This is a genomic window from Pandoraea pneumonica, assembly GCF_049918595.1.
GTDB classification, from domain to species: domain Bacteria; phylum Pseudomonadota; class Gammaproteobacteria; order Burkholderiales; family Burkholderiaceae; genus Pandoraea; species Pandoraea pneumonica_A.
Genome location: NZ_JBNCRZ010000002.1, coordinates 518887 through 634229, shown reverse-complemented (window position 1 = coordinate 634229; position 115343 = coordinate 518887). Strand labels below are relative to the sequence as shown.

Here is a 115343-nt window from a genome sequence, read left to right as displayed (position 1 = left end):
CGCAGCGCTTCCGTGAGGGTGCTCGAACCGGTGCTTTGCAACAGCGGTTCGGGGATGACCGTGACCGAGCGCGGCGTGTCGACGATGGGGGCAGTGAATTTTTGCGACGACGAGTAATCGGCCTTGAAGTTGTCACGATTGCCCGTGACATTGGCGCTCGGGAGTTGCACGTCGGTCGACGCGCGCTTGGCGTCAGCGTCGGCGTCTGCGGCCATCGCGCCTTGCGCACTCAAAATACCCACCAATGCTGCGCTCAACTGCGAGCGACGCAGCGTCATCGGTCCCACTTGCATCTTGGATTCCCCCCTGGAGATCGCTGGTTTGTCTGCGATCCGTCTCCAGTCTTACGCTGTCGTTGTTCTGTACTTGCCCGGTGTTTCAAGGCGCGTGACATTGCATCACCCCGCCACATCCACTGCCCATCGTTAGCTACAGCCATCGAATCAGTGCAATACCGACCTCGGATCGTATTTCGTAAATGCGAATTATTACTATTTCTAACACCAGTTGCAAATGATTTGTAATATTTCACGCAGCAAAACGGACGACTGTGGCGTCGACGACGAAAGCGCGAGATGGGGGTAGACCGGAGGGAGAACAGCCGCTATGGGCCGCAGAGATGGGAGGAGAAACCGAGGGGGGAAGGATGATGAGCGCCCCGGAGAGGCGCCCGTGGTGTCAAGTTAGCGCTTCTGCGACGGCTCGATAAGCACGGTGTCGTTCTGCGACGTCGGTTCTGCACTGGTTGCCGTAGCCACCGCCGCAGACACTGCCGCAGACACCGCATCAAGCTCGGCCAGAATATCGCCCGTGTGCTCCCCCGGTGCGGGCGGCTCGCGATGCGTCACCGGCCCGTGACCATTCAGACGCACCGGCGAAACGATCGTATGCGTCGTCTCGCCGCTGGGCAGGACCATCGGCCTCACCCAGCCCATATGCGCCACCTGCGGATCGGCCAACACGCGCGAATAGGTGCTGATGGCCGTGCACGGCACGCCGACTGCACTCAAACGGGCAAGCCAGACCGCGCGGTCGTCGTGCATGAAAACGGCTTCCAGCACGTCGCGCAAAACTGCCTGATGACGCGCGCGCTCACGGGCATTGGCAAAGCGTGAGTCGTCGAGCAGGTCGACGCGGTGTACCAGCGCGCAAATCGCCCGCCAATGTGCCTGACCGTCGAGATCCATGCCGAAATACCCGTCTTTTGCACGGAACGTCGGCCAAGGTGCCGTCGGTCCGCCAAAGCGGGCCTCGTCACTGGCGTGCGTCCCTGCCCCGGCGATGGCGCTGCCCGTCCCATTCGCGCTCTCCTCGCCCGCGCGCAGCGCGGCGATAGCAAGCGTGGCACCGAGCATCGGCACATCGATATGAACGCCGCGGCCGTGTTGCTGGGCAGCGACTAACGCGGCCGACACGGAAAACGCCGCATACAGCCCTGCTGCGAGATCGGCAACAGGCAAATCGCGTGGCGGTTCAAGGCGGCCGGGGGTCGTCCCCAGCATGCCGCGCAAGGCATCGATAGCGGGCACGCCTGGATGGCCTGCGGAGCGTGGTCCATCCTGACCGAATGCGGAAATCGACACGTAGACGAGATGCGGCTGCACCACCGACAACGCGTCATAGCCGAGCCCCGCACGCACGAGCGTACCCGCGGGCAAGCACTCGATGACGACCTGCGCGCCGCGCACCAACGTGTGGGCAAGGCTGCGGCCTTCGAGGGTGCCGAGATCGAGCGCGACCGAGCGCTTATTGCGACGCAAACCGGCATGCGCAGTGGCACCGAGTGGCCCGTGGCTACCGTGACTATCGTTGGAAAGTTCGTCGACCGGATCGTCGACCATGATGACGTCCGCGCCCATGTCGGCCAACAGCATGCCGCAATAAGCGCCCGCCGCGCCCCGACAGAACTCGATGACGCGGATCCCCGTAAGTGGTGCGTTCAATATCTGACCCCTATTTGCCTGGTGTTTGTTGTAGTTCTCAACCTTGGCAACCGTCTGAAGCGGCGTTGACGCATTCTAGTGCAATTACTCGACGCCGGTCACTGCGGAAAAAAGGAGGGGCAACCGCCCCGTTGCCACTGGGCAACAGCGCTACGCGCACGAGGCTGTGGCGACATCCGGATGACATGAAAGGCTGCACAAAAACGCCGCTTTTCGTGCCCTCTCATGCCCCCGAACGTCCTTGCCCAAACCCTACGCACCCCTACGCATCACAGCCACCCTGCTTTGCGGAATTTCAGGAACAGGAACAGATCGATGAGGATCATGACGCCGACGCAAACCGGATACCCGTATTGAAACTTCAGCTCGGGAATATCGGCGAAGTTCATGCCGTAGATCCCCGCGATCATCGTGGGCACGGCGAACAGCGCGGCGAACGAGCCAAGCCGCTTGGTCGTCTCGTTCTCCGCCAGCGAAATCATGCCGAGATTGACCGAGAGCGCCGTCGTCACCATTTCGCGCAACATGTCGATGTTCTTCGTAATGCGCTGCAAATGGTCGAACACGTCGCGGAAGTACTCCTGCATACCGCCGCACAACTTCGGTGCCATCGCGCCGAAGAGTTTGCTCACCGCTTCCATCAGCGGCACGCACGCGTGCTGGAGTGTGATGAGCCGGCGTTTGAGTTGGTACAGGTCTTCGATGATCTCGCGGCCTTTGGCCGGTTCGTTGCGCGCGAAGATCTGTTCCTCGATGGCTTCGAGTTGCGCTTCGAGATCGTCGAACACGGGGAAATAGCTGTCGACTACGGCGTCCATGAGCGCATAGAGCACGAAGATCGACCCTTGCTTGAGCAAGTGCGGTTCTTTCTCCGCACGGGCACGCACTGCGCCCAAACCCTGCGTCGCGTTCGAACGCACGGAAAGCACATAGTTGTGCCCCGCGAAGATCGCGACTTCACCGATCGAGAAGTCGCCGTCGGCGTCTTTGTTGAGCACGTGAAGCACGGCGAAGAGCGAGTCGCCGTACTGTTCGATCTTCGGGCGCTGGTGGCCGTGCTGGGCGTCTTCGACGGCAAGATCGTGCAGGCCGAACTCGTGCTGCATCTGCGCGAGCTCTCCAGGGCCGGGGTCTTTGAGCGCTACCCAGACGAAGCAATGCGGACGTTCGAGATAGTCCGAAATTTCGTCGGGATGCAGGTCGGCAATCTTGCGGCCATCCTCATAGGCCACGCAGTTCACTAGCATTCGAATCCTTGGTCGAGGCGGCTGCCCTGCCCCGCGCGCGGGCGCCAGGCACTGCGCTCGCGCCGCCCTCGACTGACGGCGCGAACCGTGACACCTACGCCTGCGCCGTCTCTTGCAGCGGCAGCCGGATATGAAGAATGCCCGCTTCCATCTCTTTGGCTTCCTTGAAGCCGAGATGACGGGCGAGTGTCAGCATACGCGTATTTGCCGTGAGTACATAGCCGATGAGTTCCCCGGTACCGCGCTTGCGGCTGTAGTCGATGATGTGCTCCATCAACGCACGCCCCAACCCCCTGCCCTGCGCGGCCGGACTGACCGTCACGGCAAACTCGGCGACCGTATTGTCCGGATCGGCCAACGCCTGCACCACGCCGAGCAGCCGCGTGTTGCCTTCGTCGTCTTTCTCCGTGGCGACGAACGTCATCGAGCGGTCGTAGTCGATCTGCGTGACACGCGCCATTTGCGAGTGCGACAACTCCTTGATCAGCCCGAAGTAGCGGAACTGCACATCCTGCGGCGTGAGAGTGTGGAAGAACTGGTTATAGGCGGGCTCGTCCTCTGGGCGAATCGGGCGCACGCGCACCGGTTTGCCCCCTGCGTCCACCGTGCTCTCGAGTTCTTGCGGATACGGTCGGATGGCCAAGCGCGTATGTCCGGGCGCCGCCGGTGCGCGCGCGACGATGCGGGCGTCGAGCGCGAGCACGCCGTGCGAATCGGCGAACAGCGGGTTGATATCGAGTTCCGCGATTTCCGGCACGTCGCACACGAGTTGGGAGAGCTTCACAAGCGTGAGATAGATCGCTTCGTGATCGGCGGCCGGGCGATTGCGATAGCCCGCAATCAGCTTCGATACGCGAGCGCGCGCCACCATGTCGCGAGCGAGATTCAAGTTCAGCGGCGGCAGACCGATCGTGCGATCGGCAATCACCTCCACCGCAGTGCCGCCCTGTCCGAACAGCAGCACCGGACCGAACACACTGTCGGTGGCGACACCGACGATCAGCTCGAACGCCTCGGCCCCGTTCGCCATGCGCTGCACGGAATACCCCGTCACGCGTGCGTCGGGTTTCGCCGCCAGCGCGCGTTTGCGAATCTGGCGTGCCGCTTCCAACGCCTGTTCGGCCGTTTCGATATTGAGCACCACGCCGCCGACGTCGGACTTATGCGTGATGTCCGGCGAAATCAATTTGACGGCCACCGGGAAGCCCAGCCCCTGCGCGAGTTCGGCGGCATGCTCGGGCGTGTCGGCCACCACCGTCTCGACCACGGGAATGCCATAAGCCGCCAGCACGCCTTTGGCTTCCGGCTCCGAGAGCAACTCGCGGCCTTCGCGCATCGCGTCACCCACGATGGCACGCACACGTGCGACGTCGGGTGCGAAGCCGGGCGGAATCGACGGCGGCGTTTCCATCAGCAACGACTGATTGCGGCGGTAGTTCACCGCTTCGAGGAACGCACGGGCGGCATTCTCCGGCGTGTCGTAAGTCGGCAGCCCGGCCTCGCGACAAATGCGACGCGCGCGCTCGGCCGTCTCACCGCCGAGCCAGCAGGTAAATACGTTCTTCGGCGGCTTAGGTAACGCCGCCAGTGCCCCTGCCACGTCCACGCTCGGCATCACTGCCGTGGGCGCCTGAATGAACAACACCGCCGCCGTTTCCGGGTCTTCGCACAGCGCGGCGAGCGTCGCCGTGTAGCGCGTGAGATCGGCGTCGCCGCCGATATCCACCGGGTTCACACGGCCCAACGTTTTGGGCAGCGCGGCGTCCAGCGCGTCACGCGTCTTATCCGACAGATGTGCCAGTTTGCCGCCGTCGAGCACCAACGCATCGGTCGCCATCACACCGGCGCCGCCGCCATTGGTCATGATCGAGAGCTTGTCGCCGTAGAACGGCCGCAAGCGCGCAAGCGTCTCCACCGCCGCAAACAGTTCGTCGGTCGTATTCACACGCAACATGCCTGCACGGCGAATCGCGGCGTCATAGACATCGTCCGAACCCGCGAGTGCACCTGTGTGCGATGCAGCGGCCTGCGCACCTTCCGGCACGCGTCCTGACTTAATGACGACCACAGGCTTGTTACGCGACGCCGCGCGCGCTGCCGACATGAACTTGCGCGCGTCGCGGATCGATTCCATGTACATCAGGATGGCGTCGGTGCCCGGGTCGCTCGCGAGGTAATCGAGCATGTCGCCGAAGTCCACGTCGGCGCTGTCGCCCATCGAAACAAAGTGCGAGAAGCCGATTTCGCGCGCGTCGGCCCAGTCGAGCACGGCGGTGGTGAGCGCCCCCGATTGCGACACGAATGCGAGCTTGCCCGCCCGCGCCCCCATGTGCGCAAAGCTCGCATTGAGTCCGATGCCGGGGCTCAGCAACCCGATACAGTTCGGCCCGAGAATGCGCAGCACGTGAGGCTTGGCGTTCTTGAGCATGCGCTCCTGCAACGTGACGCCGTTGCGATCGCGCTCGCGCGCCAGGCCCGAGGTAAGTACCACGACGGCACGCGTGCCGCGCTCACCGAGATCGCGAATCAGATCCGGCACAGTCGCTGGCGGAGTGCAGATCACGGCGAGATCGGGCGCCTGTGGCAAGTCCGCGACATCGCGATAGCACTTGAGCCCGGCGAGCGTCGAATACTTCGGATTGACCGGGTAGATCGCACCTTCGAAGCCCCCATCGATCACGTTTTGCAGCACGGTCGTGCCCACACGACGCTCGCGGTTGGACGCCCCGATCACGGCGACCGACTTCGGCTGGAACATTTGGCTCAGATTGCGGGTGGTCATAACGGCTCCGAGGGGAACGAGCTAGGGTGAACTGGCCTTGATGCGTCAGAGATGACAAATGCGCGCACCGAGCAAACGCCGGTGCGCGCATTAACGAGAAATCAGCCGCCGGAAACGGGGAGCGACAGCCTGTGGCTGACAGCGAGCGATGGCGGCCGAATGGGTTTTACTCGCCGCGAAGGTGGGCTTCCACCTTCCACAGGTGGTCGTCCACGCCGCGCGAGATTTCGGTGAACACGTCCGACGTGGTGGCGTCGCCGATCTCGGCCGACGCGTCGATCAGACCGCGAATGATTTCACCGTAAGCGGCCAGCGCTTCCGCCAGCGCGGCAGCGTGATCGAGCCCGCGCTTGAACTCGTTCTTGTACTCCGGCAGTTCGGTCTTCTTGGCTACCGTCTGCACTCGGCCATCGGCCACACCGCCCAGCGCGACGAGACGCTCGGCGCACAGATCAGCCCATTCGATCGCGGCGTTGTACACCTCGTCGAACAGCAAGTGCAGCTCGATGAAGCCCGGGCCGTGCACGTTCCAATGCGCCTGCTTCGCCTGACGCTGCACGTCGATACCGTTGATGAGGCCCCGATTGAGTTGATTGACCGATTCGATCCGAATCTTTTCACCGAGGGTGTTACGCGTATGGTTCAGAGCCATTTCACACTCCTGCTGACGTCTGGCAGCGCAGCGGCTGCCGGGGGGAGGAATCCGCCGACATCAGGCGGCCAAGGCCACCTGTGCGGACGAAACGAAACGCTAAAACGCAGACGAGACGACGCTTTGGCGACACGTTGGCATCAAGGCCGTGCGTGCCCCGAGTGTCCCGATGCGGCGGGCGAACCGTCATGCGCCACGCCACGCAACTTGAAGCCGGCCATCACGAGCAATACGCCCCAGACGATGGCCCACGCACCGATGGCCCAGATGAGCGCAAGCGCCCCGGCACCCGGCTGCCACATGATGAACACGGCAAACAGAATGCTGAACACACCGGAGAGAATGATCCACAGTTCGCCCTTGACCTCGCGGCGCAGCGCGATACCGGCCGCAATTTGCAGCACACCGGTGACGAAACTCCAGGCAACGATATAGATGAGCAACGCAACGGCGGTCAACGCCGGGTTGAGATAAGTCAGGACACCGATGAGGATGCCGACAATGCCTTGCAACAGCGGCAGCCACCATTCGGCGTGTTCCTTGCGTGCGCTCCACGCACCCGCGAGCGAGAAGACCCCGTCGACAAAGGAAAACGCGCCAAAGCACAGCACCAGCACGGCAATCGTCACGCCGGGCAACGCGAAGGCCGCGATGCCGAAGACCACGGCGAGCACACCGCGTAAAACGAGCAACCACCAGTATTTCGACAGAAGTCTGAGCATGGCATCCCTCTCGTGAAATATCCGCGGGCAATCCGGGCCTTTGGAGTGAACAGGCCCTAACACGGATCGCAGGCGTTGTGTCGCGCGGGTAGCGCCGACGACGCCCGATACGCGTCAAGAAGTCATTCTAGAGACGGCAACGTAACGAGAGCAAGTGAAATATGCGCGAATGCTTGTGCCGCACGCACGGGCTTTGATCGCCGTCATTCTGCCCTGCGACACCGCGTCGCAGACGGCCAACAACGTTGCACGCCCGTCACACCGCCCCATCACGCGTGCGCACTGCGTCATCGCAAAGCATGCGCGTTGCGCGTATCCCGCAGAGACGGCAAGTGCGGCATTTCGCCGCTTAATTGGGAACATTCCGAAAGCCGTCACACACCGCTCATTCCGAGCAAATGCCTTCATAAACTACGTAAACAGCGTCCGTTAAACAAGTGCCATTCACGCTGACTGCGTAGTGCCGAACCGCGCTTCGTATCGCCCCACTTTCCAGTAGGACTCCGAAGGAGAACGACGATGAAGAAATCGCTGCTGTGTCTGGCCCTGTCCGGGGCTACCGGCTTGCTCGCGCTGAACGGCCCCGCACAAGGCGCCACTTATTCCAACGGCTCGGCCACGGCAACGATGCTGGTGACGCTGACGATTCTGCCTGGCTGCACGATTGCCGCCACGCCGATGACATTCACCCCGGTGCAGGGGTCGGCCACCGGCCCCGTGCCGAGCACGTCCACGCTCTCGGTCATTTGCACCTCGTCGACGGGCTACAACATCGGTTTGAACGCGGGCACGACGGCTAGCTCGACCGAGACGAACCGTCTGCTGGCGGGCACGCTTACCGGCAACACCACGACCATCCCGTTCGGGCTCTATCAAGACTCGGGGCACGCCACGCCATGGGGCAACACGCAAGGCACCAACACGCTGGGCGACTCCGGTAGCGGCGTGGTCAAGACCTACACCGTCTATGGACAGGCGACGCTCTCGGCCACGATGCCCACGCCGGATGTCTACACATCGACCGTGACGGCCACGGTGTACTTCTGAGGGCAACGGCGATGACTACCCCTTCGAGACCCGACGCTTGCCGTCACGCCGTGCGGGCGGCCAGCGGTGCGTTTGTCGCTTTGCTGACGCTGTGCGTGACGGACGGGAACGGCGCGAGCCTTCAGGTCTCGCCGGTGATCGTCAATCTCGCGCCGACGCAACCGGCCACGACCCTTACGCTGGGCAACACCGGCGACTTGCCGATTCACGGCCAACTGCGTTTGTACGCGTGGACGCAGCAAGACGGCGACAACGTGCTCACCCCCACCGACGCGCTGATTGCCAGCCCGCCGATTCTGCGCATCGAGCCGGGTGAGCAGCAGATCGTGCGGCTCGTGCGCCTGACGCCCGAGCCCGCGCAAGGCGAGCAGAGCTACCGGTTGCTCGTCGACGAACTGCCTGCGGTGGCGGAGGCGCCCGCCGAGGGCGTGACCATTCGTTTGCGCTACTCGCTGCCCGTGTTCGTGCAAGCGGACGATGCGCACGCGCCGTCGCTGCGCTTCGACATGCAAATGCCGCAAGGCGAGCTGACCGTGCACAACGACGGCGAACGGCATGCCCAGTTAGGTGCCACGCGCGTGCTCGATGCCACGGGGCGCAGCGTCGAGCTCACGCGCGGTCTGCTTGGCTACGTGCTGGCCGGACAGACGCGGCGCTTCGTCGTGAGTTGGCCGTCGGGGGCGCCGCCGATTGCGCCGTTCACCGTGGAATCGCGCATCGACACCGTCCCGATGCGCTTTGCTGCCAGCCCCGCAGCGGATGGCGAGCGCTAGCCGTGGCCGTGTGCACCTCGCGCACGCTGCCTCGGTGAGCCTCATGGTTTCGGCGATGACGTTGGAGGTGTCCGCATCGGCGCCGTCGACAACGTTACCTGTGGTGACGCGCGACGCCGCAGCGTCGCTGGCATCGTCCCCGGCTGGCGCCGATGGTCATTACGTCCTCGATGTGTCGATCAACGGCGAGACTACCGAGCGCCTCGCGTCATTGATCCGGCGAGACGGCCATTGGTTAATCCGCGCTGGCGATCTACGTGCGCTAGGCATCGCCTCGGGCGCCCTGCCCGGCGACGATGCCCGGGAGGTCGATCTCGATACGCTCGACGGCATCGACGTGACTTACGACGCGACCCGGCAACACATCGACTTACGCGTGAGTGACGCGTGGCTCACGCCCTATCGCGTAGGCGGCATTGACGGAACGTTTGCCGACCCCGTCGCAGCCACGGCAGATCCCGGCTTGATCCTCAACTACGACGGCTACGTGCAACGCGATCGCCGAACAAGCGCGTCGGTGTGGAGCGAAGTGCGTGGCTTCTGGTCCGGGGCCACACTCTCGCAGACGGGCGTGGCCGAACACTCTCCGTGGCGGCGTGGGTACCTTCGCTACGACACCGCATGGCAGCACAACAACCCCGCGACGCTCACCAGTTGGACGGCGGGCGATCTGATCACCGGGTCCCTCGCATGGACCCGCTCCGTGCGCATCGCCGGGCTGCAATGGCGGCGCAACTTCAGCTTGCGGCCGGATCTGGTCACGTTCCCGGTGCCTGCGTTGCGCGGCAGCGCCGTGGCGCCCTCCTCGGTCGACTTGTATCTCGATGGCGTAAAGCGCTTCGGCAGCCGCGTGCCACCGGGGCCGTTCGTCATTCAGGAGGCCCCGGGCCTGACCGGCGACATGCAGGCGAGTCTGGTCACGCGCGACGCGCTCGGGCGCGAGCAGATCACGACCGTCCCGCTCTACATCGACCCGCGACTGCTGGCAAAAGGGCTGTCGAGCTTTTCGCTGGAAGCAGGGTTGCCGCGCGACGACTACGGCGTGCGTTCGTTTTCATACCGGCATCATCCGGTGGCATCGGTGGCAGCGCGATACGGCGTGACCGATACGCTCACCGTCGAAGCGCAGGCGCAGGCCGGGCGGCGCCTCGCGATGGCGGGCGCTGGCGCGCTGATGGCACTGCGCCGCGCCGGTGTCGTCAGTGCCGCGATGGCCGCGTCAGGCGGGCGGCGCACCGGCGCGCAGTGGAGCGTGGGTTATCAGTACATTTCGCGGCACATCAGCGTCGATTCGCAGATCATCCGCACGGCGGGCCGTTACCGCGATCTGGCGTCGCTCGACGGCGCGCCTGCGCCGACGGCCAGCGAGCGCATCAGCGTTTCGGTGCCATGGGGGAAAGGCGGCACCGCATCGCTCGCGTATTTCGGTCAACGCGCCCCCCGTCAGCGGGCCACACGCGTACTTTCTGCCAGCTTGAACGTACCCGCCAGCTCACGCGGCATGCTCTCTATCGGCGGCTTTCGCGATCTGGCGCGACGCCGTTCGCACGGTATGTTTGCGATGTTGAGCCTGCTGTTGGGGAATGGTGTGCTGGGCAGTGCCTCTGTCACGCAGCAGGACGGGCAAACACAAGCGTGGGCGTCGGCGGGCCGCACGCCCGATTACGGTGGCGGATGGGGCTGGCAGGTGCTCGGCGGACACGCCTTCTCGCAGCGCACGGCACAGGGTGAACTGCGCTACCTCGGACGTCATGGCGAAGTGTCGGCGCTCGCGCAGCAAGTGGGACACCAGCGCGGCACGGCCGTCGGCATGACGGGCGCATTCGTCGTCATGGACAAGAGTCTTCACGCAACTCGGCGCACTTACGACGCCTTCGCGCTCGTGAGCACCGACGGTCACGCCGATGTGCCCGTGCTGCGCGAGTCGGTGCCGATCGGGCGTACCGATGCGCGCGGGTACTTCCTCGTGCCCGACCTGAATGGATTCGAGAACGCCCGCATCGGTATCGATCCGATGCACTTGCGTGCCGATTTGGAAGTGGTGACCACCGAGCGGCGCATCGTGCCGCAATCTGGCGCGGGGGTAGTCGTGCGCTTCCCTGTAAGGCGCTATCACGCGGCGTTGATCACACTGGTGAGCGCGTCCGGCCAGTCACTCAAGCCCGGGGTGTCGGTGCGCCACGTGCAAAGTGGCTTCATCACCGTGGTGGGCTACGACGGCGAAGCCTTCATCGACACACTCGCACCGCGCAATACGCTGGAGTCGCACGACGGCGTGCACCGTTGCCGCGCGACGTTCGACTGGCAAGCGCCGCCCGACGGTGAAATCGCTCGCATCGGCCCGCTCGTGTGTATTCCGTTCGGCACGCTGGCGCGCGATGGCAAACCGACGCAACAAAACACGCGGGCACCGTCATCTGCCAAAGGCGGCGGGTCGTGACCTCGCACGCAGCCTCGCGCGTGGCCATCGCGGGCCGCGCTATCTCACGACGCGCGTGGACGCTGGCATGCGTGAGCGCACTCGGCTCGCTGAGTTCGATGACCACCGCACAGACCTGCTCAATCGGCACCCCCACGCTGGCGTTTGCTGCCTTCAGCCCGATCTCGGGCGCGGCCCTCTCGGCCACTGGCACGATTCCCGTGTCGTGCACGTTTCCGCTGCTTGGCGGCAATCCGAACGTCAAACTCTGCCTCGCGCTCAACGCGAGCCAGCCACTCACGCTCATGAATTCGGGCAACGCGATTAACTTCGGGCTGTTCATCGACCCGGCCTTCTCGACGGCGTGGGGCAACAGCACCGCCAACGTGATTGCGGTGACGATGGCGCGCAATATCCTCGGCGGCACGGTCACCCAGAACGTCAACATCTACGCCCGTATTGCGGCGGCACAGACCACGGTGCCCAGCTCGTCGAACGGCAACACCGTCTACACGCACGCGTTCGCGGCGACCGACGCCACGTTGCAATACGCCTCGTATGCTGCGCTCTCCCCCGCCCCCGTTTGCGGGAGCGCGATGACAGCCGCAGCAGGCACGCCGTTCAACGCCAATGTCACGGTCATCAACAACTGCACGATTGCCGCCGCGAACATCACGTTCGCCACGCAATCCACACTCAACAAGGCAGTAACCGCCAATAGCACGCTCACCGTGCAATGCACGAAGAACGATGCGTTTCGCATCAGCTTGTCGGGGGGATTGCTAGGCACGGTGACCGCGCGCGTCATGACCGGGCTCACCACGTCGCGAGTGAGTTATCAGCTGTATCTGGATAGCGGCTACAGCACGATCTGGGGGGATGGCACGTCGGGCACGTCACAACTTACCGGCATCGGCACCGGGGTCGTGCAGGCCGTGCCGATCTACGCCCGAGTGCCCACGCAGGCGACGCCCGCGCCCGGGGTCTATACCGACACGGTCACAGCGACGATTCAGTTCTGAAAGATGGGGGCGACGCCATCCAGCCAACTCGCGCGAGTGGCGGCACGGCGCACTGGCCGCTCAAATAACGTCGGCGCGCGGCGGCTTGAGCGGCAAGACTTGCACGCGATCACCCTGCTTGACGCCTAGCGCCTTCGCGGCAACGGGGCTAAGGGTGAACGCGCGCCGCTCCGGGCGCCCGGTGACGAGTGTCGCCCGAAAACCCGACAACCCAAGGCACGCCACCAGATACGGCTCGGCATTCGCGATGGGCGGTGCACTTCCTTCGTCTGCGCCAATGTTCACGCTCAGGTACCGGCTGTCACGTGCCGCACGCAAATCGGCCACGCGCGCTTCGAGCACAGGACCGCTGTCGAAGATGTCCACGTGCGCGCCCGAGCGCAAACCTTCCTGCTCCAGCAAACGCCGGGCGGGCAAGGTGTCGCGATGCGTCACCCCGATGGCCGCTTGCGCTTGCGGCGAGAGAAAGTCGACGTAGATCGGATACTTCGGCATCAACTCGGCGACGAACGACTTCTTGCCGATCGACGTCAGGTAGTCCGCCTGATCGAAATCGATCTTGAAGAAGTGCTGGCCCAGCGACTGCCAGAACGGACTCTGCCCGTTGTCGTCGAAGAACCCGCGCAACTCGGCGCACACGTGCGGTCCGAAACGCTCCGGGAACTGCGCCATGAACAGAAAGCGCGCCTTCGAGAGCAAGGCGCCGTTGCCGTGCCCACGCCACGCCGGGTCGAGCAGCAGCGAACACAACTCACTATAGCCGGTGAGATCGTTCGAGAGCGACAACGTGAGCATGCGCGACCAGACGTTCAACTCGCGGCTCGCATGCACGATGGTGTCTTTGCGATACGTGTAGAACGGCTGCTCCAGCCCCACGGCCGCTTCGATGCCGCAAACACCGGCAATCGTGCCGGTGACGGCATCTTCCATCACGAAGAGATAGCCCTGCTCGGCCGTCGGTGCACGGTCGTCGAGCGTCGCCGTGATGCGCTCAAGGCGAGCTTCGAGCGCCGCCTGATCGGGCTTGAACGAGGTCATGCCGGGCCCGGCGAGCGCAGCAAGCTTGAGCAGCGCGGGAAGATCCTCACGGCGCGCCAGACGCACTACGCGCAACGATGCAGCCTCAGACATGTCGTTCATGGAGAACCCCGTGGGCCGACTTAGGACCGTTGGATGGCGTTAGCTGGAATAAGGGCCGGAGCGACATTACCGAGGTTACCCACGGTGTGTCGGTCCAGCCCGAAGTCATGCCGGTCGACAGTGCGCACATATGCGGGCATATGCGGCCACGGTCGACCTTCCTACGCGTACTTACGCTGCCTTGGCCGTTGCCGCCAGTGCCGCCACTGCCTTCTCCAGCGAGGCCAGGCCCGCATCGATGTCGGCGAACGGAATGTTCAGCGACGGGGCGAAACGCACCACATCGCCACCAGCGATCAGCAACATCAGGCCGTTCTTCTCGGCTTCTGCCACGATTTCCTTGGCACGGCCAGAGAACGCAGGCTTGAGCACCGCACCGATCAGCAGGCCCAAACCGCGCACGTGCTCGAACACGCCGTGACGCGCGTTGATCGCTTCGATGCCCTTGATGAAATGATTGTGGCGCGCCTTCACGCCGTTCAGCGTTTCTGCCGTGTTGATCAGTTCGAGCACACGGCCTGCGATGGCCGTCGCGAGCGGGTTACCGCCATACGTGCAGCCGTGCGTGCCCGGCGAGAAGCTTGCCGCGATCTTGCTGGTGGTCAGAATGCCGCCGATCGGATAACCGTTGCCGAGCGCCTTGGCGGTCGTCAGGATGTCCGGCGTCACGCCGTACTGCTCGTAAGCGTAGAGCGTGCCCGTGCGGCCGACGCCGGTCTGCACTTCGTCGAAAATCAGCAGCGCGCCGTGCTTGTCGCACAGTTCGCGCAGGCCCTTGAGGAAGGCCGGATCGGCCGGCAGCACACCGCCTTCACCTTGCACCGGCTCGACGATGACGGCTGCCGTCGCGTCGGAGATGGTCGCCTCGAACGTCTTCAGATCGTTGTACGGCAGGTGCATGATGCCAGCGGGGAGCGGTCCGAAACCTTCGGTGTACTTCGCCTGACCGCCCACGCTCACCGTGAACAGCGAGCGGCCATGGAACGAGTTGAAGAACGAGATGATCTCGCTCTTATCTTTGCCGCCGCGCTCGGCAGCGTGGTCGAACGCATAACGGCGCGCCAGCTTGAGGGCGGCTTCGTTGGCTTCGAGGCCCGAATTGCAGAAGAACGCCTTGTCGGCGAACGTCGCGTCGGTGAGTGCCTTGGCCAGACGCAGTACCGGCTCGTTGGTGTAGCCGTTGCCGATGTGCCAGACCTTGCGCGCCTGCTCTTCGATGACCTTCACCAGCTCGGGGTTGGCGTGGCCCAGTGCATTGACTGCGATACCGCCAGTGAAATCGACATATTCACGACCTTGCTGGTCCCACATGCGCGAGCCTTCGCCGCGTACGGGCACCATCTGGGCAGGGGCGTAATTGGGCACCATTACGTCGTCGAACGTCTGGCGGGTCACAGCGATTGGCTGGCTCATGACTACCTCGTGAAATCTGGGTGCAATCTGCGATTGCGGAGCAGTCCCGGACAACGGTCACTGCCCTATGAAAAGACCTGGCTGGGGGCTCAGGGCGCCGGCGTCGCGCCGGTGCCTGGTGGCACTCGACGCGCGTACCCTCGCATTGTAATCAGATGCGGCGCGCGGATACACCGTCGCGCGCATCACAATCACGAGAATTACAAGACTTTGCGCAAGAATTCGCGCGTGCGCTCATGCTTCGGGGCCGAGAAGATCTGCTCGGGATGACCTTCTTCCATGATCACGCCCTGATCGATGAAGAGCACACGATCGGAGACCTCGCGCGCAAACGCCATCTCGTGCGTGACCACCACCATCGTCATGCCTTCTTCGGCGAGCGACTTCATCACTTCCAGCACTTCGCCCACGAGTTCCGGGTCGAGCGCCGAGGTCGGTTCGTCGAACAGCATCACGGTGGGCTGCATCGCCAGCGCACGGGCAATCGCCACGCGCTGCTGCTGACCGCCGGAGAGCTGATTCGGGAACGCGTCGATCTTCTCGATCAGCCCGACCTTGCGCAGCAGTTGCTCGGCCACGACCACGGCCTGATCGCGCTTCAGGTTGTTGACCTGCATCGGCGCGAGAATCAGGTTCTCGAGTACCGACATGTGCGGGAACAGATTGAAGCGCTGGAACACCATGCCCACGCTGGCGCGCATGGCATTCATGTTGGTCTTCGGGTCTTCGACGTGAAAGCCGTTGACGAGCACTTCGCCGCCGCTCACGTCTTCCAGACCATTCAAGCAGCGCAGGAACGTGCTCTTGCCCGAGCCCGACGGCCCGATCACGCACACTACTTCGCTTTCTTCGATTCGGCAGGTAATGCCGCGCAGCACGTGCGTCTCGCCGTACTGCTTTTGCAGGTTGTTAACGACGATCACCTTGCCCGTACCTCGTTTCCAGATGTTGAACAAATGCCGACAGCACCAACGTAATCACCCAATAGATCAGCGAAATCGTCAGGTACGGCTCCCAGTAACGAGCATAGGCGCCCGATACGGTCCGCGCGGCGTACGCCAGTTCTGCCAGGCCAATGGCCGACGCGAGCGACGAATCCTTCACGATGGCAATGGCGTTGTTGCCCAGCGGGGGCAGCATGCGGCGAAACGCTTGCGGCAGCACCACTTTGCGCAGCGTTTGCATGTAGGTCATGCCCAGCGAGCGAGCCGCTTCGGCCTGACCGCGATCGATCGACTGGATACCTGCGCGGAAAATTTCCGAGACGTAGGCACCGGCGTTGAGCGAGATCGCCAGCACGGCGGACATGAACGCGCCGTACTGCGAGCGGATTTCACGTGCCAGATCGCCGCTGATGAGCAGACCGCCCGACGGGTTGATCAACATCGGCATGAGCGCGAAGTGGATCAGCAGAATCTGCACGAACAACGGTGTGCCGCGGAAGAAGCTGACGTAGAAGCGCACCGGCAATTGCACGGCATAGCGCAAGAAGTACTTATAGAAACCATGACGCGCCTCGGCCAAACGGCCGACGCCGAGCACAAGCCCGAGTAACGTGCCAGCGATCACACAGATCACCGTGCACTTGAGCGTCATCAGCGTGCCTTCGACGAACAAAGGCATGTACTCGCTGATGATGTTCCACTGGAACCCACCCATGAAGCACCTTTATACAAAATGAAACGAACCGGCTAGCCGGCAGAAAAACGCTCGCGGCCCGGGGGTTGATGTCGAGGGCTCGACGATCAGCTCACGGGCCGCGAGAGGCCAGATGTCTGGCGCGCGTGGCGCGAATCTTACACGCGTTGCTTATTGTTGCGGCAGCGTCGGCACGTCCGCGTCGAACCACTGCTTATAGATCTTGGCGTAGGTGCCGTCGGCCACGATCTTCTTCAGACCCGTGTTGATCTTGTCGAGCGCGACCTTGTTGCCCTTCTTCACGGCAATACCGAAGTACTGGCGCTTGAACTTGTCGTCGTAGACGAGCTTGAACGGCTTTTCCGGGTGGCTCTTGATGTAGAACTTGATCACGCCCACGTCGCCCACGGCGGCGTCGACGCCACCGCGATACAGCTCTTCGAGCATGAGCGGCGTGTTGTCGAAGCGGCGGATCGAGGTGCTGGCACGGCCCAGCTCTTCCGAGACGGCGATGTCGCCAGTGCTCGAATTGACCACACCCACTTGCAGCTTCTTCAGGTCGGCCAGATTGGCGACCTTCGAACCCGGCGAGGTGATGATGACTTGATCGGCCGGGAAGTACGGGGCCGAGAAGTCGACCATTTCACGACGCTTGTCGGTGATGGTGATGCCGGAAATGATGATGTCGCGATCGCCCTGGTCGAGCGTGGCGAAGATACCTTCCCACGGCGTGCTGACCAGCTTCACATTGAACCCGCCAGCCTTGCCGATCGCCTTGATGACGTCGATATCGAAGCCGACCAGCTCTTTTTGCGGCGTTTCGAACTCGAACGGACGATAGGTACCGCCGGCACCCACGGTGTACGTGGGATCGGCGGCCTGCACTGCCGGCACCGCGGCGAAGGTCGTCAGAAAACAGGCGGCGGCCAGCACGAGGCGCTTCGTCAACATGTTGATTTCCTTGGCGAGAATTCGTAAAAGTTCGCAATGATACTCCTCGGCGCCGCTGAAACGAAAAAAACCCGCGGGTGCGGGTTTTCTCGTTGCGATCTCGCGACGTGGCAAGCCACCGGCCGTCAATTCCCAGCCGACGGGAATATCGGCCTGTCGTGACTCAGAAGGCCCCGGCCGCGATCGGACCGGCGCTCTGGCCCGGGCCGAACACCACGTCTCGGTACGACTTCCCAGCCGGGATCATCGGGTAGACATCGTCCTCGCGGGCCACCAGCACGTCGAGCAGATACGGCTCGCTCGGGTCGGCCAGCATCCGGGCCAGCGCCGCGGGCAGTTCCTCGGCACGCGTGACGCGGGCACCGGCCACGCCGTAACCCGCCGCAATCGTCACGAAATCTGGATACGGACGACCGTCGTCGGCCCCCTGCGGCACATTCGGATCGGCGAGCGACGAGGCGACGCGGTTTCGCGCATAGATCATGTCCTGCCACTGCCGCACCATGCCCAGCCACTGGTTATTGATGACCAGCACCTTCACGCCCAGCCCGTAGCGGCGGCAGGTGGAAAGTTCGTTGACGGACATGTTCAGGCTACCGTCGCCGTCGATATCGATCACCGGGACGTCGGGCAAGGCCACCTTCGCGCCGATGGCGGCGGGCAGCCCGAAGCCCATCGTGCCGAACCCGGCGCTCGACAAGAACGTGCGCGGCTCGCGCAGGCGCAGGTGTTGCATCGCCCACATCTGATGCTGGCCCACGCCCGTCGTCACGACAGCCTCGGGCGGGAGCAGCGCCGCCAGCGCCGAGATCACGTCGACGCCGGTGAGCACACCTGCCTCGCTTTCTGCCGCCGACACCGCAGCGACCGGCGCGCGCAGCGGATGCGCCGCCCGGTGCGATTGCAGATAGGCATGCCAGTCCGGCACATCGCGGCGGGTAGCGTGAGCAAGCAAGCCGCTGAAGGCGTCGCGCAAATCGGCGTGTACACCGAGCGTGACCGGCTTGTTCTTGCCGATTTCGGCGGCGTCCACGTCGATATGGACGACCTTCGCGTGCCGGGCAAACGACGCCGGGTCGCCAATCACCCGGTCGTCGAAGCGCACGCCCAGCGCCAGCACCAGATCGGCTTCATTCACGGCCACGTTCGCGGCATACGCGCCATGCATGCCCAGCGGCCCGAGCAGCAGCGGATGGTCGTCGGGCATTGCACCCAGCCCCATCATCGTGAGCGCCACCGGGCAGTTGAGCGCTTCGGCCAGCGCCTTGAGACGGTCGCTGGTGCCCGAGGCAATCACCCCGCCACCGGCGTAAAGGACCGGACGCTCGCTCTTGGCGAGCAAGGCCGCGATGCGCTGCGCCGTCTCGTCGCTCATCCCAGCCGGGACAGGCGCCGTGAAGCGCTTGTCAGTCGGTTGGTCGGGGCGAGCCTGTTGAATGTCCTTGGGGAAGTCCACCAGCACCGGGCCGGGGCGGCCAGCCAGCGCACAGGTCGCGGCTTCGCGCAGCGCCGCCGGGATGTCGCGGGCTTCGCGCACTTGGCGGGCCAGCTTCGTCACCGGCTTGGTGATGGCGACGATATCCACTTCTTGAAAAGCGTTCTTGCCTAACCAGTGGGTCGCAACGTTGCCGGTGATGGCGAGGATCGGCACGGAATCGCTGGCCGCATCGGCGATGCCGGTCACAAGATTGGTCGCGCCCGGGCCGGACGTGGCCAGACAGACACCCAGCTTGCCGGTGGCACGGGCGTAACCCTGTGCACCGAAGACCGAGCCTTGCTCGTGCTCGGTGCGTACCAGCGTGATGGCGACACGCGAGAGCGCGTCGAGCATTTCCAGATTGGCACCGCCCGGGTAGCAGAACACCGTATCGACGCCAATCTCTACCAGCGTGCGCGCAATCAGGTCCGCGCCTTTGGCGGACAACGGGGCGACGGGCTGGGCGACAGCGCCGGTGGCAGTTTCGGCGGCGGGCAGAGACAGATCGAGTTTCATGGGCGGGTGGTTTTCCGGCAGTTTCAGACGAACGGTTGCAATCAAGGCAACAAACTAGCCTCAAGCTTAAAGGCAGGCACGGGTAATTGCTTCGCGTAACATTGACAGAATTGCGTCAATTTCACATGATTCATTCTTAAACACCAATTTCAAGGAATCGATCATGCAATTAGACGCATTCGACGAGAAAATTCTCGCAATCCTGCAACAGGATGCGTCGCTATCGGCGGCGCAGATCGGCGAACAGATCGGCTTGTCGCAATCGCAATGCTGGCGACGGATCGACCGGCTGGACGCTGAGGGAGTGATCGAGCGGCGCGTGGCTTTGGTCGATCGCAAGAAGGTCGGCCTGAACGTGATGCTGTTCGCGCACGTAAAACTGGCCGGTCACAACCGAAACGCGCTCCCCGAGTTTTCGAAAGCCATTCAGGACTTTCCCGAAGTGCTCGAATGCCACGTGCTGATGGGCAACGTCGACTTTCTGTTGCGCATCGTCACGCGCGACGTCGATGCCTACGAGCGCTTCTTCTTCGAACGGTTGTCGCAGTTGCCGATGGTGCAGGAGGTCAACTCGATGATCGCGCTCTCGCAAATCAAGTCGACGACCGTTTTGCCGATCGGCTCGCAGGGTGCGTGAGCGCGAAATGCCGTATTCGTGTCACGAACCCGACAGTAGACTGTCACCCGCGTCACATCCGTTGGACAGTGCCTGCGCAAGCCTCTATTCTTAGAAAATCTTCACATGCGTTCCGGGAGCCTTGCATGAAACGTTGGTTCGGAATCACAGCCGCAGCCGCCATTCTTGGCGTGACGGCCTGGTGTTTCATCCCCGCCCACGCGGCCCTCAAGAACGGCGCCAGCGCCCCGGACTTCACCGCACAGGCGTCGCTCGGCGGACAGGTGTTCTCGTTCTCGCTCGCCGATGCGCTCAAGAAGGGGCCGGTCGTCCTGTACTTCTATCCTGCCGCCTTCACCACGGGCTGCACGATCGAAGCACACGACTTCGCTGAAGCCACCGATACGTTCAAGTCGATGGGTGCCACCGTGATCGGTGTCTCGCACGACAACATCGAGACGCTCAACAAGTTCTCGGTGTCGGAGTGCCGCAGCAAGTTCGCCGTCGCGGCCGATACGGACCAGCACATCATGCGCGCCTACGACGCCGTGCTCGCGCTCAAGCCCGATCTAGCCAATCGCGTCTCGTACGTCATCGCCCCCGATGGCAAGATCATTTACAGCTACGTGAGTCTCGATCCGGACAAACACGTGGCCAATACGCTTGAAGCTGTGCGCAAGTGGCGCGCGGCGCATCCGGCATGAAGGCACAGGCACGCGCACAAACTCGTAGTGAAGAGGTCGCCAACAGCATCAGCCACGGACTCGCGTGTCTGGCGGCGTTGGCGGCCATTCCTTTTCTCTTCGGCGCCGTCCGCCCGCCGCTGACCTCCCTGCCCAGTGTGGCGCAGCAGATCGGTATCGGCGTGTTCGCGGCCACGATGGTGGTGGTCTACCTCTCGTCTGCGCTGTATCACGGCCTGCCGGATGGACGCGCCAAGCGCGTGTTCATGCGCGTCGACCACTGCGCCATCTTTCTTTTCATTGCCGGGACTTACACCCCGTTCACCGTCAAAATTCTGCACGACCCGTGGGGCTGGCCGCTGCTCACCGGCGTGTGGATCATGGCGCTGGCCGGGCTGATCGCCAAAGCGCTCGGCCTGCTCGACCGGCCACTCGTCTCGACGCTGCTCTACATCGGTCTTGGCTGGGTGGCCGTGCTGGTGGCCGGACCGGTCCTCGCGGCCATTCCGGGGCCGGGAGCGGGCTGGCTCTACGCCGGTGGCGTTGCCTACACCGTGGGCGCCATCTTCTACTCGCTCGACGGACACATCAAGTTCGGGCATCTCGTCTGGCACCTGTTCGCCATCGGCGGCACGGCGTGCCACTACCTCGCGGTGTGCCGCTACCTTTGATCGCTGCCTGCCTACGCAAGCCGGCAGCGGCGATCGGTAGCGATCGATAGTGATCGGTACCGCACCGCGCCGGTAGTTAGTCGCACCAATGGAGGCAACAGATGACACGCGTTCGCGTCAATGGCTACACCCTCTCGCTTGACGGCTACGGGGCAGGACCGGATCAGGACATCAACCACCCGCTCGGCATCGGCGGGACGGACTTGCACCAATGGCTCGTGCCGACACGCACCTTCCAGAAGTCGCTGTTCGGCAAGGACACCGGCACCACGGGCGTCGACGACGATTTCGCCGCCCGCAGCTTCGAGAACGTCGGGGCGTGGATTCTCGGCAGGAACATGTTTGGCCCGATTCGCGGCGACTGGCCCGACGACCAATGGAAAGGCTGGTGGGGCGACACGCCGCCGTATCACGTGCCCGTCTTCGTCTTGACGCATTACGCGCGTCCCGACCTCACGATGAACGGTGGCACGACGTTCCACTTCGTCACCGGCGGCATCCATGAGGCACTCGACCGTGCGCGCGAAGCCGCCGCCGGCAAAGACGTCAGAATTGGCGGCGGCGCCGCGACGATCCGCCAGTTTCTTCGCGAAGGACTGATCGACGAACTGCACATCGCCATTTCCCCGATCCTGCTCGGTCGTGGCGAGCCGCTATTCGAAGGGATCGACGTGCGGGCGCTGGGATACGAGTGCGTTGAATTCGTCCCGACGGAAAAGGCCTCGCACATGGTGCTGCGACGCCGCGGGGCGTAGCGCACCTGATGGCTTGCTGGCAGCACCGTCAGCACCCTCACCGTCGCAACGCATGTCATTGTGCTCAAAACCGATGCCCTTACGGCTTCGCGCGGCTAGCCGCCAGTTTTGCAGCGAGCGCCGCACAGCGCCTCAGCAATTCAGGATCGCCGAACATGCGGCACGCCCCCTGCATCCGGTGCAGCAACAACTGCGCTGCGTCGAGATCGCCATCGCGGCGTCGCCTCAGCAGACGCCGAAAGCTGGCCAGATCGTTTGCCATTTCGCTGCGCATGATGCGCCGGGCTTGGGCGTCGTCGCGCAGCGGCTGACTGACTTTGTGCCGCCCTTCCAATGCAGGAGCGGCATCGCTGCGCGGCGAGTCGTCACTTAGCGGCGAGCCGTCAAACTGAGGCCAACGCGCTGAGAGCACTTGCCGAAGCCGCTCCCCCGACACTGGCTTCGTCAGCACGGCATCGATGCCAGCGTCTCGCGCCAAGCGCGCGTCGATCACCGAGCCGGTGACGGCGATGACGACCGGTACCTGCCGATGCTGCGCCGCCGCCAACTGCCGTAATGCCTCCGCAAGCTCAAGTCCGCTCGCCTGTCCGAGCTGCACGTCGGTCAGCACCACCTCGATGTCGCACGATGCCCAACGGGTGAGCGCCTCGGCTACGTCCGCTGCGCCGTGCGGTGCGCAACCCAGTGCCGCAAGCTGATCGCACAGCACGCGTCGGTTTATCGGATGATCGTCCACCACCAACACCTTCAACCCATGGCGCACGGCGACGGACACCACCGACGCTGCTTGCGCTGGCCGCGCCGACGCTTCGTCCGCATGAACCAGCGGGCTGCAAGACGGCGAAGGCCCGCAGTGCAAGCGCGGCATGAGGGAAAGAGGCAGCGATAGACGGAAATGCGCCCCTTTCACTGGCGACTCTGCCACCAGCACACCCCCCATGCGATCTGCCCAACGGCGCGCGATCCACAACCCCAGCCCCGTGCCCGCCGTATCCTGATTCGCGCGAAAAAACGCGCGAAAAATAGCGTCGCGCGCTCCCGCAGGAATGCCAGGCCCCGTGTCGGTCACCCGGAGGGTCAAGCGCGCCTGCGATGCCCGCCACGAAACGCGCACGTGAATCTCGCCTGCCATCGTGTACTTGAGCGCGTTGGCGAGCAGTGTGCGCAAAATTTGGCGCAGCCGTGTGGCATCGCCGTGCAACATGACAGGCACCTCGTCGTCGATATCGCAGTGCAGCACTAAGCCCTTGGTGCGAGCGGCCGCAGCAAAAAGTGCGAGCTCCCCATCGACGCTCGAGCGCACCTCAAACGGTGCCTCGACCAAGGGCATATGCGCCCCTTCCTGCTGCCCCAGATACAGCACGTCGTCCACGACCCGCGTCAGCACACCCAGCGCCTCTCGCATGTTGTCGACGTGCGCACGATGAACCGCGCCCGCCAAGACGTCCAGTTGCCCTTGCAGCACCTGTAACGGCGCCCGCAATTCGTGAACCAACGCCAAACGAAACGTATCGACGGCGTCTTCGCCCAGTTCACCCATTCCGCCCATTCCGCCCCCTTCGTCGCAACCACGGTCGAACGCTTCATCGGGGAGATTCTCGAGAGTCATCGCATGAAGACGCCTCATCGCGCTCGTGAGCGCTTCGGCGTACTGATAAACGGAAACAGCCCCGAGTCTGGCGTCTGGCGAGGGTTTTGCGGCTGCGCAAATTCCGATCTTTTTTGCGCCCAAGGGCGCTTTCGGATTCCCCCGGCCGAAAACGCTCAAGTTCCCCGTCTCATCTGCCGATAATCCCTATGACCCGCCTTGTTCGAAGCATCCGGCGGGGGAGGCCGCGTGCTCACACACCGCGACCCGGGCACACATTCCATCGATAAATATGTATAAGAACATGACGATTCGGACCAGCCTGACACTGGTTCTTGGTTTGCTTGGTGCAGTTCTCGTCCTCGTTAGCGTGCTCGGGCTTCAAGCGCTGAGCTCCAGCAACGAGTCCCTGAGCAAGATGGCCACGGACGATACCCCCGCCCTGGCCGAGCTCAAAGGTACGGGCGAACAAATGCTTCGTACCCGGCTCTCGATGGCGACCTTCGCCTCGTATGTCAGCCTCGGTGCCGACCCCGACGAATCGGAAAAGGTGCTCAAGCGCGGCAATCAATACATCGCCGCGTCCGATGCGCTTTGGAAGGATTATCTGAATCGTCCCAAGGACGATCCGCGAGAAGCGGAGCTGGCCAAAACCGCCGACGTGAAGCGCCGCGCCTTCTTCGAAAATGTCATCACCCCCGCGATGAATGCGCTGAAACAGGGCGACGTGGCAGGCTTCCACCAGATTCAGGCGCGTGTCGCCCCGGCGGCATACAACGCTGTCGACACCGCCATGCGCGAGTTGCAAGACATTCAGATCGCGCGTCAGAAAGACCGCTTCGAAGCCGCGCAGCAACGCTACAACATCATGCGCATTGCCCTCGGTGTCACGCTGGCCATCGCGCTGCTGGTGGCGCTGTGGGGCCGCGCCATGCTTGCCCGCGCCGTGCTGCGTCCGATTCGCGAAGCCATCGGGCACTTCGAACGCATGGCCGCAGGCGATCTGAGCCAACGCGTGGAGCAGCGCACGAATAACGAAATGGGCCAGTTGTTCGGCGCGCTCGGTCGCATGCGCGACGGCATCGCCGGCACCGTTGGCACCGTGCGCGAGAGCACCGAAGCCATTCACGGCAGCGCCCGCGAAATTGCGGACGGCAACGCCGATCTGTCGGCACGCACCGAGTCGCAAGCCTCGTCGCTGGAACAAACCGCCGCCAGCATGGAGCAGCTCACTGCCGTGGTGAAGCAAAACGCCGAGAACGCGCGCGCAGCGAGCCAATTGGCCGTGACGGCCTCCGACACCGCCTCGCGCGGCGGCGAGGTCGTGCAGGAAGTCGTGACGACGATGCGCGACATCTCCGAAGCCTCGCAAAAGGTCAACGACATCCTCACCGTCATCGACGGCATCGCGTTCCAAACGAACATCCTGGCCCTGAACGCCGCCGTCGAAGCCGCACGCGCTGGGGAACAAGGCCGTGGTTTTGCCGTGGTCGCAGGCGAAGTGCGCACGCTCGCGCAGCGCAGCGCGGCAGCAGCCAAGGAAATCAAGGGATTGATCGACGCATCGGGCAGCCGCGTCGAGGCAGGCACGCGTCTGGTCGAGCGCGCAGGCGCCACGATGATCGAGGTCGTGCAGTCGGTCAAACGCGTGACCGACATCATGGGCGAGATTTCCGCGGCCAGCGTCGAGCAGTCCAGCGGTATCGAGCAAGTCAACGGCGCCGTCACCCAGATGGACGAGATGACGCAGCAGAACGCGGCGCTCGTGGAAGAAGCGTCGGCCGCCGCCGCCGCGCTGGAATCGCAAGCCGCTCGCCTGCGCGAGTCAGTCGCGCTGTTCCGGTTGTCGTCCTACGATTCGGGCCACGCATCGGCAGGCACGGCGCTCGCCGTGTCGGCAGTGCCATCGCACGGGGGGTTGGCGCTGGCGGCTTGAGCGGCAAATCACAGTCGCTAGCCAGTCAAAAGGGGCGGCCATTCGGTCGCCCCTTTCGCTTTACCTCACACGCTCGCGCGCTGTTCGAACCCTTTGAGCGGCGCGTCCTGCATTTCGGCGACCCACGCCTTATCCACTTCGCAAGATGTGACTTGCGCCCCCGGCGGGCCTTGCCGCATCCATTCGCAGAACGCGAGCAACTGATCGGCGCTGCCTTGTGCAATGGCTTCGACGGTGCCGTCGCGCCGGTTACGCACCCAGCCGCTCACGCCGAGCCTGCGCGCCGCGACCACGCACGAGGCGCGGTAACCGACGCCTTGCACCACCCCATGCACGATGATTTGCCACGTTGTCGTCATTCCCCCTCCCGCAAGTCCTGCAAGGCCGGTTGTCATGGAAAAAGGGCCTGATAGCAATCAGGCCCTTGCAACAAATTAGCACACTGCGCGTGAACGCTTAATAGATGTCGCGGCGATAGCGTCCCTGCGCGGACAGGTCGAGCAGCACATCCACGCCGACCGCCTCGGCGAGCGCGGCATCGACAGCGGGGGCCATCCCGGCCAGGCTGCCGCAGACGTAGAGCGACGCGCCCTGCTGCACCCATTCGGCGATGTCCGACGCCGCCTCACGCACACGATCTTGCACATAAATGCGTGTGGCCTGATCGCGCGAGTACACACGGTCGAGCCGGGCAATGCCGCCCTGCGCCTGCCACTCACGCAACGTGGCGTCGTGGAAGGCGTCGTGGGCCGCTTGCCGCTCACCGAAAATCAGCCAGTTGCGTCGATGCCCCAGCGCAATGCGCTCCGACAAGTGCGCACGCAACCCCGCCAGTCCGGTGCCGTTGCCAATGAGAATCACGCCGCGGTCGTCCTGCGGACCATGGAAGCCAGGATTCGGTCGAACGCGCATCGTCACCGCCTCGCCCAGCGCCACGCCATCGGTCAGCCAACCGGAGCCGAGACCGAGCGAGCCATCCGGGTTACGTGTTTGTCGCACCAGCAGAGCCAGCTTTCCCTCCGCGGGGGTCGAAGCAATCGAATACTCGCGCTCCGGCAACGTCGCCAGCGGTTCGAGCCACGCCTGCAAGTCCACACCGGCAGGCGGTGCAGCCTCGGGCAGTACGCGCTCGCGCAGCGCCTCGCCCAACGTCGCTTCGCGGCCAGCCACGGTAACGCGAACGTCTGATGCCCAGACACTGCCTTCAAGCCACGCGTCGATATGTGCCTGCGTGTGACGCGGCAGCACTTCGACCAGATCGCCTGCGACCCACGTGGCGCCCGCAGGCGGCGTGAATGCGACGTGATAAGCGGGCAAGCCTGTGCTGCCCGGATTGAGCAGCGTGCGCTCGGCCAGTTGCCACGACTGGAAGACCGGTGCATTGCCTGCACCGTCGGGTTTGACGGTGGCCAGCGGCCGCCCCAGCCATTCGCCCAGACGCTCCTGCCAACGCGCCCATGCGCCCGGGTCGCCCCGGTCGACTTCGATCGGCTCGAACGCCGCCACACCGCCTTGCGCGCGCAGCCAGCCGTCGAGCTTACGCCCGAAGCCGCAGAACGTGTCGTAGTGACTGTCTCCGAGCGAGAGCACCGCGAAACGCAGCGTCGGCAACGCCATCGCCTGATTCATCAATTGCTGCGCGAAACGGCGCGCGCTGTCGGGCGGCTCACCGTCGCCGAAGGTACTGACGATGAAGAGCGCCCGCTTTGCCGTGCCCAGTTGGGCTTCGCCAATGCGTGCGAGCGGCTGAATTTGCGCAGGCACGCCCGCGCCCTGCAACATCCCGGCGGTCTGCCATGCGAGCCCTTCCGCCACACCGCTCTGGCTGGCGAACCCGATCAGCACGCCCTCATCGGCCAGCGGTCCGGCGGCGGGCGACTTGCCCGGCTTGCCCGGCTTGCCGCTCATACCACTCGTGGCCACCGCAGGCCGCGTGGCGGCCAGTGCCCGCTTCTTCTTGCGGCGATCGAGGTAGAGCATCCAGCCCGTAACGAAGAACACCGGCATCATCAGGCTCGAGAGCATCATCACGACGATGCCCACCGGCCCGAAGAAGCTCCCCCGGTGCAGCGCATAAATGCTCGTCATCAACTGGCCGCCGACCGTCTTTTGTCCGTAGCGCTCGACGTTGCTGACCTTACCCGTCGCGGCATCCACGTCCAGACGGCTGAACGCGCGCTCATGCGGCACGGTGTCGTCGAGCCACGTCATCTGAAGCGGGCCGCCCGGCTTTTGTGCGGGGCGCAAATACACCTTGGTGTAGTTCGGCACTTCGGCCTTGAAGGCGTCCCACGCGACATTCACATCGGTGTCGCCCAGATTCGGCAACGCAGGCTTCTTATGTTCGCTGCCTTCGGCACCGCCCCGCTTCTGCCCGCCCTCGCCCTTCGCCATCTTCGGCGCTTGCGCGGGTTTGTTGCGTACAGGCTGCTGCACCCCAGCGATGGAAAACAGCATGCCGCGCCACCAGTCGTACGACCAGTAGAGGCCGGTGGTGGCCGAGAGCAGATATGGCACCAGCACGACCGTGCCGATCACTGCATGCAAATTCCAGAGGAACGGCCGGCCCTTCTTCTTGAAGTCGATATGGAACCAGGCGCGCCAGTTGCCAATGCGACGCGGCCAGCGCAGATACAAGCCACTCAATGCCAACAGGAACAGCAGCAACGTGGCCGCCCCCGTGATCTGCTTGCCGATACCTTCCACCGTGAGGAAACGGTGGATATCCATGATGAAGCGGAACACGACATCGGCTTTCGAGCGCCCCAGCATCTCGCCGGTGTACGGATCGACGAAATAGGTCTCGCCGCGGGGGCCGTCGCCCGTGGACAGGCGCACACCGACCGCATCTTCCGGCGTGCGTACCACCGTCATGAGCAAGATCCGGCGATCGGGCACGGCGTCGTGCACGCGCGCGACCAATTCCGGCACTGGCAGGCGGCCACTATCGCGCACAGGCACGGTCATCACGCCCGAGCTGAACGCTCGCGTGAGTTCGTCATCGTAAGAGAGAAGCGCGCCGGTCAGGCCGACCACCGCCAGCACCAGCCCGGCGGTAATGCCGAAAAACCAGTGCAGTTGAAACCACAGTCTTTTCATCATTGTGTTGTCCGGCGCAACTCTGGGCGCCTTTGGGCGGCACACGCGGAAGTCTCGGGCATTGCGGGGGCTGAGCGCCGCAACCCCGTCACGCGCCGTGCCGGTGTGCCATGCCGCAATTCCCGTGAAGACGCTTTGCGGCAATGTCGAATGTTATTGCAAACGATTCTCAATTTCAATCTTTACCTCGGGCGCCGGTATTTCAGGTCCTGTCAGCGCCCTGTCAGCGATATCCCACAAGAATTTCATAGAACGGACGACGCCCTGTCGGTTTTTGAACGGTTAGGATGAATTTATCCCGCGCGGAAGTTCGCGCTCCCGCCCCACCGAACCGCCGTCTCGTCGTACCCCTCCCTTCCCCTGCGCCAACGCCTGTGTGTTTGGCCCTGAGTTTGGCCCCGCGCCTGGATCTGGATTCGACCTTTCGGCACGACAGCGACGGAGTGCCATGGAACAACCTACGTTAGCCCCGCCCGCCACCACGCCCGCCGACACTTGCGTCGTCGACGTGAACACCACGGCCTTCTTCTTCGATCTGGATGGCACGTTGGCCCCGCTGGCTGCGCGGCCCGACGCCGTCAAGCTGCCGCGCGACACCGCCAGCGTGCTCGCCCGCCTCAAAGAGCGCACCCAGGGCGCATTGGCGGTGGTCTCCGGGCGCCGGATCGACGATATCGACGGCCTGCTCGCCCCCTTACACGTACCTGCCGCTGGCCTGCACGGTGCCGAAATCCGCTATGCCAACGGCGACCTTCAGCGCGCGGACGGCGTGGCCCACGACACCGCCCGTATCGCCGCCATGGTCGCGCCGCTGCGCGCACTGGTCGACCAGCATCCGGGCCTGCTGCTGGAGAACAAGGGCAGCGCGCTGGCGTTGCACTATCGCGGTGCACCGGAGTTGGCGGGCGTCGCGCGCGACACCATGCGCGCACTGGCCGAACTCCATGCCGACACCTTTGCCTTGCAGCCCGGCAAGCTGGTCTTCGAACTGCGCCCTCGCAATGTCAGCAAGGGCCGCGCCATTTCTCTTCTCATGCAGACCCCGCCGTTTGCCGGTCGCACGCCGCTATTCGCGGGCGACGACCTGACCGACGAAGCCGGGTTTGCCGATGTCAATGCGCATGGCGGTATCACCATCAAGATTGGCGAAGGCGAGACCTGCGCCCGTCACCGCCTGCCGTCCCCCGAGGCGCTCACAGCCTGGCTGTTGACACTGCGCCCGCCCTCACAGGAGAAAGCCGTATGAGTCGCTTAGTCATCGTGTCGAACCGGGTCGCCCCGATCACCGAGGGCAAGCCCACCGCTGGCGGGCTCGCCATCGGCGTGTTCGACGCGCTCAAGAACACCGGCGGTATGTGGTTCGGATGGAATGGCGAGATCGATGCGGAACCGGCCTCGGCCCCGAGCATCGCGCACCGCAACAACGTCACGTTCGCCACCGTGCCGCTCACGCGCCGCGATTACAACACCTACTATCGCGGCTTCTCCAATGCCACCCTCTGGCCGACATTCCACTATCGCGACGACCTCACGCGGTTCCAGCGCGACGACTACAACGGCTATCGCCATGTCAATGCGCGCTTTGCCGCGTTGCTCGCGCCGCTGCTGCGGCCTGACGACTTGATTTGGGTGCACGACTATCACCTGCTGCCCTTTGCGCAGGCTTGTCGACATATCGGCATCAAGCAACGTCTCGGGTTCTTTCTGCATATCCCGTTTCCGTCGCCGCAAGTGCTGATGACCGTGCCGCCGCACGAGGCGCTTGTGCGTGCAATGTGCGAGTACGACCTCGTCGGCTTTCAAACCGAGCACGACCGCACGGCCTTCACCGACTATCTGGTGCGTTATGCGGGCGGCACTTTGCATGACGACGGCGTGGCCAGCGCATATGGCCGCACGTTCCGCACGGGGGTGTATCCGATCGGCGTGTATCCCGATGAAATTCAGCAACAGGCGACGGCACGTGCGACGGTCAAGCACATCCTCGATTTGAAGCAAGGCTTGCAGGAGCGCAAGCTCATCATGAGCGTGGATCGGCTGGATTACTCGAAGGGGATGCTTGAGCGCTTTCGCGCGTTCGAACGCCTGCTCGAGCTTTGGCCGAACCAGCAAGGCACCGTGAGTTTCGTGCAGGTGGCACCGCCTAGCCGCTCGGATGTAGCCGGTTATGGCGAGATCCGGCGTCAGTTGGAAACCGAGGCGGGACACATCAACGGCCGCTTTTCTGACCTAGCCTGGACGCCGTTGCGCTATATCAACAAGCGCTACGATCACGAAGTGCTAATGTCGTTTTTCCGAGCCTCGCAAGTGGGTTACGTCACGCCGCTGCGCGACGGGATGAACCTCGTCGCCAAGGAGTACGTGGCATCGCAAGACCCGGCCGACCCGGGGGTGCTCGTGCTGTCTTGTTTTGCAGGCGCGGCGCAGGAGCTCGACGGTGCGTTGATCGTCAATCCGTACGACATCGACGAAATGGCCGAAGCGTTGCGCTCGGCGCTGAATATGTCGCTCTCGGAGCGTCAGTCGCGCTACGAGGGCATGATGGCCACCCTGCGCGAGCACAACTTGTCGACGTGGCGCGACCGGTTCATGAACGACCTTCGTGAGCCCGCCGCCACTGCCCCACCCGCCCCACCCGCCAAGCCGGCACTGGTGCGCTGCGTTCAACCCGCGGCGGCCTAGCGAAAGCAAAAGCGAAAGCATTTGCGCCGCCCGGCCCGCGCCGGCAACTTCGTCAGGAGGCATGCCATGAGCCAACCTCAGGAGAATCGTGCAACGCCGAGTGTGAGCGTTGAATACGACGGGCCAGTCACGATCATCACGCTTGAGCGCGCCGCACGGCGTAACGCCGTCGACCGCGACATGGCCGCGGCGTTGCGTGACGCCCTGCTCGCGTTCGAGCGCGACGAGAAAGCCAGTGTGGCGGTGCTGTGCGGTAAGGGCTCGACGTTCTGCGCAGGGGCCGACCTCTCGGCGTTCGACGATCCGCAGCGGCGTAATGTTGTCACGCCCGACGGCAGCGGCGACGGCCCCATGGGCCTCACGCGTCGGCATCTCGATAAACCGGTGATCGCCGCCGTCACGGGTCATGCCGTGGCGGGCGGCCTCGAACTGACGTTGTGGTGCGACTTGCGGGTCGCCGACGTTTCCGCAACCTTCGGCGTGTTCTGTCGGCGCTTCGGCGTCCCGCTCATCGACGGCGGGACGGTGCGCTTGCCACGTCTGATCGGCATGAGCCGCGCGCTCGACATGATTTTGACCGGGCGCGCCGTCGGGGCACAGGAGGCGTTCGAGATTGGGCTGGTGAACCGGTTGGTGCCGGAAGGCATGGCACTTCCGGGCGCGATCGCGCTCGCGCATCAGCTTGCCGAGCTGCCGCAGGGGGCATTGCGCGCCGACCGCCGGGCTGCGTATGCGCAGTGGGACTTACCGCTGGAAGATGCGCTGCGCCAGGAAGGCGCAGCGGGTCACGACGTCGTGTTTTCGGAGGGCCTCGAGGGTGCCCGCGCCTTCCTTTCCGGCGCGGGCCGCCACGGGGCGCCGCGAGACTAGGCGTTGCTGACTATCACTTGCCCGCCGGGCGCGCTTGCTGCACTTGCGCCAGACGCTTGCGCAGGCCGTCGGCAATTTCCGTCTGGTTCGACTGATTGGCGAAGTCGATGGCCGTGAGCCCCAACTGGTTCTTCAGGCGCACATCCGCGCCGCCATCGAGCAGCACCTTGCACGTCGTGATGTGACCGCCGCGCGCGGCCATCATCAGCGGCGTGGTGCCGTTGGGCGATTCGGCATCGACATAGGCCGAAGCATCGAGCAGCATCTGCACGATGTCGTCATGCCCACTGGTCGCCGCGTAGTGCAGCGGTGCCCACCCCTTCTTGTTGACTTCCGCTTCCTTGTCGATCATCAGCTTGACCATCGGCGTGAGACCTTGCAGCGACGCAAGCATCAGCGCGTTCTCGCCGGCGGCATTGGTCGCGTCGAGATCCGTCTTGTCGTTGTTGATGAGCAAACGCGCCACATCGACCGACTTCTCGCGCATGGCGATCACCAGCAGCGGATTGCCCTTTTCGTCGCGCGTGTTCGGATCGACGCCGGCCTTGAGCGCTTCGGCCACCGCCTTCGTATCGTTAAATACGACGGCCTTCACGAGTGCCGTATTCGACGTCGCCGCCGTGGCGCATGCCGTCAACCAAAGCACGCTGAGCAACATCCAGGTTCGGATCATCGGGAATTTGCGCATCGGTGGGCTCCTGTCGGTAGACCGTTGAAATTTAGAAAACGGGGGAAAACAATGAGACCGCGCGGCAAACGCCGTCGGTCTCAGTGGGCAGCCGTCGCAAACAGACGGAAGAAGTTCTCCGTCGTCGCCTCGGCGATCTTCTGTACCGGCTCGCCGCGCAAGTCGGCGATGAACTCCGCCACATGTCGCACATAGCCGGGTTGGTTCAGCTTGCCGCGATACGGCACCGGGGCGAGGTATGGCGAATCGGTTTCGATCAGCATGCGCTCAAGCGGCACGCGGCGCGCAACGTCTTGCAAGTCGCGCGCACTTTTGAAGGTGACGATACCCGAGAACGAGATATAGAAGTTCTGGTCGAGCGCGCCTTGCGCCACGTCCCAGCTTTCCGTGAAGCAGTGCATCACGCCCGCCGGTTCGCCCGCATTTTCTTCGCGCATCAGACGCAGCGTGTCGTCGGCGGCCGAGCGCGTGTGGATGATGAGCGGCTTGCCCGTCACGCGCGCGGCGCGAATGTGCGTGCGAAAGCGCTCGCGCTGCCACTCCATGTCTTCGATGGAACGGCCTTCGAGCCGGTAATAGTCGAGCCCGGTCTCGCCAATGGCCACCACCTTCGGTGTAGCCGCCAAGCGCACGAGATCGTCGACGCTGGGCTCGGGCGTGTCCTCGTAGTCGGGATGCACACCCACCGACGCATAAACGTTCTCGTGCTGCGCAGCGATTTCCAGCACTTGCGGCAGCGTGGGCAAATCGACCGAAACGCACAAGGCATGACTGACCTTGTTTTCGCGCATGCGGGCCAGCAGGTCGGGCATTTGCTCGGCCAGCTCGGGGAAATTGATATGACAGTGTGAATCGATAAACATGATGAACGATCGGTGTCCGGTGTCGGGTTCAGAGCGACGCCGGTGCGCCGAACAACTGTTTGTATTGCAGAAAAAGTGCTTCGAGCAGCACGCGCGTGTTGAGCGGGTGATTCTGCACCTGACGCTGCTGGGCCAGTTCGCGAAGGAAGCCGAGCAGGCGTACGTCGTCGGTGGTATCGCCGCATTGGCGCAGCGCCTTGGCGTGGGCTGGGTAGAAGCGGGCTTTGCCGGTCATGCGCTCGGCGAGCACGTCGAAGCACCAGCGTTGCAGCGTTTCCAGAATGCCCGGCAGATTGCCCTTGTGCAGTTGTTCGGCACAAGCGAAGGCATCGACCGCGCCACCCTGCGCCAACTGCCCGAGTAGCCAGTCGCGCCAGCTTCGCTCTTCCGGTTCGGCCAGCGTGCGGGCGGCCAGCGGCGCGCCCCCGGCTTCGGCCAGCACCGCGGCGGCTGTCGCGGCATCGAGACCGGCTTCGCCCATCAGCCATTGCGTCGATTGCTTGTCGTCGGGGCGCGTAAGCACCACGCGACGGCAACGCGACAGAATCGTCGGCAACAGGCGGTCGGGTTGCGTGGTCACCAGCAGGAAGACGACGCCTTCCGGCGGTTCTTCCAGGGTTTTGAGCAGCGCGTTGGCGGCATGCACGTTCAGCGCTTCCGCCGGATACAACAGCACGACGCGACGCCCCTGTCGATGTGAGCCGAGACTCGCGAAGTCAATGACCTCGCGCACTTGCTCGATCTTGATTTCCTTGCTGGGCGTCTTGGTCTTCTTGTCGGTATCGGCTTCGGCACGCGTATCGCCGCCGGGCAGCGTGTCGGCCATGATTTCCGGGCAGATCGCACGAAAATCTGGATGATTGCCGCTGACGAACCACTGGCAGGCGCTGCACGTGCCGCAGGGCGACAGATCGTCGCGCGGCGATTCGCAGAGCAAGCCCTGCGCAAACGTGCGCGCGAGTGCGAGCTCGCCGATGCCAGGCACGGCCTGCAACAGCAGCGCGTGCGGCATCTGGCTGCGCAGGTCGTTAAGGCGTGTCCAGTCCTGCGACTGCCACGGATACAGCATGGGGACTCCTTGGCCTGAAAGTGCGCCGAAACGCATGGATAGCGCGATTATCGCCCCATTCGTCAGACGTTTGCGTGAACCGCCCGATTAATGCCCTGGCAGGCCCAATCGCGCAAAGACGCCGGCCAACTCCGCCGCAATGGCGTCGATGCTCTGCGCGGCGTCGATCACGACGAAGCGCCCTGCCGAGGCTTGCGCGCGGCGCAGGTACTCTTCGCGCACCCGGGTAAAGAAGGCTGCCGATTCGCGCTCGAACTTATCCGGTGCGCGGGCACCGGCCAGACGGGCGGCGGCAATCGACGGATCGAGATCGAACAGAATCGTCAGATCGGGCTGACGCGTGCCTTGCACCCACTGCTCAAGCACCGACAATTTGTCGAGCGAGAGGCCGCGTCCGCCGCCTTGATAGGCAAACGTCGCGTCGGTGAAGCGGTCGGAGACCACCCAGTCGCCACGGGCGAGCGCCGGTTCGATCACTTTGACCAAATGCTCGCGACGACCGGCAAACATCAGCAGCGCTTCGGTTTCGATATCCATCGGCTCGTCGAGCACCAGCTTGCGCAAGGCCTCGCCCAGCGGCGTGCCACCCGGCTCGCGCGTGGCCACGACGTCGCGGCCCACACGGGCGAGCCCCTGACGCAGCGTATCGACGAAGGCATTCACGTGCGTGCTTTTGCCCGCGCCGTCGATGCCTTCGAAGGTCACGAACTTGCCCGGCACCGTCGCCGGTGCAGCGTTAGGTTGCGTCATTAATCACCTCGCTGGTATTTGTCCACGGCGCGATTGTGCTCCTGGAGATTGGTCGAGAAATGGCTCGTGCCGTCGCCGCGTGCCACGAAATAGAGGGCATCGGTCGGCGCCGGATTGAGCGCGGCGGCCAGCGATGCCACACCGGGCAGTGCGATCGGCGTGGGCGGCAGCCCAGCACGCGTGTAGGTGTTGTACGGCGTATCGGTTTGCAGATCGCGCTTGCGCAGACGCCCCGTGTACAGATCGCCCATGCCGTAGATCACTGTCGGGTCGGTCTGGAGCAGCATGCGCTTCTTCAAGCGGTTCACGAACACGGCCGCCACTTGCCCGCGCTCAACGGCCTGCCCCGTCTCTTTCTCGACGAGCGACGCCATGATGAGCGCTTCATAAGGGGTGGTGTACGGCAGGCCCGGCGCACGCGCGGCCCAGGCTTCGTCCAGACGTTTCTGCATCAGCCGATAGGCGCGCTTGTAGATATCGACGTCGCTCGTACCCTTCGGGAAGAGATAGGTATCCGGAAAAAACATGCCTTCGGCTTCGGCACGATCGGCGCCCACGAGCTGCATGATGTCGGCGTCGGGCAGCCCTGCCGTGTCGTGGCGCAACGCCGGGTTGAGATCGAGCTCGGCGCGCATCTTCTTGAACGTCCAGCCCTCAATGATCGTGACCACGTACTGATTGACGTCGCCGCGCGCGAGTTTCTCCATCACATCGACGGGCGTGACGCCAGTCGCGAACTCGTAATTCCCGGATTTGAGTTTGGTGCCCACGTCCATGATGCGGGCGAGCAGATTGAACAGCAGCGGATGCACCGGCACGCCGCCCGTGCGAAGCTGGGTCGCCACGCTGCGCACCGAACTGTAGGGCTTGATGGTGACGTCGAGCGCGGGCTTGGCGAGTTGCATCGGGGCCTGAGCCCAGTAATAGAAAGCGCCACCCGCCGCTAACGTTACGACGATCAACAGCACGAACAGGCGTTTGATGAAGGACATGAATTGCAGAGTAAGTCGCGCGTGGACGGCAGCGGGTTCGGGGGACTCGGTCTACCCGGGCTTGTATGACGGGCGGCGGTTCGTGCTGCGCGTTTTGCGCGCCAAACCGGGCTCGTACGCCCAAGTGGAAGACCCAATATAATACTTTGACTTGCCGAACCCTCAAAGATAGACAGGCACTCCCGTATATGAATTCCCAATGGCGTGAACTTCTGCCGCAAGCGGCAGCCGCATCCTCTTCCGACGCGCAAGCGCGAGCCACGCAGTTTGCCGCGCTCCAATCGGGCAGCTTCGCCGCGCTGGCACTCGACACGGGCCTCATCGCCGTGACGGGCGCCGATGCCGAGAGCTTTCTACACGGACAACTCACCAACGATGTCGAACGCCTCAAGCCTGCACAAGCCCGGCTGACGGGCTATTGTTCAGCCAAGGGCCGGTTGCTCGCCACGTTCCTGATGTGGCGCGACGCCACCGCCGACGCCACGATCTATCTGGCCGGTGCCGCCGACGTTCAGGCGGCGGTGCAAAAGCGCCTGTCGATGTTTGTGCTGCGCGCCAAGGCCAAGCTGACCGATGCCACCGCCACGCACGTGCTGCTTCAGGTGGGTGGCCCGGCGGCGGAAGCCGTACTCGCCCAAACATTCGCAACGCTGCCCGGCGCTTCGCTGGCGGCGGCGCACGGCACGCTCGGCGATGCGCCGACGACGCTCATCCGCCTGCCCGACGCCGGTTCGGCGCGCTCGCTGCCCCGTTATCTCTGGAGCGTGCCGGTCGCTCAGGCCGCACAAGTGTGGGCAGCGCTGCAAGCATCGCCCGGTCTCGTCGTGGTCGACCCGGCCCTCGCGGCTTGGCTCGACGTGCATAGTGGCGTGGCCAGCATCGTGAGCGCGACCCAAGAACAATTCGTGCCGCAAATGGTGAATTGGGAAGTCGTGGGCGGCGTGAGCTTCCGCAAGGGCTGCTATCCGGGGCAGGAAGTCGTCGCGCGCAGCCAGTATCGCGGCACCATCAAGCGGCGTCTGCATCTGGCCCACGTGGCCGAAGGCAGCATCGCCCCGGTGCCCGCGCAGGAACTGGTCGAAGTGAGCGATCCGGATCAACCGTGCGGCGTGGTCGTGCAAGCGGCCGTGGCACCGAACGGCGGCTACGACCTCCTCGTCGAGGTGAAACTCGCGGCCCGCGAAGCCAACGATGTACGTCTTGGCACCGCCGACGGCCCCGCGCTGCAATTCTCCGAGTTGCCGTACGAGATCTTCGATCCGACGGAAACGCCTGCTACGTCTGGATCGGCAGCAGCAGCGTCCTGAATGGACTGTTACGTCTATTACCGCGTCGCATCCGAACAAGAGGCCGCGGCGGCTCAAGCCGTCGCGCGCCTTTTTGCATTGGTAACGTCTCGCTTCGGCGTGTCGGCACGCCTGCAACGGCGCGCCGACGAACGGGCCGACGCGCCTTCTTCCGCCACCACAACATGGATGGAGCGCTACGACGGTGCAACCCCGGCGTTCGTGGCGGCGTTGCCCGAGATGGCAACACAATGCGGCCTGACCTCACTCATCGACGGTGATCGTCACGTGGAGTGTTTCGTGGATATGCCATCGCCATGTGCCTGATCGTCTTCTCGTGGCAGCCTGACGCCGATACCCCGCTGGTCCTGCTCGCCAATCGCGATGAGTTCTTCGAGCGCCCTGCTGAGTCGATGGGCTGGTGGCAAGATCGCCCTGATGTTCTGGCTGGACGAGACTTACGCGGCGGCGGCACATGGATGGGCATCACCCGGGCTGGGCGCTTCGCTGCACTGACGAATTTTCGTGACGGCCGTGCGCCCATGGCGCCCAAAGACGCCCCCTCGCGCGGCCTGCTGGTGTCGGCCATGCTCGATGCCACGCCATTCGACGCGGACCTCGCGCGCGTGGAAACGCATGCGCATGACTACGCAGGCTTCGATCTGCTTGCCGGAGACTTGCCGGCTGGGAAGTTGTTCTGGCTGGGGAATCGAGATCAGCGGGATTGGCATGGCGCGCACGCCATCGAGCCCGGCATTCATGGTCTGTCGAACGCATTGCTTGACACCCCTTGGCCGAAGCTCGTGAGTCGGCGCGACGCCCTATCCGCAGCGCTCGCCGCGAATGCGGACGACACCACGCTGCTGCGTTTGATGCGGGACAACACCGAAGCCCCCGACGACGCGCTGCCGGAAACGGGCGTGCCCCATCCGTGGGAAAAAACACTCTCGGCCGCTTTCATTGCGTCGCCTGCCTACGGCACCCGCTGTACGACGCTGTTGCGTTATCACCGCAACGGCCGCATCGACATGATTGAGGCGACGGTGACACCCGGCCAGTCACCTGACGAGTTATCCGATCGCCGAGACTTTACTTTCACCGTCGACACCCACCCCGCCACCCACCGCATTTAACGGCGCACTGCCGTGGATTCCGATCTAATTCAGACGTTTCTCAATTTGGTCATTTAAATTGGGAATCTCCCCGAGGCGGGTTGTGGCATCCTGCTTTTCGCGCATTGTTGCGCAAGCAAGCAACGTTCGGCGGATATGTCCAGTAGGCATTTTCCGCCTTCCTGCAAAAACGCCACATTCTTCGCGATACAAACATTTCACCGTCTTACATTTGGCTATAATTGCACGCCGAAACTTCGGGGGTGCTATGGAAAGCACGGCGCGACACAGCGTCGGCCTTCTCGCCATATCCGGCCGTCGCGAACAACGGCCGAGAATACGCATAAGACGGAAATAGCGCGTGGCATAGCAAAGCGGCAATCGCTTCATTTCCACTAATTAGCCATGCCAGATAATATCGACGCGCCAATGATGCGTCGCGCGCCGCAATGGGCTTCGGGGGAAGTCAGCATTGCGGAACCCACGCCGGGACAGGCGATATCCGCGCAAGCTGCGGAGGCTGCCGCATTGGCGGGCCCCGTTGCGCGCTGGAATCTGCCGGTGCGCCGCTGGGCCTACCGTCAATTGGATGCAGCCGCGCCCGGCAAGCCGGACGTCGGCGTCATCGACCCCATGCTGCGCCGCCGGCTGAGCCCCCTCGCCCGTCTTGCGCTGTCGGCCGCCGTCGCATGCGGCCCGCTGCCGCCCGCTTGCCGCGTGGTGTACGCATCCCAACACGGCGAAATTCAACGAACCACGCAAATGCTGGAAGCGCTCGTGCGGCGCGAGCCGCCGTCGCCCACCGCTTTTAGCTTGTCGGTACTCAATGCCACCCCAGGTGTGCTCAGCATTGCGCGCGACGACCGCTCTGCCATCAACGCGGTGGCGGCAGCCGACGACACGCTCGGCTACGCCCTGCTCGACGCCTGGACGCAGCACCGCGAAACCCCGGACACGCCGTTGCTGGTGATTTTCGCTTTCGACGCCCCGCCCGCCTGTTACGGCCCGACAGCAGGACAACCCGACGACAGCGCGAATGCCCTCGCGTTTCTGATCGCGTCGGACGCGAGTGCACGCCTGACGTGCACGATGCACATGCCGGTCGGGCGCGACACTTGCGCCGAGTCTCGCTCGCAAAGCAGCAGTCTGCTCACAACGCTGATGGACGGTGGCAGCGACATTTGGCGCGGCGAGCGTCATGACTGGCAGTGGGAATGGCAGGAGGAGACGCAGCATGCGTGTGCCTAACTGCCTCCGCCGCTGGGAATCGGTACGCCGTCGCGCAGCATCGCTGCTGCTTTGGTCTTGCTTTGCCATCGGCGGGCTCGTCTTTTCGCTGATTGTCTTTCCGTCGTTGCTCTTGCTGCCGGTGTCCGAGCGCCGCCGTCGCCGTTACGCGATGGCCATGGTGCATCGCTGTTTCGCGTCGCTGGTCGCGGTGTGTCGCGCCTTGGGCGTGATGCGTTTCGAGATCGAAAACGCCGACAAATTGCGTCATCTGGGCCGCGTCATCGTCATCGCCAACCACCCGTCGTATCTCGACGTTGCGGTGCTGCTCGCGTTGATGCCGCGCGCGTGCTGCATCGTCACGAGCCGCCACTGGCGCAACCCGTTCTTCGCGGGCATCGTGCGCTCGGCCGGTTACTTGCGCAACGACGGTGGCCCCTCGCTCGTCGGCGCCAGCGAAGCGGCGCTCGCCGACAATGTGCCGCTCATCGTGTTTCCCGAAGGCACCCGCAGCCCGTCGCGCGGACGCCTAGGCAAGTTCTCGCGCGGCTTCGCGCATATCTCGCTGGCCCACGGCTGTCCGATCGTGCCTGTGCTGATCGACTGCGACCCGCCCGCCTATACCAAACAGCACCGCTGGTACTCCGTACCGGCCGCACAGCCGACCCTGCGCATACGCGTCCTGGATGCCGACCTGAGCCCCGCCGTTGCGCTGCCACCCGGCAGCCGCACCGCCACGCCGGTCATCCCAGCACAACGCGGCGCCGGTGGCGACACGAATGGCACGCAGATGCCTTTGGCAGCGAGACGTTTGACCACGCTCGCCGAACATTTCTTTATCGATCAGATTTCTCAACATGGCTTCTCTAGAACTTGAGATCAAGCAATTGATCGTCCAGGCACTTGAACTGGAAGACATCGGCGTGGACGACATCGTCGACGACGTTCCCTTATTCGGCGACGGCCTCGGCCTGGACTCCATCGACGCGCTCGAGCTCGGCATTGCCCTGCGCAAGCGGTTCGGCTTGCAGATCGAAGCGAACGATGAGGCAGCGCGCGCGCAGTTCCGCAGCGTTGCCACCCTGGCGCAGTTGTTGCGCGAACGCGGTTGCGCCCAGTAAGGAGCCCTAGCGATGAGCACTTTGACGTTACCCCTGTCCGACGACGACATCCTGTCGCGTCTGCGCACCATCCTGCACGACACGTTCGAGATCGCCCCCGAGCGCATCACGTTGCAAGCCCATCTGTTCGAGGAACTGGATCTCGACAGCATCGATGCCGTGGATCTGGCCATTCAGTTGCAACGCATGACGGGCAAGCGCATCAAGCCCGAAGAATTCAAGAGCGTGCGAACCGTCGAGGACGTGGTGTCCGCCGTACGTACCTTGCTCAACGACTAATCCGCGCGCATGTCCCGACTTCATGCCGATGCCGCAGCACCGCTGCCGAACGCTGCGCAGGCGCGGGTGCGCTGGCAGTCCGTGATCGCGGCGCTCGCCTATCCGGTGCTGATTCTCGCCGGGATCTCGCTGCTCGCGCCGCGCTATCTCGCGCTGTTGCTGCTCGTCGGGATCTACCTTCGCTACCGCCGCAATCTGAAGTCGCACCGGCTGCTCATGCCCGTCGAATGGGCCGTTGCCGGTGGACTGGCAGCGCTCGCGTGCGCCACGGCGCTCAGCAACAGCGAATTCTTGCTGCGCTGCTACCCGGTGGCCGTCAACGCCGGGATGGGGCTGACGTTCGCCATGTCGTTGCGCTCGCCCATGCCCATGGTCGAGCGTATTGCGCGGCTGCATCAGCCCGATCTGCCCGCAGACGCCACGCCGTACCTGCGCAAGGTCACACGCGTATGGATCGGCTTCTTCGTCTTCAACGGCACCGTCGCGCTCGCCACAGCCCTTTTGGCATCGCGCGAGATCTGGTCGCTCTATAACGGCGGCATCGCTTATGTGCTGATCGGCTTGCTGTTCGCCGCCGAATGGCTCTGGCGCCGCCGCATGCTCGCGAGGCAGGCCCACGTGAGTGCCGCAAACGCGCAACATCCCGAGGCCTCGGCATGAGCAGCATGCGTCACATCGGCGAGCGCCTCGCACATACGTCGTTGGAAAGTCCCGTCTCCGGGCAAGCCCTCGACTGCACGCCACTGGCCGAAATATTGGCACGGCCGCGCACGCCATCGCTCGTCGTTTGCGTCGACGGCCGCTCGGCCGCCAAAGACGACGCCACCGTGACCACGCTCGCGTGGCATGCCCGGGTTCAATCGTTGCGAGCGGCATTTTCAGCCCGTCCTGCACAACGGCTGGCGTTGTGTCTGGACGATCCGCTCGAGATGAGCTGTGCGCTCTTCGCCGCTTGGGCGGCGGTCAAAACGCCCATCGTGCTGCCCAACGCACTGCCACAGACGCGGCGCGACCTTGCTTTCGCGTTCGACGCCGTCATCGATACCGAGACATTGGCGGGCGATTCGCTATACGGCGACGCCGCGACGATCTCGACGGACCACGAGACGACGAAGCGTCACGACACGCTCCCCGCGTCGTGTCAGTTGATCATCTACACGTCGGGCAGCAGCGGCGAGCCGAAGGCCATCACGAAAACGCTGGCACAGCTCGACGGCGAAGTGCAGGCGCTTCACCGGCATTGGGGCGCGCAGCTACAACAGGCGTTGGTGGTCGCCAGCGTGCCGTGTCATCACATTTACGGGCTGTGGTTTCGCGTGCTGTGGCCGTTGGCCGCTGGCATTCCGTTCGCCCGCCACACGTTTGCCGAACCGTCGCAAGCCCATCCATGGCGGACGTGGCCTGCCGTGGTCTGGATTGCCGGCCCGGCCCAACTGACACGCTGGCCGGCACTGATCGGCGACGGTGTCTGGCCCGACGCCCCTCTGGTCACGTTCTCCTCCGGTGGCCCGCTGCCGACAGACGCCGCGCTGCAATGCGCCGATCTCATGCGCGTTGCCCGTGCACACGCGTCGGCAAGCGATGCCTTCGCCCCCATCGAGGTCTTCGGCAGCACTGAGACCGGCGGCATCGCGTGGCGGCAACAGGACCGCACGTCGCATTGGACGCCGTTCGACGACACGACGGTGCGCGTCTCCGATCATGGCGCGCTGGAACTCCGTTCGCCGCGCGTCAACGACGGAGATTGGTGGCCGACCGACGACGGTGCCATCGTGAACCCCGACGGGTCGTTCACCATGACCGGCCGGCTCGATCGCACGGTGAAAATCGAAGGCAAGCGCGTCTCGTTACCTGCGGTGGAAGCGGCGCTCTTGCGCCACGCGTGGGTCGACGACGTGGCCACGGTCGTGATTGCCGGGCGTCTTGCCGCGGCGATCGTTCTGAACCGCGACGGCCGACGCGCTTGGCGCGAGCAGTCCCTGGGCGCGGTGCGTGCCGCCATGCGCAGCACGCTCGCCGAGTCCTTCGATGCGACCGTACTCCCGAGACGCTGGCGTTTTCTCGATGCCCTGCCTCTGAATGAACGAGGCAAGCGCACCGCGGCCGACGTGGCCGCGCTCTTTGCACCGGCGTCGCCGTGGTTGCCGTCGGTGATGGGTATTCGGTTGAACGATGTCGACAACCCAGACAGCGCCGACGCCCCGGCAAGCAACACTCGCGAGGTTGTACTGTCGCTGCGTGTGCCCCCTGAGCTGGCGCATTTCGAGGGACATTTCCCCGGACTTCCCCTGTTGCCTGGCGTCGTACTGATCGACTGGGCCACGCGATTCGCTGCGGAACAGGCTTCGCGCGATCCGATGCTGAGTCCGTGGGTGAGCGCGCCGAGCACGTTGCAACAAGTGAAGTTCTCGGCCCCCGTGTTGCCGGGGACGCGATTCGATCTCACGCTGACATTCGATGCCGCCCGCTTGCGTGTGCACTACGCGTATGAAGGGGCGAAAGGCATGGCCGCCACAGGTTATCTCGCCTATACCGCGCCGCTGGTCGTTGCCGGAGACGTGTCGCCATGAACGCACGCCTCGATCCCCCGGTTTTGCACGACGACTTTTCGCCTTGCGTCCTGATTCCGGTCTACAACCACCCGGCGCATATCGCTCGCATCGTCGACGCGTTACTTGCGCAAAATCTGCCGGTGCTGCTGGTCGACGACGGCAGCGATGCACCAACGCGCGCCGTGCTCGACGCGATTCATGCCAAGCATCCCGGCACGGTGACGCTGGAACGCCTGCCCCAAAATCTCGGCAAAGGCGGTGCTGTCTCCCACGGGCTGCGCCGCGCGCATGCGCTCGGCTATACGCACGCGTTGCAAGTCGATGCCGACGGTCAGCACGATCTCGCAGACGTTCCCGTCTTTCTCGACGACGCTCGACAGCGCCGTGATGCCGTGATCTGTGGAACGCCGCGTTACGACGCGTCGGTGCCCAAGGGCCGTTTGTACGGCCGCTACATCACGCACTTTTGGGTGTGGGTCGAGACGCTGTCGTTCGATATCGTCGATTCGATGTGCGGGTTCCGCGTGTACCCGCTGGCCGCCACCGCCGCCTTGTTGGCAAAGCATCGGCCGCCGCCGCGCATGGCGTTCGACACGGACATTCTGGTGCGTCTGTACTGGCGAGGGGTGCCGGTGCAAAACCGGCGCACGCGTGTGGTCTATCCGGACAACGGCGTCTCGCACTTCCAGATGTTCCGCGACAACGTCGGCATTTCGTGGATGCATACGCGGCTCGTTTGCGCCATGTTGCCCCGCATTCCCATGCTGTTGTGGCGAAAGCTGCGCCCGGCACCCGCGACGCGATCCTCTGCCTCGCCTGCCTCGCCCGCGGCACTTGACGCCTCGGGTGAACTCGCTTGGTGGCGCCGCCCCGAACGCGGCAGTTTGCTGGGCATGCGCTTGCTGGCGCTCGCCTGCCGCTGCTTCGGCCTGCGCGCGGCACGCGCCTGCCTGGTCCCCGTGGTGGCTTATTTCGCACTGAAGGACACGCAGGCCTGCGCCGCTTCGCGCGACTACCAACAGCGGCTCGGCAAGGCAGCCCCCGAGCTCGGCTGGACGGCCCCGACACGCTGGCGCACGTTCCAGCATCTTCTCGCGTTCGCCAACGCCGCACTCGACAAGTTCGCCGCGTGGCGTGGCTTGCTCGGTGAGCGCCATGTGCGGGTGGAAGACGATGCCACGCTCGATGCCGCCGCCAACGATGCTCGCGGCGCACTCGTCATCGGCTCGCATCTCGGCAATCTTGAGATGACGCGTGCACTCGCCCGTTCGCGGGGCATCGATCGTATCCATGCGGTCGTCTACACCCGCCACGCCCAGCGCTTCCGTTCGATGCTGGCCGGGTCGAACCAGGACTTCGCGCAAAACCTGATCGAAGTCGACGACATCGGCCCCGCCACGGCGATCATGCTGCGCGAACGTATCGACCGTGGCGACTGGCTCGTCATCGTCGGTGATCGGGTGCCGTCCGCTGACGGTGGGCGCGTGGTGCAAGTGCCCTTCTTCGGCGAGCCGGCCCCCTTTGCACAAGGCCCGTTCATTCTTGCTGCGTTGCTCGAATGTCCGGTGTATCTGCTCTTCTGTCTGCGCGACAAAGCGTCGTACCGGCTGTATTTCGAACGGTTCGCCGACGCCATCGCATTGCCGCGCGCCAGACGCGAAGCCGCATTGCGTGACTACGCCGAGCAGTACGCGCGCCGGCTCGAGCACTACTGCCGGCAATACCCGACGCAGTGGTTCAACTTTTTCGATTTCTGGCAAGGCAAGTCGCCACAGTCATGATGGAACTCCCGATTTCACTCTCCGGCCCTGTTGACGGCGTCGGCAATCCCGCACGCCACGCCGTGTCCGACCGCTCGCCCGGCGACGCCGCGAGCCAATCCAGCGCGTCGGCCGTGGTGTTCGGCCATGGGCGTTTGACGATCGAAGACATTCTGTCGCTGGCGCATCGCACTCGCCGCGCACGTCTATCGACCGACCCCGCTTGGCAAGATCGCATTCGTCGCGGCGTCGATGCCCTGCACGCGCACCTCGCGGCCGGACGCCCCGTCTATGGCGTGACCACCGGCTATGGCGACGCCTGCGTCGTCGACGTGCCGATGTCGCTCATCGAAGCCCTGCCCGCCCAACTCACGCGTTACCACGGCTGCGGCATGGGGGAATGGCTCGACGACGACGCCGTGCGCGCCGTGCTCGCTTGCCGTCTGGCGTCGCTCGCACAGGGATACTCGGCGGTCCGCCCCGAATTGCTCGAAGCGCTCGTGCATCTGCTCGCACACGACGTGCTGCCGCGTATTCCAGCGGAAGGGTCGGTGGGTGCCAGCGGCGACCTCACCCCGCTGTCCTACGTGGCCGCCACGCTCATTGGCGAGCGCGACGTCATGTATCGCGGCCGCCTTTGCGCCGCCACCGAGGCGCTGGCTGCCACGGGCGGCGCACCGATCCGGCTGGCGCCCAAGGAAGGCCTCGCGCTCATGAACGGCACGGCTGTCATGACGGCACTGGCCAGCCTCGCTTTCGCGCGAAGCCGCTCTCTCGCGCGACTGGCGTCTCGCCTGACGGCGCTCACGACCGTGGCACTCGACGGCCGCGCCGCGCACTTTCACCCAACGCTTTTCGACGCGAAACCGCACGAAGGGCAACGCGACGCCGCGCGTTGGATTCGCGAAGATTTGGCCGGACGCACCGAGCCGCCGGAAGCGCGCATTCAAGATCGCTACTCGCTTCGATGCGCACCGCATGTGGTCGGGGTGCTCGTCGACGCGCTTAGTTGGGTACGTCGCGATGTGGAAAACGAGATCAACAGCGCGAACGACAATCCGCTCATCGACCCTGACACGGGCGAAGTGCATCACGGCGGCAACTTCTATGGCGGGCATATCGCGTTCGCGATGGACAGCTTGAAAACGGCCGTCGCCAACATCGCCGATTTGATGGATCGCCAGTTGGCATTGCTCGTGGACGACAAGTTCAACAACGGTCTGCCCCGCAATCTCAGCGGCGCCACCGGGCCGCGTGCGCCGATCAACCACGGCTTCAAGGCGGTGCAAATCGGTGCGTCCGCGTGGACCGCCGAGGCGCTCAAGCACACCATGCCGGCCAGTGTCTTCTCGCGCTCGACCGAGTCGCATAACCAGGACAAGGTCAGCATGGGGACGATTGCCGCGCGCGATTGCCTGCGCGTGCTGATGCTCACCGAGCAAGTGGCCGCCGCGCACACGCTCGCCGTAGCGCAAGCGGTGAAGCTGCGCGAACGCCTCTCGCCCGGCGACGCTGCGCTGCCCGACACGCTGCGTCAGTGGCTCGATACCGTCGCCGCGCAGTCGCCGTTCGTCGACGAAGACCGTGCGCTCGAACACGAACTGCGCACCGTGCGTGCATGGATTGCCGAGGGAGGCGACCTGCCCCATGACGACTGATATCGTGAGCCGCCGACCGGAAAAAGCGCCGTGGCTCGTTGCCACGGCCGATGTCGAGATTCCGTTCCATGACGTCGACGTGATGCAAGTCGCTTGGCATGGGCATTACGTCAAATACTTCGAACTCGCTCGTTGCGCGTTGTTGCGCCGTTTCGATTACGACTATCCGCAAATGCAAGCGTCCGGCTACGTGTGGCCGGTCGTCGAATGCCATCTCAAGTACGTACGCCCGGCGCGATACGGACAGCGTGTGCGCGTGAGCGCCTCGCTGACCGAGTACGAGAACCGGTTGCGTATTGCCTACGAAATTCACGATATCGCTACCCACGAGCGCATCACCAAGGGGTACACCGTGCAAGTCGCCGTCGACGCACGCAACGGCGAGTTGCAATTCGTGAGTCCGCCCGTGGTGGTCGAGAAGCTGGAGGCCGCATGGGCCAGCGCCTGACCCATTACGTGGCAAGCGCCCTGCTCCCCGTTGTGCTGACGTGCGTCGGCATTTCGACGGCGCCTGCGGCCATGGCGGCCGAGTCTGCGCCGTCCTTGCCACAAGTACCCACGGCGGCCGATCTGGCATTGCTCAAGCGCATCCTGGCGCAAATCGGTGCCTATCCCGTCGTGCACGCCGACTTTGTACAGACGCGAACGTCGGCCTTGCTCACGGCCCCCGCGCTTACCCAAGGCTCACTGGTGTTCGTGCGCGAGCGTGGCGTCGTCTGGCAAGTGCGTTCGCCTCAGCCGCAGAGCTATGTCTACGGGCCGCAGCGCAGCGCGCGTCTCGATGCCGATGGCAAAGTGACGTCGCTCGACACGCAACCGTCGGCGATCACGCAACAGATCAACGAGTGGACTAACGCGTTCATGCATGGCGATACCAGCGGGCTGGCTTCGCAATTTTCGGTGGCCGTCACGGGCACCGTGAATCGCTGGCAGATCGTGCTGACGCCATCGCAGCCGCAGATCGCTCAGGCGATGCGGCGTCTTACGCTGAGCGGCGATACCGTCGTGCGCGGCGTCTTACTCGAGACTCGGCGCGGCGAGTCGGTTCGCTGGCAATTCGAGAAAGTGCGCACAAGCGATGCACTCGACGCCAATGAGCAACGTTTGCTAAGCACGGTCGAATGACGCCACGTACCCGCGCCCTTCGCCGCGCGCTCACCTTCGCGTTCACTGCAGGCCTCGTGCTGCTAGGCATCTGGCTGATTGCGGTGCGCCATCTGCCGCTCCAGACCAACGTGCTTTCGCTGTTGCCAGCGACGGAGCGCAACCCCGTGGCCGAGCAAGCCGTCGACCATCTCGCCGGTAGCGTGAGCGATCGCGTGGTGGTGTTGATCGGTGCCAAGGACGCCAGCGCGGCGCGCGCGGCGGCGGCACGTTTCGATGCGCTGGCGCGAGCGAATGACGCGTTCGCCAGCGTGCAGGGCCAAATCCCGCCGTTCGATCCCGCGTTCCTCTCGAATTTCTACCTGCCTCACCGCTTCCAATTGCTCACGCAGGAAGACCGTGCCGTGCTGGAAGCCGAACTTCGACGCGATCCCGCTAATGCCGCCGCGCCGTCAGCGCTTTCGCCGTCATCTTCGCTATCGTCACTATCGCTGGCCAACTCGCCGTTTGGCTTGACCGACGCCGCCGACGACCCCTTCGGCTGGCTCGACCGCTGGCTCATGCGCCTGCCCTTCGGCCAGCTTCGCATGCTGCCCGACGCTGGCTGGCTCAGTGCCCGTCACGACGATAAGACCTGGGTGCTCGTGCTGCTGCAAACGCGGGGCGCCGCCTTCGACAGCAACGTGCAGCAACGTGTCATTCGCTTCTTCGCGTCGGCGCAATCGCAGATCGTCGACGCAACCCCCGGTCTGGAGATGCTGCGCAGTGGCGCCGTCTTTCACGCCGCGAGCGCGAGAGCGCAAGCCGAGCGGGAATTGCACCGGATCGGTATCGTGGCGACGCTGGGTATTGCGTTACTCACGCTCTGGGCCTTCCGTTCGGGCCGCCTGCTCGCCATGGGGCTTGCCACCGTCGCCTTCGGCACGCTGTGCGCGGCGGTCGCCACGCTGGTGATCTTCGGTGAGTTGCATCTGCTCACCCTCGTCTTCGGTGCGGCCCTGATCGGCGAGACGGTCGACTACGCCATTCAGTATTTTGTCGGCGTAGGGGGGCAGACACGCGACGACGCGCAGCGAACCCTTCCCGTCATTCGTCCGGCCTTGCACATCGCGCTCGCGACCAGCGTGCTGGGTTACGCCATTCTCGGTGCGGTGCCGTTCCCCGCATTGCGCCAGATCGCGGTCTTCGCGCTCGCCGGGCTGCTCTCGTCGTATGTCTTCGTCGTCTGGGCATTGCCCGCTTTCCTCCCACGGGAGGTGCCGCCCCTTCGCGCGCCGGTGATTCGTTTGGCACACCGTTGGCTTCGGGTCTGGGGTGCGGCACTTGCTGGCCGTCAGGGCACCGTTATCGGATGCCTGATCTTGCTGGCGTGCCTGCCCGGCTGGTGGCGACTCGGCGTCGACGACGACATCCGCCGTCTGATTTCGCGTGAGCCGGCGCTGGTAGCGCAGGAGCAAGCGATCTCGCGTGTGACCGGCATCGACGGCGCGACGCAGTTCTGGCTGGTGCAGGCCGACAGCGAGGAAGCCTTGTTGCGCCGCGAAGAGCAGCTTGGCGCACGCCTCGATCAGGCGGCAACAGGCAAGGATGCGCCGTTCACCGGCTGGACGGGGGTGTCCCAGTTCGTCCCTTCCGTGCAGCGGCAGCTCGATAATCGCGCGTTGTTCGGTGCGGCCCGTTTCGACTCGCCCGATGGGCTGGCCGCAGCCATGACCCGCGCCGGGTTCCGAGCCGACTTCGCAAAGCAATACGCGAGCGCTTTTGCCACGGAGAGCGACACGCCGCCGCTTCGCATCGGCGACTGGCTCGCGTGGCCCGGCTCGACACCGTACCGCATGCTTTGGATCGGGCAAACCGACAACGCCGTCGCGCCGCAAGGTGGTTCGGCAAACGCCCCCGGCTTTGCCAGCCTCGTGCGCCCACAGGGTCTGCGTGACAGTGCGGCAGCCGCGCAGGTGGCAGCCGATTTGCCCGGCGTGACCTATGTCGACAAAGCGGCCTCCATTTCCAGCCTGTTCGCGCGCTATCGGCATGCGAGCGGCTTGTGGTTCGCGGCAGCCCTGGCGGTCGTGGCGGTTCTGCTCGCCCGTCGTTACGGGTGGCCCGGCGCCATTGCCACGATCATGCCCACGCTGCTTGCGGCAGCCGCCGTCTTCGCCACATTCGGCTACCTGGGCTTGCCGCTCACGTTATTCGCACAAATGGGCTTGATGCTCGTGCTGGGTGTCGGCGTGAACTACGCGATCTTTTTGCGCGAAGGCGAACTGCGCGCCGGTGACGACGAACAAATGGCGGCGATTGCCGTGGCCGGCACGCTGATGTCCGCAGCCACCACGCTGCTGTCGTTCGGGCTGCTCGCGTTCAGCGGCATGCCGAGCCTGCAAGCCTTCGGCCTGACGTTGACCATCGGCATCGCGCTCGCCTTATTGCTCGCGCCCTACAGCCTGCGCTTTCCGGAATTGCGTTCATGAAACCCCCTGTCTATCTTCACGCGCTCGGCATGATCAATGCGCTGGGCCACGACCTGCCCAGTATCGCCGAGCGTCTGTTTGCCGGCGACACGTCGGGCATGCAGGCGCACGACCGCTGGCACGCCGCCGGGACGATCGCTGCCCCCGTCGTCGGTGCAGTGCGCCTGGCCGATCATGAACTCCCTTCGCTGCCCCCGAAGTTGAAGCGCTACGACTGCCGCAACAACCGGTTTCTGATGGCGGCCGCCGAACCCTTGCGCGCCGTGCTGGCACAACATATTCAACGCCACGGGGCGACGCGTATCGGCGTCGTGATCGGCACGAGCACCTCCGGTATCGCAGAGGGCGAAGCGGCATTGCGCTCGCTCGCCGCCGACAGCGCGTTGCCCGACCACTATCACTACGCGCAGCAGGCACTCGGCGCACCGGCGCATTTCGTCGCCGAATTGCTGGGTATTCACGGCCCTGCCTATGCCATTTCGACGGCCTGCACATCGAGCGCGAAGGCGTTCGGTGCGGCACGCCGCCTCATCGATAGCGGCGTGTGCGATGCCGTGGTGACGGGCGGCGCAGACGCCCTGTGCGCGCTCACGCTCGGCGGGTTCGGTGCACTCGAATCGCTCTCGCAAGGTCTGTCGCGCCCGATGAGCCAACATCGCGACGGCATCAACATCGGCGAGGGCGCGATGCTCTGCCTGATGTCGCGCACGCCCGGGAACATCGTCTTTTCCGGCATGGGCGACTCGAGCGATGCGCATCACATATCGGCCCCCGCGCCTGACGGCGGCGGCGCCATCGCCGCGATGCGTGCCGCATTGCACGACGCCGGTCTCGCCCCCTCGCAAATCGACTATGTGCATCTGCATGCGACGGGCACCCCGAAGAACGACGCTATGGAAAGCCTCGCGACGTCGACCTGCTTCGAATCGTCCCCATGGGTCAGCGGCACGAAACCCATGACAGGCCACTTGCTCGGCGCCGCAGGCGCCACAGGTATCGGTATTTGCTGGCTCACGTTGGAGGGCGACGGCCGGTTGCCGCCGCATCTCTGGGACGGTGCCACCGATCCGGCGCTCAGCCCGTTGCGGCTCGCCCCTGTCGGCACCACGCTTGGCCGCCTGCCTTGTCATGTGATGACGAACGCCTACGCATTCGGCGGCAATAACGCCAGCGTGATTCTCTCGCGTGCGGAGGCGCTGCAATGACGACGCCGACACCATGGCCCCCCATCGAGACCTTGCTGCCGCATCGGCCGCCCATGCTGCTGATCGACGCCGTCTGCGAATACGACGCGGAGTCGATCTGCGTTGAAGCGACGCCCGATGCACACGCGTGGTACGCCGACGCGCACGGCAATATGCCCGTTCACATCGTGATCGAACTCATGGCGCAGGCGATTGCCGCCCACGAAGCGCTCACGCGCCGTAGCAGCGGCCTGCCACCGGCACCCGGCGTGCTGCTCGGCACGCGTCGGCTCGAAGCGAGTGTCGCGTCGCTGCGCGCCGGCGTGACCGTTCTGGTACGCGCGGCCTGCGTGCTGCGCGACGACACTGGCAACGGCGCCTACGACTGCCGCGTGGACATCGACGGCCAGGCCGTTGCCAACGCCACGATCAAAGTTCACCAGCCGACCGATTTTTCTGCATTTTTGTTGGAGCACCTATCATGACCCGACGCGTTCTCGTCACCGGCAGCAGCCGGGGCATCGGGCGGGCAATTGCCCTGCGTCTCGCTCAGGACGGCTTTGCCGTCACCGTCCATTGCCGCGAACAGGTCGCCCCCGGTGAAGCCACCGTGGCCGACATTCGCGCAGCAGGTGGCACCGCGCATCTCGTGCAATTCGACGTGCGCGACCGGCAGACGTGCCGCGACATGCTCGAAGCCGATGTGGCCGAACACGGGGCCTATTACGGCATCGTTTGCGGCGCGGGTATCACGCGCGATAACGCGTTCCCTGCCCTGTCCGACGACGATTGGGACAGCGTGCTCGACACGAGCCTCGATGGCTTCTTCAACGTCGTTCACCCGCTCAGCATGCCGATGGTTCGCCTGCGTGCCGGCGGACGTATTGTCACCGTGGCGTCCGTCTCCGGTGTCATGGGCAATCGCGGTCAGGTGAATTACAGCGCGGCCAAGGCGGGCCTGATCGGCGCCACCAAAGCGCTCGCGGCCGAACTCGCTTCGCGCCGGATCACCGTGAACTGCGTCGCACCGGGTTTGGTAGACACCGGCATGCTCGAAGGCGTCGCCCTCGATGAAGCCTTGCGCATGGTGCCGATGAACCGCGTCGGCACGCCCGACGAAGTGGCCCATGTCGTGTCGTTCCTGATGTCGGACGGCGCGAGCTACGTGACCCGTCAAGTGATCGGTGTGAATGGAGGGATCATCTAATGACGCGCGTCGTTGTGACCGGATACGGCGGTATCACCGCGTTGGGCAGCCGCTGGGAAGACATCGAAAATGCGCTGCGCGGCGGCCGAAACGCCGTGCGCCGCATGCCCGAGTGGGACTACTTCGAAATGCTCAACGGACGGCTTGCCTGCCCCGTCGAAGACTTCGCACCGCCGCCCCATTGGCCGCGCAAGCAATTGCGCTCCATGGGCCGCGTCGCCCAACTCGCGCTGCGGGCAACGGAACACGCGCTCGCGCATGCCGGGCTCGACGTGACGGCGGGCGATCCTGGCGATATCGGGGTGGCTTACGGATCGTCATCCGGCAGCATTGCGCCGATTCAGGCGTTTGGCGTGATGGTGGAGACTGGCTCGATGGCGGGCGTCACGTCGACGAGCTACATTCAGATGATGCCGCACACCACCGCCGTCAACATCGGCGTGCACTTCGGACTGCAAGGCCGCATCATTCCCACGTCGAGCGCATGCACCTCGGGGAGTCAGGCCATCGGCTACGCGTACGAGGCCATTCGCTTCGGTCGTACCAAAGTGATGCTCGCGGGAGGGGCCGAGGAGTTGTCCGGGCCGGGCAGCGCCGTGTTCGACACGCTCTACGCAACCAGCACGCGCAACGACGAGCCGAAACTCACGCCCCGGCCATTCGACGCCGCACGCGACGGTCTCGTGGTGGGCGAAGGCGCGGCCACGCTGGTGCTCGAATCGCTCGAGCATGCACAAGCGCGCGGTGCCACGATTCTCGCGGAAATTGTCGGGTTCGGATGCAATACCGACGGCAATCACGTCACGCAACCGACCGCGGCCACCATGGCGCGCGCCATGCAACTGGCGCTCGACGACGCTGGCCTGACGCCGCAGGCCATCGACTACATCAGTGCGCACGGCACGGCAACGGACCGGGGAGATATCGCCGAGAGCGAAGCGACGGCCAGCCTCTTTGGCAGCAGCGTGCCAGTCAGTGCGATGAAGAGCTACCTCGGCCATACCCTTGGCGCATGCGGCGCGATCGAGGCTTGGTGGGCCATCGAGATGATGCGTCGCAACTGGTTCGCCGGCACGCTCAATCTCGATTCGCCCGACCCCGCCTGCGCCGCCCTCGACCACATCGCAGGGGCCGATGGTCGCCCACTGGAAACCCAGCGAATCATGAGCAATAACTTCGCCTTCGGTGGCATCAACACGTCGCTGATCTTTCAGCGATTTGTCGATTGATCGTGGTGGATTTCATAGCAAGTCAGTAACGTAATGACAACGCGTGGCGCTCGCGGGAACTCTCCGGCGCAGTGCCACACGACGTCGCTCACCAACCCAATGGAGAAACTATGCAGACTCGTCGACGCCTGCTCGCCGCCTCGCTCGCCGTCACCCTGACCGCGATGCTCGCCCCTGCCGCTCACGCCGCCCGCCCGGCCGTGCCGATCGTGGCGCACGACAACATGCCGATCGTCACGGGCAGCGGCAAGACGCTGTCGCTCGACGAGATCCGTGATGCCATCACGCGCGGCGCGGCAGGTCACGACTGGGTAGCCACACGGCAAGGCCCGGGAGAACTCGTCGCGTCGATCAACGTGCGCAACAAGCACTACGCGTCGGTGACGATCAAGTACAGCGAAACGACGTATTCGGTGTCCTACCGCGACAGCACCAATCTCGAATACGGGCTCTCGAATGGCTTGAACAATTCGCCGCGCCGCGACGACTTCAATAACAATGCGGTGCCTGCCAACACGCCGATGATCCACCCCAACTACAACCGTTGGGTCGACACCCTGATCCGCGACATCAACGCAGAACTGCGCCGCCTCTGATGTCTCGCTTTCATCGCCCCGACGGATTGGCCCGCGTGGTCGTGACTGGCCTCGGCATGGTCTCGGCTGCCGGTCACTCGCGCGAAACCGTGCTCGACGCGTTGCGTCGGCAGAAGAGCGGCGTGCATGAGGCTCCCGATTATGTCGCGCACGACTTGCGCAGCACAATCACAGGACGACCGCACGCCGGGTCGCTCGACGACACGGCGTTGCCGCGCAAGCTGCGGCGCTTCATGGGCGACACGGCGCTGTATGCCAGCCATGCCGCCCTGCGCGCGGTGGCAGACGCTGGACTGGACGCCGCGACGCTGAGCAATGGACGATGCGGTGTTGTTGTCGGCTCGGGCACCGGGGCGATGAAAGACTTCGAAGACGCGTTGGACGTGGCGCGAGAGAGCGGCGCGTCACGGGTATTGCCTTACGTTGTGCCACGCGCCATGTCGAGCACGGCGCAGGCCGCGCTGTCCGCCCTGTTCGATCTGCGCGGCGTGGGATATGCCATTTCGTCGGCCTGCTCGACGTCGATTCACTGTGTCGGACACGCCGTCGATTTGCTGCGACTTGGAAGACAGGACGTGATGCTCGCGGGCGGCAGCGAAGAGGCACCCTGGGGCGCGGCGATGTGTTTCGATGCGATGGGGGTACTCTCCCGTGCGCACAATGCGACGCCGGACAGGGCGTCGCGGCCGTTCGACGCCGAACGCGACGGCTTTGTGCTCGGGGGCGGGGCGGCGATCCTCGTGCTGGAAACCCTCGCGCATGCCGAGGCGCGCGGCGCGCGGCCGCTGGCGGAAATCACCGGGGTTGGCGCCGCCACGTGTGCGTCGCGCGCCTTCGGTGTCGACATCGCCACCATGAGCAGTGTCGTCAAAGCCGCCTGCCAGGGTCTCGCATCGCCACCCGGTGTTATCAGTGCGCACGCCAATGGTTCGATCGAGGGCGACACGGCGGAGTTAGCGGCATTGGCCGACGCGTTCGGCGGTGTCTCCGAGTTACCCGCCATCACGTCGATCAAAGGCATCACCGGACACACGGTCGCCGCGGCGGGTGCGATGCAGATTGCCTGCGCCATCTGGGCGATGCACGAGGGCTTCGTCCCCGGTGCAGCCAACATCGAGCGCCTGCCCCCGGAAGCCGCCGCTTATCCGATTTGGCGAGAGAGTCGTGACGCTGCGACCCGCAGCGCCTTAGTCAATACGTTCGGCTTTGGCGGCACGTACGGCGCGCTCACCCTGGCGCGCCTCTGATGACGGTTTAAACCAGCGGCTTTCTCGCGACAACGTTCACCAGCGTCTCTTCGCGCTCGCCGAACACGCGGCGACGCTGCAACTTCAGGCGTTCGAGCAGCCCAAAGTCTTTCGCCCGGCTCCACCACAGGTACGGGTAGGAAACATTCTCGCGCTCGAACGTAAATCCACCGGCGCGAATCATGTCGAGGTAGCCCGCTGCGCTACGCTGAACATGCATTGGATGACGGAACAGCAACCGGATCACCCACGACCGGATGTACGCTTCCGTCGACTCGGCAAAGCACAGCAGACCACCTGGTTTGAGCACACGATAGAACTCGGCCAGTGCGGCTTCCTGATAGACGAGATGGTGGAAGGTTTGATGGCAAAAGACGATGTCGCAACTGGCATCGGGCAAAGGGATCGCCGAACAATCGCCCGAATGCAGTTCGACCGGCACCCCAGCGTGGCGCGCATGGGCCTGCGCATCGTTGAGTGCCGGCGCGAAGCAGTCGACTCCGATCAGACGCGACGGTGCGAAATAGCGATGCAGGAGCGGTAACGACTGCCCATGACCGCAACCGGCGTCGAGCACGACCGGGGCGTGTGGCACGGTGCCACGCGCCAACTGCAACAAGTCCTCGATCGCGACGCGCAACACGTGATGACGCCAGGTGTATGTCTTGAGAAACCAGTTCCCAAAGCGGGTTTCAGGAACGAAGGCCTTGGCAGATGAGACGGAAGACGGGTTGGCAGCGGTGGTCACAATAGCGGGCGCCGTTCGAGCGGCTTATCTGATGGAATCCCGCTATTGTGCCAACTGCCTCACCCCAAGGAAAGGACGCGAAGCGCAATCCCCCTGAAATTCAGGGGTACTGGATAAATTAGAGAAAAATCCCGTGCGATATCTGCGTGATGCACCGGCCCGTTACACCAATCGCACGATCTGCTTGCCGAAGTTCTCACCCTTGAGCAATCCGAGGAACGCCGCCGGCGCACTCTCCAACCCCTGCGTCATCGTTTCGCGATAGTGCAATTCGCCCGCGGCGATGGCGTCGGTCAATTCCGTGAGCGCCTGCGGCCAGATATCCAGATGCTCGGTGACGATGAACCCCTCGAGCCGCACACGGTTCGTTAGCAAAAGGGCCGGGTATTTCAGCGGCGCAGGCTGCCCGTCATACCCGGCGATCATTCCGCACAACGCGATGCGCGAATGGGCGTTGATGTTGCCCAGCACGGCATCGAACACCGCACCGCCCACGTTTTCGAAATAGCCGTCGATACCGTCGGGTGCCGCCGCGCGCAGTGCCTCGTAGACATTGCCAGCTTTGTAGTCGACACAGGCATCGAAGCCTAGGGTCTCGGTGACATACGCGCACTTTTGCGGTCCGCCTGCGATGCCCACGACACGGCAGCCCATGCGCTTGGCCAGTTGACCGACGACGCTGCCTACCGCGCCCGACGCTGCGCTCACGGCCACCGTCTCGCCCGCCTTCGGCGCGATGATCTTGTTCAAGCCGTACCACGCCGTTACCCCCGGCATGCCGGCCGCGCCGAGATACACGCTCATCGGCACGCGCGCCGCATCGACGCGACGCAGATCGCTGCCGTCGGAAATGCCGTACTCCTGCCAGCCGAACATCGCCGTGACGGCGTCGCCGGGCTGCCAGTCGGGATGACGCGACTCGATCACCTCACAGACCGTTGCGCCCACCATCACGGCGTCGAGCGGCTGCGGCGGCGCATACGACTTGGTGTCGTTCATGCGGCCGCGCATATAGGGATCCAGTGACAGGTAGAAATTGCGCACCAGCACCTGCCCGTCACCCAGTTCGGGCAGTTCGGGCGCGGCAAGGTGAAAGTTGTCCAGCGTGGCCTCGCCCTTGGGACGCGAGACCAGCAAAATCTGGCGGTTGATCGTCATGACATACGCTCCGGTTAGTCGCCTTGCGGATCGTCGGGACGTCGTTGTTGGCGAACCTCGCGGCCCACCGCCAATCGACGCAGATATTTGAAAGTGCCCATCGCCTTGGCCACCAGCTTGCCGTCGGCGTCGCGCACTTCGCCTTCGCAATATGCCATCGTCGTCGAGCGATGCAGCACGCGGCCGAAAGCCCGCATCTCGCCCGACCCAGGTTGCATGAAGCTGGTCTTCATTTCGATGGTGACCACGCCGCTTCCCTCCGGGGCGGCACTGCGGCTCGCAGTACTCAACGCCACGTCGAGAAGCGCCATGGTGACGCCCCCATGCATCACCTCCCAACTGTTCAAATGCTGGGGTGCGAGCTTCAGGCGCAGTTCGGATTCGCCATCCTCGGCACGTAGCAGCTCGATGCCGAGGTGGTCGATAAAGCCGGAGCGGATCGATAAGGGGCTCATCGCGGGCTCCGGTAAGAAACGCTGTATGCGCCGCCATGGCGGCTGTCGTGTCGGTAAGTCATCGGGTAAAACATGGCCATCATTTCGTCAGCTTGAGACGCCGTGCAAAGCGGCTGCGCCCCGGTTAGGTGATTCGTTAAATTCGTTGTCGCGGCCGAGCACGGTTCGTGCACGACACTGGGGCGATCGATTTGCCTTCACTCGCGCGCGACACCAGCATCGGCCATCGACGCCCACGCCTTCGCCAGCGATCCGTTGAGATCGATGGCACGGCAGGCTTGCTCGATCACACAAACGTCGAAGCCCGCGGCTTTGGCGTCGAGGGCACTCCAAGCCACGCAAAAGTCGGTTGCCAGCCCGACGCAGTGCACTCTGCGTACGCCCTTGTCGCGCAAATAGCCTGCGAGTCCCGTCGGCGTCTTTCGATCGGCCTCCAAAAACGCCGAATAGCTGTCCACACTCGTGTGGTAACCCTTGCGGAAGATGGCCTGTGCTTGCGGAATATGAAGCGCGTCGTGCAAAGCCGCACCGTGCGTGTCCTGCACGCAATGCGCTGGCCACAGCACCTGTTCGCCATAGGGCAGCGCGATCGTCTCGAACGGCTGCCGCCCGGGGTGATTCTCTGCAAACGAGACATGCCCCGACGGATGCCAGTCCTGCGTGAGCACCACATGCGAAAAACCGCCCGCCAGCGCATTGATGACCGGCACGACTTCGTCGCCATGCGGTACCGCGAGCGCGCCGCCAGGCATGAAATCGTATTGCACGTCGATCACGAGCAAGACTTCATCCATCGGTTTCATTGCGTACTCCTGCCGTCGTGCGTCCATCAGCCATTGAAGCGCTTACCGCTCTCGGCCAACTCGACAAGGCGAGCTGCGGGCGTCCAGTCCTCGCCGTGCGCACCCGCTTCGAATTCGCGCACGCTCGCCAACACCTTATCCAGACCTACCGTATCGGCGTAGAGCATCGGTCCGCCTCGCCACAGCGGGAAACCGTAGCCGTTCAGATACACCATATCGATGTCCGACGCGCGGGCGGCCGTGCCGTCGGCCAATACCTTCGCGCCCTCATTGACCAGCGCATAAACCAGTCGGTCGACGATTTCTGCGTCGGTGAACGTGTGCGGCACGATGCCGTGTTCGCGGCGATAGTCGTCGATCATCCGCTCGACCTCGGCCGACTCGTGCGGCGTGCGATCGCCATCGGAATAGTTGTACCAACCGGCATGCGTCTTCTGCCCATAGCGGCCGGCTTCACACAGCACGTCGGCAATTTTCGGATACACCAGCCCCGGCTGCTCGGCATGCCGGCGCTTGCGAATTGCCCAGCTCACGTCGTTACCTGCGAGATCGCTGGTACGGAACGGCCCCATCGCAAACCCGAAACGCTCGATGGCGGCATCGATTTGCGCGGGCGATGCGCCCTGCTCGACCATCCACTGCGATTGCTTGAAATACGGCTCGAGCATACGGTTGCCAATGAAGCCGTCGCACACGCGGGCCACCACGGCGAGCTTGCCAATCCGTTTGGCGAGCTTCATCACCGTGGCCAGCACATCCTTGCCGGTGTGAGCACCCCGCACCACTTCGAGCAGACGCATGACGTTGGCCGGGCTGAAGAAATGCATGCCGATGACGTCTTGCGCGCGCCCCGTGGTTTCGGCGAGCGCATCAAGATCAAGCGTCGACGTATTCGACGCGAGAATCGCGCCCGACTTCGCCACCTTGTCGAGCTCGCGGAACACGACCTGCTTGATGGCCATGTCTTCGAAGACGGCTTCGACAATCAGGTCGGCGTTTGCCACGCTGTTGAAGTCGGAACTGCCGTGAATCCGTGCGAGGCGTTTCTGCGCTTCGTCGGCGGCCATCTTGCCGCGCGTCACCGCACGTGCGTAGTTACCCCGCATGGCGTCGAAGCCGCGTGCAAGGGCAGCGTCCGTGGTGTCGACCAGCGTCACGGGAATGCCTGCATTGGCAAACGTCATGGCGATCCCGCTGCCCATCGTGCCCGCGCCAATCACGGCCACGCGCTCGATGTTGCGCACCGGCGTGTCGTCAGGCACATCAGCAATTTTGGCCGCCGCACGTTCACCAAGGAATGCATGCCGCAGCGCTTTCGATTCCGGCGACGTAACAAGCGACACGAAGCATTCGCGCTCGAATTTCACGCCGTCGTCGAACGGACGCAGCAGCGCCGCCTCAACCGCCGCCACGCACTTTTGCGGCGCGGGGAAATGCGGTTGCTCGCGCAGAACTTTCTCGCGCGCTGCCTCGATGGCCGTTTTCGCCGAACCGTCGGCATCGTCGATCGCGACGTCGCGCAAACGCGGCAGCGATTCGCCGCGGGCGGCGATCTCGTTCGCAAAGGCAATCGCCCCCGTCAGCAGATCGTCGTGCGTACCGTCGAGCATCTTGGCAAACAGCGAGCCTGCCAACGCTTCCGACTTCACGACCTTACCGGTCACCACCATATCGAGCGCCCGCGTCACGCCGATGGCGCGCGGCAGGCGCTGCGTGCCACCCGCACCGGGCAATAGGCCCAGCTTGACCTCTGGCAACGCAATTTGCGCGCCCGGCAGCGCCACACGGTAATGGCACGCCAGTGCGAGCTCCAACCCGCCGCCCATGGCGACCGCGTGCACGGCAGCCACCACCGGTTTCGCGCAGGCATCCAGCGCGTTGATCACGTCGACGAGCAGCGGACTTTGGGTGGCCTTCGGCGTATTGAATTCACGAATATCCGCCCCGCCCGAGAAGGCCTTGCCACTGCCGATCAGCACGATGGCGCGCACCTGCGCGTCGGCCTGCGCCTTGTCCAGGCCCTCGGCAATGCCGCTACGCGTCGCATGCCCCAGCCCGTTGACCGGGGGGTTCTCCAGCGTGATGACGGCTACGCCGTCACGGACTTCATATGCCGTGCTCATCGTTGTCTCTTTCCTTATTGTTGGTGCCGTTGGGGGTGCCGTCAGTGCGTCGACTGCGGCAGAACGATCGTTCGATTCTAGCGCAGCTAGACCTCAAGCCATTCGGCACGAATGTCGTCTGCGCCTGCCAGTTCACCCGGCGTGCCTTCGAATACCAGTGCGCCGCGGCCCATCACCGCCACGCGTTGTGCGCAACTCAGCGCAAGCGACAGCTTTTGCTCAATAAGCAGGATCGCAACGCCCGCCGCTCGCAGCTCAGTCAGGATGCGCCCGATGCGCGCGACCACGCGTGGCGCCAGCCCTTCGGTCGGCTCGTCGACGATCAACAGGTCGGGGCCCGCCATCAATGCGCGGCACAACGACAGCAATTGCTGCTCGCCCCCCGAGAGCGACGCCGACGGGGCGTCGCGGCGCGGCGCGAGTTCCTCGAAGCGCTCGAACGCTTGTTCGAGCGTCAGCGCCCGGGGCCTCGATGCGCGCACCGGCCGTCCTTCGCCGCGCCGCGCCGCTCGCGACCACCATGGCCTGCCCGTGCGCGTGCCTCGCTGGCCCAGCAGCAAATTCTGCGTCACCGTCAACGGACCGAAGACGTCCCGAGTCTCCGGTACATAGCCGATGCCGAGCCGAGCGATCTCGTGCGGCGCGAGCGACACGAGCGATTTGCCCTGCCAGCGAATGTCGCCTTGCCGTGGCAATTGCCCCATGATCGCGCGAGCGAGTGTGGATCGTCCTGCGCCGTTACGTCCCAGCACGGCCACGATCTCGCCCGGTGCTACCCGTAACGTGACACCGTTAAGCACGCGAGCGCCGCCGTAGCCGGCCGTTACGTCGACGAGATCAAGCATTGCGCCCTCCTGCGGCCGCCGCCGTGCCAAGGGCATCCGCAAACTCGCCAAGATAGGCGGTGCGCACATCCGGGTGTTCGCGAATTCTCGACGGAATATCGCACGCGATGATCTTGCCGCGCGCCAGCACGGCGATGCGGTCGGCGAGCGAGAACACGACGCGCATATCGTGCTCGATCATCAATAGCGACCGCCCACGGCTAAGTTCGGCGATGAGCGCGACCACGCGAGCCGATTCGGACTGACTCATGCCGGCGGTCGGCTCGTCGAGCAACATGACCTGCCCGGCGGCGGCCGCACATAAACCGATTTCGAGCACGCGCTGCTCGGCATAGCTCAGTGCACCGGCCGGATCATCGCGGCGAGTCTCCAGACCGAGGCGAGCCAGCCACGTCTCGCTGATCGCCGTGACGTCGCGCAACCCGCGCATGCGCCGCCAGAACGTATAGCGGTGTCCGCTGGGCCACAGCGCCGCACATCGCAGGTGATCGACGACGCTCGTGTCCATGAAGAGTTGCGACGTCTGGAAGCTTCGCGACAAACCCAGGCGACTGATTACGTGAGGCGCACGCCCGGTGACATCGCGCTCGCCTAGCAAGACGCGGCCATGGTCGGGCGGCGTGCGCCCGGAGATCACGTCGAAGAGCGTGCTCTTGCCTGCGCCATTGGGGCCGATGATGGCCAGCCGCTCTCCGGGTGCGAGCGTGAGATCGACGGCGTCGAGTACCTGCGTACGACCGAACGACTTTCGAAGCCCGCGCACGCTAAGGATCGGCTGCGACGTCATGCGCGTCTCGTGATTCGTGGACGTCATGACCGCCCTCCGGGCACACGCAGGACAACACGCGAGACTTGGCGCAATCGCGGCCACGCCCGCCAAAGGCATGCCGCACCGAGCACCAGACTGACCAGCGCGAGACCCCATGGCGCCCAAACACGCCAGCCGTTCGTTGTGCTCACCGTTGTGCTCACCGTTGTGCTCATATAACTCAGCCATGACCACCCGAGTTCGGACGTACCGGTCACGGCAAGGCGAGCGTTGTACGCCATTTCCACCAACGCAATCAGTCCGGCCGCCAACAGTGCCAACCCCGCACACACCGTTAGATAGGGTGCCCACAGGTGCCGGAATTCGCGGTGACGCTGCGTGCCAATCGCGCGGAGCGCGCGCACGTGCGCAGCGAATAGTCCGGCCACCCCACCAGGAGCAAAAACCACGACGGCAAGAAAGCTCAGGCCCAAGTACAACTGCCAAGCCCGCGTGAGCGTCGCCAGCACCACGGTCGCAAAGACGCCGATCACCGCCCCGGCAATCGGTCCAGCGAAGTAGGCCGTGCCGCCCAGCACCGTGAACACCAGCACAACGCCGGAGCGCTCGAGACTGAAGGTATCGGCGCTGACGAGTTCGAAATTGAGTGCGCCAAGGGCGCCAGCCACCCCCGCAAACGCTGCGGCGATGATCTGCATCCGGTAGCGCACGGCAGCCGGCGACTGCCCCAGAAACGCGACCCGCGCCGCGTTGTCTCGCACGGCACGCGCAAGAAAGCCAAGCGGTGTGCGCGTCACGCCGTACATCAATGCCGCGCAAAAGAAGAACCAGACGGCGACCAGCCCGTAGACCTCGCGCTGCGACCCGAACGTCAGGCCGAGCCACGGCGCGCCCAGCGTGCGATCGGTAGCCATGCCGCGCTCGCCGCCGAACCACTCAGGCAACATCGCGGCCATCACCCAGACCAGTTCCGCCACGCCCAGCGTAATCATGGCGAACGTCATCCCCGCGCGACGTGTGGTGACGAAGCCGAGGGTCGCCCCCGCAAGCGCACCCGCAATCGCTCCGGCTAACGGCACGACGATCATCGAGACCGGCAGCGCACCAGCACCGATGCGATTCATGCACCAGACGCCCGCATACGCGCCTATGCCCGCATACGTCGCGTGACAGAAGCTCAGGAGGCCTGTCGAGCCGAGTAGCAAGTTGAACGACAGCGCAAGAATGGCGGCCGTCCCCATCTGCGTCATCAGCGTGAGTGCGGCGTCGGATGGGAAGCACAGCGGTAGCGCCACAAGTAGCAGCGCGAACCCGGCCCAAATCGCCGCGGTTGTACGCAAGCCGGTTCCGTCGGTTCGGTTAGGGGGGACGTTGTCGCGTACGTCGATCATCACCCCTCCCGCACGCCGAGCAAACCGCGCGGGCGCCACAACAGCACGACCACCATCAACAGGTACGGCACGGCAGGTGCCAGTTGCGCCAACGTCAATCGGGCCAGCGGCGACAACGTATCGAGCAGCACGCTCTGCGTGGCCTGCGGCCACCACGGCGCGAGACTCGCGTCGCTCGTGACCGCCCAGGTCTGCAAGATGCCGATCAACAGCGACGCGACAAAGGCGCCGCTCAACGAACCGAGCCCGCCCACCACGACAACGACGAAGACCACACTGCCGACCGTCGCAGCCATGCCCGGCTCAGTGACCAGTACGTTGCCGCCCGCCGCGCCTGCAAGCGCCGCCAACGCTGCGCCGCACGCAAATACCCCCGTGTATAGCGCAGGGACGTTGTAGCCGAGCGCCTGCGTCATTGCCGGTTGCGCCAATGCCGCCTGTAGCACTAGCCCGGCACGCGTAGTGCGAAACGCTACCCACACCAGCACCGCCACCGCGCAGGCAAGCGCCATCAGAAACAGCCGGTATGCCGGCACCGCAACGCCCATGACATTGATCAGCACGCCCTCGAACGCCGCCGGCACCACGTAATCGACCGGCCCGCGCCCCCATACGAGTTGCACCAGTTCCACGACGAGATACGCCAGACCAAAGGTCGCGAGCAGCTCGGCCAACGCCCCACGTGCGCGCAAACGTCGTAAGACGCCGCGTTCGAACACGGCACCGCACACGCCGACGATCAGGGGAGCGAAGACCAGCGCCGGCCAGAAACCGATCACCGAAGACAAGGCATAGGCGAAGTACGCCCCGAGCATGTAGAAGCTGGCGTGCGCGAAATTCAGCACACCCAGCATGCTGAAGATCAACGTGAGCCCGCTCGATAGCATGAACAGCAGCAAACCGTAGCTCACGCCGTTCACGAGCACGAGGCCAGCCGTGGCGCTCAGAAAATGCACTGCGACTCCTTGGTCAATGTCTTGCGTCGACGCAAACGAACGACGCGGCAACTCGCCCCTGTTCAGTGAGCTGGCGCCGCGCCGCGTCGAACGAAAATCTGGCTGACATTATAGGGGCCGCAGGCCGCCGAATTCACGGCGAATCTGCCGTGAATCCGCCGTGAAGTGGCGTCGCGACTGGCTTTTGAGGCGCAGCCGGTCGTCGCCTCGGACAATTCCGGCAAGCCGCCAGTGATTGCGACATGGGTGATGGCGACGCCCGCTATTGCGCCGCCTGATAGTCGCGGAATCGCTCGCGCAGTTTGAGCTTGAGCATCTTGCCGGTCGCGGTGTGGGGAATTTCGTCGACAAACACGACGTCGTCGGGAATCCACCACTTCACGACGCGCCCCTCGTAGAAGGCGAGCACATCTTCTCGAGTGAGCGACGAGCCGGGCTTGCGCACAACCACCAGCAGCGGCCGCTCTTCCCACTTCGGATGGCGAACCGCAATACACGCCGCCTCGTGAATCTCGGGGTGCGCCATTGCGATGTTTTCGACGTCGATGGAACTGATCCACTCACCGCCCGACTTGATCACATCCTTGCTGCGATCGGTGATCTGCACGTAACCCTCGGGGTCGATGGTCGCCACGTCGCCCGTCGGAAACCAGCCATCCACCAACGGTGACGATTCGCCACGGAAGTACCGGTCGAGGACCCACGGCCCACGCGCGTGGAGATCGCCAAATGCCTTGCCGTCCCATGGCAGTTCTTCGCGGTCGGGCCCGACAATCTTTAGATCGACACCATAAATCGCAGTGCCCTGCTTCTCCAGAATGTGCTGCTGAGCGTCCTCAGGCAGGTCGCGATGATGTTTGCGCAGATGGCAAAGCGTGCCGAGCGGCGACATCTCGCTCATGCCCCATGCGTGGATAACGCGCACACCGTAGTCGCGCTCGAACGTCGTCAGCATCGCGGGCGGGCATGCCGAGCCGCCAATCACCGTGCGCTCCAACGTGGAGAAGCGCGCATTGATCGACTTCACGTAGGTCAGCAAGCCGAGCCAGACGGTCGGCACGCCTGCCGAGAACGTCACGCCCTCGGCTTCGAACAGTTCATAAAGCGATTTGCCGTCGAGATCCTTGCCGGGAAACACCAGCTTGGCGCCGACGAGCGCACTCGAATACGGCATGCCCCACGCATTAACGTGGAACATCGGCACAACGGGCAGCACGGCGTCGCGCGCCGACATCGCCATCGCATCGGGCAGCGACGCGCCGAACGCGTGCAACACCGTCGAGCGGTGGCTGTAAAGCACGCCCTTGGGGTTACCGGTCGTGCCCGACGTGTAGCACAGCCCCGAGGCGGTGTTCTCATCCATTTCGGGCCAAACGTAGGCGTCGGCGTCCTCCGCCGAGAGCAAGTCTTCGTAGCACAGCAGCGGCAACGTCGACGCGGGCAAATGCGCGCGATCGGTCATCGCGATCCAGCCCTGCACACCCGGGCATTGCGGCGCGATGGCTTCGATCAACGGCATGAAATTGATATCGAAGGCCACGTAACGGTCTTCGGCGTGGTTCACGATAAACGCGATCTGCTCGGGGAACAGGCGCGGGTTGACGGTATGCACGACGCTGCCCATGCCCGAGACGCCGTAGTAAAGCTCGAGGTGGCGATAGCCGTTCCATGCCAGCGTGCCCACTCGCTCGCCAGCGCCCACCCCCAACCGTTGCAGTGCCTGAGCCAGTTGCCGACTGCGCCGCTCGGCGTCGCGCCATGTGTAGCGATGAATGTCGCCTTCCACGCGACGCGAAACGATTTCGGTGTCGCCATGATGGCGGGCAGCGTGCGTGAGTAGCGAAGAAATCAGCAGCGGCGCGGCCATCATCTGGCCGAGGAGCGGTGTTGCCATGCGTCGAATCTCCAGAAAAGTCGGGAATACCGGAATATCGGGATACGTCTGGGCTACGGCTGGGATGAAACACGGCATGTGGCAGGCTGGCACGTCTCATGCGTGCATTCATGGTGCCACGCACTCCGATTCTTGACGCGCCCGAGCCGCCGGTCAACGCCGATCGCTTGTGCGGCGCAGCAAGGCGGCCTGCCCCGCGTGCTGGCGTTTTCGACGAAACACCAAGGAAAGCCCTACGCAATGGCCTCGCCATGCGGCAGCAGGCACGGGACACCTCAAGTAGAATGTTTGTTCACCATCAGGAACGTCCCCAATGTCGGCTTCAGACCGCCCCGCAAGCGCTTCCCCGGCGTCCCCCTCGTCAGCCTCGTCAGCCTCGTCGCCCAAACATTCGCTCAAGCATTTCGGCGCCCTTAGTTTGACGAACCGTTTCGCGACGCTCGGTCCGGACTTCTACACCCGCCTCTCACCGCAACCGTTGCCCGAACCGTATCTCGTCGGCTTTTCCGCCGACGCCGCACGGCTGCTCGGCTGGTCGCCCGACGCGGCGCGCGATCCGGAGTTTCTCGCCACATTCGCCGGCAATCAGCCGTTGCCGGGCGGCGATCCGCTCGCGAGTGTCTACTCGGGGCATCAGTTCGGTGTTTGGGCCGGACAACTCGGGGATGGCCGTGCGCTGCTTCTCGGGGAAGCCGACGGGGCTGGCGGGCGCTGGGAAATTCAGCTCAAAGGCGGTGGCCTCACGCCGTACTCGCGCATGGGCGACGGCCGCGCCGTGTTGCGCTCGTCGATTCGCGAGTTTCTCTGCTCGGAAGCCATGTTCCATCTCGGCGTGCCAACCACGCGCGCGCTATGCGTGATCGGCTCGGACGCCCCCGTGCGCCGCGAAACGATCGAGACGGCCGCCGTCGTCACGCGACTCTCGCCGACCTTCATTCGTTTCGGTCACTTCGAACACTTCTGGGCAGCCGGTCAGCACGAGGCCCTGCGCCAACTCGCTGACTTCACGATCGATCACCACTACCCGCATTGCCGCGAGGCCGACAATCCGTATCTTGCACTGCTCGAAGCCGTCTGCGAGGTGACCGCCGAACTCGTTGCCCACTGGCAAGCGGTGGGCTTCTGCCACGGCGTGATGAATACGGACAATATGTCGATTCTCGGTTTGACGATCGACTACGGCCCGTTCGGCTTCCTCGATGCGTTCAACGCCCATCATATTTGCAATCACTCGGATACGCAGGGGCGCTATGCCTATCAGGCACAGCCGAATGTGGCGTACTGGAACCTGTTCTGCCTGGCGCAAGCGCTGCTACCGCTGTTCGGCGAAGGCGATGCGGCGATTGAACAGGCGCAATCGGTGTTGCCGTTCTTCAAGACGCGCTTTGCCGAAGAAATCGACCTGCGCATGCGCGCGAAGCTCGGCCTGCGCGAGTCGCATGTGGACGACGAGGCGCTCATCAATCGTCTATTCAAGTTGATGCATGAGGGACGTGTCGACTTCACGCACCTGTTCCGCTCGCTTGCCACGCTGCAACTCGATAACCCATCCGCCGACGCACCGCTGCGCGATATGTTTATCGATCGGCCGGGGTTCGACGCGTGGGCCGTCGACTATCGGGCTCGCCTGCGTCAGGAAGCCAGCACCGATGCGAAGCGCGCGATCGCCATGCGTCTGGTCAATCCGAAATACGTGCTGCGCAACCATCTGGCCGAAGTGGCCATTCGACGGGCGCAAGAGAAAGATTTCTCGGAAGTCGACACGTTGCTGCGTGTGCTCTCGCACCCGTACGACGAGCAACCGGAGTTTGCGCGCTACGCCGAACTGCCGCCCGACTGGGCCGGTCAATTGGAAGTGAGCTGCTCGTCCTGACCGACACACGGCGGCACATCGCAACACATGGCAGCGCATTGCGAATCCGGGAATTATCCCAATATGTGACTCGTCAGATGACACTCGGAGCATAGAAATCCGGGTATCGACGGGTCTGGACGACGGTCTAGAAATACTCAGGAGAATTTTCATGAGCAAAGTAGAAAAGAGCGAAGCCGAGTGGCGCGCCCAACTCGACGACGTCGAGTTTCAGGTCACCCGAAACGCCGCAACCGAACGCGCCTTCACCGGGCGCTATTGGGACCACTGGCAAGACGGTACGTACCGGTGCGTTTGCTGCGGCGAGCCGCTCTTCCAATCGACGGACAAATTCGACGCCGGTTGCGGCTGGCCTAGCTATAGCAAGCCGATCGAGGGTGCGGGTGTCGATCAGGTGATGGATTACAGTCACGGCATGGTGCGTGTCGAAGTGCGTTGCCACAACTGCGACGCCCACCTCGGTCACGTGTTCGAAGATGGCCCCGCGCCGACCGGTTTGCGTTACTGCATCAACTCGGCATCGCTGAACTTCGACGACAAAGCGGATGGCGCAGCACCCGCCGCCAGCAAGTCCGAAAAAGGCGACTAAGGCACCCGGTTAGGCGAGCCCCATCGAGCTGATGGGCTCGCCGCAGCGATGCCGGGAAGTCGCCGATTAGCGGTTGGTATTCCTGCTATGCTGGGTTTCCTCTATCAAAAATAAGGAACGCCTCTCATGTCCGTGCAAAAGACTCGCTTCGCCCTGCTTCTCGCCTCGGCAGCCACCCTCGCGGCGCTGTCGGCCACGCCGGCCAGCGCGCAATACACGGGCCCGGGTGCCCCAGCCGCTGGCAGTACGATCGGTCCGGCCGTGATGCCTGGCGTGGTCACCGTTCAGCAGGCACTCTCCGCGCCTGATGATTCGCAAGCCATCATCGAAGGCTTCATCGTCAATCGCATCAAGCACGAGCACTACACGTTCCGCGACGACGCGGGACACACCATCGAAATCGAGCTCGACGACAAGTACTGGCCGCAAGGCGTCAAGATCGACGACAAGACCCGCGTGCGCATCACCGGCGAAGTGGATCGCCACCGCCATCGTCCGAGCGACATCGACGTGAAGCGACTCGAAATCGTTCGCTAAGCGCACATCCTGATAGCGGGGGCTTTGAAATATAATGCGGGTTTGCCGCCCGGCGGGATTCACCGATGCGCGCTCAGTGCGCCGTCAGCGTGGGTTCGTCGGGCCGACAAGCCCGTAGCCCCCAAGTCGAGACCTCATGAAATTTCTGTTCGACCTGTTACCGGTCATCCTGTTTTTCGTCGCCTTCAAATTCGCTGGCATCTACGTCGCCACAGGCATTGCGATTGCTGCCACGATCGCGCAGGTCATCTGGATGTGGGTGCGTCACCGCAAGGTCGAGCCCATGCAGTGGGTGAGCCTCGGCATCATCGTGGTGTTCGGCGGCGCGACCATCCTGTTTCACAACGACACCTTCATCAAGTGGAAGCCCACCGCGCTTTACTGGCTGTTCGCCGTAACGCTGTTCGTGGCGGAACTCATGTTCGATAAGAACCTGATTCGCGCCATGATGGAAAAGCAAATGGCGCTGCCCGAAAATCTGTGGCGCTCCGTGAATTTCAGCTGGGCGCTCTTCTTCCTGGCGATGGGCGCGCTCAATCTGGTGATCGCTTATCAGTTCACGACCGACGTCTGGGTGAACTTCAAGCTGTTCGGTGGCATGGGCCTCATGGTGGTGTTCATCGTCGTGCAGAGCCTCTGGCTCGCGAAGTACATCAAGCAAGACGACTAATTGCGCCCAGGAGATCCCGTCATGACCATGGAACAGCAAATCGAGGCGCGTCTCACAGCGGCCCTCGCCCCGACCGAGTTCGCGCTGGAGAACGACAGCGCACGCCATGCCGGCCACGCCGGTGCGGCCTCGGGCGGGCATTACAACCTTCGTATCGTCTCCGCCGCTTTCACCGGCCGCAACCGCGTGGCGCGGCATCGGCTGGTGTATGATGCGCTTGCCGATTTGATGCAGAACGGCATTCACGCCCTCGCTATCGTCGCGCTCGCCCCTGGTGAAGCGTAAGCACGAGCGACGCGTCCCCCGCCGATTAACCTTGCCTCCGTCATTCGTTAGGAAAAACAGCATGGCATTGAAACTCGCGCGCACGGCTCTGGCGCTCGCCGCCACCGTGTCGCTGACCGCCGTCTCCCTTCCCGCACTTGCTCAGAATGTTGCCGTGGTCAATGGCACGCCGGTGCCCGTTTCGCGTGCCGATGCGATGGTGCGCGAAATGGTTCGTCAGGGCCAACCGAACTCGCCGCAATTGCAACAACAAGTGCGTGAAGAACTGGTCAAGCGTGAAATCCTCGCGCAGGAAGCGGTTCGTCAGGGCCTCGCAGGCAACGCCGACGTGAAGGCGCAGGTCGAACTGGCCAAGCAAGGCGTGCTGATCCGCGCGCTGATCGCCAACTTCCAGAAGACTTCGCCGGTCACCGATGCCGATTTGCAGGCTCGCTACGACCAGTTGAAGAAGCAATTCGGCGACAAGGAATATCACGCTCGCCACATCCTCGTGCCGGACGAAAAGACCGCCACGGACATCATCGCCAAGCTTAAGGGCGGTGCGAGCTTCGCCGATCTGGCCAAGCAGTACTCGAAGGATCCGGGCTCAGCGCAAAACGGTGGTGACCTCGACTGGTCGCCGGCCAATGCGTACGTGCCGGAGTTCGCCGATGCTCTGCAAAAGCTGCAAAAGGGCCAGTACACGCAAACCCCGGTGAAGACCTCGTTCGGCTATCACGTCATCGAACTCGACGACATGCGCGACGCGCAGATCCCGCCGCTGGCCGACGTCAAGCCGCAGCTCGTGCAACAGATGCAGGAAGAGAAGCTCCAGGGCTTCATCGACGGTCTCGAGAAGAAGGCCAAGATCCAGTAAGGATTGTCGCCGTCTCGTCAGACATGAAAAACCCGCCTCACGGCGGGTTTTTCTTTGGGTCCTACCCTGGCACGCCTCATAAAAAAAGCCGCCTGCCCCATCACAGGGTCGGCGGCTTTTTTCGTCAACGACCCTAGCGCGTCGTCGGAAGCTGCATCACTGGCTTACGCGACCCAGCGACGAGCGTTGCGGAACATGCGCATCCACGGGCTGTCTTCGCCCCACTGCTCGGGTGCCCAGCTCATTTGCACGGTACGGAACACGCGCTCCGGGTGCGGCATCATGACCGTGAATCGGCCGTCGGCCGTCGTCACCGACGTGAGACCGCGCGGCGAACCGTTCGGGTTGAACGGATACTGCTCGGTCGGCTGGCCACGGTGGTCGACAAAGCGCATCGCGGCAATCGCCTGATCGATGTTGCCCTGCTGCCCGAAGTTCGCGAAGCCTTCGCCGTGCGCGATCACGATCGGCAGTTGCGAACCGGCCATGTCCTTGAAGAACAACGACGGCGAATCGAGCACTTCAACCTGCGTCAGACGCGCTTCGTACTTCGACTGGTTGTACGTGAACTTCGGCCATGCGGCGGCGCCCGGGATCAGGTTCGACAGGTTGCTCATCATCTGGCAACCGTTGCACACACCCAGCGCGAACGTGTCGGCACGGTTGAAGAAGCCCGCGAACTGCTCGGCCAGCGCCGGGTTGAACAGAATCGTCTTCGCCCAGCCTTCGCCCGCACCCAGCGTGTCGCCGTACGAGAAACCGCCGCAGGCAATGAAGCCCTTGAAGTCGGCCAGCGCTTGACGGCCTGCGAGCAGATCGCTCATGTGCACGTCGTAAGCCTCGAAACCGGCCTTATCGAGCACATAGGCCATTTCCAGATGCGAGTTCACACCCTGCTCGCGCAACACCGCCACCTTCGGACGAACGCCGGTCGCGATGAACGGTGCCGCGATGTCTTCGTTCGCATCGAACGTGAGCTTCGGCGACAGGCCCGGATCGCTCGTGTCGTTCAGCGCTTCGTATTCGGCGTCGGCAGCGGCCGGATTGTCGCGCAGGCGCGCGATGCGCCAGCTCACTTCCGACCACAGACGTTGCAGTTCAGCGCGCGGCGCACCCCACACCTTCTTGGCATCGCGATAAATCTCGATGACGTCGTTCGTATTCGGCTTGCCGATGACGTTCGTGCAGGCCGACAAGCCCGCTTCACGTAGCGCTTGGAGCACCGCATCGCGATCGCTCGCACGCACCTGAATCACACCGCCCAGTTCTTCGGAGAACAGCGCGCGCAGCGTCTTGTCTTCACGACGGCCCACGGTCTGCTTCGCCCAGTCTTTCGCGTCGCCGTAATCGGACTCGAAGCCCTCGTCCAGCGTCAGCATGTCGACGTTGAGCGACACGCCCACGTGCCCCGCGAATGCCATCTCGGCCACGGTGGCGAACAGACCACCGTCGGAGCGGTCGTGATAAGCCAGCAACTTGCCGTCGCTATTGAGCGATTGAATCGCATCGAAGAAGCGCTTGAGGTCGGCAGGATCGTCGAGATCCGGTGCCACGTCGCCGATCTGCTGCGTCACTTGGGCGAGAATACTGCCGCCCAAACGGTTCTTGTTGTGGCCCAGATCGATGGCAATCAGCACCGTCTCGCCCACTTCGGCGGCCGAGCGCAACTGCGGCGTCAGATGACCACGCACGTCCTCGACCGGCGCAAACGCCGACACGATCAACGAGACCGGTGCCACCACGTCCTTGCTGCGGCCAGCGTCTTCCCACTTCGTGCGCATCGACAGCGAATCTTTGCCGACCGGAATCGACAGCCCCAGCGCCGGGCACAGTTCCATGCCAACGGCCTTGACCGTGTCGAACAGCGCGGCGTCTTCGCCTTCGGTACCGCACGCTGCCATCCAGTTGGCCGACAGCTTGATTTGATCGAGCGACGCAATCGGCGCGGCAGCGATATTCGTGATCGCCTCACCCACCGCCATGCGGCCCGATGCCGGTGCATCGATCACGGCCAGCGGCGTACGCTCGCCCATCGTCATCGCTTCGCCGCGGAAACCCGCGTAATCCATCAGCGAAATGGCGCAATCGGCCACCGGCACTTGCCACGGGCCGACCATCTGATCGCGGGCCGTCAAACCACCCACGGTGCGGTCGCCAATCGTAATCAGGAACGACTTGCTCGCCACCGTCGGGTGACGCAGCACCGCGCGCGCCACTTCGTCGAGCGACAAACCGGTCACATCGACCGGCGGCAGTTCCGCCTTCACGCGGGTGACATCGCGATGCATACGCGGCGGCTTGCCAAGCAGTACGTCCATCGGCATATCGACCGGATCCGGCGATTCCGGATGCATCGGGTCGACCAACTTCAGTTGACGTTCTTCGGTCGAGACGCCGACCACCGCGACCGGGCAACGCTCGCGCTGGCAGACCGCCTGGAACGCCGGGAAGCTGTCCGGGGCAATGGCCAACACGTAGCGCTCTTGCGCTTCGTTACTCCAGATCTCGGCGGGCGACATGCCCGACTCTTCCAACTGCACTTGACGCAGATCGAACAGCGCGCCCTTGCCTGCGCCGTCCACCAGTTCGGGGAAAGCGTTCGAAATACCGCCCGCGCCCACGTCGTGAATCGACAGGATCGGGTTGGCCTCGCCCTGACGCCAGCACCAGTTGATGACTTCCTGCGCACGGCGCTCGATTTCCGGGTTGCCGCGCTGCACCGAGTCGAAATCGAGTTCAGCCGTGTTGGTACCGGTCGCCATCGAGCTGGCAGCACCGCCGCCCATGCCGATACGCATGCCCGGACCGCCGATCTGGATGAGCAGCGTGCCAGCCGGCAAGTCGTGTTTGTGAGTGTGTTGTGCCGCGATGTTGCCCAAACCGCCGGCAATCATGATCGGCTTGTGATAGCCGCGCACGCGGCCACCGACATTCTGCTCGTAGGTACGGAAATAGCCGCCGAGGTTCGGACGGCCGAATTCGTTGTTGAACGCAGCGCCGCCGAGCGGGCCGTCGATCATGATTTGCAGCGGCGATGCGATGCGATCCGGGCGGCCATAGTCGGCGCCGGTGTCATCGGGCTTGCGCAGCGTGAGCGGCACCGCGACGTCGCGGTCGTTTTCCCACGGCTCGCGTGCGTCCGGAAGGGCCAGATTCGAGACGGTGAAGCCGGTCAAACCCGACTTCGGCGTCGATCCGCGGCCCGTCGCGCCTTCGTCGCGAATTTCGCCACCCGCGCCCGTCGAGGCGCCCGGGAACGGCGAGATGGCCGTGGGGTGGTTGTGCGTCTCGACCTTCATCAGCGTGTGTGTCAACTCGACGCTGCGGCCGTACTTGCTGTCGGCCCCACGCGGATACCAGCGCTCGACTTCTGCACCTTCCATCACCGACGCGTTGTCCGAATACGCCACCACCGTGCCCTGCGGGTGCAGTTGGTGCGTGTTCTTGATCATCTGGAACAGCGACTTGTCTTGCGCCTCGCCGTCGATGGTCCACTGCGCATTGAAAATCTTGTGGCGGCAATGCTCGCTGTTGGCCTGCGCGAACATCATCAGTTCGACATCGGTCGGATTACGCTTCAAACCGACGAAGGCTTCGACCAGATAGTCGATTTCATCTTCGGCCAGCGCCAGACCCAGTTCGCGATTCGCGGCTTCAAGCGCGCTGCGGCCCACGCCGATCACGTCGACCGTTTGCAACGGCTTGGCGGGCAACTCGACGAAGAGCACCTCGGCATCTTTGCGCGTCGCGACGACCGTCTCGGTCATGCGGTCGTGCAACACGTCCGCCACACGGGCGAGGACGTCGGCAGACAGCGACTTCTTGCCACCCAGCAGGCCCGACTTGACGCCAACGGTGTATTCGACGGCGCGCTCGATACGGCGCACGTCGGCGATGCCGCAGTTATGGGCGATGTCGGTGGCCTTGCTGGCCCACGGCGAGATCGTGCCCAGACGCGGGATCACGAGCAACTGATCGCCTACCGGCTCTTCACGCACTGGCTCGCCGTAGGTCAGCAGGCCCGCCACACGGGCCACATCGTCGCTCGATAGCGGTGCGGCGCTCGCCACCAAATGCACGTAACGCGCGTCAATACGCACGATCGAGCTGTCGATGGCTTGCAGGGTCTGCAAAAGACGTTGCTGGCGGAATTCGGAGAGCGCCAAGGCGCCGGCGAAGCAGGCAATGTGAGTCATGGAAGGACGGAAGGCGAGGCGTTCAAAACGCGGGGGAACGACAAAGCGCGATTATACCCTGCTTACCCGGGGTTATACCCGAGTGCGCGATGTCCGATTTTGCAAGCCGGAACGCCAATCAGCAGGCAATCCCAGCCACCGAGACACGATGGCAGATAGGCTCGGCCAACGCCCCGAAACCGCCCCGCGCTGGGTTCCGGCCTACTTTCTCCGCCCGCAAACCCTTGTCGCACGGGCCTTCTCAGCGCGAGGCGCCCTGCCGTGGCCGCTCTCTGGTAACCTATGCGCCCCGTGACGAGCTGTCGCTGCCCAAGGTTGCCGGCGTGCGCACAGTTCAGTCAGGCAACATAGAACGACACTAACAAGCGAACGTACGGGCGTTTGCCACACACCAGACGGTTGGGAATGAAGGTCATCGTTATCGGCGGCGGGGTTATCGGCACATGCACCGCCTACTATCTGGCCGCCGCGGGGCATACGGTTACGCTCATCGAGCGCAACAGCACAGTCGCGCAGGAAAGCAGCTTCGGCAACGCCGGCGTCATCGCGCCCGGCTACGTGACGCCGTGGGCCGCGCCCGGCATGCCGCGCAAACTGCTCGGCTATATGTTCAGCTCGGCCAGCCCGCTGATTTTCCGTCCCGGCCTGTCACGCGGTACGTGGCGCTGGGCGGCGCGCTGGCTGCGCGAGTGCAAGCTCGAGCGCTATCGCGCCAATCGCGAGCGCATGCAACGTCTTGCGTTCTATAGCCAACGCTGCCTACACGAACTGCGCGAACAGCACGTCTTCGAATACGAACACACGCAGGGCTATCTGCAACTGTTCCGCACCGAGCGCGACATCAAGATGAACGAACCGGCGCGCGCCATGCTCGCCGAGAACGAGGTGCCGCACCGTCTGCTAACGCCCGACGAGTGCCGCAAGCTCGAACCGTCGATTTCGACCGATGCGCCGCTCGCTGGCGGCCTACACCTGCCGCGCGACGAAACCGGCAACTGCCCCCTGTTCACCAAGCGTCTCGCGCAAATCGCGCGCGACATGGGCGTGACGCTCGCGACCGAGACCACCGTGCTTGCCGTGCGACCGAATCTGGGCCGCGCCGGGGTCACCGTCGAGACCGCCAGCACTGCCGATCCGCTGCAAGTCGCCATTTTGGAAGCCGACGCTGTCGTCATCGCTGCGGGCGTGGCCAGCACGGCGCTGCTCGGGCCGCTCGGCATCGATCTGCCGCTGTGGCCGATCAAGGGCTATTCGCTCACCGTCCCCGTGAAAAACGAGCTGTTCAGCCCGCGCATCGCGGTCATGGACGAGTCGTACAAAACCGCCATCACGCCGCAAGGCAACCGGCTGCGTATCGCTGGTACGGCTGAACTGGGTGACACGCAGTTGGTGCTGCGCGAGCGCGCCATCGCCACGCTCTACAAAGTGGCGACCGACTGGTTCCCCGGCGCCGGCAAGTACCGAGAGGCACGCGCCTGGGTCGGCGCCCGTCCGATGCTGCCCGATGGCCCGCCGTTGCTCGGCGCGACCCATTTGCCCGGCATCTACCTCAACCTCGGTCACGGCTCGACCGGCTGGGCGATGGCCTGCGGTTCAGGCCGCGTGCTGGCCGACGTCATCTCCGGCCAAACGCCCGATATCGACCTGAACGGGCTGACACTCGCCCGGTATTCCCACTGATTCCACCACGCGCCCACGGAAGACCGTGGCACTGACGGCTGCCGCCGTCAGTGAACGCCGACAGCACCTCGGGGAATGCGCTGGCAGGCACGCGGCAGCAATCGCGGCATAATCGTCGAATCACCGCGCCCGTTCGAAGCCTCGAGCGGTGCCCACGCTTTCCGTGAGTTTCGACTGTCATGACCGATCACCCGCGTGTCGATGCCGCTGCCGCCCCCGTGACGCCGAGTCCGCTCGCGCCGCCGGTGCGCACGACTGGGCCGTCTCGCATCATCGACGGGCCGCTTGCCGACACCCCGCTCCCCCTGTATCTGCCCACCGATTTGCGCGACGTCGAACGCGCGAGCGCCGCGCAATTGCCGCCGCATACGCTCATGGCGCGCGCGGGTGCCGCCGTTGCCGATTGGTTGTACGGGCATTTGCCCGCGCTCGCGACGGCCGGACGCCAGCCAGTGTTATTGCTCGCTGGCCCCGGCAACAATGGTGGCGACGCCTACGTCGCCGCGAGGGAGCTGCATCGTCGCGGCGTACTCGTCGACGTCTGGCAACTCTCGCCACCGAGCACCGACGACGCGCGATGGGCCCATGCGCAGGCTGTCGGCGTCGGCGTACCGATCCGCCCAGCCCCCGACACTTGGCCCGCGCCGTTCACCTACGCGTGGATTGTCGACGGCCTGTTCGGCATCGGTTTATCGCGCCCGCTGGACGGCGCTGCGGGTCGTCTCGTGGAGAACATCGGGTACGCGCACGCGCATGGCACGCCAGTGCTTGCCATCGATATTCCCAGTGGATTAGGGGCGGCGACCGGCGTTGTGCGCGGCCCCGTGATTCGTGCCGACGTCACGATCGCGATGCTAGGCGCGTGCCCCGGGCTATTGACCGGCGAAGGACGCGACATCGCGGGCCGCGTGCTCATTGCGACGTTAGGGGCGGATAGCGCGTTGTCGACGGCGGCGTCTGCCTCTGGTTTGTCGACCAACACGCCCGCCGCCTTCCTAGCTAGCCTGCCGCAGCGCCACCATGCGACGCACAAGGGCACCTACGGCTCGCTCGCCGTGCTGGGCGGCTACGACGGCATGATCGGCGCCCCGCTGCTGTCTGCGCGCACGGCGTTGATGCTCGGTGCCGGACGCGTCTACGTTGGGTTCGTCGCACACGACACCCCGGCGTGGGACCCGGTTCACCCGGAACTGATGCTTCGACTGGCAGAGGGCATCGACTTCGCCGCCATGCAAGCCGTCGCCATCGGCCCCGGGCTCGGCACATCGGCGGCGTCGGCCGCATGTCTGTCGCGCGTGCTGGCCTTCGAACATACGCCGCTCGTGCTCGACGCCGACGCGCTCAACTTACTTGCCGCCGAACCCTCGCTCGCCGAGCGCGTGCGCGCCCGTCCCGGCCCGACCGTGCTCACACCGCACCCGCTAGAGGCTGCGCGGCTTGCGGGTTGCGACGTGCCGCGCATTCAATCGGACCGGCTCGCGTCGGCTCGCGCGCTCGCCCGGCATTTCGGCGCAACCGTCGTATTGAAGGGTTCTGGCACCGTCATCGACGACGGCACCCGCGCTTGGATCAACACCACCGGGAATGCCGGGCTCGCGACGGCGGGCACCGGCGACGTGCTCACCGGGTCGATCGGTGCGTTGCTCGCTCAGGGCATGACGGCAACCAGCGCGGCGCTGGCGGGTGTCTGGTTGCACGGACGTGCCGCCGAACGGTGCGTAAGCGAAGACGTTGGCCCCGCAGGATTGACGGCGTCTGAACTTTTGCCAGCTATTCGTAACGAACTGGGACTGTGTCTCAAACGAGCGCCGTTGCCATGACAAATCGGCGCGCAAACCCGCGCAGGAGAGGGTTTGGGGCGTAATTTCGCGTCAGACTCCCGTTATACTTCGTCCTACCGAAAAGAACATATTGCACATGTCGTCGAAGCCGTCCTTTCGTTTGGATCAAACTCCCGCCTGGCGCGCCTTGCTCGAGCATCGCGACGAGATCGCCAGCCAGCACATGCGCGACTGGTTCGCTGGTGCCGGCGCGAACTCGCGCGTCGAACAATTCTCGCTGCGCGCTGCGGGTTTGTATCTCGACTACTCGAAGAATCGCGTCACCGAAAAAACGCGCACGCTGCTCACGCATCTTGCACGTGAATGCGACGTGCCCGGTAAGCGTGACGCCATGTGGGCAGGTGAGCACGTCAACGTCACCGAAGACCGCGCCGCGCTGCACATCGCGCTGCGCGCGCCGAAAGGCGTCACGTTTAGCGATACCACCGGCGACGTCAGCACTAGCGTGCATGCCACCCTCGCACGCATGCGCAAGTTCAGCGACGAAGTGCGCGACGGCCGCTGGCTCGGTGCCACCGGCAAGCGCATTCGCCATCTGATCAATATCGGCATCGGCGGCTCCGATCTCGGCCCGCGCATGGTGTGTGACGCACTCGCCGCCTACGGCCGCGCGAACCTGACGGCACACTTCATCGCGAACATCGATCCGACCGAACTCGCCCGCACACTGCCTGCACTCGATCCGGAGACGACGCTCGTTGTCGTTTGCTCCAAGACGTTTACGACGCTCGAGACGATGACCAACGCGCGCACGATTCGCGCGTGGTTCATCGAGCACGGCATTCCGGAAGCGGAACTCGGCAAGCACTTCGTCGCGGTGTCGACGAACGTGGAAGAAGCGACGCGCTTCGGTATCAGCCGAGACAACGTTTTTGAATTCGGCGAATGGGTCGGCGGACGGTATTCGCTGTGGTCGTCCGTCGGACTGATCATCATGCTGTACTTAGGCGCCCAGCACTTCGAAGAATTGCTTGCCGGCGCGCATGCGATGGACGAGCACTTCCGCACGGCCCCGCTCGAAGCCAATATGCCCGTGCTGCTCGCGCTGCTGGGCATCTGGTATCGCAACTTTTTCGACGCGCAAACGCTGTCGATCGCACCCTACACGGATGCGCTCCAGAAGCTGCCGCCGTATTTGCAGCAGCTCGATATGGAGAGCAACGGCAAGTCGGTGCAAGTCGATGGCACCCCGGTTCAGTGGCAAACGGCACCGATCATTTGGGGCGAGCCCGGCACCAACGGCCAGCACGCCTACTTCCAAATGCTGCATCAGGGCACCACGCTCGTACCGGTGGATTTCATCGCGGTACTGCTGCCGCAATACACACAGCCGACCTATCTCGATCACCATCGCAAACTGCTCGCCAACTGCTTTGCGCAGAGCGAAGCCCTGTTGCAAGGCGGATCGATGGCGACGGCGGAACAAGCAGGCGGCCCGCTTGGGGCACAACGCCGTTTTGAAGGGAATCGTCCGAGCAACACGCTCGTCATCGACAAGCTGTCGCCGGAGCGGCTGGGCGCACTGATCGCGCTCTACGAACACAAGGTGTTCGTGCAGGCCGCGATTTGGAACATCAATCCGTTCGATCAGTGGGGCGTGGAGTTGGGCAAGACGCTGTGCCGCGCGATCGAGCCTGAATTGGTCGACCCGGCAACGTTGACACCCGATGCGCATGATGCCTCGACAGCATCGCTGATTCGCCTCGCGGGTGAGGCGCTCAATCGGAAGCACTGACGGGCTGGCTAAGGGGCTGGCTAAGGGGCTGCTACGGGGCTGGCTAACGCGGCGCTGACTCACACATCGAGCGGCGCGTTGGCAGGGTCACGAGTGCCGGTGGATGCCGACACTCGAATTCGTGGATCAGGCCGCTTCGCCATCCACCAAACGGCCGCCCGCAAGTTGCACGGTGGCATCGCATCGCTCGGCAATCGCCAAATCGTGCGTCACGAGCACGAGCGTCGCGCCGCTCGCTTTGTTGAGCGAGAACATCAGGTCGATGACGCGCTCGCCCGTCGCCGTGTCCAGGCTGCCGGTCGGTTCATCGGCAAACAACACGACGGGCTGGGTGACGAACGCGCGGGCGAGTGCCACCCGCTGCTGCTCTCCGCCCGACAACTGCTTCGGATAGTGCGTCAGGCGCGAACCCAATCCCACCTGCTCCAGCAATTCGACGGCACGATTGCGCACTTCACGTGTCTCACCCAGCAGTTCGAGTGGCAGCATTACGTTCTCGAGCGCCGTCAGGTGTGGCATCAACTGGAATGACTGGAAGACGAACCCGACGGCACCGCGGCGGAGCGCGGCACGACCCTCTTCGTCGAGATCGCCAAGCGACTTGCCGAGTAGCGTGACGCGACCGTCGGTCGCCGTATCGAGCCCGGCCATGAGACCGAGCAGCGTCGATTTGCCCGACCCGGAGGCCCCGACAATCGCGACGCTCTGGCCTTTTGCGACGGAAAAATCGATATCCTGCAAAATGACGAGCTCACCGGTGGCGTCGCGCAACCGTTTGCCCAGACCCCGCACTTCAATTACGTTTTCGGAAAACGACATGGCAAGAAGACAGTTCTTGAAATTGGCCGCCTCAGCCCTTGTGGGCTGCTGCATGCTGACAGGGACCGCGGCACACGCTGCAAGTTCTGGTGCGCCGACAATTCTGGTCGTGGGCGACAGCCTGTCCGCCGAGTATGGCATCGCTCGCGGCGCCGGCTGGGTGAACCTCATGCAACAAAAAGTTACGCAAAGCGGGTTCGATTATAACGTCGTCAACGCCAGTATTAGCGGCGATACCACGAGCGGTGGCCGTGCACGTCTCGCACCGCTGCTCGATCGCTATCACCCTGCCGTCACGATCCTTGAATTGGGTGGCAACGATGCCTTACGTGGCATTTCCTTAGATCTCACACGCTCGAATCTGCGCGAGATGATCGAGGCCGCACGCAAGGCTGGCAGCCGGGTGGTCGTGGTCGGCATGCGCATTCCGCCGAACTACGGGACCGAATACGGTGAGCAGTTCTTCAACATGTTCGCTACGCTCGCCAAGCAAGAGAAAACCGGCTACGTGCCGTTTCTGCTGGGCGGTGTGATCGAGCATGCCGATTGGTTTCAGCAGGATCAGATCCACCCACTCGCCAAAGCCCATCCCACGATTTTGCAGAATGTCTGGCCGAGCGTCGTGCCACTACTCAAACCGTCTGGCAAATCACCGGCAAGAGCGGCCGACGGGAGAGCGGCGAAACCGGGGGTGTGATCGTCTACCACGGCAAGTCAGCCTGACCTGCGAATCCGATCAACATAAAAAAAGCGCGGCCATTGAGCCGCGCTTTTTTATGACGCCGATTTGCACCGACGCTCGGGTCTTAGATCATGAGGATCAGCTGCCCGACTTGGTCACGTCGCTGACCACCTTGACCTTCGAGCGAGCACGCAAATCACCCAGCCACGCATTCCATTCGGCCTGTGCGGCCAATTGGTTGAGCTGCTGCGCTTCTGCGGCCAAACGCTGTGCATCCTGCTCGGCCGGTTGCGTGACCTTGCTGATGCGGTACACGGCGTAACCCTGCCCCTCACCCAAGTCGACGCCGACGTAAGCCGGGAGCTTCGCCGTATCGGCACCAAAAATCGCCGTCAGCGCGGCCGGTGCCAGCTTGCCCGGGTTGTCACGCGAAATCGTCTGCGTGGCACCGAACGCGGCATCGCCGCCCTTCTTGAGCGCGTCGAGCTTGGCCTCGCCAGCCTTCTTCGCTTCCTGTGCGGCCAAATCGGCCACGACCTGCTGCTTGACCTGCGCTTCAACCTGCGTAAGCGGCGGCGTTGCAGCCGGGTGGTAGTTCACGATATGCGCGGAGACCAACACGCCCTGCCCCACATCGACGGCTTCGGTATTGCGCTTGTTCTTGAGCGACTCGTCACCGAACACGGCCTTCAACAGTTTGTCGTTGCCCAGCGGCGTTTGCGCTTGCGCCGGGTTCGGCGTGCGCGTGACTTGCGCCGTTTGCACCTTGAGGTTCAGCTTGTCAGCGACCGGTTGCAGGCTGTCCGGCTGTTCGTACACCGAGTTGGTGAACTGATCGGCCAGCTTGGCATACGCCTTTGCCGATTCTTGTTGACGATACTGGTCGGCCAACTGGGCCTTCACGTCGTCGAACGGCTTGGTGGTCGCCGGCTTGATACCGGTGAGCTTGATGATGTGATAGCCGAAGTCGCTCTTCACCACGTCGCTCACGTCGCCTTCGCTCTTCATTGCAAACGTAGCATCGGCGAACGGCTTGACCATAGCGTCACGCGTGAAGAAACCCAGATCGCCGCCGTTGGCCTTCGAGCCCGGATCTTCCGAGTTCTGGCTCGCCAGCTTGGCAAAATCGTTCGGGTTCTTTTTCAGTTGTGCCAGCAGTTCGTCGGCCTTGGCCTTCGCCTTCGCGTGATCGGCGGGCGAAGCGTCTGCCGGCGAAGCAATCAGGATGTGCGATGCACGACGCTCTTCCGGCGTCGTGTATTGCTTCAGATTGTCGTTGTACATCTTGCGCAGCACATCGTCGCTGGGGGCCGCGACGGCGGACGTCGGCATAGCCTTCGGATCGAGCACTACGTATTGAATTTCAGCCGACTCCGGCGTTTGGAACGAGGCCTTGTGCGCATCATAGTAGGCCTGCACTTGCTCCTGCGTCGGCGTGATCTTGCTGGCGAAGTCGGTCACGGGGAACGTCAGCACCGACACATCGCGCTGTTGCGCGCGCAGTTGCGCGAAGCGATCGAGCACGGCCTTGGGCAACATCGCGCTCGCCTGCACGCTCGCCGGCAGTTGGTTGGACGCGAGCTCATAGCGAATTTGCGCTTCGAGACGCTGCGGCGTGAGGTTCTGTGCGGCAAGCAGTTGCTCGTAAGCGGCCTGATCGATCGACCCATCGGCGCGGCGCAGTTGCGCAATCGCGGGAATCGCGAGCAGTGCATCGCGCACTTGCGCGTCGGGCACCGACAGATTCTTCTTGAGGGTTTCTTGCGTGAGCAGCTTTTGCTGGATCAGGTTGTCCAACACTGCGCTACGCATTTCGGGCGTGTTGATCTGACTGGCATCGACGGCGCCGCCGAACATCTGCTGCATGCGCTCGGTCTGGGCACGCAACACACTGTCGTACTCCTGGCGCGTCACGGTTTGATCGCCGACCTTGGCAATCGTGCTCGCATCCGAGGCATATTCCTGCCAGCCGTGAACGCCAAACACCACAAACGACGGCACGATCAACACCGTCAGGAAAATGAGAACCAATCGTTGGTGGCGCCGAATGAAGTCGAACATACGAAATCGGAAGAGTCGTCAGGATGCGTCTTTTGGACGTCCATATGGCAAAAAAGGCGAACCGAAGTTCGCCTTTTCACAATTTGGCGGAGCGGACGGGGCTCGAACCCGCGACCCCCGGCGTGACAGGCCGGTATTCTAACCAACTGAACTACCGCTCCCCAAGATCTGGAACTGGTGGGTGCTGAGGGGCTCGAACCCCCGACCTACGCCTTGTAAGGGCGCCGCTCTACCAACTGAGCTAAGCACCCGTTCCCGATTCTAGTTTTGTTCTTACTACTGCTTCCCGCCGAAGCAGGAAAGTCGGTCAGTTTACCGTATCTTTTAGATCTTTGCCAGGGCGAAATTTCGGAACCTTCGCTGCCTTGATCTTGATCGCTGCGCCAGTGCGCGGATTGCGACCGGTGCGCGCGGCGCGCTTGGTCACATGGAACGTGCCAAAGCCCACCAACGTCACATCGTCACCCTTCTTCAACGCTTTCTTTACCGCACCCACCAATGCATCAAGTGCTCGACCGGCAGCCGCTTTCGAAATGTCTGCCTCACCCGCGATATGATCGATCAGTTCCGTCTTATTCACTGTAACCCCCTTGCAAGGATAGTAGGCGATTGAGCCGCGGAGGCGCTCTTCACGCGCCTTGACATTGATCTGCGAAGGTCCGCTGGCTTTGCCATTAGACAAGCCGCAAACCCTGATGTCAAGCCGTTTTGCGCTGTATTGGCGGCTTCGGAAGCACTCCTGACTCTTCGCTTCCGGACGCTATTTTCGAGCACTATGCGTGAATAAAAAAAGCCCGGGGAAAACCCCGAGCTTTTACGTCACTTTCGATTCGGCGAACGAGGTAGCGATGGTGATCGCTCTCGCCGTTCGCCGTCAATCGCTGACGTCAGTGCTTGATGACATCCTGCTTGCCGCTCGCGTCTGCATTCGGCGTGACCGGTGCAGCCTTGGGCTCTTCATCGGGCAACGGTGTCGGCGCATGTTCCAGCGCCAACTCCAGCACCTTGTCGATCCAGCGCACCGGCATGATTTCCAGCGCGTTCTTGACCGTATCGGGAATCTCGGCGAGATCCTTCACGTTCTCTTCCGGAATCAACACAAGCTTGATGCCGCCACGATGCGCAGCCAGGAGCTTCTCCTTGAGACCGCCGATCGGCAGCACTTCGCCGCGCAGCGTGATCTCACCGGTCATCGCCACATCCGCACGCACCGGAATACCGGTGAGCACCGACACGAGCGCCGTCGTCATCGCGATACCAGCAGACGGACCGTCCTTCGGCGTCGCGCCTTCGGGCACGTGAATGTGGATGTCCTTCTTCTCGAACTGCTCATCGGTCACGCCAAGACGACGTGCACGCGAGCGCACCACCGAACGAGCGGCTTCGACCGACTCCTTCATCACGTCGCCCAGCGAACCGGTGCGGATGATGTTGCCCTTACCCGGCATCAGCGCAGCTTCGATGGTCAGCAGATCGCCGCCCACTTCCGTCCACGCAAGACCCGTGACCTGGCCGATCTGGTTTTCCTTCATCGCCAGACCGAAGTCGAACTTACGCACTCCGAGGAAGTTGTCGAGGTTACCGGCGTCGACCTTGATCGAGGTGCCGTCAACCTTCTTGAGCAACAACATCTTCACGACCTTGCGGCAGATCTTCGAAATTTCACGCTCGAGCGAACGCACACCGGCTTCACGCGTGTAGTAACGAATGATGTCGCGAATCGCGGCTTCGGTCAGATCGATTTCGCCTTCCTTCAACCCGTTGTTCTTCTTCTGCTTCGGCAGGAGATAACGCTGGGCGATGTTGACCTTTTCGTCTTCCGTGTAACCCGACAGGCGAATCACTTCCATACGGTCGAGCAGCGGTGCCGGGATGTTCAGCGAGTTCGACGTCGCGACAAACATCACATCCGACAGATCGAAGTCGACTTCGACGTAGTGATCCGAGAACGTGTGATTCTGTTCCGGATCGAGCACTTCGAGCAGCGCCGAACTCGGGTCGCCACGGAAGTCCATCCCCATCTTGTCCACTTCGTCGAGCAAGAACAGCGGATTGCGCACAGCCACCTTCGACAGGCTCTGCAAAATCTTGCCCGGCATCGATCCGATGTACGTGCGGCGGTGACCACGAATCTCGGCCTCGTCGCGCACGCCGCCCAATGCCATGCGCACGAACTTGCGGTTCGTTGCACGAGCGATCGACTGACCAAGCGACGTCTTACCGACACCGGGGGGCCCCACGAGGCAAAGAATCGGCGCCTTCACTTTGTCCACGCGCTGTTGCACAGCAAGATACTCAAGGATGCGTTCCTTGACCTTCTCAAGACCGAAGTGGTCTTCGTCGAGCACCTTCTCGGCGTTCGTCAGGTCGTTGTTCACCTTGCTCTTCTTGCGCCACGGCAGACCGACCAGCGTGTCGATGTAGTTACGCACGACAGTGGCTTCGGCCGACATCGGCGACATCAGCTTGAGCTTCTTGAGCTCGGCGTCGGCCTTCTTCTTGGCTTCCTTAGGCAGATGAGCGCCCTTGATGCGCTTCTCGAGTTCTTCGAGATCGGCACCTTCTTCGCCTTCGCCCAGTTCCTTCTGAATGGCCTTGACCTGTTCGTTCAGGTAGTACTCGCGCTGGCTCTTCTCCATCTGACGCTTCACACGACCACGGATACGCTTCTCCACCTGGAGAATATCGATCTCGCTTTCGAGTTGTGCCAGCAGATGTTCGAGGCGTTCGATCACCGGGAACATCTCGAGAATCTTCTGCTTCTGCTCGAGCTTGAGCGGCAGGTGCGCAGCAATGGTGTCAGCCAGACGACCCGCTTCGTCGATCCCCGACAGCGAGGTCAGGATCTCCGGCGGAATCTTCTTGTTGAGCTTCACGTACTGATCGAACTGCGCCACGATGGCGCGACGCAGTGCCTCGGATTCCGGCGAGTTGCCGTCATCCGGTTCGAGCGGCATGACTTCCGACGTGAATTGCGTCTCTTCTTCGTCCACGCTGATCGTGCGTGCACGCTGAATGCCTTCGACCAACACCTTGACGGTGCCATCGGGCAGTTTGAGCATTTGAAGGATGTTGGCCACGCAGCCGATCTCATAGAGATCCTTCGACGTGGGCTCATCCTTAGCTGCCGCTTTTTGCGCGACCAGCATGATGTGCTTGCCGCCTTCCATGGCGGTTTCAAGCGCTTTAATCGACTTTGGACGCCCCACGAAAAGGGGAATCACCATGTGCGGAAACACGACCACGTCGCGCAAAGGCAACAGGGGCAGTTGAATCGCTTCGGGCGGGAGGATTTGGGTGCCTGACATCTCGTTCCCCATAATTAACGATACCGTTGTGTTCCAGCTAATTGAGGCCGCCGGCAGGAATTACAAGGGGGGGTGAAAACGCCCTTCTGCCGGTAAGGTGCACCACTCGGGGTTTCATTGCCCGTGGCACTAGTATGAAGGAAAAAAAGCCGTCCATGTTTCCATGAACGGCTTTGGGTATCACTGAGTTGACCGTTCAGTTAGAGCCGGCAACCTTGGGCGACTCCTGGTAGATCAAGAGCGGCTTACCGTCGCCACTGATCGCGTTATCGTCCAGAATGACCTTGGTCACACCCTTGAGTGACGGCAATTCGTACATCACTTCAAGCAGTGCCTGCTCGATGATCGAGCGCAGACCACGCGCGCCAGTCTTGCGCTTGATAGCCTTGCGTGCCACGGCGTGCAAGGCGGCCGGGCGAATTTCCAGCTCGACGCCTTCCATCGCGAACAGTCGTTGGTATTGCTTGACCAGTGCGTTCTTCGGCTCGATCAGGATCGTCACCAGCGCTTCTTCGTCAAGCTTACCCAACGTGGCAACCACCGGCAGACGGCCGATCAGTTCCGGAATCAGACCGAATTTGATCAAGTCTTCCGGCTCGACGTCGCGCAGCAATTCGCCGGCGTCGCGCTCTTCGCCCGTTTTAACAGTCGCACCAAAGCCGATGCCCGTTTTCTCGGTGCGATTCATGATGATCTTCTCGAGACCGTCAAAAGCGCCGCCGCAGATGAACAGAATGTTCGTGGTGTCGACCTGGATGAAGTCCTGGTTCGGATGCTTACGCCCGCCTTGCGGCGGCACCGACGCCATCGTGCCTTCGACCAGCTTCAGCAACGCTTGCTGAACGCCTTCGCCGGACACGTCGCGCGTAATCGACGGATTGTCCGACTTGCGGCTGATCTTGTCGATTTCGTCAATGTAAACAATGCCCTTCTGCGCCTGCTCAATCTCGTAGTTGCAGTTTTGCAGGAGCTTTTGAATGATGTTTTCGACGTCTTCACCCACATAACCGGCTTCGGTCAGCGTGGTCGCGTCGGCAATCACGAAAGGCACGTTGAGCAAACGGGCAAGCGTTTGCGCGAGCAGCGTCTTACCCGAGCCGGTCGGCCCGATCAGCAAGATGTTGCTCTTGGAGAGTTCGACCTCGTCACGCTTGTCGCCAAGGTGCTTGAGTCGCTTGTAATGGTTGTAGACCGCCACCGCCAGAATCTTCTTGGCGCGGTCCTGACCGATCACGTATTGATCGAGGCTCTCGCGAATTTCCTGCGGCGACGGCAGGTCGGACTTGCCGCCACTACCGCTTTCGTCTTCGGCCGCAGCGGCCTCGTCGCGAATGATCTCGTTGCACAGATCGATACACTCGTCGCAGATGAACACCGACGGGCCCGCGATGAGCTTCTTGACCTCATGCTGACTCTTTCCGCAGAAGGAGCAGTAGAGCAGCTTTTCGCCGTTGGAAGTGCTTTTTTTATCCACCATATCTGTGTCAGCCTGCTAGCAATTTGCGCCCCGGTCGTCCCCCGATGGGGGCGGCAAACGCGGCATAGTGAATTCCATTGTAACGCCATGCCGCGCGGGCGTGTGGCCCACCCGCGACAGCGATATTTTCCCTTTTACGACAAAGACTTGGCGCGAACATCCGGACTTTCGCTTCGAAAAACCCGATGCCGCGCCAATGTTTTGCCGTCAGCGTCTCTGACCGGCAACCGGCTTAGGGACGCTTTTCGAGCACGCGATCGATCAACCCATACTCGACGGCATCTGCCGCCGATTTGAAGTTGTCGCGATCGGTATCGCGCGCGATCACTTCCAGCGACTGGCCGGTGTTCTCGGCGAGCAGCTTGTTCAAACGTTCCTTGAGCAGCAGGATTTCGCGGGCGTGGATTTCGATGTCCGACGCCTGACCACGCGCGCCGCCCAGCGGCTGGTGAATCATGATGCGAGCGTTCGGCAGCGCAAAGCGCTTGCCCTTCTCGCCCGCTGCCAGCAGGAACGCGCCCATGCTCGCGGCCATGCCCATGCACAGCGTCGAGACAGCGGGTTTGACGAACTGCATCGTGTCGTAAATCGCCAGGCCGGCAGATACCGAACCACCCGGCGAGTTGATGTACATCGAGATTTCCTTGTCCGGATTTTCACTCTCGAGGAACAGCAACTGGGCGACGATCAGGTTGGCGCTCTGGTCATTGACCTCGCCTACCAGGAAAACAATGCGCTCCTTGAGGAGTCGCGAGTAGATATCGTATGCGCGTTCGCCACGACCACTTTGCTCGACGACCATCGGCACCAGGCCGAGGGCCTGCGATTCGAGAGCGGAGTTGTGTGTCGGGGAAGCGAGTTGGGCGAGCAATTCGGAACGGGTAATCATAACGGTTCGACCCTTCTATCGAGATGGTTTTGCGCGCCGCAGGGAGGAGGCCCGAGGAGGCCCGAAAAGGCCGGTTGGAAGCACCGCTGCGGCCTTTCGGCCGCAGCGGGTCAGACGATGTAACGCTGTCGATTAGTTCTGCGTGTTGCCAGCCAGCTCTTCGAAGCTAACTTGCTTGTCCGTGACCTTGGCCTTGCCCAGGACGAACTCGACGACATTGTTCTCGACGACGAAACCTTCCATCTCCGCCATGCGCTGCTGATCGCCATAGTACCAGCGGACGACTTCTTGCGGGTCTTCGTAGCTCTTCGCGAACTCTTCGACTTCGGCCTTGATTTGATCCGGCTTCGCTTGCAGTTCGTTTTGCTTGACCAGCTCAGCCAGAATCAGGCCCAGCTTGACGCGACGCTCGGCTTGTTCCTTGAACATTTCAGCCGGGATCGGCACGTTGCCGGCGTTCGGCACGCCACGTTGCGCCAGATCCTGACGGGCCATCGCCACCAGACGCTCTTGGTCTTGTTCGACCAGTGCGTTCGGCACGTCGAGTTCCGACACCGAGATCAGTGCATTCATCACTTGATCTTTGAGGAGAGCTTGCGTGCGACGCTTCACTTCGCGCGACAGGTTTTCCTTGATGTCGGCGCGCATCTTTTCGATGCTGCCGTCGGCGATGCCGAGCGACTTGGCGAATTCGGTGTCGACTTCCGGCAGGTGCGCCCACTCAACCTTCTTGAGCGTGACGGTGAACGTTGCCGTCTTACCGGCGACTTCCTTACCGTGGTACTCGTCCGGGAACTTGAGTTCGAATTCCTTCGACTCGCCGACCTTCAGACCCAGCGTAGCCTTCTCGAACTCGGGCAGCATGCGGCCTTCGCCCAGCACGAACACGAAGTCTTCTGCCGAACCGCCAGCGAACACTTCGCCGTCGATCTTGCCAACGAAGTCGACCGTCACGCGATCGCCGTCCTTGGCTTCCACCGTGCCGCCGTCGCCGTGTGCACCGGCTTCGCCGCGCACGTGGTAGTGCACGCGTTGCTTGCGCAGAATGTCGATCGTGCGATCGATTTCGGCTTCCGAGACGTCCGTCGTGGTGCGGTTGACTTCGGCCGTGGCCAGGTCACCGATCTTCACTTCCGGGTAGATTTCGAACGTGGCGTCGAATGCGTATTCGGTGTCGGCACCGTCAGCCTTCGGCGCGAAGCGCGGCTGGCCAGCCACGCGCAGGTCTTGCGCCTTGCTGACTTCGAAGAATTGCTGACCGACCTTGTCGCTCACGACTTCGGCTTCGACCTGACCACCGTATTGCTGGGTGACCATCTTCAGGGGCACCTTACCCGGGCGGAAACCCGGCATACGCACCGTCTTCGACAGCTTTTGAATACGCGCTGCGACTTCTTTCTCGACTTCCTGCTTGGGCAGGGCGATGGTAAAGCGACGCTCGAGCTTGCCGAGGTTTTCAACAACGATAGTCATGAGGAAATTCTTCCATCCAGAGGGTCGTTCTGTGTTGCGGCGAGGGAATTGCCGCAAGCGGACCCAGTCAGTTAATCAACCTTGGGCCGGAACCGGCGATATTGCCGGCTTCCCTCCGCCCCCGACGAATCGGGGTAGCGCCAAACGGTCTTGCACATAAAGCGGGACATTTTAGCAAACTATTGCCGCGCCTCCAGACTTTCGGCCCGAATTCGGAGAAATCGAGCCAAATGGCCCGTGCCACTTCCCACTGCCGGACTCAGCCTGCCGCAACGCGCCTATCCACGGCCAAGGACTGAACATTAGAGGGCCGCACCCAGAAAAAGATCTTGGGGGGAATGGCATACGCCACCTACGATTCAATCGAACGTTTGAATGAAACGAAAGTTCACCGAGGCGGCACGATAGCGGGCCGCCTCTCAATGGAGGTTCGTCGTGAGCCCTCGTCTCTCGGCCGGCCGACAAGCCGGCGACACCAAACTGCGCATCCTCGATGCCGCAGAAGATCTTTTCATCGAATATGGCTACGAGGCCATGTCCTTACGTCAGATCACCTCACGCGCCGAGGTCAATCTGGCGGCCGTGAACTACCACTTCGGCAGTAAGGAAACGCTGCTGCAAGCCATGCTGTCGCGTCGGCTCGATCGGCTCAACGACGAGCGCCTTGCTTTGCTCACGCGTGCCGAAGCCGCCTGGCCCGCCCCGAACCTCACCTGCGAGCATGTGCTGGGCGCGATGTTCATCCCCGCGCTGGCGATCTCGCACCACCGCGATATCGGTGGCCCAGCGTTCCTGCGCCCGCTCGGGCGCGTGTATGCCGATCCGTCGCCATTCATCCGCGACTATCTGCAACAGCACTACGCGCCTGTCTTCGAACGCTTCTTCGAAGCCTTTGCGCGTGCGCTGCCCGAACTGCCGCGCCAGGAATTGGGCTGGCGACTGCATTTCGCCTTGCAGGCCCTCTCTGGCGTCCTTGCCAGTAGCGATACTTCGCGCCTGATCGACACCTTTGCCCAAGGTCAGCCGATGGGCGACCTGCAAGTCGTGGCTCGCCTGACTGCGCTAATGGTTGCCGCGCTCAAAGCCCCGATGCCGGGTGAAGAACAACTGGCGAGCTTCGCAGCCGTCTTCGCGCTGACGAAGGACGCGAACGTCACGCCGCCACGTGAGGCGGGCCACATTGAGCCGAGCGCCGAGGCATCCGACTCGACACATGAGAATCGCGCCACCCCAGGCGCCCCGAGCGACAGCGATAAATCGTTCGCAAACGTCTGACAGCGCTCAAACCGGGGCTCACGCCCGGCTTCACACAATAAGTCGTCGCCGACGCCCCCGCGTCGCCAGACGGCATCACGATGAAAGCCCACGCGCGAAAGCGCCCGCGCAAGCGGGGTCATTTCCGCAGGAAGGCTGAACCGAAAGGGAGGAAGACATGATGGTCCTATGGATTCTCGCGTTTATCGTCGGAGTGAGCGCCCTGCTCCTCTACCGTGCGCACGCGTGGCAATGGCTGATCGCCACAGTACTTTGGGTCGGCGCGGGTGCCGCCGGCGACCTGATCGGCCCGACAGGCACGGTCATTCTGGCCGTCCTGTTCATCGTGCCGTCGCTGGTGCTGAGCATCGGGCCACTGCGCCGTGCGTGGATCACCGCCCCCATGTTGGCCAAGTTCCGCACGATCATGCCGGAAATGTCGGACACCGAAAAAGATGCCATCGAAGCCGGTAGCGTCTGGTGGGATGCCGACTTGTTCTCCGGCCGCCCCGACTGGCAGAAATTCGCCGCTTTCCCTGCCCCCAAGCTTTCCCCGGAAGAACAAGCGTTCATGGACAACCAGGTCGAGCACTTGTGCGACTTGTCCAACGACTGGGAGAGCACGCAAGTCTGGCAAGACCTGCCGCCCAAGGCATGGCAATACGCCAAAGACGCGGGCTTTCTCGGCATGATCATTCCGAAGCGTTACGGCGGCCTCGAATTCTCCGCCTACGCGCATTCCCAGGTTGTGATGAAGCTCGCGTCGCGCTGCTCGGCGGCAGCGGTCTCGGTCATGGTACCGAACTCGCTCGGCCCGGCCGAGTTGCTGCTCCACTACGGCACGGAAGACCAAAAGAACTACTATCTGCCGCGCCTGGCGAAGGGTGAGGAAATCCCCTGCTTCGCGCTGACCAGCCCATACGCTGGATCAGATGCGGCCGCGATCCCCGACGTCGGCATCGTCTGCCGTGGCACCTTCGAAGGCCGCGAAACGCTCGGCTTTCGCGTGACGTGGAACAAGCGCTACATCACGCTCGGCCCGATCGCCACGGTACTCGGCCTCGCCTTCCGCGCGCTCGACCCCGACCACCTGCTCGGCAGCGACGCCGAACCGGGCATCACCTGCGCATTGATTCCGACGAATCACCCCGGCGTGATCATCGGCCGCCGCCATTGGCCGCTTAACGCCGTCTTCCAGAACGGCCCGAACTCGGGCAAGGACGTTTTCATTCCGCTCGACTGGGTCATCGGCGGTCAGGCGCAAGTCGGTAAGGGCTGGCGCATGCTCATGGAGTGTCTGGCCGCGGGGCGCGCCATCTCGCTGCCGTCATCGAACGTCGGCTATTCGAAGATTGCCGTGCGCGCCACCGGCGCTTACGCGGCGGTACGCCGTCAGTTCCGCACGCCCATCGGCAAGTTCGAAGGCGTGCAAGAAGCCCTCGCCCGTATGGCCGGTAATTTGTACGCGATGGATGCCGCACGCCGCATGGCTGCGCTTGCCGTCGATCTTGGCGAAAAGCCTTCGGTCATCTCGGCCATTGCCAAGTACCACGTCACCGAGCGTGCGCGCAAAGTCGTGAACGACGGCATGGATGTCGTCGCGGGCAAAGGCATTTGCATGGGCCCGAACAACTTCCTGGCACGCGCTTATCAACAGATTCCCGTGTCGATCACCGTCGAAGGCGCGAACATCATGACGCGCTGCCTGATGATCTTCGGACAAGGCGCCATCCGCTGCCACCCGTACGTATTGAAGGAACTGGCGGCCGCCCAGACGGAGAATCACGACGCGGCAGTGCAAGCGTTCGACGATGCCCTCTTCGGTCACCTCACCTTCGTGACCAGCAACATCGTGCGCGGCGCGCTGCAAGGCATCACGTTTGCGCGCTTCTCGTCGGTGCCCTCAGCCGCCGCACCAGAATTGCACGCCTACTATCGCGGCGCGAACCAAATGTCCACGCTGCTGGCGATCGCGTCGGATGTCTCGATGGCCGTACTCGGCGGCTCGCTCAAGCGCCGCGAGAGCATCACGGGGCGTCTGGGCGACATCCTCTCGCAACTCTTCCTGCTCACCGCAACGCTTAAACGCTTCGAAGACGAGGGCCGCCCGGAGGCCGATTTGCCGCTCGTTCACTGGGCGGCGCAAGACGCCCTGTGGCAAGCACGCGAAGCGTTCGAAGGCGTACTGGCGAACTACCCGTCGCGACCCGTCGCGTGGTGGATGCGCTGGAAGCTCACGCCACTCGGTTTGCCGTATGGCAAGCCGTCCGATGCACTCGCCGCGAAGGTCGCCGAACTGATGCAGACGCCGGGCGATGCGCGCGAACGTCTCATCGCGGGTAGCTACTCGCCGCGCCCCGAGATCGACGACCTGGCGTACGGCGAGATCGTCTTCAAGATGACCCCCGAGGTCACCGTCATCGAACAACGATTGCGCACGGCGGTGAAAGAGGGACGCCTGCCGACCATGCCGCAAAGCCTGCCGGAATTCTCGGCGTGGGTGGAAAGTGCAGCGCAGCTTCAACTCATCACCGCGCAGGAGCAACGCACGCTCGCGCAGTACGCCGACTATGCTGCGCGCGCGGTCGCGGTCGACGACTTCCCGGCGGACTTTGGCCGTGCCGTCGACATGCGCCATGCGAGCCAGACCGATGATGCCGACGAAGCGGCAACGCCCGAGGTAACGACATAAGCGACGGTAGTGACGTAAGCGACGCCCATCCACCGCCTCAAGGACCTTTGCCTGTGACGACGTCCGACCGATATCTGGCTTTCGCCAACTCCGCCGTGGGCAGCCGCCTGGCCAATGCACTGGGGTTGCCGCGCCCCGTGCCGCTCGAGCGCATGCCAGCCTTTGGCGAGCCGGGCGCCGAAGCTGCCGCCCACGACATACCGCCGCTGCTCGCCGTCGTAGGCGGTGCGGGCGACGCGCCACTGTTACCCACGCTGGCACGGGAACTGCACTGGCTGGGTGTGCCGAGTCTCGCGCACACCGACCGTCTGGACTGGATCTCGCGCGCCAATCAAGCGGGCACGATGAGTGGCCGTTTCAATCCGGCGGAGGGCGTGCGCCCGAAGGCATTGATCTTCGATGCGAGCGCCATTGCCAGCACCGATGAGCTCATCTCGCTCTACACCTTCTTCCACGACACCCTCGCCTCGCTCGCGCCTTGCGCGCGTGTTCTGGTGTTCGGCCTGCCGCCGCATCTGAGCGCGACGCCGCAGGCCAGCGTTGCCCAGCGAGCCCTCGAAGGCTTCGTGCGTTCGCTGGCAAAAGAACTCAAACGCGGTGCCACGGCACAACTCCTCTACGTCGCGCCGAAAGCCCGCGAGTCGCTGCACTCGACGCTGCGCTTCTTTCTCTCACCTCGCGCCGCATACGTCAGCGGCCAGGTCGCGACGTTGCAAGTCCCCGTCTTCGAAACGCCACCCATACGCGATCAACGTCCGCTTGCCGGACAAACGGCGGTCGTCACGGGCGCCGCGCGCGGCATCGGCGAAGCCATTGCCACCGTGCTCGCTCGTGACGGTGCGCACGTGGTCTGCGTCGACATTCCCGCTACGCAAGACGCCCTAAGCGCCGTCGCCACACGGCTCGGCGGCAGCCCGCTCAGTTGCGATATCGCGTCGCCGGAAGCTGCCGCCATCCTCACGGCCCATCTGGCCGTCATCGCCCCGGCAGGTCTCGACATCCTTGTACACAACGCTGGCATCACGCGCGATAAGACGCTGGCGCGCATGAGCGAAGCGCAGTGGCAGAGCGTGCTCGACATCAACGTCGGCGCACCGCAACGCCTCAACGCGGCACTGCTCGAAGCGGGTGTATTGCGCGAGAAAGCGCGCATTGTCGGCGTGGCGTCGATCAGTGGCATTGCGGGCAACCGAGGACAGACGAACTACGCCGCATCGAAAGCGGCGGTCATCGGCATGGTGGAGGCATGGGCGCCGTTGCTCGCTGAACGACATATGAGCATCAATGCCGTCGCGCCGGGCTTTATCGAAACACAAATGACGGCGGCGGTGCCCTTCGCCATTCGCGAAGCCGGACGCCGTATGAATTCGCTGGGACAAGGCGGCCTGCCGGTCGACGTCGCAGAGACGATCGCGTGGCTGGCACACCCGGCATCGGGGGCACTGACCGGACAGGTCGTGCGTGTGTGTGGGCAAAGTCTGCTGGGAGCGTGAGCATGCCGGACAATCAACTGTCGTCGCCAGTCGCTGTCGCTTCACATACCGATTCACATACCGATTCACGTTCCGCGTCGCATAACGATGCGTCCGTGCCCTCGTCACCTGACACGTCAGCCGAGCCGCCTGCCAAGCCACGCGCCAGCACATCGCCCGGCCATGGCTTGCCCGCGCAGCTCACGCCCGAGACGTTGTGGTCCGCCATCTGGCCCAACACGGCGCCCGCGCAAGACGTCCGCCAAATCAAGCACGCGCCGTCGCCATTGGCGCTCTATCTGCGCGCCTTGATGTCCTCACGCAAACCGGCCCGGGCACAACCTATGCCGTCGATTGCCTTCGAGCGCCGCAATATCCCACTCGATGCCGACGACATCGCCCGCTACGCTCGCCTGTGTGGCTTCTCGCCTGAGCATGGCGTGCCGCCCACGTGGCCGCACTTGCTGGCGTTCGCGCAGCACATGCTGCTGATGACGGACCGCGCGTTTCCGTTCGCCATGCTCGGCATGGTGCATCTGGCGAATCACAATCGCCAGTTCGCCCGTCTGTCGGTCGGTGATCGACTCGATTTGCACGTACAATGCGGCGCGCTGTATGCACACGACAAAGGGCAAGTGTTCACCGTACTGACGACCGCACGCCGCAACGGCAACATCGTCTGGACGGGGGAAAGCCTCTACTTGCGCACGGGGGTCAAAAACCCGCTGGGTGCACCGTATCGAAGTGAATTGCGCGCTGACGCAACACTGGTCACGTCCGAAAAATTTCTGGCGACGGCCGACCTGGGACGCCAATATGCGAGCGTCTCTGGCGACTACAACCCAATCCACCTCTGGCCGCTCACCGCGAAGCTGTTCGGCTTCGAGCGGCCGATCATTCATGGCATGTGGAGCTTCGCGCGCTCGCTGGCAACCGTGTTACCTGCGCAGGCTGGCGAACAACTCGATCTGCTGGTGGAATTCAAAACACCGCTGCGGCTGCCCGGCGAAGCCACGCTCTGGCGCGAGCGTGACGCGAGCGACAGCAAGCGTGGGAAATGGGTCAGCACTGTCGATGCGCCAAACGCCACCGGCAATACGCCCCGTCCCACACCGCCGCTGGGCGTGCTGAACGCCCAACCCGCCCCATCGCTTCCCATCGCCGGAAACGTGTTCGAGCTGCGCGACGCGACCGGCACCGTACCGCACCTGCGAGGCCGCTGGCAGTCGTTCGACGCCCCGGCCGCCACCGACTTTCCTCCGACAGCCCCCTTCGACCTGGACCGTTCATGAGCGCTTTCAAACCTACCGCGCCCGCCCCGGCGTTACGCCGCGTCGCCATTCTCGGCGGCAATCGCATTCCATTCGCACGCGCGAACACGGCGTACGCCACGGCTTCGAATCAGGACATGCTGACAGCCGCCCTCCAAGGCCTCATCGACCGCTTCTCGCTGCATGGTCAAACGCTGGGTGAAGTCGCCGCAGGCGCCGTCCTCAAGCACGCACGCGACTTCAATCTGACGCGCGAATCCGTCCTGTCGACCACACTCGCGCCGCAAACACCGGCCTATGACGTGCAACAAGCCTGCGGCACCGGGCTAGAGACCGCCATCCTCACGGGCAACAAAATTGCGCTCGGGCAGATCGACGTCGCGATTGCCGGCGGCGTCGACACCGCGTCGGACGCGCCGATCGGCGTGAACGAGGGACTGCGCAAGATCCTGCTCGAGGCGAATCGTCAGCGCAGCACCGGCGGCAAGCTCGGGGCCTTCGCCAAAGTCCGGCCGGGTATGTTGTTCAGCCCCTCGCTGCCGCGCAATGGCGAGCCGCGCACGGGGCTGTCGATGGGCGAGCATTGCGAGTTGATGGCCAAGCGCTGGCACATCGAGCGCGCAGCACAAGACGTCCTCACGCTAGCCAGTCATCAACACGCCGCCGCCGCGTACGACCGAGGCTTCTTCCTCGACCTGATGACGCCGTTCCGCAACTTGCAGCGCGACAACAACCTGCGCCCCGATCTCACGCTCGAAAAACTAGAGAGCCTGAAGCCAGTATTCGATCGCAGCGCTACGGGCACCCTAACGGCAGGCAATTCCACGCCGCTGACCGATGGAGCTTCGTGCGTGTTGCTGGCCAGCGAGGATTGGGCGCGCGCGCACGACATCCCGGTACTCGCTTATCTGACCTACTCGCAAACAGCTGCCGTCGACTTCTTCAACCCCGATGAAAGCCAGCGTGAAGGCCTGCTGATGGCACCGGCCTACGCCGTGCCGCGCATGCTGGCGCAGGCGGGACTCACGTTGCAGGACTTCGACTTCTACGAAATCCATGAAGCCTTCGCGGCGCAGGTGCTGTGCACGCTGGGGGCATGGGAAGACCCCGAGTACTGCCGCGACAAACTCGGCCTGAGTGCGCCGCTGGGCAGCATCGACCGTCAGCGGCTCAACGTGAACGGCAGCTCGCTCGCGTGCGGTCATCCGTTTGCCGCCACCGGTGGGCGCATTCTGGCGACGCTGGCCAAACTGCTCGCGCAACGCGGCGGCGGACGCGGTTTGATTTCGATTTGCGCTGCTGGCGGCCAAGGCGTGGTCGCCATATTGGAGCGCTGAACCACACGATACGAATTACCCACTCGCTTCAACGCGAAAGACTCGTCACGCCGACGCAGCGCGTTCGTTGCCGATAGAGCCAAAAATGGCCGCCGGTGAACCGCATGGGCAGCGCGACGGAAATCAACCTCTGGGAGGAGACGATGGACCAAGCTGTTCAGCAAGACCGCGTCTGGTTGGGCGCGTATCCGCCGGGCGTACCGGCGCAAATCGATGTCACGCGTTATGAATCGCTCGTGCAGGCCTTCGACGAGTGGATCGGCAAGTATCGCGAGCGCGCCGCGTTCGTGAGCCTTGGCAGCGACATCACCTACGCACAAGTGGAAACGCAGGCGCGCGCGTTTGCCGCGTGGCTGCAATCGCGCGGCGTGCGCAAGGGGGACCGCGTGGCCCTCATGATGCCCAACTGCCTCCAGTACCCGATCTGCCTGTTCGGCACGCTGATCGCCGGTGCGGTCGTCGTCAACGTCAACCCGCTCTACACCGTGCGCGAGCTATCGCATCAGTTGCGCGACTGCGGCGCGCGCACGATTGTCGTGTTCGAGAACTTCGCCAAGACATTACAAGCCTCGCTGCCCGGCACCGACGTGCGCGACGTCGTCATCACGCAGATCGGCGACTTGCTCGGCGGCGGGCTGAACGCCAAAGGTCGGCTGGTGAACTTCATCATGCGACGGGTGGCAAAACAGGTGCCGCCCTACGACTTGCCGCAAGCGATACCGCTCAAGCGCGCGCTGGCCGACGGCGCAACGGCCCGCAGCGCACAGGGGCTGACGACGGTGCCGCTAAACCGCGACGATCTCGCGTTTCTGCAATACACAGGCGGCACGACCGGGCTCGCGAAAGGCGCCATGCTCACGCACGGCAACGTACTTGCCAACCTGCTGCAAGCCGAAGCGTGGATTGCCGATCAGCTCACCGACGAGATCGAGACGAACCTGTCGTTGCTGCCGATGTATCACATCTTCTCGCTCACGGTGAACTGTCTGATGTTCATGAGTCTGGGCGGGCGCAACATCCTCATCGCCAACCCGCGCGACGTGAAGAAGGTCGTCTACATCATCCGCAACGAGACCTTTACCGGCGTGGCGGGCGTCAACACGCTGTTCAACGGCTTGCTGGAAGACGAAGGGTTTCGCGCACGCGACTTCTCGAAGCTCAAGCTCTCGCTCGCGGGCGGCATGGCCACGCAGCGCGCCATTGCCGAGCGCTGGAAGCAAGTCACCGGCAAGCCGATCATCGAGGGCTATGGCCTGACCGAGTGCTCGCCCATCGTCACGATGAACCCGGTCGATCTGGCGCACATCGACGAGATGGAATTCTCCGGTTCCATCGGCCTGCCTGCGCCTTCGACGGAGGTGCGCTTCAAGCGCGAAGACGGCACGTGGGCCGATATCGGCGAGCCGGGTGAACTCTGCGTACGCGGCCCGCAAGTAATGCGCGGTTACTGGCAGCGCCCCGAAGATACAGCGAAGACGTTCGATGCCGATGGGTGGCTGCTGACCGGCGACATCGGCGTGATGGATGCGAACGGGTTCGTGCGACTCATCGATCGGAAGAAAGACATGATTCTCGTCTCGGGCTTTAACGTGTATCCGAACGAGATCGAGGACGTCGTGATGCTGCACCCTGGCGTGCGCGAAGCGGCGGTCGTCGGCGTACCCGATCCGGTGGCGGGTGAGCGTGTGAAGCTCGTCGTGGTCGCGAAAGACCCGCAACTGACCGCCGAAGCGATGCTCGCTCACTGCCGCCAGCATCTGACCGCCTACAAGGTCCCGCGCATCGTCGAATTCCGTCAGGGCGAACTGCCCAAGACAACCGTCGGCAAGATCCTACGGCGCGAGCTGCGGGATCCGGCACCAGCCGAAACGAAGCCTGCGGCAGCGCCACTGCCCCATGCAAGCCTTGCGCTGGGCTTCATGCTCGCCCCGCTAGCGATTGCCGTCGGCCTGCTTGGCGCGCCCGATGCGAAAGCGCAAAGCAATGCCACGCCGTCCGCCACGAGCACTGCCGCACCGGCGAGCACGTCGCCACCTTCGTCAACGAGCAACGACGCCGACACAGCCAAACTCGCCGCCATGCCTGTCGCTCAGCAAACGCAGTGGCTCGCGCAAACCATCAAGAGCGGCGAACTCGCAAAGATGAGCGACGACGCCATCATCGCGCGCATGCAAGCGCTCAACCCTGAAGCGCTGGTGCGCTATCTGAAAGCGGAGTCCGCCGCGCTGCCCGAGTACCAGTACGAGCTCACGCGACACGAGCGCATTAACAATCAATGGCAAACCACGCCTGACCGCATGCTCGTGAAAATTCGTGAGAAGCCGCTGCAAATCTATGCGAAATGGCTGCCGGACGGCGCGCACTCGGGCCAGGAAATCATTTACGACGAGACGAAGAAGTCGAATGAGATGTACGGGCATCTTGGCGGCATCCTTGGCTTCACATCCATCTGGAGCAGCATCGACGGCACGTTGGCACGCTCGCAGTCGAACCACACCGTGCGCGACCTCGGCTTCGCGTTCATCGCCGAGCAAATCGCTCACGATGGCCGCAGCTTCCGTGCCGCTGGCCTGTCGGAGAAGCCCGCAAGAATGTCGGTTTCCGAAGTGAATGGTGTGCGAGTGCTGGCCTTGGAATGGGACGCCCCTTCCGGCCCGCCGCAACATTATGCGAACAAGTCACGCGTACTTATCGACCTGAAGACCGGGCGGCCGCGCGGCATCGAAGCGTGGGACGCTGCGGGGCAAAAGACCGAGGAGATGCGCTTCGAGAAAGTGCGCCGCGAACAGTGGAGCGACGCCACGTTCGATCCGAAAAATCCGGATTACAAGTTCTGAACGTTTCGAAGAGAAAGGCGCGAGCAACGACGAAAGCCCGCCACCCTGTCATGGGGTGGCGGGCTTTCGCTCTAAGGACTACGGCCGACGATTACCGACTGCGCTTGGCAATCAGGTCTGCGGCAGTTCGATCTTCACTTCGAGCACTTCCAGGTTGTCCTGGTGCTCGACACTGACCTTGATGTCGTCTTGAGCGATCTTGACGTACTTGGAGATGACAGCGACCAACTCGCGTTGCAATGCCGGCAAATAATCGGCAGGCGGCGACGAGCCCGAGCGTTCGTGCGCCAGAATAATCTGAAGGCGCTCTTTAGCGACGGAGGCGGTCTTTTTCTTCTCCCCCAGGAGGAAAGACAGGAAGGACATGGGCGGGCGCTCCTTACTTCGAGCCGAAAATGCGCTGCAACAGCCCCGGCTTTTGATAGTCGGTAAAGCGCATGGGCTTGTCTTCGCCCTTGAATCGGCTCACCACGTCGCGATACGCGTCGGCCACGTCGGTGCCTTCCAGATGGATGGCAGGCGTACCCTGGTTCGACGCATGCAGAACCGATTCCGACTCCGGAATCACGCCGATCAGCTTGATACGCAGAATTTCCTGAATATCTTCGAGCGAGAGCATTTGACCGTCGCTCACGCGTTTCGGGTTGTAGCGGGTAATCAGCAGGTGCTCCTTGATCGGCTCGCTGCCTTCGATGGCCCGTTTCGTCTTCGACGACAGGATGCCGAGAATGCGGTCCGAATCGCGAACCGACGACACTTCCGGGTTCGTCACCACGAGCGCCTCATCGGCGAAGTGCATGGCGAGCAAGGCGCCCGACTCGATACCGGCCGGCGAATCGCACACGATGTACTCGAAGCCCATATCGGTGAGGTCCTTGATGACCTTCTCGACGCCTTCTTGCGTGAGTGCATCTTTGTCACGCGTTTGCGACGCCGGCAGGATGAACAGGTTCTCGGTCGACTTGTCCTTGATGAGCGCCTGATTGAGATTTGCTTCGCCCTGAATCACGTTGATCAGGTCGTACACCACGCGGCGCTCGCAACCCATGATCAGATCGAGATTGCGCAGACCGACGTCGAAATCGATGACTGCCGTTTTGTGCCCCTGCAAGGCGAGGCCGGCGGAAAAGCTGGCGCTGGTTGTCGTCTTACCGACACCACCCTTGCCAGAGGTCACCACAATCACTTTTGCCATCTGTCGATGCCTTCCCAAACTTGAGGATGAAATTAGCTACGAATCATTTGAGCCCGAGGGGCTCGAAAATCAGTTTGTCGTCTACCAGCCGCACCTGCACCGAACGCCCCTGAACATCGGGCGGCAGCGCATGTTCGCCAGTACGGTAAATACCGGCGATGGAAATCAGCTCAGGCTCCAGACAGGTACAGAAGATGCGCGCGTCGAGCTTGCCCTTCACGCCTGCCAGTGCCCGCCCCCGTAGCGGCGCGTAAATGTGAATATTACCTTCGGCGATCACCTCGGCCCCGTAACTGACGAGATCGAGCAAAATCAAATCGCCCTTGGCGTAGACCTGTTGGCCTGAACGCAAGGGCTTATCGATGATGGTCGAGGGGATGGCGGAAGGCTCCGGCGCGCTCGCATTTGCGCTTGCGGCCGCCGCAGCCGCGACGATCGCCGCGGCGTCGCCGGATGCTTCACCTTCGCTTTCGCGCGCGTCGTCGCGAGCATTACGCGGCGCACGGCGCTCGTGACTGTCCAGACGCGGCAGGCCATCGACGACGGCCCAATCGGTCTGTTCGGCATTGGCGACCACGCCAATGGGCTTCATCCGGAATTCAGCCAACATTTCGGCCAACGCGGGGACGGCCACGCGCTCGGCCCCCGTCAGGCGGCGCACGTCGATCGCGACGGTGTCGCCCGCAAAGAACTCCGGGGTGGCCTCGAAACGTTGCGCCAATTCGGTGCGCAGCGTATCCAGTTGAGGCGTCTTAACTACGAAATGCAGGGTATCTACAGCACCGCTGCGTAACTCGAAGTACGGCGTTTTCTTTTGCGGCATGTCAGGTCGATGAGCGCGTTGCTGGCAGCGTGTTGCTGGCAAATTGGGCCATTCTACAGGCCCTCGGCCCCGAGCAAACCCAAAATAAGCGGGCGAACCCCGCGATTCGCGTGATTTTGGCCACTATTGCATCGCAGCAAATCAATGCATTTGGCATCCGCAATTAACGTATTGAATGACACACGAGTGTCATTCTAAAAGCCTATGCTGGCGGTGGGAAAGTCCCATATAAGAAATGCTGCATAGCAGCATCGAAAGTGCGAATTCTGTCGCGCAAGTGCCATATTCGTGACCTATCCTTAAAGTCCCTTGATGTGGGACCCCTGTTGAACCGCAAAACCGGGAGACGAAGATGCTGAGTCATCATGAATTTGCCACCCTGATGCTGGTCAAGGACGCTCCGGAGCAAGTGGAGCTCGACCGCCCGGACCTCAATTCGCTGCTCGAGAGCAAGCTCATTGAATGGGAAGAGTTGGCGCCGGGTGTGAAGTCCCCGCGCCTGACTGTCCAGGGCAAATATGTCCTTCAGGCCGTCGCCTGAGCGCCCAGCCAGCAAGTAAGGTGTCTAGTAACAGAAAGCCCGCCGAAAGGCGGGCTTTTTATATTTCCAGTCCTAAGCGGCGTGTCGCGCGCCGCGAGGTTCTTACGGGTGAATTAACCATGCCGGATATCCCTGCGATGACGCCGCCAGGTGTGACGCGCAGCCGGATGCTCGCGGCACCAGTTACGGTCCGCCAGCCAGGCGACGGCAACTCCGACGACCAGCACTATCACCAACATTGCAATCAGGCTCCCTGTCAGCATCGTGGCCTCCTTACTTCGTAATGGCGGGATGGCACGATTTGATTCTAGGCAATCTCTATCGCAATGGGTACTTAAAAGTGATTCGGGTATACCGCGTCCGCCATGCGCCGGAAAACCTCGCCAATCGCGGCGAATCGCTTGCGGCAGCGCAGCAGCGCGGTCGTTAGCACACGCATGACGCGTGCCTGACCGGCCACTGACATTGCCCGTCCAACGTGCAGTTAGAGGGAATCGACCACACCGCCATCGACACGCAGTGCAGCGCCGGTCGTGGCCGATGCCTGCGGCGACGCAACATACACCACCATGTTCGCGACCTCCGTCGTGCTCGCGGCACGGCCGATGATTGAACTAGGGCGATGCTCCTGCACGAACGCCGCGGCGGCCTGCGCCATGTCGGCGTCAGCAGGCACGCCCGCTTGATGCAGCATCTCGGCCATGCCGTCGGAGAGCGTCGGCCCCGGCAGCACCGCGTTGACCGTTACGCCGGTGCCGCGCATGCGCTTGGCCAGCCCGCGCGAGACCGCCAATTGCGCCGTTTTCGTCATGCCGTAGTGAATCATGTCCTCGGGAATATTCAGTGCGGACTCCGACGAAATGAAGATCACCCGCCCCCACTCGCGCGCGGCCATGCCCGGCAGATACGCCCGCGAGAGCCGCACGCCGGACATCACGTTGACGTCGTAAAAGCGCGTCCAATCCGCATCCGGAATCTCGAAGAAGTCTTGCGGCCCGAAGATCCCCGCGTTGTTCACGAGAATGTCGACGTCCGGTACCTCGGAAACCAACGCGTCGCATCCCTGTGCCGTCGCGAGATCGGCAGCGACGCCGCGCACCTGCGCGCCGGGCACGGCCTCTCGCAGTCGCTTAACGGCGGCATCCACGCCCGCTTTCGAACGGCCGTTGACGATCGTCGTCGCGCCAGCCTCGGCAAGCCCTTGGGCAATCGCAAAACCAATGCCCGCGGTCGACGCCGTCACCAACGCCACTTTTTCCTTCAGGTCGATATGCATGTCGGAAACTCCTGAAATTCTTTCGTTAGGACAACTGTTAAGCGCGTCGCGATGCGCACCCATCCTTCAGCCTCAGCAAGCGATTACGCAATCGCCCCGCCCGCGTCAATGAGCACCGTCGAGCCGGTCGCGCTGGGCGTGCCTGCCAGATACAAAATCGAATTTGCCACATCTTCGGCGGCCACGACGCGGCGTGCAGGCAGACGTTGCGCGGCATTGGTGTACATCGCCTCGCGATCCGCTTCCGGCAGTTTGTTCCACAGCGGCGTCACCGTCAGCCCCGGCGACACGGTATTCACGCGCACCGGCGAGAGTTCGAGCGCCAGCCCGCGCCCCAACGCTTCAATCGCCGCGTTAATGGCGCCCTGCACTACCGACGCTGTACTGGGCCGAACACTCAGATAACCGGACGTCAGCGTGAGCGAACCGCCGTCTTCGATGCGCGCAAAGCGGGCAACGTGATACGTGCCCCAAAACTTGCTGTCGAATGCAGCGTGCGCGTCGTCGAGCGAGAGCTTACGCACGGCACCGGTCGGCGTCTGCGCCGCCGAAATCACCACGTGTTGCCACGGCGCGTGATCGGCGAAGAATTTTTCCACCGTAGCCGCGTCGCCCGTGTCGAGCACGACCGCACGAGCGGTAGTGCCGATGGTCGCGAGCGCCTCATCGAGCTTGCCCTGATTGCGCGAGGCAATCGTCACTGCCGCCCCAGCCTTCGCAAACGCTTGCGCCGCTGCGCGGCCAATGCCTGAACTGCCGCCAATCACCAGCACGCGCTGGCCTTCGAAATTGAACATGCTGAATCTCCCGGAAAGGAATAAGAACCGAACAAGAAGCAGGCGTCAGTACCGGGTAATGCCCCGTCACTCGACGTCATGGACGCATTGTCTTCCTCATTCCGAAAGAAGATAATCCCCGGAAAAACTGAATGACTCTCTTCAAATTATTGAGAATCTGCACGCGATGATCGATCAAACGCTGGATCTCACGCTGTTCGACCGGGTCGTCGCCACGGGCAGCATGTCGGCCGCCGCGCGCGAGTTGGGCATGTCGCTGGCTGTCGTGAGCAAACGGCTGGGATTGCTAGAACAGCGGCTTGGCGTGCGGCTGCTGAACCGCACGACGCGCCGTCAGGCGTTGACTGAAGAAGGGCAAGTCTTTCACGCGTGTTGCCAGCGAATTCTTGCGGAAATTGCCGAGACCGAGCGGTTGATGACAACGCAGGCCGGTACCGTCGGCGGCGTGCTGCGCATCAGCGCGCCGCGCGCCTTCGGGCGTCGGCATCTCGCGGCGCTATTGGTGGCGTTTCGCGAGCGCCATCCCGATCTCAAAGTGCAGTTGGAATTGAGCGATCTGTGGGTCGATCTGGTGGCGCACGGCATCGACGTCGCCATTCGCGTGGGCACCCTGCCCGACTCCAGTCTCGTCGCGCAGGAGTTGGCACCGAATTACCGCGTGCTGGTCGCGTCTCCCGAGTACTTGGCCCGGCGCGGTACGCCGCATGAAGTGGGAGATCTTCAGCAACACGACTGCATCCTGTTCGGCCATGCGGCGCACGGCGACTGGCGTTTCGTGTGGCAATCGGAGACGCTGCGGGTGCAGGTGCAGAACACCTATGTGGTCGATGACGGCGACACCGCGCACGAACTGGCGCTGCACGGCGCCGGTATCGCGCAGAAATCGATTTGGGATGTCGGCGACGATATCAACGCCGGACGTCTCGTGCGCGTGCTGCCCGCGCTACCGATTCCGGCGTCGCCACTGCACGCCGTGTATCCGCACAGCCGTCATCTCGCGCCGCGCACGCGGGCCTTTGTGGACTTCCTGCGAGACCGGCTTCGCGCAGCATGGCGCTGGCCGCAGCAATGACTCGTGAGATCGCGCTTACGCCTGACTCGACCCCGTGAGTGCCTGACGCCCCGCCGCGAGCAACGCGTCGGAGAGTGCCGGATCGGAAGCCGCCACGGCGCGCGACAACACCAGCGTGCCGACCATTTGCGAAAAGCGCGCCATCGCAGCCTGCGCGGCGTCGTGCTCGCTTAACCCTTGCGCGATCCCGGACGCCGTCAGTTTGCCGATCACCTCCGAGAGACCTTGCGCGTAGCACGCCTGCGCTTCGGCACCGACGCGCGGTGCATCGCCCGCAAATCCGGCCATCGGACAGCCGCACGCCACATCGTCGCGATGCTTGGCGGACAGGTACCGCTCGGCCCGTTCCTCCGGCGACATCGCCGCTTGCATTGCCGCGTCGCCTCCGGCAAGCACCCCGTTCGACCCTGCCACCGCACGCGCCATCACGGCAGCCACCAGTGCGTCTTTCGACTTGAAGTGGTTGTAAAAGCCGCCTTGCGTGAACCCAGCCTCCTTCATCAGGGCCGTCAGTCCCACCGCGTCGACCCCGTGCTCGCGAAACAGCCGCTCGGCGGCGGCCACGATGGCTTCGCGGTTTTCCGCGGCTTTTTCCCTCGAAATTCCCATATTTGGCTCCCTCGGCACGCCGCCGAACGCAGCGCCCCTATCATCGCGATCGAAAATGACAATGTCGATCACCATTGACAAGAATCAAAACCCGTCGGCACAATGCACCCCAATGACGATGGCGATCACAATTGTCATGAAGTATAGCTGAAGCCGTGCCGCATGGTGCGGCCTACTCAATACGCTGGAGCGTAGCCATGAAGATCAAAGATGCTGTCGTATTCGTGACCGGTGCCAACCGGGGCCTTGGACTGGAATTCGCCAAACAGGCGCTCGCCCTTGGGGCGAAGAAGGTCTACGCGGGGTCGCGCGATCCGGCCAACGTCACCCTGCCGGGGGTGATTCCCGTGCGGCTCGATGTGACCGAACCGGAGGAAGTCGCCGCCGCTGCCCGATTGGCAGGTGACGTGACTCTGCTCATCAACAATGCAGGTATTGCGAGAGTGACCGAAGGCCTGACGCGCCCCGGTGCCGACACGCTGCTGCGCGACACATTGGAGACGAACGTCTTCGGCGTGCTCGCCACTTCGCAGGCGTTCGCCGAGACGTTGGGCCGCAATGGCGGCGGTGCGATCCTTAACGTGTTGTCGATCGTGAGCTGGATCAGCTCGTCGGTCATTCCCGAATATGCGATTTCGAAGGCGGCCGCGTGGTCGCTCACGAATGGATTGCGCTTGTCACTGCGTGAGCAGAACACGCAAGTCGTCGGGCTGCATGCGGGCTTCATCGATACCGATCTCACGCGCGGCTTCGAAGCGGAGAAACTCGCGCCGTCCGACGTCGTGCGTCAGGCGTATGCGGCCATCGAAGCAGGTGAAGAGGAAGTGAGCGTGGATGAGCGTACGCGTGAGGTGAAGCAAGCGCTCTCGCAAGGCGTCTACCTGCTCGACCCTGCACGGGAATCGAATCAGCATTGATGCGTCGGCAGTCAGGCTGGCGTGTCGAAGCCCCAATGAAAAACGCCGCGATACCCTCATCGGGATCGCGGCGTTTCGTTCGCCTAAAGCCGCTTAAGCCGCCTTATCCATCTGACGTTCGCCACCCACGGCTTCGATCAGATCGTCGAGCAGCTTGGCCAGCTCGCCGGTCATCAATGCCACATCGGCGTCGAACTTCTCGGCTTCGCCTTCGGCCGTCGGGTCAGCGGCATCCTTGATGATGTCGAGCGGCGTCACTCGCTTGATCGCAAAGGCGTCGGTGAGCACGAACGAGATGCGGTCGTTCCACGTCATCGCGAGCTTGGTGCAGCGCTTGCCTGCTTCGATGTGCTGACGCACATCCGCGCCGTCGAGCGGGTGACGCACGTAACGCACGGCCGCCTTCTCGTCGGTGTTCGAGCGCAGTTCCACGTCCTGATCGACCGTGAAGCCACCCGGCGCCTCGTTGCCCGCCAGCCACGACGTCATGACAGCAACCGGTGCCTCGTTGAGTTCGACGTTCTCGAGCGTGATGTCGAGCGTCTTGAGCAGCAGGCTGCGCACTTCGTCGGCCTTCGTCGGCGAAGCAGCGTCGATCACCAGCCAGCGATTCACCGGATCGATCCACACGCGCGTGTCGCGGCGAATGCCGAAAGCGCGCGGCAGCAGTTCGTCGGTGACCTGCTCCTTGAGTTCCTTCATCTGCTTACGGCCCGGCTTGAAGCCTTGCTGCTCTTCAAGCTCGGCCGCCTTGGCGCGCGTCACCTGATTGACGACGGTCGACGGCAGCAGCTTCTTCTCGGCGCGATAGGCCAGCAGAAATTGACGGTTGATGCTGTGAACGAGCTCGCCGCCTTCACGCGGCGCGGCCCAGCCCTGCACTTGCATTTCGAGGCTGCCGCCCTCGCGGAACGCGTGCTTCTCGAGCGCGTCTTCCATTTGCGCGACGCTCATGGACCAACCGGCAGGAATTCGGTGCAACTGAAGATTCTTGAACCACATCGGCATCACCGCAAAAAGCAAAAGGAGCGATTTTACCAGTGACCCGATGGGCGACGCGACCGACTTTACAAATCAAAGGAATCGGTCGAGGATCTTGCGGCTCGGTTTGTCGAGACTGCTCGAGTCTCGAATGAGGAAGTGAATGCCGTGGCTGTCGGTAATGAGCAGCGTCTGGCCGCCGAGACGACGAATATCTTCTTCGCCGCGTAGCACGAACGACGCCTCACCACGATTCGTCTGCACCGTCCAAGTGCTCGGCGTGGCAAACGTCGACACGCCTTTAATGCGTTGTACTTCCGGCATGAACTCGCGCGCGGCAAGCTCCTCGCGCACGAGCGTCTGCATGCTCACGGGCAGCACGTCGAGCGAGTCGAGCCATGCGAGCTCGCGCCCTTCCGTACTCACCAGCGCCAGCCCGTCATCGGGGGCGGCAATCGGAAAGGCGCGCACGGGCACCACACCTTCGTGGGCAATACCGGCGCTATCGGTCAGCACCAACCGGCCAAAGGCGTTACGCGAGAGCGTGAAATCGATTTGCATGAATATCCTCGCGTCGATCAGTTGGCCGAGAGCGGCTGTGCAGGGGCGGCAGTCACCGCGGCGATTGTCGCGGCGGCCTCGGCAGTGTCGAGCGTTTCGTCGATGTCCGTATCGACGTTGCGCTGCTGAGCCTGATACAGCTTGTAATAAGCCCCTTCGCGCGCGATCAGTTCATCGTGGTTGCCCACTTCGACGATCTTGCCGCGATCGAGCACCACCAGCCGGTCGGCTTTACGCAGCGTCGAGAGGCGGTGCGCAATGGCGATCGTCGTGCGGCCTTGCACGAGGTTGTCGAGCGCCTTTTGAATTTCCTTCTCGGTCGCCGTATCGACCGACGACGTGGCCTCGTCGAGAATCAGAATGCGCGGGTCGATGAGCAGTGCGCGCGCAATCGAGATGCGCTGACGCTCGCCGCCCGAGAGGGCTTGTCCGCGTTCGCCGACGAGCGAATCGTAACCGTGCGGCAACCGCAGAATGAATTCATGGGCGTGCGCAGCACGCGCGGCGGCGACCACTTCGGCGCGCGTCGCGTTCGGCTTGCCGTAGGCGATGTTATCGGCAATGGTGCCGAAGAACAGGAACGGCTCCTGCAACACCAGCCCCACGTTGCGACGGAATTCCGAGACCGGCAGCGCGCGAATATCCACGCCGTCGATTTGAATCGAACCTTCGGCCACGTCGTAGAAGCGGCAGATCAGGTTCACCAGCGTGCTCTTGCCCGAGCCGCTGTGGCCTACCAGCCCGATCATCTCGCCCGGGGCGATACGCAAGTCCATGCCGCGAATCACCGACCGGTTGCCGTAACGGAAGCCGATATCGCGCAGGTCGATCGCGCCCTTCACTTCCTTCAGATGCACCGGGTTGACCGGCTCCGGCACGTTCGAGACGTGATCGAGCACGTCGAAGATACGCTTGGCGCCTGCGGCAGCCTTCTGCGTGACCGACACAATACGGCTCATCGAATCGAGACGCGTATAGAAACGGCTGATGTAGGTGAGGAATGCGGCGAGCACACCGACCGTGATCTCGTGTTTCGAGATTTGCCAGATGCCGAAGATCCACACCACCAGCAGGCCGACTTCGGTCAGGAACGTCACCGTCGGCGAGAACAGCGACCACACGCGGTTCACGCGGTCGTTGACCACGAGGTTGTGACGATTGGCTTCCTTAAAGCGCGCAACTTCGCGATTTTCTTGCGCAAAAGCCTTCACGACACGAATACCCGGAATGGTATCGGCCAGCACGTTGGTAATTTCCGCCCAGATCCGGTCGACCTTCTCGAAGCCGTGACGCAGACGGTCACGCACGAGATGAATCAGCCAGGCAATGAACGGCAGCGGCACGAGCGTGACGACAGCCAGCCAAGGGTTGATCGAGATGAGAATGACCGCGGTCATCACGATCATCAGCACGTCGGTGGCGAAGTCGAGCAAGTGCAGCGACAGGAAGACACAGATGCGGTCGCTCTCCGAGCCGATGCGCGCCATCAGATCGCCGGTCCGCTTACCGCCGAAGTACTCCAGGGACAGCCGCAGCAAGTGCGAATACGTTTCCGTGCGCAAGTCGGCACCAATACGCTCCGACACCTTGGCAAGCAAATACGTGCGCGCCCAGCCCAGCACCCACGCCACGACGCCTGCGCCGAGCAGGCCCGAGAGATACATTCCCACCAGCTGATAATCGATGGGCTTGCCGTTCTGGAACGGAATGAGCACGTTGTCCATCAGCGGCATCGTCAGATACGGCGGGATCAACGTGGCGCCGGTCGCGCACAGCGTGAGCAGGAACCCGGTGAGCAACTGAAAACGGTACGGCCGAGCAAAGCGCCACAGGCGCAGCAAAGCCCACGTCGACGGTGGGGCTTCCGTTTCCGGATTGCACTGCGGGCAGTCGTCGACGTTGGGCGGCAATTCGGCCAGACAAATCGGGCAGGTGCCGACTTCCGCGACCTCGTCAGCCGCCACGCGGCCTGCGACGGTGGCGTCGCGCATGCGCACCACCGTGTCCATCAGCTGCAATGCCGCTGGGTTATGTCCCAGTGTGTAGCGCCAGCTAGCAAGTTTGCTGCGCGCGTCGCACAATTCCAGCGCCCCTACCCCGGCGTGATCGGTATGGGTGAGCGACAAATCCGCCCGATACGCCCACGACTGCCAGCCCCCGGCTTGCGCCGACGCCCCGCCTGCCGTGGCCTCGCGGGCCAAGATGCGCCGGTCGGTCGCCACCACCACGCCCCGCGCGAAGTGCAGATGCGCGTCGAGATCGATCGTCAGCCACGCCAGCACGACCTCGCCGTCGGCCAGTTGCGCGGCGGCGTCCGGGTACCAGGACTCGGCGGCGGCACTGCGGGCGGAGGCAGCAAAAGAGGCGGGAGCGGCAGCGGGCGGGCGACTGTCGGAGGCGGCGGTGGGACTGGCGGAGGCGGTGTCGGTCATTGCTGCGGCGAGCGTGTCCTCAAGGGGCGGACATCGAGGCAAACGGAGAGAAATCGACGCGAGCTTTCCCTGTCAGCCCGCAAATTTGCCGCAAGTATAACCACAGCGACGCCTTTTGCGGCGGGG

Annotated in this window: 97 protein-coding genes, 2 tRNA genes and 2 pseudogenes (1 of these 101 running past the window's edge); 52 read left to right on the top strand and 49 right to left on the bottom strand. The window is 63.5% G+C overall.

All coding sequences use genetic code 11. From position 1 onward, the window contains the following. The 6 genes from ACPWR9_RS09410 to ACPWR9_RS09385 form a co-directional block, all read right to left on the bottom strand. Positions 1 to 293: the 5' portion of a TonB-dependent receptor gene (locus ACPWR9_RS09410; RefSeq protein WP_426297204.1), read on the bottom strand. Its footprint begins 1954 nt before the window's first position; the window shows 293 of its 2247 coding nt (coding positions 1–293); its start codon is at positions 291 to 293; its stop codon lies off the left edge, out of view. A gap of 390 nt (positions 294 to 683) precedes the next feature. Next, positions 684 to 1943, bottom strand: a complete 1260-nt coding sequence (locus ACPWR9_RS09405; RefSeq protein WP_426297205.1) for a CaiB/BaiF CoA transferase family protein — start codon at positions 1941 to 1943, stop codon at positions 684 to 686. Between the two features lie 269 nt (positions 1944 to 2212). After that, on the bottom strand, positions 2213 to 3190 hold the full coding sequence (gene corA, locus ACPWR9_RS09400; protein ID WP_426297206.1) for a magnesium/cobalt transporter CorA: 978 nt from the start codon (positions 3188 to 3190) through the stop codon (positions 2213 to 2215). Between the two features lie 94 nt (positions 3191 to 3284). Continuing rightward, the gene (locus tag ACPWR9_RS09395; RefSeq protein ID WP_426297207.1) at positions 3285 to 5972 is read right to left on the bottom strand and encodes a GNAT family N-acetyltransferase; all 2688 of its coding nucleotides are present in this window, start codon (positions 5970 to 5972) and stop codon (positions 3285 to 3287) included. A 166-nt stretch (positions 5973 to 6138) separates the two neighbouring features. After that, the gene (gene dps, locus ACPWR9_RS09390) at positions 6139 to 6624 is read right to left on the bottom strand and encodes a DNA starvation/stationary phase protection protein Dps (protein ID WP_426297208.1); all 486 of its coding nucleotides are present in this window, start codon (positions 6622 to 6624) and stop codon (positions 6139 to 6141) included. Positions 6625 to 6764: 140 nt separating this feature from the next. Further along, the gene (locus ACPWR9_RS09385; RefSeq protein ID WP_426297209.1) at positions 6765 to 7346 is read right to left on the bottom strand and encodes an HdeD family acid-resistance protein; all 582 of its coding nucleotides are present in this window, start codon (positions 7344 to 7346) and stop codon (positions 6765 to 6767) included. A 519-nt stretch (positions 7347 to 7865) separates the two neighbouring features. On the opposite strand from ACPWR9_RS09385, the gene ACPWR9_RS09380 reads away from it, so the two are divergent. The 4 genes from ACPWR9_RS09380 to ACPWR9_RS09365 are packed head-to-tail and all read left to right on the top strand — an operon-like array spanning position 7866 to position 12607. After that, a complete protein-coding gene (locus tag ACPWR9_RS09380) occupies positions 7866 to 8393 on the top strand; it encodes a Csu type fimbrial protein (RefSeq protein ID WP_426297210.1) in 528 nt (175 codons plus the stop codon). An 11-nt stretch (positions 8394 to 8404) separates the two neighbouring features. Continuing rightward, positions 8405 to 9166, top strand: a complete 762-nt coding sequence (locus ACPWR9_RS09375; RefSeq protein WP_426297211.1) for a fimbrial biogenesis chaperone — start codon at positions 8405 to 8407, stop codon at positions 9164 to 9166. 43 nt (positions 9167 to 9209) lie between these two features. After that, positions 9210 to 11606 (top strand): fimbria/pilus outer membrane usher protein, encoded by a 2397-nt coding sequence (locus ACPWR9_RS09370; RefSeq protein WP_426297212.1) that lies wholly within the window; start codon positions 9210 to 9212, stop codon positions 11604 to 11606. Further along, positions 11603 to 12607 (top strand): Csu type fimbrial protein, encoded by a 1005-nt coding sequence (locus tag ACPWR9_RS09365; protein ID WP_426297213.1) that lies wholly within the window; start codon positions 11603 to 11605, stop codon positions 12605 to 12607. Before ACPWR9_RS09370 ends, ACPWR9_RS09365 begins: the two co-directional genes overlap by 4 nt. Positions 12608 to 12667: 60 nt before the next feature. On the opposite strand, the gene astA is transcribed toward ACPWR9_RS09365, so the two are convergent. From astA to ilvB, 6 genes are all read right to left on the bottom strand, one after another. Then, positions 12668 to 13720 carry an arginine N-succinyltransferase gene (astA, locus tag ACPWR9_RS09360; protein WP_426297989.1) on the bottom strand — a complete coding sequence of 351 codons (1053 nt, stop codon included), beginning with the start codon at positions 13718 to 13720 and terminating at the stop codon, positions 12668 to 12670. Between the two features lie 198 nt (positions 13721 to 13918). Then, positions 13919 to 15160, bottom strand: a complete 1242-nt coding sequence (locus ACPWR9_RS09355) for an aspartate aminotransferase family protein (protein WP_426297214.1) — start codon at positions 15158 to 15160, stop codon at positions 13919 to 13921. 200 nt (positions 15161 to 15360) lie between these two features. Continuing rightward, positions 15361 to 16083, bottom strand: coding sequence for an amino acid ABC transporter ATP-binding protein (locus ACPWR9_RS09350; protein ID WP_150677821.1), 723 nt, complete (start codon positions 16081 to 16083; stop codon positions 15361 to 15363). After that, the gene (locus tag ACPWR9_RS09345; protein ID WP_150677820.1) at positions 16070 to 16819 is read right to left on the bottom strand and encodes an amino acid ABC transporter permease; all 750 of its coding nucleotides are present in this window, start codon (positions 16817 to 16819) and stop codon (positions 16070 to 16072) included. Before ACPWR9_RS09345 ends, ACPWR9_RS09350 begins: the two co-directional genes overlap by 14 nt. A 150-nt stretch (positions 16820 to 16969) precedes the next feature. Beyond that, positions 16970 to 17749 carry a basic amino acid ABC transporter substrate-binding protein gene (locus ACPWR9_RS09340; protein WP_426297215.1) on the bottom strand — a complete coding sequence of 260 codons (780 nt, stop codon included), beginning with the start codon at positions 17747 to 17749 and terminating at the stop codon, positions 16970 to 16972. A 163-nt stretch (positions 17750 to 17912) separates the two neighbouring features. Continuing rightward, positions 17913 to 19742: a biosynthetic-type acetolactate synthase large subunit gene (ilvB, locus tag ACPWR9_RS09335; protein ID WP_426297216.1), complete on the bottom strand. Its 1830-nt coding sequence runs from the start codon at positions 19740 to 19742 to the stop codon at positions 17913 to 17915. A gap of 163 nt (positions 19743 to 19905) precedes the next feature. Between ilvB and ACPWR9_RS09330 the strand changes: the two genes are divergently transcribed. The 4 genes from ACPWR9_RS09330 (at position 19906) to ACPWR9_RS09315 (ending at position 22467) form a co-directional block, all read left to right on the top strand. Then, positions 19906 to 20379 carry an Lrp/AsnC family transcriptional regulator gene (locus ACPWR9_RS09330; protein WP_426297217.1) on the top strand — a complete coding sequence of 158 codons (474 nt, stop codon included), beginning with the start codon at positions 19906 to 19908 and terminating at the stop codon, positions 20377 to 20379. A 125-nt stretch (positions 20380 to 20504) separates the two neighbouring features. Further along, positions 20505 to 21062, top strand: coding sequence for a peroxiredoxin (locus tag ACPWR9_RS09325; RefSeq protein WP_426297218.1), 558 nt, complete (start codon positions 20505 to 20507; stop codon positions 21060 to 21062). Continuing rightward, positions 21059 to 21712 (top strand): PAQR family membrane homeostasis protein TrhA, encoded by a 654-nt coding sequence (gene trhA, locus ACPWR9_RS09320; RefSeq protein ID WP_426297219.1) that lies wholly within the window; start codon positions 21059 to 21061, stop codon positions 21710 to 21712. The genes ACPWR9_RS09325 and trhA overlap by 4 nt, the downstream gene beginning before the upstream one ends. A gap of 101 nt (positions 21713 to 21813) precedes the next feature. Next, positions 21814 to 22467 (top strand): dihydrofolate reductase family protein, encoded by a 654-nt coding sequence (locus ACPWR9_RS09315; RefSeq protein WP_426297220.1) that lies wholly within the window; start codon positions 21814 to 21816, stop codon positions 22465 to 22467. Between the two features lie 79 nt (positions 22468 to 22546). On the opposite strand, the gene ACPWR9_RS09310 is transcribed toward ACPWR9_RS09315, so the two are convergent. Further along, the gene (locus tag ACPWR9_RS09310) at positions 22547 to 24076 is read right to left on the bottom strand and encodes an ATP-binding response regulator (RefSeq protein WP_426297221.1); all 1530 of its coding nucleotides are present in this window, start codon (positions 24074 to 24076) and stop codon (positions 22547 to 22549) included. Positions 24077 to 24347: 271 nt separating this feature from the next. Here ACPWR9_RS09310 and ACPWR9_RS09305 point away from each other — a divergent pair, with 271 nt between their 5' ends. Next, positions 24348 to 25991, top strand: coding sequence for a methyl-accepting chemotaxis protein (locus ACPWR9_RS09305; protein WP_426297222.1), 1644 nt, complete (start codon positions 24348 to 24350; stop codon positions 25989 to 25991). Positions 25992 to 26056: 65 nt separating this feature from the next. On the opposite strand, the gene ACPWR9_RS09300 is transcribed toward ACPWR9_RS09305, so the two are convergent. After that, complete coding sequence (locus ACPWR9_RS09300; RefSeq protein WP_426297223.1) at positions 26057 to 26350, bottom strand: acylphosphatase; 294 nt, start codon at positions 26348 to 26350, stop codon at positions 26057 to 26059. Between the two features lie 97 nt (positions 26351 to 26447). Beyond that, complete coding sequence (locus ACPWR9_RS09295; RefSeq protein ID WP_426297224.1) at positions 26448 to 29093, bottom strand: PepSY domain-containing protein; 2646 nt, start codon at positions 29091 to 29093, stop codon at positions 26448 to 26450. Between the two features lie 445 nt (positions 29094 to 29538). Between ACPWR9_RS09295 and otsB the strand changes: the two genes are divergently transcribed. From otsB to ACPWR9_RS09280, 3 genes are all read left to right on the top strand, one after another. Then, positions 29539 to 30336 carry a trehalose-phosphatase gene (gene otsB / locus ACPWR9_RS09290; protein WP_426297225.1) on the top strand — a complete coding sequence of 266 codons (798 nt, stop codon included), beginning with the start codon at positions 29539 to 29541 and terminating at the stop codon, positions 30334 to 30336. Further along, positions 30333 to 31772: an alpha,alpha-trehalose-phosphate synthase (UDP-forming) gene (gene otsA, locus ACPWR9_RS09285; RefSeq protein WP_426297226.1), complete on the top strand. Its 1440-nt coding sequence runs from the start codon at positions 30333 to 30335 to the stop codon at positions 31770 to 31772. Before otsB ends, otsA begins: the two co-directional genes overlap by 4 nt. 66 nt (positions 31773 to 31838) lie before the next feature. After that, entirely contained in the window at positions 31839 to 32642 is an 804-nt protein-coding gene (locus ACPWR9_RS09280; protein ID WP_426297227.1) for a crotonase/enoyl-CoA hydratase family protein, read from the top strand. A gap of 13 nt (positions 32643 to 32655) precedes the next feature. Here the strand turns inward: ACPWR9_RS09280 and ACPWR9_RS09275 are convergent, their stop codons facing one another. The 5 genes from ACPWR9_RS09275 to mltG all read right to left on the bottom strand — a co-directional run bounded on the left by ACPWR9_RS09275 (position 32656) and on the right by mltG (position 37004). After that, positions 32656 to 33330, bottom strand: coding sequence for an ankyrin repeat domain-containing protein (locus ACPWR9_RS09275; RefSeq protein WP_426297228.1), 675 nt, complete (start codon positions 33328 to 33330; stop codon positions 32656 to 32658). A gap of 80 nt (positions 33331 to 33410) precedes the next feature. Continuing rightward, on the bottom strand, positions 33411 to 34193 hold the full coding sequence (locus ACPWR9_RS09270) for a TatD family hydrolase (protein ID WP_426297229.1): 783 nt from the start codon (positions 34191 to 34193) through the stop codon (positions 33411 to 33413). A gap of 28 nt (positions 34194 to 34221) precedes the next feature. Continuing rightward, entirely contained in the window at positions 34222 to 35262 is a 1041-nt protein-coding gene (holB, locus tag ACPWR9_RS09265; protein ID WP_426297230.1) for a DNA polymerase III subunit delta', read from the bottom strand. 87 nt (positions 35263 to 35349) lie between these two features. Continuing rightward, entirely contained in the window at positions 35350 to 36012 is a 663-nt protein-coding gene (tmk, locus tag ACPWR9_RS09260; protein ID WP_426297231.1) for a dTMP kinase, read from the bottom strand. After that, positions 36012 to 37004, bottom strand: coding sequence for an endolytic transglycosylase MltG (gene mltG, locus ACPWR9_RS09255; RefSeq protein WP_426297232.1), 993 nt, complete (start codon positions 37002 to 37004; stop codon positions 36012 to 36014). Before mltG ends, tmk begins: the two co-directional genes overlap by 1 nt. A 188-nt stretch (positions 37005 to 37192) precedes the next feature. Here mltG and ACPWR9_RS09250 point away from each other — a divergent pair, with 188 nt between their 5' ends. The 20 genes from ACPWR9_RS09250 (at position 37193) to ACPWR9_RS09155 (ending at position 57037) form a co-directional block, all read left to right on the top strand. Further along, positions 37193 to 38311: a YgfZ/GcvT domain-containing protein gene (locus ACPWR9_RS09250; protein ID WP_426297233.1), complete on the top strand. Its 1119-nt coding sequence runs from the start codon at positions 37193 to 37195 to the stop codon at positions 38309 to 38311. Further along, positions 38312 to 38617 (top strand): DUF4936 family protein, encoded by a 306-nt coding sequence (locus ACPWR9_RS09245; RefSeq protein WP_426297234.1) that lies wholly within the window; start codon positions 38312 to 38314, stop codon positions 38615 to 38617. Further along, positions 38608 to 39423, top strand: coding sequence for an NRDE family protein (locus tag ACPWR9_RS09240; RefSeq protein WP_426297235.1), 816 nt, complete (start codon positions 38608 to 38610; stop codon positions 39421 to 39423). The genes ACPWR9_RS09245 and ACPWR9_RS09240 overlap by 10 nt, the downstream gene beginning before the upstream one ends. Before the next feature lie 384 nt (positions 39424 to 39807). Beyond that, positions 39808 to 40650 carry a beta-ketoacyl synthase chain length factor gene (locus ACPWR9_RS09235; protein WP_426297236.1) on the top strand — a complete coding sequence of 281 codons (843 nt, stop codon included), beginning with the start codon at positions 39808 to 39810 and terminating at the stop codon, positions 40648 to 40650. After that, positions 40637 to 41506 (top strand): lysophospholipid acyltransferase family protein, encoded by an 870-nt coding sequence (locus ACPWR9_RS09230; protein ID WP_426297237.1) that lies wholly within the window; start codon positions 40637 to 40639, stop codon positions 41504 to 41506. The genes ACPWR9_RS09235 and ACPWR9_RS09230 overlap by 14 nt, the downstream gene beginning before the upstream one ends. Next, positions 41487 to 41750: a phosphopantetheine-binding protein gene (locus ACPWR9_RS09225; protein ID WP_087687852.1), complete on the top strand. Its 264-nt coding sequence runs from the start codon at positions 41487 to 41489 to the stop codon at positions 41748 to 41750. The genes ACPWR9_RS09230 and ACPWR9_RS09225 overlap by 20 nt, the downstream gene beginning before the upstream one ends. Positions 41751 to 41783: 33 nt before the next feature. Further along, entirely contained in the window at positions 41784 to 42029 is a 246-nt protein-coding gene (locus ACPWR9_RS09220; RefSeq protein ID WP_426297991.1) for an acyl carrier protein, read from the top strand. 9 nt (positions 42030 to 42038) lie between these two features. Beyond that, positions 42039 to 42689, top strand: coding sequence for a hypothetical protein (locus tag ACPWR9_RS09215; RefSeq protein WP_426297238.1), 651 nt, complete (start codon positions 42039 to 42041; stop codon positions 42687 to 42689). Continuing rightward, positions 42686 to 44599, top strand: a complete 1914-nt coding sequence (locus ACPWR9_RS09210; protein WP_426297239.1) for an AMP-binding protein — start codon at positions 42686 to 42688, stop codon at positions 44597 to 44599. The genes ACPWR9_RS09215 and ACPWR9_RS09210 overlap by 4 nt, the downstream gene beginning before the upstream one ends. Beyond that, positions 44596 to 46362, top strand: coding sequence for a glycosyltransferase family 2 protein (locus ACPWR9_RS09205; RefSeq protein WP_426297240.1), 1767 nt, complete (start codon positions 44596 to 44598; stop codon positions 46360 to 46362). The genes ACPWR9_RS09210 and ACPWR9_RS09205 overlap by 4 nt, the downstream gene beginning before the upstream one ends. Further along, positions 46359 to 47999, top strand: a complete 1641-nt coding sequence (locus tag ACPWR9_RS09200) for an HAL/PAL/TAL family ammonia-lyase (protein WP_426297241.1) — start codon at positions 46359 to 46361, stop codon at positions 47997 to 47999. The genes ACPWR9_RS09205 and ACPWR9_RS09200 overlap by 4 nt, the downstream gene beginning before the upstream one ends. Next, positions 47989 to 48447, top strand: a complete 459-nt coding sequence (locus ACPWR9_RS09195; protein WP_426297242.1) for an acyl-CoA thioesterase — start codon at positions 47989 to 47991, stop codon at positions 48445 to 48447. Before ACPWR9_RS09200 ends, ACPWR9_RS09195 begins: the two co-directional genes overlap by 11 nt. Beyond that, positions 48432 to 49124: a LolA family protein gene (locus tag ACPWR9_RS09190; protein ID WP_426297243.1), complete on the top strand. Its 693-nt coding sequence runs from the start codon at positions 48432 to 48434 to the stop codon at positions 49122 to 49124. Before ACPWR9_RS09195 ends, ACPWR9_RS09190 begins: the two co-directional genes overlap by 16 nt. Continuing rightward, the gene (locus ACPWR9_RS09185) at positions 49121 to 51574 is read left to right on the top strand and encodes an MMPL family transporter (protein ID WP_426297244.1); all 2454 of its coding nucleotides are present in this window, start codon (positions 49121 to 49123) and stop codon (positions 51572 to 51574) included. Before ACPWR9_RS09190 ends, ACPWR9_RS09185 begins: the two co-directional genes overlap by 4 nt. Beyond that, on the top strand, positions 51571 to 52779 hold the full coding sequence (locus tag ACPWR9_RS09180; RefSeq protein ID WP_426297245.1) for a beta-ketoacyl-ACP synthase: 1209 nt from the start codon (positions 51571 to 51573) through the stop codon (positions 52777 to 52779). Before ACPWR9_RS09185 ends, ACPWR9_RS09180 begins: the two co-directional genes overlap by 4 nt. Next, on the top strand, positions 52776 to 53243 hold the full coding sequence (locus ACPWR9_RS09175; RefSeq protein WP_426297246.1) for a beta-hydroxyacyl-ACP dehydratase: 468 nt from the start codon (positions 52776 to 52778) through the stop codon (positions 53241 to 53243). The genes ACPWR9_RS09180 and ACPWR9_RS09175 overlap by 4 nt, the downstream gene beginning before the upstream one ends. Continuing rightward, positions 53240 to 53965 carry a 3-ketoacyl-ACP reductase FabG2 gene (locus tag ACPWR9_RS09170; RefSeq protein ID WP_426297247.1) on the top strand — a complete coding sequence of 242 codons (726 nt, stop codon included), beginning with the start codon at positions 53240 to 53242 and terminating at the stop codon, positions 53963 to 53965. The genes ACPWR9_RS09175 and ACPWR9_RS09170 overlap by 4 nt, the downstream gene beginning before the upstream one ends. Next, positions 53965 to 55194 (top strand): beta-ketoacyl-ACP synthase, encoded by a 1230-nt coding sequence (locus ACPWR9_RS09165; protein WP_426297248.1) that lies wholly within the window; start codon positions 53965 to 53967, stop codon positions 55192 to 55194. The genes ACPWR9_RS09170 and ACPWR9_RS09165 overlap by 1 nt, the downstream gene beginning before the upstream one ends. Before the next feature lie 110 nt (positions 55195 to 55304). Beyond that, complete coding sequence (locus tag ACPWR9_RS09160) at positions 55305 to 55790, top strand: hypothetical protein (RefSeq protein WP_426297249.1); 486 nt, start codon at positions 55305 to 55307, stop codon at positions 55788 to 55790. Then, positions 55790 to 57037 (top strand): beta-ketoacyl-[acyl-carrier-protein] synthase family protein, encoded by a 1248-nt coding sequence (locus ACPWR9_RS09155; RefSeq protein WP_426297250.1) that lies wholly within the window; start codon positions 55790 to 55792, stop codon positions 57035 to 57037. Before ACPWR9_RS09160 ends, ACPWR9_RS09155 begins: the two co-directional genes overlap by 1 nt. 7 nt (positions 57038 to 57044) lie before the next feature. Here the strand turns inward: ACPWR9_RS09155 and ACPWR9_RS09150 are convergent, their stop codons facing one another. The 10 genes and pseudogenes from ACPWR9_RS09150 to ACPWR9_RS09105 all read right to left on the bottom strand — a co-directional run bounded on the left by ACPWR9_RS09150 (position 57045) and on the right by ACPWR9_RS09105 (position 68179). Then, positions 57045 to 57785 (bottom strand): methyltransferase domain-containing protein, encoded by a 741-nt coding sequence (locus tag ACPWR9_RS09150; RefSeq protein ID WP_426297251.1) that lies wholly within the window; start codon positions 57783 to 57785, stop codon positions 57045 to 57047. 162 nt (positions 57786 to 57947) lie between these two features. Further along, positions 57948 to 58943 (bottom strand): NADP-dependent oxidoreductase, encoded by a 996-nt coding sequence (locus tag ACPWR9_RS09145; protein ID WP_426297252.1) that lies wholly within the window; start codon positions 58941 to 58943, stop codon positions 57948 to 57950. Between the two features lie 14 nt (positions 58944 to 58957). After that, the gene (locus tag ACPWR9_RS09140) at positions 58958 to 59398 is read right to left on the bottom strand and encodes a PaaI family thioesterase (RefSeq protein WP_426297253.1); all 441 of its coding nucleotides are present in this window, start codon (positions 59396 to 59398) and stop codon (positions 58958 to 58960) included. A 197-nt stretch (positions 59399 to 59595) separates the two neighbouring features. Further along, positions 59596 to 60201, bottom strand: coding sequence for a bifunctional nicotinamidase/pyrazinamidase (gene pncA, locus ACPWR9_RS09135; protein ID WP_426297254.1), 606 nt, complete (start codon positions 60199 to 60201; stop codon positions 59596 to 59598). Positions 60202 to 60227: 26 nt separating this feature from the next. Next, positions 60228 to 62324, bottom strand: a complete 2097-nt coding sequence (locus tag ACPWR9_RS09130; protein WP_426297255.1) for a 3-hydroxyacyl-CoA dehydrogenase NAD-binding domain-containing protein — start codon at positions 62322 to 62324, stop codon at positions 60228 to 60230. Positions 62325 to 62410: 86 nt separating this feature from the next. Then, on the bottom strand, positions 62411 to 63169 hold the full coding sequence (locus tag ACPWR9_RS09125) for an ABC transporter ATP-binding protein (RefSeq protein WP_426297256.1): 759 nt from the start codon (positions 63167 to 63169) through the stop codon (positions 62411 to 62413). Next, positions 63162 to 63887 (bottom strand): annotated as a pseudogene (locus ACPWR9_RS09120) (ABC transporter ATP-binding protein); the annotation flags it as partial. The gene ACPWR9_RS09125 and the pseudogene ACPWR9_RS09120, both read right to left, overlap by 8 nt. Positions 63888 to 63979: 92 nt before the next feature. Beyond that, on the bottom strand, positions 63980 to 65278 hold the full coding sequence (locus ACPWR9_RS09115; protein ID WP_426297257.1) for a branched-chain amino acid ABC transporter permease: 1299 nt from the start codon (positions 65276 to 65278) through the stop codon (positions 63980 to 63982). A 50-nt stretch (positions 65279 to 65328) separates the two neighbouring features. Beyond that, the gene (locus tag ACPWR9_RS09110; protein WP_426297993.1) at positions 65329 to 66216 is read right to left on the bottom strand and encodes a branched-chain amino acid ABC transporter permease; all 888 of its coding nucleotides are present in this window, start codon (positions 66214 to 66216) and stop codon (positions 65329 to 65331) included. Positions 66217 to 66547: 331 nt separating this feature from the next. Then, positions 66548 to 68179, bottom strand: a complete 1632-nt coding sequence (locus ACPWR9_RS09105; protein WP_426297258.1) for a 3-(methylthio)propionyl-CoA ligase — start codon at positions 68177 to 68179, stop codon at positions 66548 to 66550. Positions 68180 to 68492: 313 nt separating this feature from the next. Between ACPWR9_RS09105 and ACPWR9_RS09100 the strand changes: the two genes are divergently transcribed. From ACPWR9_RS09100 to ACPWR9_RS09075, 6 genes are all read left to right on the top strand, one after another. Continuing rightward, positions 68493 to 70052: a protein adenylyltransferase SelO gene (locus tag ACPWR9_RS09100; protein WP_426297259.1), complete on the top strand. Its 1560-nt coding sequence runs from the start codon at positions 68493 to 68495 to the stop codon at positions 70050 to 70052. Positions 70053 to 70203: 151 nt separating this feature from the next. Then, positions 70204 to 70641 carry a peptide-methionine (R)-S-oxide reductase MsrB gene (gene msrB, locus ACPWR9_RS09095; RefSeq protein ID WP_426297260.1) on the top strand — a complete coding sequence of 146 codons (438 nt, stop codon included), beginning with the start codon at positions 70204 to 70206 and terminating at the stop codon, positions 70639 to 70641. A 126-nt stretch (positions 70642 to 70767) separates the two neighbouring features. Next, positions 70768 to 71178, top strand: coding sequence for a YgiW/YdeI family stress tolerance OB fold protein (locus tag ACPWR9_RS09090; protein ID WP_426297262.1), 411 nt, complete (start codon positions 70768 to 70770; stop codon positions 71176 to 71178). 136 nt (positions 71179 to 71314) lie between these two features. Beyond that, the gene (locus ACPWR9_RS09085) at positions 71315 to 71848 is read left to right on the top strand and encodes a septation protein A (protein ID WP_426297263.1); all 534 of its coding nucleotides are present in this window, start codon (positions 71315 to 71317) and stop codon (positions 71846 to 71848) included. Between the two features lie 21 nt (positions 71849 to 71869). Then, positions 71870 to 72133 (top strand): BolA family protein, encoded by a 264-nt coding sequence (locus tag ACPWR9_RS09080; protein WP_150677775.1) that lies wholly within the window; start codon positions 71870 to 71872, stop codon positions 72131 to 72133. A gap of 61 nt (positions 72134 to 72194) precedes the next feature. Next, entirely contained in the window at positions 72195 to 72989 is a 795-nt protein-coding gene (locus ACPWR9_RS09075) for a peptidylprolyl isomerase (RefSeq protein ID WP_426297264.1), read from the top strand. 164 nt (positions 72990 to 73153) lie between these two features. Here ACPWR9_RS09075 and purL read toward each other — a convergent pair whose 3' ends face one another. Continuing rightward, positions 73154 to 77185, bottom strand: a complete 4032-nt coding sequence (purL, locus tag ACPWR9_RS09070) for a phosphoribosylformylglycinamidine synthase (RefSeq protein ID WP_426297265.1) — start codon at positions 77183 to 77185, stop codon at positions 73154 to 73156. 405 nt (positions 77186 to 77590) lie between these two features. Between purL and ACPWR9_RS09065 the strand changes: the two genes are divergently transcribed. The 3 genes from ACPWR9_RS09065 (at position 77591) to pgi (ending at position 82441) form a co-directional block, all read left to right on the top strand. Further along, entirely contained in the window at positions 77591 to 78865 is a 1275-nt protein-coding gene (locus ACPWR9_RS09065) for a D-amino acid dehydrogenase (RefSeq protein WP_426297266.1), read from the top strand. Between the two features lie 179 nt (positions 78866 to 79044). Then, positions 79045 to 80685 (top strand): NAD(P)H-hydrate dehydratase, encoded by a 1641-nt coding sequence (locus tag ACPWR9_RS09060; RefSeq protein WP_426297267.1) that lies wholly within the window; start codon positions 79045 to 79047, stop codon positions 80683 to 80685. 97 nt (positions 80686 to 80782) lie between these two features. Next, a complete protein-coding gene (gene pgi, locus ACPWR9_RS09055; protein ID WP_426297268.1) occupies positions 80783 to 82441 on the top strand; it encodes a glucose-6-phosphate isomerase in 1659 nt (552 codons plus the stop codon). Positions 82442 to 82567: 126 nt separating this feature from the next. Here pgi and ACPWR9_RS09050 read toward each other — a convergent pair whose 3' ends face one another. Further along, positions 82568 to 83260: an ABC transporter ATP-binding protein gene (locus ACPWR9_RS09050; RefSeq protein WP_150677769.1), complete on the bottom strand. Its 693-nt coding sequence runs from the start codon at positions 83258 to 83260 to the stop codon at positions 82568 to 82570. Between the two features lie 52 nt (positions 83261 to 83312). Between ACPWR9_RS09050 and ACPWR9_RS09045 the strand changes: the two genes are divergently transcribed. Further along, the gene (locus ACPWR9_RS09045; protein ID WP_426297269.1) at positions 83313 to 83957 is read left to right on the top strand and encodes an arylesterase; all 645 of its coding nucleotides are present in this window, start codon (positions 83313 to 83315) and stop codon (positions 83955 to 83957) included. Between the two features lie 123 nt (positions 83958 to 84080). Here the strand turns inward: ACPWR9_RS09045 and ACPWR9_RS09040 are convergent, their stop codons facing one another. The 8 genes from ACPWR9_RS09040 to tig form a co-directional block, all read right to left on the bottom strand. Further along, positions 84081 to 86003: a SurA N-terminal domain-containing protein gene (locus ACPWR9_RS09040; RefSeq protein WP_426297270.1), complete on the bottom strand. Its 1923-nt coding sequence runs from the start codon at positions 86001 to 86003 to the stop codon at positions 84081 to 84083. An 84-nt stretch (positions 86004 to 86087) separates the two neighbouring features. Next, positions 86088 to 86164, bottom strand: a tRNA-Asp gene (locus ACPWR9_RS09035). A gap of 14 nt (positions 86165 to 86178) precedes the next feature. Continuing rightward, positions 86179 to 86254: transfer RNA gene (locus ACPWR9_RS09030), tRNA-Val, on the bottom strand. Positions 86255 to 86310: 56 nt separating this feature from the next. Next, positions 86311 to 86583 carry an HU family DNA-binding protein gene (locus ACPWR9_RS09025; RefSeq protein ID WP_150679093.1) on the bottom strand — a complete coding sequence of 91 codons (273 nt, stop codon included), beginning with the start codon at positions 86581 to 86583 and terminating at the stop codon, positions 86311 to 86313. Between the two features lie 307 nt (positions 86584 to 86890). Beyond that, positions 86891 to 89311 (bottom strand): endopeptidase La, encoded by a 2421-nt coding sequence (gene lon, locus ACPWR9_RS09020; RefSeq protein WP_426297271.1) that lies wholly within the window; start codon positions 89309 to 89311, stop codon positions 86891 to 86893. 196 nt (positions 89312 to 89507) lie between these two features. Beyond that, a complete protein-coding gene (gene clpX, locus ACPWR9_RS09015) occupies positions 89508 to 90788 on the bottom strand; it encodes an ATP-dependent Clp protease ATP-binding subunit ClpX (RefSeq protein WP_426297272.1) in 1281 nt (426 codons plus the stop codon). 232 nt (positions 90789 to 91020) lie between these two features. Continuing rightward, positions 91021 to 91674 (bottom strand): ATP-dependent Clp endopeptidase proteolytic subunit ClpP, encoded by a 654-nt coding sequence (gene clpP / locus ACPWR9_RS09010; protein WP_174987827.1) that lies wholly within the window; start codon positions 91672 to 91674, stop codon positions 91021 to 91023. 135 nt (positions 91675 to 91809) lie between these two features. Further along, positions 91810 to 93150, bottom strand: a complete 1341-nt coding sequence (tig, locus tag ACPWR9_RS09005; RefSeq protein ID WP_426297273.1) for a trigger factor — start codon at positions 93148 to 93150, stop codon at positions 91810 to 91812. A gap of 435 nt (positions 93151 to 93585) precedes the next feature. Between tig and ACPWR9_RS09000 the strand changes: the two genes are divergently transcribed. The 7 genes and pseudogenes from ACPWR9_RS09000 to ACPWR9_RS08970 all read left to right on the top strand — a co-directional run bounded on the left by ACPWR9_RS09000 (position 93586) and on the right by ACPWR9_RS08970 (position 104013). After that, a complete protein-coding gene (locus ACPWR9_RS09000) occupies positions 93586 to 94425 on the top strand; it encodes a TetR/AcrR family transcriptional regulator (protein ID WP_426297274.1) in 840 nt (279 codons plus the stop codon). Between the two features lie 160 nt (positions 94426 to 94585). After that, on the top strand, positions 94586 to 97096 hold the full coding sequence (locus tag ACPWR9_RS08995; RefSeq protein WP_426297995.1) for an acyl-CoA dehydrogenase: 2511 nt from the start codon (positions 94586 to 94588) through the stop codon (positions 97094 to 97096). 53 nt (positions 97097 to 97149) lie between these two features. Then, positions 97150 to 98589: a 3-oxoacyl-ACP reductase gene (locus tag ACPWR9_RS08990; protein WP_426297275.1), complete on the top strand. Its 1440-nt coding sequence runs from the start codon at positions 97150 to 97152 to the stop codon at positions 98587 to 98589. Between the two features lie 95 nt (positions 98590 to 98684). Then, a complete protein-coding gene (locus tag ACPWR9_RS08985; RefSeq protein WP_426297276.1) occupies positions 98685 to 99860 on the top strand; it encodes a MaoC family dehydratase in 1176 nt (391 codons plus the stop codon). After that, positions 99857 to 101176 (top strand): acetyl-CoA C-acetyltransferase, encoded by a 1320-nt coding sequence (locus tag ACPWR9_RS08980; RefSeq protein WP_426297277.1) that lies wholly within the window; start codon positions 99857 to 99859, stop codon positions 101174 to 101176. The genes ACPWR9_RS08985 and ACPWR9_RS08980 overlap by 4 nt, the downstream gene beginning before the upstream one ends. 143 nt (positions 101177 to 101319) lie before the next feature. Further along, a pseudogene (locus tag ACPWR9_RS08975) lies at positions 101320 to 103056 on the top strand (AMP-binding protein); the annotation flags it as partial. Between the two features lie 39 nt (positions 103057 to 103095). Then, entirely contained in the window at positions 103096 to 104013 is a 918-nt protein-coding gene (locus ACPWR9_RS08970; protein WP_426297997.1) for a DUF1571 domain-containing protein, read from the top strand. A 111-nt stretch (positions 104014 to 104124) separates the two neighbouring features. Here ACPWR9_RS08970 and minE read toward each other — a convergent pair whose 3' ends face one another. Genes minE through minC form a run of 3 tightly spaced genes read right to left on the bottom strand, consistent with a single transcriptional unit; the run spans position 104125 to position 106031 of the window. Next, a complete protein-coding gene (minE, locus tag ACPWR9_RS08965) occupies positions 104125 to 104379 on the bottom strand; it encodes a cell division topological specificity factor MinE (RefSeq protein ID WP_058378334.1) in 255 nt (84 codons plus the stop codon). A gap of 13 nt (positions 104380 to 104392) precedes the next feature. Continuing rightward, entirely contained in the window at positions 104393 to 105208 is an 816-nt protein-coding gene (gene minD / locus ACPWR9_RS08960; RefSeq protein ID WP_150677756.1) for a septum site-determining protein MinD, read from the bottom strand. Positions 105209 to 105251: 43 nt separating this feature from the next. Continuing rightward, positions 105252 to 106031 carry a septum site-determining protein MinC gene (gene minC / locus ACPWR9_RS08955; protein WP_426297278.1) on the bottom strand — a complete coding sequence of 260 codons (780 nt, stop codon included), beginning with the start codon at positions 106029 to 106031 and terminating at the stop codon, positions 105252 to 105254. A 352-nt stretch (positions 106032 to 106383) separates the two neighbouring features. On the opposite strand from minC, the gene ACPWR9_RS08950 reads away from it, so the two are divergent. Further along, on the top strand, positions 106384 to 106572 hold the full coding sequence (locus tag ACPWR9_RS08950) for a hypothetical protein (RefSeq protein WP_150677754.1): 189 nt from the start codon (positions 106384 to 106386) through the stop codon (positions 106570 to 106572). Between the two features lie 484 nt (positions 106573 to 107056). On the opposite strand, the gene ACPWR9_RS08945 is transcribed toward ACPWR9_RS08950, so the two are convergent. Further along, entirely contained in the window at positions 107057 to 107848 is a 792-nt protein-coding gene (locus tag ACPWR9_RS08945) for an SDR family NAD(P)-dependent oxidoreductase (RefSeq protein ID WP_426297279.1), read from the bottom strand. A gap of 83 nt (positions 107849 to 107931) precedes the next feature. Beyond that, entirely contained in the window at positions 107932 to 108645 is a 714-nt protein-coding gene (locus ACPWR9_RS08940; RefSeq protein ID WP_426297280.1) for an SDR family oxidoreductase, read from the bottom strand. 166 nt (positions 108646 to 108811) lie between these two features. On the opposite strand from ACPWR9_RS08940, the gene ACPWR9_RS08935 reads away from it, so the two are divergent. Further along, entirely contained in the window at positions 108812 to 109717 is a 906-nt protein-coding gene (locus ACPWR9_RS08935) for a LysR family transcriptional regulator (RefSeq protein ID WP_426297281.1), read from the top strand. A 15-nt stretch (positions 109718 to 109732) separates the two neighbouring features. Here the strand turns inward: ACPWR9_RS08935 and ACPWR9_RS08930 are convergent, their stop codons facing one another. Continuing rightward, positions 109733 to 110326, bottom strand: coding sequence for a TetR/AcrR family transcriptional regulator (locus ACPWR9_RS08930; protein WP_426297282.1), 594 nt, complete (start codon positions 110324 to 110326; stop codon positions 109733 to 109735). A 197-nt stretch (positions 110327 to 110523) separates the two neighbouring features. Here ACPWR9_RS08930 and ACPWR9_RS08925 point away from each other — a divergent pair, with 197 nt between their 5' ends. Beyond that, entirely contained in the window at positions 110524 to 111243 is a 720-nt protein-coding gene (locus ACPWR9_RS08925) for an SDR family oxidoreductase (RefSeq protein WP_426297283.1), read from the top strand. A gap of 93 nt (positions 111244 to 111336) precedes the next feature. On the opposite strand, the gene ACPWR9_RS08920 is transcribed toward ACPWR9_RS08925, so the two are convergent. The 3 genes from ACPWR9_RS08920 to ACPWR9_RS08910 all read right to left on the bottom strand — a co-directional run bounded on the left by ACPWR9_RS08920 (position 111337) and on the right by ACPWR9_RS08910 (position 115217). Beyond that, on the bottom strand, positions 111337 to 112245 hold the full coding sequence (locus ACPWR9_RS08920; RefSeq protein WP_426297284.1) for a recombination-associated protein RdgC: 909 nt from the start codon (positions 112243 to 112245) through the stop codon (positions 111337 to 111339). A gap of 72 nt (positions 112246 to 112317) precedes the next feature. After that, positions 112318 to 112785 (bottom strand): DUF1854 domain-containing protein, encoded by a 468-nt coding sequence (locus ACPWR9_RS08915; RefSeq protein WP_426297285.1) that lies wholly within the window; start codon positions 112783 to 112785, stop codon positions 112318 to 112320. A 17-nt stretch (positions 112786 to 112802) separates the two neighbouring features. Then, on the bottom strand, positions 112803 to 115217 hold the full coding sequence (locus ACPWR9_RS08910) for an ABC transporter ATP-binding protein (RefSeq protein ID WP_426297286.1): 2415 nt from the start codon (positions 115215 to 115217) through the stop codon (positions 112803 to 112805). Between the last annotated feature and the right edge of the window lie 126 nt (positions 115218 to 115343).

Coding starts and splice junctions, on each gene's coding strand:
- ACPWR9_RS09125 (WP_426297256.1), bottom strand. CDS start 63,169: ATGCTTGATCTCGTCGACGTAACGGCCGGCTACGGCGGCGCTCGCGTG.
- ACPWR9_RS09375 (WP_426297211.1), top strand. CDS start 8,405: ATGACTACCCCTTCGAGACCCGACGCTTGCCGTCACGCCGTGCGGGCG.
- ACPWR9_RS09080 (WP_150677775.1), top strand. CDS start 71,870: ATGACCATGGAACAGCAAATCGAGGCGCGTCTCACAGCGGCCCTCGCC.
- ACPWR9_RS08950 (WP_150677754.1), top strand. CDS start 106,384: ATGCTGAGTCATCATGAATTTGCCACCCTGATGCTGGTCAAGGACGCT.
- ACPWR9_RS09230 (WP_426297237.1), top strand. CDS start 40,637: ATGCGTGTGCCTAACTGCCTCCGCCGCTGGGAATCGGTACGCCGTCGC.
- ACPWR9_RS09200 (WP_426297241.1), top strand. CDS start 46,359: ATGATGGAACTCCCGATTTCACTCTCCGGCCCTGTTGACGGCGTCGGC.
- dps (WP_426297208.1), bottom strand. CDS start 6,624: ATGGCTCTGAACCATACGCGTAACACCCTCGGTGAAAAGATTCGGATC.
- lon (WP_426297271.1), bottom strand. CDS start 89,311: ATGTCAGGCACCCAAATCCTCCCGCCCGAAGCGATTCAACTGCCCCTG.
- pgi (WP_426297268.1), top strand. CDS start 80,783: ATGTCGTCGAAGCCGTCCTTTCGTTTGGATCAAACTCCCGCCTGGCGC.
- ACPWR9_RS09305 (WP_426297222.1), top strand. CDS start 24,348: ATGTATAAGAACATGACGATTCGGACCAGCCTGACACTGGTTCTTGGT.
- ACPWR9_RS09295 (WP_426297224.1), bottom strand. CDS start 29,093: ATGATGAAAAGACTGTGGTTTCAACTGCACTGGTTTTTCGGCATTACC.
- ACPWR9_RS08940 (WP_426297280.1), bottom strand. CDS start 108,645: ATGTTCAATTTCGAAGGCCAGCGCGTGCTGGTGATTGGCGGCAGTTCA.
- ACPWR9_RS09130 (WP_426297255.1), bottom strand. CDS start 62,324: ATGAGCACGGCATATGAAGTCCGTGACGGCGTAGCCGTCATCACGCTG.
- pncA (WP_426297254.1), bottom strand. CDS start 60,201: ATGAAACCGATGGATGAAGTCTTGCTCGTGATCGACGTGCAATACGAT.
- ACPWR9_RS08980 (WP_426297277.1), top strand. CDS start 99,857: ATGAGCGCTTTCAAACCTACCGCGCCCGCCCCGGCGTTACGCCGCGTC.
- tmk (WP_426297231.1), bottom strand. CDS start 36,012: ATGACGCAACCTAACGCTGCACCGGCGACGGTGCCGGGCAAGTTCGTG.
- ACPWR9_RS09195 (WP_426297242.1), top strand. CDS start 47,989: ATGACGACTGATATCGTGAGCCGCCGACCGGAAAAAGCGCCGTGGCTC.
- ACPWR9_RS09170 (WP_426297247.1), top strand. CDS start 53,240: ATGACCCGACGCGTTCTCGTCACCGGCAGCAGCCGGGGCATCGGGCGG.
- ACPWR9_RS09325 (WP_426297218.1), top strand. CDS start 20,505: ATGAAACGTTGGTTCGGAATCACAGCCGCAGCCGCCATTCTTGGCGTG.
- ACPWR9_RS09185 (WP_426297244.1), top strand. CDS start 49,121: ATGACGCCACGTACCCGCGCCCTTCGCCGCGCGCTCACCTTCGCGTTC.
- ACPWR9_RS09355 (WP_426297214.1), bottom strand. CDS start 15,160: ATGAGCCAGCCAATCGCTGTGACCCGCCAGACGTTCGACGACGTAATG.
- ACPWR9_RS09385 (WP_426297209.1), bottom strand. CDS start 7,346: ATGCTCAGACTTCTGTCGAAATACTGGTGGTTGCTCGTTTTACGCGGT.
- otsA (WP_426297226.1), top strand. CDS start 30,333: ATGAGTCGCTTAGTCATCGTGTCGAACCGGGTCGCCCCGATCACCGAG.
- ACPWR9_RS09050 (WP_150677769.1), bottom strand. CDS start 83,260: ATGTCGTTTTCCGAAAACGTAATTGAAGTGCGGGGTCTGGGCAAACGG.
- ACPWR9_RS08945 (WP_426297279.1), bottom strand. CDS start 107,848: ATGCATATCGACCTGAAGGAAAAAGTGGCGTTGGTGACGGCGTCGACC.
- ACPWR9_RS08915 (WP_426297285.1), bottom strand. CDS start 112,785: ATGCAAATCGATTTCACGCTCTCGCGTAACGCCTTTGGCCGGTTGGTG.
- ACPWR9_RS09215 (WP_426297238.1), top strand. CDS start 42,039: ATGTCCCGACTTCATGCCGATGCCGCAGCACCGCTGCCGAACGCTGCG.
- ACPWR9_RS09245 (WP_426297234.1), top strand. CDS start 38,312: ATGGACTGTTACGTCTATTACCGCGTCGCATCCGAACAAGAGGCCGCG.
- ACPWR9_RS09045 (WP_426297269.1), top strand. CDS start 83,313: ATGCTGACAGGGACCGCGGCACACGCTGCAAGTTCTGGTGCGCCGACA.
- ACPWR9_RS09090 (WP_426297262.1), top strand. CDS start 70,768: ATGTCCGTGCAAAAGACTCGCTTCGCCCTGCTTCTCGCCTCGGCAGCC.
- msrB (WP_426297260.1), top strand. CDS start 70,204: ATGAGCAAAGTAGAAAAGAGCGAAGCCGAGTGGCGCGCCCAACTCGAC.
- ACPWR9_RS09160 (WP_426297249.1), top strand. CDS start 55,305: ATGCAGACTCGTCGACGCCTGCTCGCCGCCTCGCTCGCCGTCACCCTG.
- ACPWR9_RS08920 (WP_426297284.1), bottom strand. CDS start 112,245: ATGTGGTTCAAGAATCTTCAGTTGCACCGAATTCCTGCCGGTTGGTCC.
- ACPWR9_RS09100 (WP_426297259.1), top strand. CDS start 68,493: ATGTCGGCTTCAGACCGCCCCGCAAGCGCTTCCCCGGCGTCCCCCTCG.
- corA (WP_426297206.1), bottom strand. CDS start 3,190: ATGCTAGTGAACTGCGTGGCCTATGAGGATGGCCGCAAGATTGCCGAC.
- mltG (WP_426297232.1), bottom strand. CDS start 37,004: ATGTCCTTCATCAAACGCCTGTTCGTGCTGTTGATCGTCGTAACGTTA.
- ACPWR9_RS09040 (WP_426297270.1), bottom strand. CDS start 86,003: ATGTTCGACTTCATTCGGCGCCACCAACGATTGGTTCTCATTTTCCTG.
- ACPWR9_RS08925 (WP_426297283.1), top strand. CDS start 110,524: ATGAAGATCAAAGATGCTGTCGTATTCGTGACCGGTGCCAACCGGGGC.
- ACPWR9_RS09165 (WP_426297248.1), top strand. CDS start 53,965: ATGACGCGCGTCGTTGTGACCGGATACGGCGGTATCACCGCGTTGGGC.
- ACPWR9_RS09075 (WP_426297264.1), top strand. CDS start 72,195: ATGGCATTGAAACTCGCGCGCACGGCTCTGGCGCTCGCCGCCACCGTG.
- clpX (WP_426297272.1), bottom strand. CDS start 90,788: ATGGTGGATAAAAAAAGCACTTCCAACGGCGAAAAGCTGCTCTACTGC.
- ACPWR9_RS09270 (WP_426297229.1), bottom strand. CDS start 34,193: ATGTTTATCGATTCACACTGTCATATCAATTTCCCCGAGCTGGCCGAG.
- minC (WP_426297278.1), bottom strand. CDS start 106,031: ATGCCGCAAAAGAAAACGCCGTACTTCGAGTTACGCAGCGGTGCTGTA.
- minD (WP_150677756.1), bottom strand. CDS start 105,208: ATGGCAAAAGTGATTGTGGTGACCTCTGGCAAGGGTGGTGTCGGTAAG.
- ACPWR9_RS08995 (WP_426297995.1), top strand. CDS start 94,586: ATGGTCCTATGGATTCTCGCGTTTATCGTCGGAGTGAGCGCCCTGCTC.
- trhA (WP_426297219.1), top strand. CDS start 21,059: ATGAAGGCACAGGCACGCGCACAAACTCGTAGTGAAGAGGTCGCCAAC.
- ACPWR9_RS09300 (WP_426297223.1), bottom strand. CDS start 26,350: ATGACGACAACGTGGCAAATCATCGTGCATGGGGTGGTGCAAGGCGTC.
- ACPWR9_RS09395 (WP_426297207.1), bottom strand. CDS start 5,972: ATGACCACCCGCAATCTGAGCCAAATGTTCCAGCCGAAGTCGGTCGCC.
- ACPWR9_RS09280 (WP_426297227.1), top strand. CDS start 31,839: ATGAGCCAACCTCAGGAGAATCGTGCAACGCCGAGTGTGAGCGTTGAA.
- ACPWR9_RS09310 (WP_426297221.1), bottom strand. CDS start 24,076: ATGACTCTCGAGAATCTCCCCGATGAAGCGTTCGACCGTGGTTGCGAC.
- ACPWR9_RS09315 (WP_426297220.1), top strand. CDS start 21,814: ATGACACGCGTTCGCGTCAATGGCTACACCCTCTCGCTTGACGGCTAC.
- ACPWR9_RS09345 (WP_150677820.1), bottom strand. CDS start 16,819: ATGGGTGGGTTCCAGTGGAACATCATCAGCGAGTACATGCCTTTGTTC.
- ilvB (WP_426297216.1), bottom strand. CDS start 19,742: ATGAAACTCGATCTGTCTCTGCCCGCCGCCGAAACTGCCACCGGCGCT.
- holB (WP_426297230.1), bottom strand. CDS start 35,262: ATGCTGTATCCGTGGCAGTCGCAGGACTGGACACGCCTTAACGACCTG.
- ACPWR9_RS09205 (WP_426297240.1), top strand. CDS start 44,596: ATGAACGCACGCCTCGATCCCCCGGTTTTGCACGACGACTTTTCGCCT.
- ACPWR9_RS09190 (WP_426297243.1), top strand. CDS start 48,432: ATGGGCCAGCGCCTGACCCATTACGTGGCAAGCGCCCTGCTCCCCGTT.
- ACPWR9_RS09145 (WP_426297252.1), bottom strand. CDS start 58,943: ATGACGATCAACCGCCAGATTTTGCTGGTCTCGCGTCCCAAGGGCGAG.
- otsB (WP_426297225.1), top strand. CDS start 29,539: ATGGAACAACCTACGTTAGCCCCGCCCGCCACCACGCCCGCCGACACT.
- ACPWR9_RS09140 (WP_426297253.1), bottom strand. CDS start 59,398: ATGAGCCCCTTATCGATCCGCTCCGGCTTTATCGACCACCTCGGCATC.
- ACPWR9_RS09065 (WP_426297266.1), top strand. CDS start 77,591: ATGAAGGTCATCGTTATCGGCGGCGGGGTTATCGGCACATGCACCGCC.
- ACPWR9_RS09240 (WP_426297235.1), top strand. CDS start 38,608: ATGTGCCTGATCGTCTTCTCGTGGCAGCCTGACGCCGATACCCCGCTG.
- ACPWR9_RS09155 (WP_426297250.1), top strand. CDS start 55,790: ATGTCTCGCTTTCATCGCCCCGACGGATTGGCCCGCGTGGTCGTGACT.
- ACPWR9_RS09250 (WP_426297233.1), top strand. CDS start 37,193: ATGAATTCCCAATGGCGTGAACTTCTGCCGCAAGCGGCAGCCGCATCC.
- ACPWR9_RS09330 (WP_426297217.1), top strand. CDS start 19,906: ATGCAATTAGACGCATTCGACGAGAAAATTCTCGCAATCCTGCAACAG.
- ACPWR9_RS09235 (WP_426297236.1), top strand. CDS start 39,808: ATGCCAGATAATATCGACGCGCCAATGATGCGTCGCGCGCCGCAATGG.
- ACPWR9_RS08935 (WP_426297281.1), top strand. CDS start 108,812: ATGATCGATCAAACGCTGGATCTCACGCTGTTCGACCGGGTCGTCGCC.
- purL (WP_426297265.1), bottom strand. CDS start 77,185: ATGACTCACATTGCCTGCTTCGCCGGCGCCTTGGCGCTCTCCGAATTC.
- ACPWR9_RS09340 (WP_426297215.1), bottom strand. CDS start 17,749: ATGTTGACGAAGCGCCTCGTGCTGGCCGCCGCCTGTTTTCTGACGACC.
- ACPWR9_RS09110 (WP_426297993.1), bottom strand. CDS start 66,216: ATGCTATCGAGCGGGCTCACGTTGATCTTCAGCATGCTGGGTGTGCTG.
- ACPWR9_RS09370 (WP_426297212.1), top strand. CDS start 9,210: ATGGTTTCGGCGATGACGTTGGAGGTGTCCGCATCGGCGCCGTCGACA.
- ACPWR9_RS09060 (WP_426297267.1), top strand. CDS start 79,045: ATGACCGATCACCCGCGTGTCGATGCCGCTGCCGCCCCCGTGACGCCG.
- ACPWR9_RS09175 (WP_426297246.1), top strand. CDS start 52,776: ATGACGACGCCGACACCATGGCCCCCCATCGAGACCTTGCTGCCGCAT.
- ACPWR9_RS08970 (WP_426297997.1), top strand. CDS start 103,096: ATGCTCGCCCCGCTAGCGATTGCCGTCGGCCTGCTTGGCGCGCCCGAT.
- ACPWR9_RS09085 (WP_426297263.1), top strand. CDS start 71,315: ATGAAATTTCTGTTCGACCTGTTACCGGTCATCCTGTTTTTCGTCGCC.
- ACPWR9_RS09225 (WP_087687852.1), top strand. CDS start 41,487: ATGGCTTCTCTAGAACTTGAGATCAAGCAATTGATCGTCCAGGCACTT.
- minE (WP_058378334.1), bottom strand. CDS start 104,379: ATGTCCTTCCTGTCTTTCCTCCTGGGGGAGAAGAAAAAGACCGCCTCC.
- ACPWR9_RS09275 (WP_426297228.1), bottom strand. CDS start 33,330: ATGCGCAAATTCCCGATGATCCGAACCTGGATGTTGCTCAGCGTGCTT.
- ACPWR9_RS08930 (WP_426297282.1), bottom strand. CDS start 110,326: ATGGGAATTTCGAGGGAAAAAGCCGCGGAAAACCGCGAAGCCATCGTG.
- ACPWR9_RS09180 (WP_426297245.1), top strand. CDS start 51,571: ATGAAACCCCCTGTCTATCTTCACGCGCTCGGCATGATCAATGCGCTG.
- ACPWR9_RS09105 (WP_426297258.1), bottom strand. CDS start 68,179: ATGGCAACACCGCTCCTCGGCCAGATGATGGCCGCGCCGCTGCTGATT.
- ACPWR9_RS08910 (WP_426297286.1), bottom strand. CDS start 115,217: ATGACCGACACCGCCTCCGCCAGTCCCACCGCCGCCTCCGACAGTCGC.
- ACPWR9_RS09210 (WP_426297239.1), top strand. CDS start 42,686: ATGAGCAGCATGCGTCACATCGGCGAGCGCCTCGCACATACGTCGTTG.
- ACPWR9_RS09380 (WP_426297210.1), top strand. CDS start 7,866: ATGAAGAAATCGCTGCTGTGTCTGGCCCTGTCCGGGGCTACCGGCTTG.
- tig (WP_426297273.1), bottom strand. CDS start 93,150: ATGACTATCGTTGTTGAAAACCTCGGCAAGCTCGAGCGTCGCTTTACC.